General features: G+C 63.8%; 107 protein-coding genes, 1 tRNA gene and 1 riboswitch (1 of these 109 only partly in view). Of the genes, 31 read left to right on the top strand and 77 right to left on the bottom strand.

Annotated features, from left to right (window positions below):
- The 6 genes from ACVOK8_RS02590 to birA all read right to left on the bottom strand — a co-directional run.
- Positions 1-240, bottom strand: the 5' portion of a protein-coding gene (locus ACVOK8_RS02590) for a hypothetical protein (RefSeq protein WP_481565435.1). Its footprint begins 300 nt before the window's first position; the window shows 240 of its 540 coding nt (coding positions 1-240); it begins with the start codon at positions 238-240; its stop codon lies beyond the left edge, outside the window.
- Positions 241-482: 242 nt separating this feature from the next.
- Complete coding sequence (locus ACVOK8_RS02585; RefSeq protein WP_481565434.1) at positions 483-1,730, bottom strand: tyrosine-type recombinase/integrase; 1,248 nt, start codon at positions 1,728-1,730, stop codon at positions 483-485.
- Between the two features lie 142 nt (positions 1,731-1,872).
- A tRNA-Thr gene (locus ACVOK8_RS02580) sits at positions 1,873-1,948 on the bottom strand.
- Positions 1,949-2,054: 106 nt separating this feature from the next.
- Positions 2,055-2,879: an SPOR domain-containing protein gene (locus ACVOK8_RS02575; protein ID WP_481565433.1), complete on the bottom strand. Its 825-nt coding sequence runs from the start codon at positions 2,877-2,879 to the stop codon at positions 2,055-2,057.
- 9 nt (positions 2,880-2,888) lie between these two features.
- The gene (locus ACVOK8_RS02570) at positions 2,889-3,626 is read right to left on the bottom strand and encodes a type III pantothenate kinase (protein WP_481565432.1); all 738 of its coding nucleotides are present in this window, start codon (positions 3,624-3,626) and stop codon (positions 2,889-2,891) included.
- On the bottom strand, positions 3,623-4,588 hold the full coding sequence (birA, locus tag ACVOK8_RS02565) for a bifunctional biotin--[acetyl-CoA-carboxylase] ligase/biotin operon repressor BirA (RefSeq protein WP_481565431.1): 966 nt from the start codon (positions 4,586-4,588) through the stop codon (positions 3,623-3,625). The genes ACVOK8_RS02570 and birA overlap by 4 nt, the downstream gene beginning before the upstream one ends.
- 126 nt (positions 4,589-4,714) lie before the next feature.
- Here birA and ACVOK8_RS02560 point away from each other — a divergent pair, with 126 nt between their 5' ends.
- On the top strand, positions 4,715-4,999 hold the full coding sequence (locus ACVOK8_RS02560; protein WP_481507829.1) for a hypothetical protein: 285 nt from the start codon (positions 4,715-4,717) through the stop codon (positions 4,997-4,999).
- A complete protein-coding gene (locus tag ACVOK8_RS02555) occupies positions 4,966-5,754 on the top strand; it encodes a M90 family metallopeptidase (RefSeq protein WP_481565462.1) in 789 nt (262 codons plus the stop codon). The genes ACVOK8_RS02560 and ACVOK8_RS02555 overlap by 34 nt, the downstream gene beginning before the upstream one ends.
- A 208-nt stretch (positions 5,755-5,962) precedes the next feature.
- Here the strand turns inward: ACVOK8_RS02555 and ACVOK8_RS02550 are convergent, their stop codons facing one another.
- From ACVOK8_RS02550 to ACVOK8_RS02515, 8 genes are all read right to left on the bottom strand, one after another.
- On the bottom strand, positions 5,963-7,390 hold the full coding sequence (locus ACVOK8_RS02550) for an ATP-binding protein (protein WP_481565430.1): 1,428 nt from the start codon (positions 7,388-7,390) through the stop codon (positions 5,963-5,965).
- Between the two features lie 21 nt (positions 7,391-7,411).
- Positions 7,412-8,095, bottom strand: a complete 684-nt coding sequence (locus tag ACVOK8_RS02545; RefSeq protein ID WP_057627010.1) for a response regulator transcription factor — start codon at positions 8,093-8,095, stop codon at positions 7,412-7,414.
- Positions 8,096-8,168: 73 nt separating this feature from the next.
- Positions 8,169-8,558, bottom strand: a complete 390-nt coding sequence (locus ACVOK8_RS02540; RefSeq protein ID WP_481565429.1) for a PepSY domain-containing protein — start codon at positions 8,556-8,558, stop codon at positions 8,169-8,171.
- Between the two features lie 198 nt (positions 8,559-8,756).
- Complete coding sequence (gene dusA, locus ACVOK8_RS02535) at positions 8,757-9,764, bottom strand: tRNA dihydrouridine(20/20a) synthase DusA (RefSeq protein WP_481565428.1); 1,008 nt, start codon at positions 9,762-9,764, stop codon at positions 8,757-8,759.
- Positions 9,765-10,127: 363 nt separating this feature from the next.
- Complete coding sequence (locus tag ACVOK8_RS02530) at positions 10,128-10,640, bottom strand: hypothetical protein (RefSeq protein ID WP_481565427.1); 513 nt, start codon at positions 10,638-10,640, stop codon at positions 10,128-10,130.
- 12 nt (positions 10,641-10,652) lie between these two features.
- Positions 10,653-11,138, bottom strand: coding sequence for a hypothetical protein (locus ACVOK8_RS02525; RefSeq protein WP_481565426.1), 486 nt, complete (start codon positions 11,136-11,138; stop codon positions 10,653-10,655).
- Positions 11,135-11,950, bottom strand: a complete 816-nt coding sequence (locus ACVOK8_RS02520; RefSeq protein ID WP_481565425.1) for a hypothetical protein — start codon at positions 11,948-11,950, stop codon at positions 11,135-11,137. The genes ACVOK8_RS02525 and ACVOK8_RS02520 overlap by 4 nt, the downstream gene beginning before the upstream one ends.
- Positions 11,951-12,462: 512 nt before the next feature.
- Positions 12,463-12,786 carry a DUF3307 domain-containing protein gene (locus tag ACVOK8_RS02515; protein ID WP_481565424.1) on the bottom strand — a complete coding sequence of 108 codons (324 nt, stop codon included), beginning with the start codon at positions 12,784-12,786 and terminating at the stop codon, positions 12,463-12,465.
- A gap of 391 nt (positions 12,787-13,177) precedes the next feature.
- On the opposite strand from ACVOK8_RS02515, the gene ACVOK8_RS02510 reads away from it, so the two are divergent.
- Together ACVOK8_RS02510 and pncA are read left to right on the top strand one after the other, a co-directional pair.
- The gene (locus ACVOK8_RS02510; RefSeq protein WP_481565423.1) at positions 13,178-13,510 is read left to right on the top strand and encodes an SMR family transporter; all 333 of its coding nucleotides are present in this window, start codon (positions 13,178-13,180) and stop codon (positions 13,508-13,510) included.
- A gap of 248 nt (positions 13,511-13,758) precedes the next feature.
- Positions 13,759-14,379, top strand: a complete 621-nt coding sequence (gene pncA, locus ACVOK8_RS02505) for a bifunctional nicotinamidase/pyrazinamidase (RefSeq protein ID WP_481565422.1) — start codon at positions 13,759-13,761, stop codon at positions 14,377-14,379.
- Between the two features lie 14 nt (positions 14,380-14,393).
- Here the strand turns inward: pncA and purU are convergent, their stop codons facing one another.
- Both purU and ACVOK8_RS02495 read right to left on the bottom strand, forming a co-directional pair.
- Positions 14,394-15,245 (bottom strand): formyltetrahydrofolate deformylase, encoded by an 852-nt coding sequence (purU, locus tag ACVOK8_RS02500; RefSeq protein WP_481565421.1) that lies wholly within the window; start codon positions 15,243-15,245, stop codon positions 14,394-14,396.
- A gap of 98 nt (positions 15,246-15,343) precedes the next feature.
- Positions 15,344-15,607, bottom strand: coding sequence for a DUF2798 domain-containing protein (locus ACVOK8_RS02495; protein ID WP_481565420.1), 264 nt, complete (start codon positions 15,605-15,607; stop codon positions 15,344-15,346).
- A 139-nt stretch (positions 15,608-15,746) separates the two neighbouring features.
- On the opposite strand from ACVOK8_RS02495, the gene ACVOK8_RS02490 reads away from it, so the two are divergent.
- Complete coding sequence (locus ACVOK8_RS02490; protein WP_481565419.1) at positions 15,747-16,685, top strand: LysR family transcriptional regulator; 939 nt, start codon at positions 15,747-15,749, stop codon at positions 16,683-16,685.
- 37 nt (positions 16,686-16,722) lie between these two features.
- Here the strand turns inward: ACVOK8_RS02490 and ACVOK8_RS02485 are convergent, their stop codons facing one another.
- The 6 genes from ACVOK8_RS02485 to ACVOK8_RS02460 all read right to left on the bottom strand — a co-directional run bounded on the left by ACVOK8_RS02485 (position 16,723) and on the right by ACVOK8_RS02460 (position 23,297).
- Positions 16,723-17,847, bottom strand: a complete 1,125-nt coding sequence (locus tag ACVOK8_RS02485) for an NADH:flavin oxidoreductase/NADH oxidase (RefSeq protein ID WP_481565418.1) — start codon at positions 17,845-17,847, stop codon at positions 16,723-16,725.
- A gap of 59 nt (positions 17,848-17,906) precedes the next feature.
- The gene (locus ACVOK8_RS02480; protein WP_481565417.1) at positions 17,907-18,767 is read right to left on the bottom strand and encodes an NAD-dependent protein deacetylase; all 861 of its coding nucleotides are present in this window, start codon (positions 18,765-18,767) and stop codon (positions 17,907-17,909) included.
- Positions 18,768-18,778: 11 nt separating this feature from the next.
- Positions 18,779-19,183 carry an acyl-CoA thioesterase gene (locus ACVOK8_RS02475; protein WP_282267570.1) on the bottom strand — a complete coding sequence of 135 codons (405 nt, stop codon included), beginning with the start codon at positions 19,181-19,183 and terminating at the stop codon, positions 18,779-18,781.
- Between the two features lie 235 nt (positions 19,184-19,418).
- Positions 19,419-20,438 (bottom strand): ribonucleotide-diphosphate reductase subunit beta, encoded by a 1,020-nt coding sequence (locus tag ACVOK8_RS02470; RefSeq protein ID WP_481565416.1) that lies wholly within the window; start codon positions 20,436-20,438, stop codon positions 19,419-19,421.
- A 121-nt stretch (positions 20,439-20,559) separates the two neighbouring features.
- On the bottom strand, positions 20,560-20,787 hold the full coding sequence (locus tag ACVOK8_RS02465; protein WP_481565461.1) for a DUF2188 domain-containing protein: 228 nt from the start codon (positions 20,785-20,787) through the stop codon (positions 20,560-20,562).
- A gap of 200 nt (positions 20,788-20,987) precedes the next feature.
- On the bottom strand, positions 20,988-23,297 hold the full coding sequence (locus ACVOK8_RS02460; RefSeq protein WP_481565460.1) for a ribonucleoside-diphosphate reductase subunit alpha: 2,310 nt from the start codon (positions 23,295-23,297) through the stop codon (positions 20,988-20,990).
- A gap of 271 nt (positions 23,298-23,568) precedes the next feature.
- A riboswitch (cobalamin riboswitch) is annotated at positions 23,569-23,786 on the bottom strand.
- Positions 23,787-24,055: 269 nt separating this feature from the next.
- On the opposite strand from ACVOK8_RS02460, the gene ACVOK8_RS02455 reads away from it, so the two are divergent.
- A complete protein-coding gene (locus tag ACVOK8_RS02455) occupies positions 24,056-24,865 on the top strand; it encodes a DUF2884 family protein (protein WP_481565415.1) in 810 nt (269 codons plus the stop codon).
- 194 nt (positions 24,866-25,059) lie between these two features.
- Here ACVOK8_RS02455 and ACVOK8_RS02450 read toward each other — a convergent pair whose 3' ends face one another.
- The 3 genes from ACVOK8_RS02450 to ACVOK8_RS02440 all read right to left on the bottom strand — a co-directional run bounded on the left by ACVOK8_RS02450 (position 25,060) and on the right by ACVOK8_RS02440 (position 28,687).
- Positions 25,060-26,565, bottom strand: coding sequence for a VWA domain-containing protein (locus tag ACVOK8_RS02450; RefSeq protein WP_481565414.1), 1,506 nt, complete (start codon positions 26,563-26,565; stop codon positions 25,060-25,062).
- 353 nt (positions 26,566-26,918) lie between these two features.
- Positions 26,919-28,013, bottom strand: a complete 1,095-nt coding sequence (gene zapE, locus ACVOK8_RS02445; protein ID WP_481565413.1) for a cell division protein ZapE — start codon at positions 28,011-28,013, stop codon at positions 26,919-26,921.
- A gap of 2 nt (positions 28,014-28,015) precedes the next feature.
- On the bottom strand, positions 28,016-28,687 hold the full coding sequence (locus ACVOK8_RS02440; protein WP_481565412.1) for an alpha/beta hydrolase: 672 nt from the start codon (positions 28,685-28,687) through the stop codon (positions 28,016-28,018).
- Positions 28,688-28,749: 62 nt separating this feature from the next.
- Between ACVOK8_RS02440 and ACVOK8_RS02435 the strand changes: the two genes are divergently transcribed.
- On the top strand, positions 28,750-29,610 hold the full coding sequence (locus tag ACVOK8_RS02435) for an EamA family transporter (RefSeq protein WP_481565411.1): 861 nt from the start codon (positions 28,750-28,752) through the stop codon (positions 29,608-29,610).
- 137 nt (positions 29,611-29,747) lie between these two features.
- Here the strand turns inward: ACVOK8_RS02435 and ACVOK8_RS02430 are convergent, their stop codons facing one another.
- From ACVOK8_RS02430 to ACVOK8_RS02420, 3 genes are all read right to left on the bottom strand, one after another.
- Positions 29,748-31,481 (bottom strand): ExeM/NucH family extracellular endonuclease, encoded by a 1,734-nt coding sequence (locus tag ACVOK8_RS02430; RefSeq protein WP_481565410.1) that lies wholly within the window; start codon positions 31,479-31,481, stop codon positions 29,748-29,750.
- A 108-nt stretch (positions 31,482-31,589) separates the two neighbouring features.
- Complete coding sequence (locus tag ACVOK8_RS02425) at positions 31,590-32,108, bottom strand: c-type cytochrome (RefSeq protein ID WP_481514223.1); 519 nt, start codon at positions 32,106-32,108, stop codon at positions 31,590-31,592.
- A 136-nt stretch (positions 32,109-32,244) separates the two neighbouring features.
- A complete protein-coding gene (locus ACVOK8_RS02420) occupies positions 32,245-32,862 on the bottom strand; it encodes a TetR/AcrR family transcriptional regulator (protein WP_481565409.1) in 618 nt (205 codons plus the stop codon).
- Between the two features lie 145 nt (positions 32,863-33,007).
- On the opposite strand from ACVOK8_RS02420, the gene ACVOK8_RS02415 reads away from it, so the two are divergent.
- The 3 genes from ACVOK8_RS02415 to ACVOK8_RS02405 all read left to right on the top strand — a co-directional run bounded on the left by ACVOK8_RS02415 (position 33,008) and on the right by ACVOK8_RS02405 (position 38,557).
- Positions 33,008-34,171: an isovaleryl-CoA dehydrogenase gene (locus ACVOK8_RS02415; protein ID WP_481565408.1), complete on the top strand. Its 1,164-nt coding sequence runs from the start codon at positions 33,008-33,010 to the stop codon at positions 34,169-34,171.
- A 423-nt stretch (positions 34,172-34,594) separates the two neighbouring features.
- Positions 34,595-36,205: a carboxyl transferase domain-containing protein gene (locus tag ACVOK8_RS02410; RefSeq protein ID WP_481565407.1), complete on the top strand. Its 1,611-nt coding sequence runs from the start codon at positions 34,595-34,597 to the stop codon at positions 36,203-36,205.
- Between the two features lie 381 nt (positions 36,206-36,586).
- The gene (locus ACVOK8_RS02405) at positions 36,587-38,557 is read left to right on the top strand and encodes an acetyl/propionyl/methylcrotonyl-CoA carboxylase subunit alpha (protein WP_481565406.1); all 1,971 of its coding nucleotides are present in this window, start codon (positions 36,587-36,589) and stop codon (positions 38,555-38,557) included.
- Between the two features lie 14 nt (positions 38,558-38,571).
- On the opposite strand, the gene ACVOK8_RS02400 is transcribed toward ACVOK8_RS02405, so the two are convergent.
- The gene (locus ACVOK8_RS02400; RefSeq protein WP_481565405.1) at positions 38,572-39,741 is read right to left on the bottom strand and encodes a putative peptide maturation dehydrogenase; all 1,170 of its coding nucleotides are present in this window, start codon (positions 39,739-39,741) and stop codon (positions 38,572-38,574) included.
- 170 nt (positions 39,742-39,911) lie between these two features.
- On the opposite strand from ACVOK8_RS02400, the gene ACVOK8_RS02395 reads away from it, so the two are divergent.
- Entirely contained in the window at positions 39,912-40,220 is a 309-nt protein-coding gene (locus ACVOK8_RS02395) for an NHLP-related RiPP peptide (RefSeq protein WP_481565404.1), read from the top strand.
- 10 nt (positions 40,221-40,230) lie between these two features.
- On the opposite strand, the gene ACVOK8_RS02390 is transcribed toward ACVOK8_RS02395, so the two are convergent.
- From ACVOK8_RS02390 to aceB, 4 genes are all read right to left on the bottom strand, one after another.
- Entirely contained in the window at positions 40,231-42,699 is a 2,469-nt protein-coding gene (locus ACVOK8_RS02390; RefSeq protein WP_481565403.1) for a putative peptide modification system cyclase, read from the bottom strand.
- 14 nt (positions 42,700-42,713) lie between these two features.
- A complete protein-coding gene (locus tag ACVOK8_RS02385; protein ID WP_481565402.1) occupies positions 42,714-43,688 on the bottom strand; it encodes a GGDEF domain-containing protein in 975 nt (324 codons plus the stop codon).
- A gap of 233 nt (positions 43,689-43,921) precedes the next feature.
- Complete coding sequence (gene aceA / locus ACVOK8_RS02380) at positions 43,922-45,253, bottom strand: isocitrate lyase (RefSeq protein ID WP_481565459.1); 1,332 nt, start codon at positions 45,251-45,253, stop codon at positions 43,922-43,924.
- A gap of 37 nt (positions 45,254-45,290) precedes the next feature.
- Complete coding sequence (gene aceB, locus ACVOK8_RS02375; RefSeq protein WP_481565401.1) at positions 45,291-46,934, bottom strand: malate synthase A; 1,644 nt, start codon at positions 46,932-46,934, stop codon at positions 45,291-45,293.
- 107 nt (positions 46,935-47,041) lie between these two features.
- Here aceB and ACVOK8_RS02370 point away from each other — a divergent pair, with 107 nt between their 5' ends.
- Positions 47,042-48,010 carry a LysR family transcriptional regulator gene (locus ACVOK8_RS02370; RefSeq protein ID WP_481565400.1) on the top strand — a complete coding sequence of 323 codons (969 nt, stop codon included), beginning with the start codon at positions 47,042-47,044 and terminating at the stop codon, positions 48,008-48,010.
- Positions 48,011-48,435: 425 nt separating this feature from the next.
- On the opposite strand, the gene dld is transcribed toward ACVOK8_RS02370, so the two are convergent.
- The 5 genes from dld to lepB form a co-directional block, all read right to left on the bottom strand.
- On the bottom strand, positions 48,436-50,133 hold the full coding sequence (gene dld / locus ACVOK8_RS02365; RefSeq protein ID WP_481565399.1) for a D-lactate dehydrogenase: 1,698 nt from the start codon (positions 50,131-50,133) through the stop codon (positions 48,436-48,438).
- Positions 50,130-51,269, bottom strand: coding sequence for an FMN-dependent L-lactate dehydrogenase LldD (lldD, locus tag ACVOK8_RS02360; protein WP_282268288.1), 1,140 nt, complete (start codon positions 51,267-51,269; stop codon positions 50,130-50,132). Before lldD ends, dld begins: the two co-directional genes overlap by 4 nt.
- 3 nt (positions 51,270-51,272) lie before the next feature.
- Entirely contained in the window at positions 51,273-52,037 is a 765-nt protein-coding gene (gene lldR / locus ACVOK8_RS02355) for a transcriptional regulator LldR (RefSeq protein ID WP_481565398.1), read from the bottom strand.
- Between the two features lie 54 nt (positions 52,038-52,091).
- Entirely contained in the window at positions 52,092-53,750 is a 1,659-nt protein-coding gene (lldP, locus tag ACVOK8_RS02350; RefSeq protein WP_481565397.1) for an L-lactate permease, read from the bottom strand.
- A 360-nt stretch (positions 53,751-54,110) separates the two neighbouring features.
- Positions 54,111-54,731: a signal peptidase I gene (lepB, locus tag ACVOK8_RS02345; protein ID WP_481565396.1), complete on the bottom strand. Its 621-nt coding sequence runs from the start codon at positions 54,729-54,731 to the stop codon at positions 54,111-54,113.
- 192 nt (positions 54,732-54,923) lie between these two features.
- Here lepB and ACVOK8_RS02340 point away from each other — a divergent pair, with 192 nt between their 5' ends.
- The 6 genes from ACVOK8_RS02340 (at position 54,924) to ACVOK8_RS02315 (ending at position 57,450) form a co-directional block, all read left to right on the top strand.
- Positions 54,924-55,337, top strand: coding sequence for a hypothetical protein (locus ACVOK8_RS02340; protein ID WP_481565395.1), 414 nt, complete (start codon positions 54,924-54,926; stop codon positions 55,335-55,337).
- 3 nt (positions 55,338-55,340) lie between these two features.
- The gene (locus tag ACVOK8_RS02335) at positions 55,341-55,790 is read left to right on the top strand and encodes a 3-dehydroquinate dehydratase (RefSeq protein ID WP_481565394.1); all 450 of its coding nucleotides are present in this window, start codon (positions 55,341-55,343) and stop codon (positions 55,788-55,790) included.
- Between the two features lies 1 nt (position 55,791).
- Entirely contained in the window at positions 55,792-55,998 is a 207-nt protein-coding gene (locus ACVOK8_RS02330) for a hypothetical protein (RefSeq protein WP_481565393.1), read from the top strand.
- Positions 55,999-56,173: 175 nt separating this feature from the next.
- Positions 56,174-56,518 carry a hypothetical protein gene (locus ACVOK8_RS02325; RefSeq protein ID WP_481565392.1) on the top strand — a complete coding sequence of 115 codons (345 nt, stop codon included), beginning with the start codon at positions 56,174-56,176 and terminating at the stop codon, positions 56,516-56,518.
- A gap of 75 nt (positions 56,519-56,593) precedes the next feature.
- Positions 56,594-57,025: a hypothetical protein gene (locus ACVOK8_RS02320; RefSeq protein WP_481565391.1), complete on the top strand. Its 432-nt coding sequence runs from the start codon at positions 56,594-56,596 to the stop codon at positions 57,023-57,025.
- Positions 57,022-57,450 (top strand): hypothetical protein, encoded by a 429-nt coding sequence (locus tag ACVOK8_RS02315; protein ID WP_481565390.1) that lies wholly within the window; start codon positions 57,022-57,024, stop codon positions 57,448-57,450. Before ACVOK8_RS02320 ends, ACVOK8_RS02315 begins: the two co-directional genes overlap by 4 nt.
- Before the next feature lie 44 nt (positions 57,451-57,494).
- Here the strand turns inward: ACVOK8_RS02315 and ACVOK8_RS02310 are convergent, their stop codons facing one another.
- The 8 genes from ACVOK8_RS02310 to ACVOK8_RS02275 form a co-directional block, all read right to left on the bottom strand.
- The gene (locus ACVOK8_RS02310) at positions 57,495-58,355 is read right to left on the bottom strand and encodes a PA4780 family RIO1-like protein kinase (protein WP_481565389.1); all 861 of its coding nucleotides are present in this window, start codon (positions 58,353-58,355) and stop codon (positions 57,495-57,497) included.
- 380 nt (positions 58,356-58,735) lie between these two features.
- Positions 58,736-60,292, bottom strand: a complete 1,557-nt coding sequence (locus tag ACVOK8_RS02305) for an FAD-binding oxidoreductase (RefSeq protein ID WP_481565388.1) — start codon at positions 60,290-60,292, stop codon at positions 58,736-58,738.
- Positions 60,293-60,306: 14 nt separating this feature from the next.
- The gene (locus tag ACVOK8_RS02300; RefSeq protein ID WP_481565387.1) at positions 60,307-61,887 is read right to left on the bottom strand and encodes an alpha/beta fold hydrolase; all 1,581 of its coding nucleotides are present in this window, start codon (positions 61,885-61,887) and stop codon (positions 60,307-60,309) included.
- Between the two features lie 9 nt (positions 61,888-61,896).
- Complete coding sequence (locus tag ACVOK8_RS02295; protein WP_481565386.1) at positions 61,897-62,904, bottom strand: NADP-dependent oxidoreductase; 1,008 nt, start codon at positions 62,902-62,904, stop codon at positions 61,897-61,899.
- Positions 62,904-64,076, bottom strand: coding sequence for an acyl-CoA dehydrogenase family protein (locus tag ACVOK8_RS02290; protein WP_481565385.1), 1,173 nt, complete (start codon positions 64,074-64,076; stop codon positions 62,904-62,906). The genes ACVOK8_RS02295 and ACVOK8_RS02290 overlap by 1 nt, the downstream gene beginning before the upstream one ends.
- A 55-nt stretch (positions 64,077-64,131) precedes the next feature.
- On the bottom strand, positions 64,132-65,496 hold the full coding sequence (locus tag ACVOK8_RS02285) for a flavin monoamine oxidase family protein (protein ID WP_481565384.1): 1,365 nt from the start codon (positions 65,494-65,496) through the stop codon (positions 64,132-64,134).
- A 326-nt stretch (positions 65,497-65,822) separates the two neighbouring features.
- A complete protein-coding gene (locus tag ACVOK8_RS02280) occupies positions 65,823-68,258 on the bottom strand; it encodes a TonB-dependent receptor (protein ID WP_481565383.1) in 2,436 nt (811 codons plus the stop codon).
- An 88-nt stretch (positions 68,259-68,346) separates the two neighbouring features.
- Positions 68,347-69,198, bottom strand: a complete 852-nt coding sequence (locus ACVOK8_RS02275) for a DUF1838 family protein (RefSeq protein WP_481565382.1) — start codon at positions 69,196-69,198, stop codon at positions 68,347-68,349.
- Between the two features lie 443 nt (positions 69,199-69,641).
- Between ACVOK8_RS02275 and ACVOK8_RS02270 the strand changes: the two genes are divergently transcribed.
- From ACVOK8_RS02270 to ACVOK8_RS02250, 5 genes are all read left to right on the top strand, one after another.
- Positions 69,642-70,829, top strand: a complete 1,188-nt coding sequence (locus tag ACVOK8_RS02270; RefSeq protein WP_481565381.1) for a class I SAM-dependent methyltransferase — start codon at positions 69,642-69,644, stop codon at positions 70,827-70,829.
- Positions 70,826-71,185, top strand: coding sequence for a hypothetical protein (locus tag ACVOK8_RS02265; protein ID WP_481565380.1), 360 nt, complete (start codon positions 70,826-70,828; stop codon positions 71,183-71,185). The genes ACVOK8_RS02270 and ACVOK8_RS02265 overlap by 4 nt, the downstream gene beginning before the upstream one ends.
- A gap of 45 nt (positions 71,186-71,230) precedes the next feature.
- The gene (locus tag ACVOK8_RS02260; protein ID WP_481530408.1) at positions 71,231-71,737 is read left to right on the top strand and encodes a hypothetical protein; all 507 of its coding nucleotides are present in this window, start codon (positions 71,231-71,233) and stop codon (positions 71,735-71,737) included.
- Between the two features lie 307 nt (positions 71,738-72,044).
- Positions 72,045-73,187: a nitrilase-related carbon-nitrogen hydrolase gene (locus ACVOK8_RS02255; RefSeq protein ID WP_481565379.1), complete on the top strand. Its 1,143-nt coding sequence runs from the start codon at positions 72,045-72,047 to the stop codon at positions 73,185-73,187.
- 183 nt (positions 73,188-73,370) lie between these two features.
- Positions 73,371-73,949 (top strand): methyltransferase family protein, encoded by a 579-nt coding sequence (locus tag ACVOK8_RS02250; protein WP_481565378.1) that lies wholly within the window; start codon positions 73,371-73,373, stop codon positions 73,947-73,949.
- 4 nt (positions 73,950-73,953) lie between these two features.
- Here ACVOK8_RS02250 and ACVOK8_RS02245 read toward each other — a convergent pair whose 3' ends face one another.
- On the bottom strand, positions 73,954-74,703 hold the full coding sequence (locus tag ACVOK8_RS02245) for a hypothetical protein (protein WP_481565377.1): 750 nt from the start codon (positions 74,701-74,703) through the stop codon (positions 73,954-73,956).
- Between the two features lie 140 nt (positions 74,704-74,843).
- Here ACVOK8_RS02245 and ACVOK8_RS02240 point away from each other — a divergent pair, with 140 nt between their 5' ends.
- From ACVOK8_RS02240 to ACVOK8_RS02220, 5 genes are all read left to right on the top strand, one after another.
- A complete protein-coding gene (locus tag ACVOK8_RS02240) occupies positions 74,844-76,220 on the top strand; it encodes an amino acid permease (protein WP_481535823.1) in 1,377 nt (458 codons plus the stop codon).
- A gap of 93 nt (positions 76,221-76,313) precedes the next feature.
- The gene (locus tag ACVOK8_RS02235) at positions 76,314-76,898 is read left to right on the top strand and encodes a YdeI/OmpD-associated family protein (RefSeq protein ID WP_481565376.1); all 585 of its coding nucleotides are present in this window, start codon (positions 76,314-76,316) and stop codon (positions 76,896-76,898) included.
- Between the two features lie 63 nt (positions 76,899-76,961).
- The gene (locus tag ACVOK8_RS02230) at positions 76,962-77,228 is read left to right on the top strand and encodes a hypothetical protein (protein WP_282272864.1); all 267 of its coding nucleotides are present in this window, start codon (positions 76,962-76,964) and stop codon (positions 77,226-77,228) included.
- A gap of 350 nt (positions 77,229-77,578) precedes the next feature.
- The gene (gene hmpA, locus ACVOK8_RS02225) at positions 77,579-78,760 is read left to right on the top strand and encodes an NO-inducible flavohemoprotein (protein WP_481565375.1); all 1,182 of its coding nucleotides are present in this window, start codon (positions 77,579-77,581) and stop codon (positions 78,758-78,760) included.
- Positions 78,761-78,891: 131 nt separating this feature from the next.
- Positions 78,892-79,272 carry a DUF1761 domain-containing protein gene (locus ACVOK8_RS02220; RefSeq protein ID WP_481565374.1) on the top strand — a complete coding sequence of 127 codons (381 nt, stop codon included), beginning with the start codon at positions 78,892-78,894 and terminating at the stop codon, positions 79,270-79,272.
- Between the two features lie 786 nt (positions 79,273-80,058).
- Here the strand turns inward: ACVOK8_RS02220 and ACVOK8_RS02215 are convergent.
- From ACVOK8_RS02215 to aroE, 4 genes are all read right to left on the bottom strand, one after another.
- Positions 80,059-80,487: a hypothetical protein gene (locus ACVOK8_RS02215; RefSeq protein WP_481565373.1), complete on the bottom strand. Its 429-nt coding sequence runs from the start codon at positions 80,485-80,487 to the stop codon at positions 80,059-80,061.
- A gap of 71 nt (positions 80,488-80,558) precedes the next feature.
- The gene (gene dinG, locus ACVOK8_RS02210) at positions 80,559-82,658 is read right to left on the bottom strand and encodes an ATP-dependent DNA helicase DinG (RefSeq protein ID WP_481565372.1); all 2,100 of its coding nucleotides are present in this window, start codon (positions 82,656-82,658) and stop codon (positions 80,559-80,561) included.
- 74 nt (positions 82,659-82,732) lie between these two features.
- Positions 82,733-83,089, bottom strand: coding sequence for a hypothetical protein (locus tag ACVOK8_RS02205; protein WP_481565371.1), 357 nt, complete (start codon positions 83,087-83,089; stop codon positions 82,733-82,735).
- Positions 83,090-83,096: 7 nt separating this feature from the next.
- The gene (gene aroE, locus ACVOK8_RS02200; protein WP_481565370.1) at positions 83,097-83,945 is read right to left on the bottom strand and encodes a shikimate dehydrogenase; all 849 of its coding nucleotides are present in this window, start codon (positions 83,943-83,945) and stop codon (positions 83,097-83,099) included.
- A 52-nt stretch (positions 83,946-83,997) separates the two neighbouring features.
- Between aroE and ACVOK8_RS02195 the strand changes: the two genes are divergently transcribed.
- Positions 83,998-84,876 (top strand): TolB family protein, encoded by an 879-nt coding sequence (locus ACVOK8_RS02195; protein WP_481565369.1) that lies wholly within the window; start codon positions 83,998-84,000, stop codon positions 84,874-84,876.
- A 218-nt stretch (positions 84,877-85,094) separates the two neighbouring features.
- Here the strand turns inward: ACVOK8_RS02195 and ACVOK8_RS02190 are convergent, their stop codons facing one another.
- The 4 genes from ACVOK8_RS02190 to ACVOK8_RS02175 all read right to left on the bottom strand — a co-directional run bounded on the left by ACVOK8_RS02190 (position 85,095) and on the right by ACVOK8_RS02175 (position 87,671).
- A complete protein-coding gene (locus tag ACVOK8_RS02190) occupies positions 85,095-85,376 on the bottom strand; it encodes an SHOCT domain-containing protein (protein ID WP_481565368.1) in 282 nt (93 codons plus the stop codon).
- 1 nt (position 85,377) lies between these two features.
- Positions 85,378-86,367, bottom strand: coding sequence for a porphobilinogen synthase (gene hemB, locus ACVOK8_RS02185; protein ID WP_481565367.1), 990 nt, complete (start codon positions 86,365-86,367; stop codon positions 85,378-85,380).
- 30 nt (positions 86,368-86,397) lie between these two features.
- Positions 86,398-87,312, bottom strand: coding sequence for a bestrophin family protein (locus ACVOK8_RS02180; RefSeq protein WP_481565366.1), 915 nt, complete (start codon positions 87,310-87,312; stop codon positions 86,398-86,400).
- A 110-nt stretch (positions 87,313-87,422) separates the two neighbouring features.
- Complete coding sequence (locus tag ACVOK8_RS02175; protein WP_481565365.1) at positions 87,423-87,671, bottom strand: hypothetical protein; 249 nt, start codon at positions 87,669-87,671, stop codon at positions 87,423-87,425.
- 143 nt (positions 87,672-87,814) lie between these two features.
- On the opposite strand from ACVOK8_RS02175, the gene ACVOK8_RS02170 reads away from it, so the two are divergent.
- Entirely contained in the window at positions 87,815-88,243 is a 429-nt protein-coding gene (locus ACVOK8_RS02170) for a hypothetical protein (RefSeq protein WP_481565364.1), read from the top strand.
- Between the two features lie 66 nt (positions 88,244-88,309).
- Here the strand turns inward: ACVOK8_RS02170 and ACVOK8_RS02165 are convergent, their stop codons facing one another.
- From ACVOK8_RS02165 to ACVOK8_RS02070, 20 genes are all read right to left on the bottom strand, one after another.
- Complete coding sequence (locus ACVOK8_RS02165; protein WP_481565363.1) at positions 88,310-91,651, bottom strand: ankyrin repeat domain-containing protein; 3,342 nt, start codon at positions 91,649-91,651, stop codon at positions 88,310-88,312.
- Entirely contained in the window at positions 91,644-91,919 is a 276-nt protein-coding gene (locus ACVOK8_RS02160; RefSeq protein WP_481514940.1) for a YcgL domain-containing protein, read from the bottom strand. Before ACVOK8_RS02160 ends, ACVOK8_RS02165 begins: the two co-directional genes overlap by 8 nt.
- 420 nt (positions 91,920-92,339) lie before the next feature.
- On the bottom strand, positions 92,340-93,581 hold the full coding sequence (locus ACVOK8_RS02155; protein WP_481565362.1) for a beta-ketoacyl-ACP synthase: 1,242 nt from the start codon (positions 93,579-93,581) through the stop codon (positions 92,340-92,342).
- A complete protein-coding gene (locus ACVOK8_RS02150; RefSeq protein ID WP_481565361.1) occupies positions 93,581-94,312 on the bottom strand; it encodes a 3-ketoacyl-ACP reductase FabG2 in 732 nt (243 codons plus the stop codon). The genes ACVOK8_RS02155 and ACVOK8_RS02150 overlap by 1 nt, the downstream gene beginning before the upstream one ends.
- Entirely contained in the window at positions 94,309-94,764 is a 456-nt protein-coding gene (locus ACVOK8_RS02145; RefSeq protein WP_481535808.1) for a hotdog family protein, read from the bottom strand. The genes ACVOK8_RS02150 and ACVOK8_RS02145 overlap by 4 nt, the downstream gene beginning before the upstream one ends.
- Positions 94,757-95,947 (bottom strand): beta-ketoacyl-[acyl-carrier-protein] synthase family protein, encoded by a 1,191-nt coding sequence (locus ACVOK8_RS02140; protein WP_481565360.1) that lies wholly within the window; start codon positions 95,945-95,947, stop codon positions 94,757-94,759. Before ACVOK8_RS02140 ends, ACVOK8_RS02145 begins: the two co-directional genes overlap by 8 nt.
- Positions 95,944-96,492: a DUF3261 domain-containing protein gene (locus ACVOK8_RS02135; RefSeq protein ID WP_481565359.1), complete on the bottom strand. Its 549-nt coding sequence runs from the start codon at positions 96,490-96,492 to the stop codon at positions 95,944-95,946. Before ACVOK8_RS02135 ends, ACVOK8_RS02140 begins: the two co-directional genes overlap by 4 nt.
- Positions 96,480-97,721 carry an NAD(P)/FAD-dependent oxidoreductase gene (locus ACVOK8_RS02130; RefSeq protein ID WP_481546620.1) on the bottom strand — a complete coding sequence of 414 codons (1,242 nt, stop codon included), beginning with the start codon at positions 97,719-97,721 and terminating at the stop codon, positions 96,480-96,482. The genes ACVOK8_RS02135 and ACVOK8_RS02130 overlap by 13 nt, the downstream gene beginning before the upstream one ends.
- Positions 97,722-97,757: 36 nt before the next feature.
- Complete coding sequence (locus ACVOK8_RS02125) at positions 97,758-100,124, bottom strand: MMPL family transporter (protein ID WP_481565358.1); 2,367 nt, start codon at positions 100,122-100,124, stop codon at positions 97,758-97,760.
- Complete coding sequence (locus ACVOK8_RS02120) at positions 100,102-100,734, bottom strand: LolA family protein (protein ID WP_481565357.1); 633 nt, start codon at positions 100,732-100,734, stop codon at positions 100,102-100,104. The genes ACVOK8_RS02125 and ACVOK8_RS02120 overlap by 23 nt, the downstream gene beginning before the upstream one ends.
- On the bottom strand, positions 100,731-101,153 hold the full coding sequence (locus ACVOK8_RS02115; RefSeq protein WP_481509198.1) for an acyl-CoA thioesterase: 423 nt from the start codon (positions 101,151-101,153) through the stop codon (positions 100,731-100,733). The genes ACVOK8_RS02120 and ACVOK8_RS02115 overlap by 4 nt, the downstream gene beginning before the upstream one ends.
- A complete protein-coding gene (locus tag ACVOK8_RS02110) occupies positions 101,140-102,690 on the bottom strand; it encodes an HAL/PAL/TAL family ammonia-lyase (protein WP_481565356.1) in 1,551 nt (516 codons plus the stop codon). Before ACVOK8_RS02110 ends, ACVOK8_RS02115 begins: the two co-directional genes overlap by 14 nt.
- A complete protein-coding gene (locus tag ACVOK8_RS02105; RefSeq protein ID WP_481565355.1) occupies positions 102,680-103,618 on the bottom strand; it encodes an LpxL/LpxP family acyltransferase in 939 nt (312 codons plus the stop codon). Before ACVOK8_RS02105 ends, ACVOK8_RS02110 begins: the two co-directional genes overlap by 11 nt.
- Entirely contained in the window at positions 103,618-104,385 is a 768-nt protein-coding gene (locus ACVOK8_RS02100; protein ID WP_481565354.1) for a glycosyltransferase family 2 protein, read from the bottom strand. Before ACVOK8_RS02100 ends, ACVOK8_RS02105 begins: the two co-directional genes overlap by 1 nt.
- The gene (locus ACVOK8_RS02095) at positions 104,378-106,060 is read right to left on the bottom strand and encodes an ApeI family dehydratase (protein ID WP_481565353.1); all 1,683 of its coding nucleotides are present in this window, start codon (positions 106,058-106,060) and stop codon (positions 104,378-104,380) included. Before ACVOK8_RS02095 ends, ACVOK8_RS02100 begins: the two co-directional genes overlap by 8 nt.
- Entirely contained in the window at positions 106,053-106,604 is a 552-nt protein-coding gene (locus ACVOK8_RS02090; protein ID WP_481565352.1) for a COG4648 family protein, read from the bottom strand. The genes ACVOK8_RS02095 and ACVOK8_RS02090 overlap by 8 nt, the downstream gene beginning before the upstream one ends.
- A 21-nt stretch (positions 106,605-106,625) precedes the next feature.
- Positions 106,626-106,883, bottom strand: a complete 258-nt coding sequence (locus ACVOK8_RS02085; RefSeq protein WP_282271713.1) for an acyl carrier protein — start codon at positions 106,881-106,883, stop codon at positions 106,626-106,628.
- A 17-nt stretch (positions 106,884-106,900) separates the two neighbouring features.
- On the bottom strand, positions 106,901-107,158 hold the full coding sequence (locus ACVOK8_RS02080) for a phosphopantetheine-binding protein (protein WP_282271712.1): 258 nt from the start codon (positions 107,156-107,158) through the stop codon (positions 106,901-106,903).
- Complete coding sequence (locus ACVOK8_RS02075; protein WP_481565351.1) at positions 107,145-107,945, bottom strand: lysophospholipid acyltransferase family protein; 801 nt, start codon at positions 107,943-107,945, stop codon at positions 107,145-107,147. Before ACVOK8_RS02075 ends, ACVOK8_RS02080 begins: the two co-directional genes overlap by 14 nt.
- Positions 107,938-108,672, bottom strand: a complete 735-nt coding sequence (locus tag ACVOK8_RS02070) for a beta-ketoacyl synthase chain length factor (RefSeq protein ID WP_481565350.1) — start codon at positions 108,670-108,672, stop codon at positions 107,938-107,940. The genes ACVOK8_RS02075 and ACVOK8_RS02070 overlap by 8 nt, the downstream gene beginning before the upstream one ends.
- A gap of 181 nt (positions 108,673-108,853) precedes the next feature.
- Between ACVOK8_RS02070 and ACVOK8_RS02065 the strand changes: the two genes are divergently transcribed.
- The gene (locus ACVOK8_RS02065; RefSeq protein ID WP_481565349.1) at positions 108,854-109,858 is read left to right on the top strand and encodes a chorismate transformation FkbO/Hyg5 family protein; all 1,005 of its coding nucleotides are present in this window, start codon (positions 108,854-108,856) and stop codon (positions 109,856-109,858) included.
- A gap of 55 nt (positions 109,859-109,913) precedes the next feature.
- Here the strand turns inward: ACVOK8_RS02065 and cydB are convergent, their stop codons facing one another.
- Together cydB and ACVOK8_RS02055 are read right to left on the bottom strand one after the other, a co-directional pair.
- Positions 109,914-110,927: a cytochrome d ubiquinol oxidase subunit II gene (gene cydB, locus ACVOK8_RS02060; protein WP_481509207.1), complete on the bottom strand. Its 1,014-nt coding sequence runs from the start codon at positions 110,925-110,927 to the stop codon at positions 109,914-109,916.
- Position 110,928: 1 nt separating this feature from the next.
- Complete coding sequence (locus ACVOK8_RS02055) at positions 110,929-112,323, bottom strand: cytochrome ubiquinol oxidase subunit I (protein ID WP_481565348.1); 1,395 nt, start codon at positions 112,321-112,323, stop codon at positions 110,929-110,931.
- Positions 112,324-112,533 lie beyond the last annotated feature (210 nt).

Raw genomic sequence — 112,533 nt, 5'->3', positions numbered from 1 at the left:
GTAGACGAGTGAGATGGCCAGACGGATTGCATGTGGTGCCGGCGAACCCGTGTTTGCATCGATTAGCTCGCGAATGAGCTGTGGAGGAGCTGCGTCCTCTGGGTTTGCCTGAGCGAGCACGTCCTGAATCAGACCAAGATGCGGGCGCACGGCAATCATGTCGTAAGCAAACAACCCCACGGCAGGCACTCCGATCAGCAGCGCCATTGCTTTAACCAATCGACCAATGACCTTGCTCATGAACGCCAATTACCTAATAGACGGACCCGTAGGTCCGGTTATACGACTCGCCCTCAAAGCACCGTATGGAGGGCTTTTCCCTTGATACAGCTTGATCTTAGGGTGACCGGGTCCGGCTAACAAGCCGGCGTATAACCGGACCCAGCGGCAGGCTCGGCGGCCGCACCAATGGCCGCTATGGGTCGATAGCGCCCTGCGCGACAGCAGCCGCGCAGGGCAATCTAAGACATAAAAACGGAGAGTCAGCCCACCAACTTTAGGTGCGGCTGACCTTTCCCCTTCAGCTTATCCAAGTAGTCTGCCCACGCCTGCATCATCTTCTTGCGCTCAGGCAAGTGTTCCGCTCGATTGTAGGCGGCTTTGATGGGATTTCTTTCAGAATGGGCAAGCTGCCTTTCGATCGCGTCGGATGTCCATCCCATCTCATGAAGCAAAGTGGAAGCCATACTCCGGAACCCATGTCCGGTCATGTCGTCCGTCCCGTAGCCCAAGCGACGAAGCGCGGCATTGACAGTGTTCTCGCTCATTGGATCCCTTGAACTCCGAACGGACGGAAACACGTAGCGTCCATTCCCCGTGACCGGTCGCAGTTCCTCAAGTACTGCAACTGCCTGCTTGGAAAGCGGGACAACGTGAGCTACGCCCATCTTCATTTTCGCTCCAGGGATGTTCCATTGCTTCGCAGCAAGATCGAATTCCTCCCATTCCGCCTTACGCAGCTCCCCCGGACGAGTGAAGACCAGGGGGGCAAAGCGGAGCGCACATTGCGTGACGAGCTGCCCCGTGTACCCATCAATTGCCCGCATCAGCTCACCAACCTTCGCCGGATCGGTGATTGACGCGTAGTGCCTATTCTTCGCCGTCTTCAAAGCACCACGAAGAGCACTGGTCGGGTCACGATCCAACCTTCCGGTGGCCACGGCGTAGCGAAAGACCTGCCCACAGATCTGGCGAAGACGTTGCGTGGACTCGATCTTTTCCTGAGCCTCTAATCTGCGCAGCACCGCCAATACCTCAGCAGTGCCAATCTCGTTGATCTGCCTCTTGCCCAACCAAGGAAAGGCATAGGTCTCCAGCATCCATGCTGCCTTCTCCCGCGTTGACTGCGCCAAGTCCCCCCGGGACTCGAGCCATTCCATGGCTATCGCCTGGAAACGGGTATCCACTGACAGTTTGGAGGTGAGCTTGCTCAATTGTTTGTGCTCGGAGGGATCACGTCCCGCACGAAGCTTCGCCCTAGCCTCATCCCGGGCTTCTCCAGCCTCCTTCAACGAAACCTCGGGGTACACCCCGATCGCCAGTAGTTTCTCCTTACCATCCCAGCGGTACTTCATCCGCCAGTACCTGGCCCCGTTGGGCATCACGTGCAGGTAGAGGCCTGCCCCTGCCGCCAGCTTGTAGGGCTTGTCCTTTGCCTTCGCATTTCGCGCGGCCATATCAGTCAATTGCTTAGCACCCATTGGGGGTACATCCTCCTTGCTGAACTTCATTTTCCAAAATGTACCCCCACTTGTACCCCCAACGTTGCTGGATGTACGTGGACAAGCTCGGACCAAAGCGCACAAAAAAGCCCGCATTTCTGCGGGCTTAGTATGAATTCTGGACTTGCTTGGACGCCATAGGATCAGGCGATGGTGCCGCTTATCCGAATCGAACGGATGACCTACTGTTTACAAGACAGTTGCTCTACCAACTGAGCTAAAGCGGCAAGGCGTGTTACGTGCTGCGGTTGCGCGATGGTAGCGCTGCAACCGGTGGAAAGCTGGTCAGAAACCGGCACTTCCCAAGTCCCGCACATGGCGGGGCGCGTCATTCTACCGCAGACGCGCGCAATCCAACGACTGTTGTTGGGCGGCGGCGGCACGTTGCTTCAACGTGGCCGGGGTTGCTGTCCCAGCGGTGGCTGCGTCCACCCACCAGCTGGGGGCGATTTCGGTGCCGCTGGCGGCCAGTTTGGCCGGGAAACCGGCTGCGGTGAGGGTCGCCAGGCGGCGCTCGGCGCCTTCGCGGTTGCGGTACTGGCCCAGGGCGACGGCGTTGGCTTCCTGGCCCTGGGAGACGATGAAGTAATCGCTGAAACCGGCCTCGACGATGCGCTTGGCGGTAGCCTGGGCTTCCTCGCGCGTGGCGGCCGGGGCGATCAGTACCCGGTAGCTGTTGGCTGCCTTGCCAGGCACTTCGCGCAGACGCGGGCGTGCCGCATCAGTACCCAACGCGGTCATTGCCGCCTGCGCCTGCGCCTGTGTGGCGTAAGGGCCAAGACTGGCGCATTGCACGACGGCTGGCGGCCTGATCTCGGCGGGCTTGATCTCGGCCGGCTTGGCCTCGTCGGGTTTGGCTTCGACCGCTGCCGTGGCAGCTGGCGGCAGCTCGGCCGGCTTCGCAACCGCAGCTGTGGCTACCGGCACGGCGGCAGTGAGCGGCGCAGCATCCACTGCCGAAGTAACAGCGGTTTCAGCGGCGGCCGGTGCCGCGGGGCCGGCGTTGTCCGGCGCGGGTGACGGCAGCACTTCCAGGCTAGCAACGCCGGGCTCGCCACGAGGCGCAGCGGCCACCGGTTCGGTACGCGGTGCCATCCACCACAGCGCGACGCCAACATTGAGGATGGCCAGCAGGACGATAAGGAGACGGGTCAGCATGCGGTGATCCTACCGGGCGCACGCGCCGTGGTGAACTGCCCAGCGCGCCAGACCATCCAGCACCAGTGCCGGCCGGTAGTCGGCCTCAGGCAGCAGCGGCAGCAACGGCAATGCGCCGCCGCCATGCACTACAAGGTCCGGCTCGCTGCCAAGCAACAGCTGCGCTTGGCGCAGGCTGCGTTCGACCAGTGCCACCGCAGCGCCATCGCAGCCGGAAGCCAGCGCGTCGGCAGTGTCGTTGGCAAACTCTGCGTAGTCGCCGCCAGTGGCGGGCAACTGCACAGCGCGCGCATGCAGGGCTTCGCGCATCACCGTTGGCGAAGCGCCGATGCGGCCGCCACGATGCAGGCCATCAGCATCGATCAGGTCGATGGTAAGCGCGGTGCCGACGCCGACCACCAGCACCGATTTTTGCGCTGGTGCCACCGCCAGCAAGCCGAGGAAGCGATCCACGCCGAACTTCTCGGGTCGTGCATAGGCAACGGTTACGCCCGCACACTGCGGCAGGGTTTTGGCCACCTGCACCGTGTTGAAGCGGGCCTGCAGAATCTGCATGACTTCTTCGGTCAACGCTGCCGAGGCAACGCTGGCTACCCAGGCGGTATCGCCTTGCGGCAGGGCTTCCAGCGCGCTGGCGGTGATCGCCTCGGCGCCATGCGCCCAGGCCTGCACGCTGCCGGCGCGATTGCCGTGCAGCGGCGCGAATTTGAAACGCGAGTTACCCAGATCAAACAACCAATCGCTCATGCCGCCCTCACGCTGACTTCGCCGGCATGGAAACAGGTTTCCCGCCCATCAATATTCACCCGCAATGCGCCGTCCTCGGCCAGCCCGCAGGCCACGCCATCGTGCAGCACGCCTGCCTCTTCCACCCGCACCGCGCGGCCCTGCAACACGTCCATGCCCGCATAGCGCGGCAGGAACGGTGCCAGGCCGTGCTGCTCGAACTGTTCCAGCGCCGGCAGCAGGGACGCCAGCAAAGCCGCCACAACGGCATTTCGCGACACCTCGGCACCGGCCAGCGTATCCAGATCGGTCCACGGTTGGGTGATATCGGCGGCGCTGGTCTGCGGCATGCGCACGTTCAAACCCAGCCCGATCACCGCCCGTGCCGGGCCGGCAAATTCGCCGCCGCCTTCCACCAGCAGACCGCCGAGCTTGTGCCCGTCCACGACCACGTCGTTGGGCCACTTCAAGCCGGCGTTGCGGAAACCCAGCCCGTGCAGGGCTTCGACCACCGCCACGCCGACCGCCAGGCTCAGCCCGCCCATCCGCGACAGGCCGCCGCCAAAGGCCCGCGACAGTGAAAGATAGACATGCGCAGCCAGCGGCGAGGCCCAATGGCGGCCACGGCGGCCACGGCCGCCAGTCTGGCGCTCGGCCAACAGCACAGCGGTTCCGCGCTCAGGCGCGCTGCGTTGCAGCAATTCCGTGTTGGTTGAGCTCAATGTCCAAGCTATTTCCAGCTCGGACAGCAGCGGCAATACCGCCTCCGACAGGCCGATGCGGATCTGCGCCGGGTCCAGCAACTCAAGCGGCTGGGCCAGCCGATAACCGTCGCCGGCACGGCCCTCGATCACTACGCCAGCGGCGCGAAGTCCTTGAATTCGCTTCCAGACGGCCGCCCGGGTCAGCCCAAGCTCACGCGCCAGCGCGTCACCGGACAACGCTCCGGTACCCAGCTTGGCCAGCAGTTGGCGGTCATCCACAGCAGTTCCCTCACAACAGACCCGGAAATTATGCGGCATGCCCCGGGAGCCGCCCAGCGCCGCTCCCCCTGTTCCGGAGAAAAAGCAGGCTAGAATCGGGAATTAGCCCGCCTTTGGATGTTGACGATGCGCCACCTCGCTCATTGCCTGATCCTGTTGCTGGCGCCAGTTGCAGCGCAGGCTTCGGATGCGCTCGGCGGCGCTGGCCAAAGTGCGTGCAGCTACGCCCCGGCCGAAGTGGAGCGCGTCGCGGCCCCGGCCGCTGCCGTCAGCATCGCCAACGCCCCGCCGGCGACTCCGGTTCCGGCCAAGACCGCCACCCCGCGTGCCGGTGGTGGCAGCGACGATGATCTGTTGCCGCGCCTGCGTGCACCGCGCTGGCATCGCCTGCTGCCCGGGATGTTCCGCTGATCCAGTTGTTGTTGCGCTGGTGGCAGCGCACACCGCCTCCGCTTGATGACGATCTCTGGCAGCAAACCTGCCGGCAATGTTTGTGGCTGTCCGTATTGTCCGCCGAACGCGAGCGCAAGCTGCGGGCCTTGGTGGAACTATTCCTGCAGCGCAAGACCATCACTCCGGTTGCCGGGCTGGAACTGGACGAGGGCCAGCGCATGTTGCTGGCTGCCTTGTGTTGCCTGCCGCTGATCGAGTTCGGCCGCGAAGGCCTGCATGGCTGGTCGGAGCTGGTGGTGTACCCGGATGCGTTCCGCGTGCGCCAGACCCATACCGACGCGGCCGGGGTATTGCATGAGTGGGACGACGAACTGATCGGCGAGGCCTGGGGCAGCGGCCCGCTGATCCTGTCATGGGCCGATGTGCAGGCTGACATCGCCGATCCGGAGGCAGGGTTCTGTGTGGCCGTGCATGAGATGGCACACAAGATCGATGCGCTGGATGGTGCCATCGATGGCACGCCACCGTTGCCGCGCGACTGGCAGCGGCAATGGGCGCGGGATTTCCAGCAGGCCTATGACGCGTTCTGCGCGCAGGTGGATGCGGATGTTGAAACCGTGATTGATCCATACGCGGCGGAAGCGCCGGAGGAATTCTTCGCGGTGGTCAGCGAGTACCACTTCTCCGCGCCCGAACTGCTGGTGCAGAAGATGCCGGCGGTGGCGGCGCATCTGCGGCGGTTTTATGGGCCGGTTGAAGCTGGGCTGCGGTAGAGCACAAGAGCAAGATCAAAAGCCAACCCCTCCCCGGCCCTCCCCTGCGTACTGCGTGCGCAAGGGAGGGAGCAAGCTTCGCCCCCTCCCTTTGGCGCAGCCAAGGGGAGGGTTGGGGAGGGGTCGGTTTTTGACTTTGGCTTCAGCTCAAGCGCAAGAAGCGCAGGACAATGACAGACAGTCCGCTGATGCCCTGAACCGCCAGGATTTAAATCCCCGGCGGCAAGGTCACTTCAAACCGGGCGCCGCCCAGTTCTTCGGAACGCTTGACCTGCAGCTCACCACGATAAGCCTTGATCAGGTCCTGCACGATCGACAGACCAATGCCGTGGCCCTGCACGCGCTCATCGCCACGCACACCGCGCTGCAACACCTTGGCGATGTTGTCCTCGGCAATACCCGGGCCATCGTCATCCACGGCCAGCACCAGGCCGGCACGCTTGCCGTTGCCTGCAGTGATCGGCTTTGCGGTCAGCAACACGCGGCGGTTGGCCCACTTGAAGGCGTTCTCGAGCAGGTTGCCCAATAGTTCCTGCAAGTCACCCGGCTCACCGTAGAAGTTCACTCCTGGCGTTACCTCGAACTCGCAGAACACGCCCTTGGCGGCATAGACCTTCTCAAGCCCACGCACGATTTCTTCGGCGGTGGTCTCGATCGGCACCGGTGCGGAGAACAACTTGTGTCCGGACGATGCCGCACGCGCCAGCTGGTAGGAGACCAGGTTGTTCATGCGCTGCAGCTGCACGCCTACTTCTTCGCGCAGCTCGGTATCGTTGCTGGTACCGCTTTCCAGTTGGGTGCGAAGCACGGCCAGCGGGGTTTTCAAGCTATGCGCCAGGTCGGCCAGCGTGTTGCGCTGGCGCTCGAGGTTTTCGCGCTCGCTTTCGATGAAGGCGTTGATGCTTTCGGTCAGCGGCTCCAGCTCGCGCGGATGCAGTTCGCTCATGCGCTCGCGTTCGCCGCGCTGCACACGAGTCAGTTCATTGATCACGCGCTTGAGTGGACGCAGGCTCCACTGCAGCACCAGCGTCTGCAGCAACAGCAGGATCAGGCCGGTAACACCCAGCCAGAACCACACTGCCGCACGGAAGCTGCGTAGCTGCATACCCAGCGCGCGCGAGTCCTCAAGCACATAGATGGTGTACGGAAATTCGGATTCGGGCGCGCCGTCGCCGCCCCACACCAGGCCCATGCCGTAGCGATAGACTTCGCCGGGCGTGCCGTCGATCTGGGTGATGGGCAGCGGGCCTTCGAAGACTTCCTCGCGCGGCTTGAGCGTGCGCTCACTCACATCCGGCAGCATCGGCCCTTCGGCCGACATCGAATTTGCTACATGGCCGGGCATGACGACCTGCAGGTACAGGCCGCTACCGGGAAAATCAAAACGTGGGTCCGGCGGCTGTTCGCGGATGTACAGCGAGCCATCACGGGTGAAGTCGATGCCACCGGCATAGGCGGTGGCGTAGTTCTTCAGGCGTTCGCTGAGGTTGTCACGCGCAGTCTGGCCGAAGGCCGCATCCAGCGCGTAACCGGCCAAGGCCAAGAAGGCCACCAGGCCCACCGAGGCAGCCAGCAGCTGGCGGGCCTGCAAAGAGCGGGGCCGCCAACGCTTCAATAGCCACTGACGGCCCGTCATGACGCTATGCCCCTACGGGGCTCAGCCCTCGTTGCGCGGAATCGCGAAACGGTAACCGCGGCCACGCACGGTTTCGATCGGCTTCAATTCGCCATCCGGATCGAGCTTCTTGCGCAAGCGGCCAATGAACACTTCCAGCACGTTGGAGTCGCGGTCGAAGTCCTGCTGGTAGATGTGTTCGGTCAGGTCGGCCTTGGAGACCAACTCACCGGCATGCATCATCAGGTACTCCAGCACCTTGTACTCGTAGCTGGTCAGGTCGACATTGCTGCCGGCCACGCTCACCGTCTGTGCGGCCAGATCCAGCGCCACCGGGCCACATTCCAGGGTCGGCTTGGACCAGCCAGCGGCGCGGCGCAGCAGCGCATTGACGCGAGCCAGCAGCTCTTCGACGTGGAACGGCTTGACCAGGTAGTCGTCGGCGCCCTGCTTCAGGCCCTCGACCTTGTCCTGCCAGCTGGAACGTGCGGTCAGGATCAGCACCGGGAATTTCTTGCCCTCGTCACGCAGCGCGCGGATCAGCTCCATGCCCGACATCTTGGGCAGGCCCAGATCGATGATGCCCACGTCGAACGGCACTTCGCGACCCATATACAGGCCTTCTTCGCCATCCTGAGCGGCATCCACGGCGAAACCTTCGCGCTTGAGGCGTGCCGCAAGGGTTTCCCGCAGCGGGGCTTCGTCTTCAACCAGAAGGATACGCATGAACTCTCCCTAGTACTTTGGGCCGGCCTGGCGGCCAGCGTGTGTATTCAAAAACCACAACCACTATCGCTGTTCAGGAGTTATCGCCGCGTGGTGGCAGCTCCGCCCGCTGGTCGCGCGGGTGGTCTCGTGAAGGCGCAGGGTCGTCCATGTAGCGTACGCGCCCACGGTCATCCATGTATTTGACACGATTGATGTCGCGGCCGTCATACGGCACGCGCTCGGCACCAAGAATGCGCCCACCGGTCTCGCGTTGCACGCGCCGCACGGCGTCGGACAACGAGCGGTCTGTACCCGCCTGACGGCCGGCACGGGCGACGCGCTCACCGCTCTCAACACCACGGGCGTTGTCGCCTCGGGACTGCTGCGGCTGCTGCGCCGACGCCACGACCACGCCCGGACCGGCCACGACCAACGTGGCAATCAGGGCGACCAGCAGACGACGACGGGAAAGCGAATGCATGGGACAGATCCTAGCGGACGGCGAGGCAACGTTCAAAATTCGTAAACCACAGCCCGCGAAAATTTTCCGGAGGCCTTACGAAATTGAGCCAAATTCTTGATTTTTAGGGGTGAATCCGATCTGAACCCGCCCCCTGTCCCGCGCACCCGTTCAGCAAGCTGACCGGACAAATAGCGGATCACCGCTCTAGCAGATGCTTCAGGCAACCCGTTCGGCCTGGCGACGGGTGACCTGCAGCGCCTGTTCGACCAACGCCCAGTCGGCGCCGGACCGGTGTGCGCCTTCGCTGAGCACCTGACGGAAGCCACGCCCGCCCGGCTGCCCATGGAACAGGCCGAGCAAGTGCCGGGTGATGTGCTTCAAGGCGAGCCCAGCGGCCAACTGTGCTTCCACATACGGACGCAGCGCGACCAGCAGCTCCTCACGCCCACGCAGCGGCTGCCCGGTCTGGGCGCAGTCCAGCGCATGCAGCACGTAGGGGTCGTGGTAGGCCGCCCGGCCGAGCATCACCCCGTCCAGGTGCTGCATATGCTGCTGCGCCGCCTCGACCGTGGCGATGCCACCGTTGATCACCAGTGGCAGCGCCGGGCGCTCGCGCTTGAGCTGATAAGCCCATTCGTAGCGCAGCGGCGGGATCTCACGGTTCTCCTTGGGCGACAGGCCCTTGAGCCAGGCATTGCGGGCGTGCACCACCACCATTGCAGCGCCGGCCTGTACCTGCCGGTCCACAAAAGCGGCAAAAACCTCATAGTCCTTGTCCTCGTCCACGCCCAGGCGGCATTTCACCGTGATCGGGATATCCACCGCCGCCACCATCGCCGCGACGCATTCAGCAACCAATTCAGGTTCGCGCATCAGGCAGGCACCAAAACGCCCGGCCTGGACCCGGTCCGATGGGCAGCCACAGTTGAGGTTGACCTCGTCATAACCCCAATCGGCGGCAATACGTGCGGCTTGGGCCAACGCATCGGGATCGCTGCCACCCAGCTGCAGGGCCAGCGGCTGCTCGACCGGATTGAAACCAATCAGCCGCTCGCGGTCGCCATGAATCACCGCATTGGCATGCACCATCTCGGTATACAGCCGCGCCCCCGGCGCCAGCAGCCGGTGGAATACCCGGCAATGCCTGTCGGTCCAATCCATCATCGGGGCAACGGACAGGCGCAGGGAATCGTCGTAGCGGGTGTTTTGAGGCAAGGAAGGCATGCAGCGCGAGGTCTTGTGATGCGTGGATCGGCTATTTTCGCCCAAGTCCCGGCTTCACGCTGGCATATCGATGCTGGCTTTCAGCTTGCGACTGGGTTTGTGTGCGCCGGTTTGGCTGCAACCAGCGCCAAAAGCAGTCGGATCACGCCACGCACCGCAGCTCGGACGGGCCGCCGTGCTGCATTTGGATTGCCCGAGGAGACGCACCCAAGCACCTCAACGGTGTCATGGATGTTAGAGATGTAGCCGCATGGTGGGACGGCAAGAGAAGCGGCCGGAAGTAACAATTCCATGTAGAAGCAAGGACCTCCCCTTCAACCTCGCCCCGGTTGCCGCCAAGGGAAGCGCGAGATAGAGAAGGCGCTAGGAGTCCAACAGGGTAATGTTTTGTAGCGTGCCAAGCACCAAACGCAGCTCCTTTCGCAATCGCAAGCATTCGGCACTTGGAAGATCCTTCGCAAACTTAATCTCAGCATGCGCGGGACGATCATCGTCCCTCGTATCCAATACTTCGAAAGCGCGATCGCCGTCCTTATCCAGCACACTGTTGATTGCGCTCGTCAACGACGTGTGCATGCCCGCCACACAATAGCCAACACTCATGCCCCTCTTCGCCACGAACTTTGCATCACGCCGATCCGCCTCAGCATGGGCGTCCTTCTCGGTGTAAATGCTCTTCATCTGGACTGAAAAGCCATTGACCTTGAGGTCCTCCAAGTTGATCTCGGACAGTCGCAGAAGTCCATCCGCAGGGTCATGCGTTTCGGGAAACCTGCTATCCCGAAAGACCCCTTGATTGGCGGAAAACCCGATTCGACACACTGTCTCTTCTTCGGGCACAAAGACTACTGCCGCTCCCTCGGCGCGATCCCCCATTGCATCGCCGCCTTATCGAGCATTGGCCATGAAAACCACCAACTTCATGTATGGCAGCTTGGCCACCGGGACGTCACTTCCCGAAACTTCCGCTCCACACACAAGCCCGTAGTAGCTAGCCAAACCGTTGGACTCAATGATCATCTGAAAAGGGTCAACCGAGCCGCCGAAAAGGAAGTTGATTTCACCAAACGACGAGATCTCCAAATTAAAGTCGAGACAGTCCTCGGGCAAGTTGTAGATCGCCTCTTCGGCCGCAATCAATGCTGGCTTACTCGGAGCGCGAACACCCGCATCAGGGAAATCACTAAAGCCACTGGCCCATTTCGAGTGAGAGCGCAGCGCGTGAATGTGCGACGATCGGCGTGAGTAGCTCTTGGTCGGCTCGTCAATCTTCGCCCGCGGCGGATGGTAAAACCTATCCGCAGCGAGGTATTGCTCCTCGCCGTTGCTAAACATTTCATCCCAGGCAAGCTCACGACATGCAAACTCGTTCATGCGGCAGCCTCCTTTAGTCCGATTCGCTCGCTCATTTCGTTAGAGAGTACATCCAAAGCAACCTTTGCGTTCAATTGATGCATAACATCAAAGGCATTCGATAGGTCCTCAGGCTCCCAATTTCGCTGACCTGACGCGACCCCTTCGATGAAAAGCATCTGACTGTGCGTCAACGTCGTTGTGTGACGAAATCCGTCGGGCTTGCTCGTGCTCACCCTGGCATCCACCACAATCTTGGAGAATATCTGAGACCATGAATTTGCCCCTTCAGTCACCGGGTCTTCGTTCTCAACATCTTCGATGAACGTAGCCGACCAGAAGGGATTGTTGCCGACTGCTCGACGGGGCAGATATTCACTTTCCTTGAACACGTCGGTAGCAGAGTACGAAGTCGGATCGTCGTTGATGAATACATCTCTGAAGATTAAACCAGCCTTCGGCACCCTAACTTTCAGTTTCTGAATGACCTCGAGCGCTGGCACTAGCACGTCCAAGGCCTGGCGCTTGGTTTGATCCCAGCCACGGTACTCATGAAAAACCACATGTAGGTGTTCTTCATGGACATGGAAAGCCTCCAAGAGTTCCCCTGCCTGATTTCTCCGTTCATACATAGCGACAACTTCGCTACGACGTCCGCGGCGGCGCGTTTGACCATATCCGCGCTCCATTAAAAGAGCGTGCAGTCTTCGCCTTATCGCGCCGATTCCAGCCCTGTCTAGACCGCGGCCGAACCCGAAACCGAAGTCTACCCACGCAATAGCATGAGCCTCTGTAAATGGGCGAGTACCGCTCACGGGTGAATCCTTTCCCATGATTAAGCTTTCCTCAGCAACGTCGGCATGCGATCTCCAATAGCTCGGAGGACTCGCCACTTTGTCATCTGCAAAATACGCCCCCGTTTACACAATCTATCAGCATAGAGACTGAATAGAACACATGTTTGCTAAAAAAAATGTCAACGCCTCAAGTTGCCTACGTACCGACAATGCACCAATGCCGTCACATCTTATTGATTTATAAGAATATCAATCCAACCCATCATCGGTGCGCCGGACAGACGCAGGGAATCGTCGTAGCGGGAGTTTTGAGGCAGGGAGGGCATGCAGCGCGAGGTCTTGTGATGCGTGGATCGGCTATTTTCGCCCAAGTCCCGGCTTCACGCTGGCATATCGGTGCTGGCTTTCAGCTTACGACTGGGTTTGTGTGCGGCCGTCTGGCTGCAAGCTACTCCAAAAGCTGGCGGACCACAGCAGCACGGAAGCTCAGGCAGGCCGCCGCGATCCACCTGGATCGGGGCTGCCCCAGGCAAACAGCTTGGCGCTGATCAAGGCAGATCCGGCATCAGCAACAACAACGCCAGCCACAACACCTTGCAGGCTACGTGCAGGGCCTGGTCTACGTTGTAGCTGATGCGGTGACCACACTTGAGATCGTCGATCAGCATGTGGCTCAGGGTTTCCAGCACCGCGAGCACGATGCTGCCGGTAACCCAGCCCACCGCACCACCATGGATGACGCCATGCGCAGCAAGTGCCTGGTACCACGGCACATCGGGCACCGGCTCATGCCGGTTCTTGGCACGCGACAGAAACTCACCCTGCAACGGGTAGTCGGCCACGACATGGGCGACGATCAACAACCCAAACATCTGTAACTGCGCGTAGTAGGCCATCTATCGTTTGCAGTGGGATTGTGGATCGGAGTCTGGCACCACTTGGGGCACTGGCGCGATCTGTGCTGCACAAACGTCCGGGGAAGTCATACCCGGCAACGCGCAGACCCGGCACTCAAGCAATGGCCCGCTCACGATCGCCACCAGACCAGCCTGCCGGCACGCCCCCTGCGCACCCATTACAAGCTTACTCTGCAGCATTACCGCTCCTTGGCTCCTTGCTCCCTGTTCCTTGTGCTTGTTGTCCTGGCGCCAGCCATGCGGACCTGGGTCGATATGGCAGGCTCAGTCTAGATCGATGACGTAAGAGCTCTGTGACGTAAGAACTGCGCCGCTAGAATTGGCGGACACTTCTTCGAGCACCGTCATGAACGCCTATGCACTGCTGGCCTATGCCATCGCCCTGGAAGTGCTCGCCACCTCCCTGCTCAAGGCTTCTGATGGCATGAGCCGGCTATGGCCAACCGTTGGCGCCTTGGCCGGTTACAGCGTGTGCTTCTGGTTGCTGGCGTTGGTGATGAAAACCATCCCTACCGGGATCGCCTATGCGATCTGGTCCGGTGTCGGCATCGTGCTGATCTCCCTGATCGGGTTGTTCGTGTTCAAGCAGAAGCTTGATGCGGCGGCCATCGTCGGCATTGGCCTGATCTGTGCCGGGGTGCTGGTGATCAATCTGTTCTCGCGCTCGTCGGCACATTGAGCTGGCACAGCTCCGGCGTGGATCGCTGGTAAGGCCCCTGCCGAGCATGGCTCGGCACTACCGCTTCGCTCCCTCCCTTTTGCGTAGCAAAGGGGAGGGTTGGGGAGGGGTGCTTTGGCTCTGCTTGCTTCGCAGCTTATGCTGCCCCGCAGGTGCTCTGGTAACGCCCCTGCCGAGCATGGCTCGGCACTACCTTGTTGCGATCGGCGCTGGCTTAAACTGTTGGCCCCCGCATCAGGAAGTTGTCGATGTACGGAACAGACGTTGCGCTGCTGGTTATCGATCTGCAGCCGGATTTCATGCCCGGCGGTGCCCTGCCCTGCCAGCACGGTGATGCCATCGTGTCCGGCATCGCTGCGCTGCTGGATGCGCGTCACTATCAAACCGTGGTTGCTACCCAGGACTGGCATCCGGCCGATCACGCCTCGTTCGCTACACAACATGCCGGGCGCAAACCATTCGACGCCATCGAGCTGCATGGCCAGCCACAAACGCTATGGCCGGATCACTGCGTACAGGGCACCGCCGGTGCGACGTTGGATGCACGCGTGGACTGGAAGCATGCTGACCTGATCCTGCGCAAAGGCAGCCAGCGCGACGTGGACTCCTATAGCGCATTCCGCGAGAACATCGGCCCGCAGGCTACACGCGCGCCAACCGGCCTGGCCGGCTGGCTGCATGAGCGCGGCATCCGCGAGGTACATGTCTGCGGACTGGCACGCGACTACTGTGTGCTGTGGAGTGCACAGGACGCCGCCATCAGCGGCTTCGCCGTGCGTTTCCTCTGGGACCTGACCCGTCCGGTATCAGCCGCCAACGATGCGGCTACCCGCATCGCCTTGAACGAATGCGGGATTCATATCGACTGATCCACATCGGCCGATCAGCGGAACACCACGGTGCGGTGGCCATTGAGCAGGATGCGATGCTCGACGTGGCGGCGCACCGCGCGCGCAAGCACCTGCGACTCGGTGTCACTGCCCAGCTGCACCAGGTCACGCGGCGTCATCGCATGGTCTACACGCGCCACGTCCTGCTCGATGATCGGGCCTTCGTCCAGGTCCGAGGTCACGTAGTGCGCGGTGGCGCCAATGATCTTGACCCCGCGCGCATGCGCCTGGTGGTACGGCTGCGCACCCTTGAAGCTGGGCAGGAAGCTGTGGTGGATGTTGATCGCCCGGCCGGACAGCGCCTGGCATAGGCGCGGCGACAGGATCTGCATGTAACGCGCCAACACCACCAGATCGATGCGTTCGCGCTCGACCAGGTCGATGATCCGCTGCTCCTGCTGCTCGCGGGTATCGGCATCCACCGGCAGGTGATGGAACGGCACATTGTAGGAACCAGCCAGCCCGGCGAAGTCGTTGTGATTGGAGGCAACCGCAGCGATATCCACCTTCAGTTGGCGGCTATGGGTGCGGAACAGCAGGTCATTGAGGCAATGGCCCTGCTTGCTGACCAGCACCAGCAAGCGCGCACGGCGACGCGCGTCGTGCAGCTCCCATTGCATCGCGAACTCGTCGCCCAAACCCTGCAGGCGCGCGCGCACGGCCGGCTCATCACCGGCCTTGTGCATGTCGAAGTGAACGCGCAGGAAGAAGCGGCCGCTTTCGTCGTCACCAAACTGCTGGGCATCGAGGATGTTGCAGCCCGCTTCGAACAGCAGGCCGGACACGCGATAGACAATGCCGGTGCGGTCCGGGCAGGAAAGAGTGAGGATGAAATCGGGACGCATGGCCAACAACATTTATCGGTGGGGTCGTGGAAAGTAACCGTTCCAGCCGATTTCCGGCAAAAACAGTTGCAGCTGACACAGTTCACCCGTCGGCCGACTCAGTGCGGATGCACTGTCAGTGCCACCAGCCGCATCACCAAGGGCCGTACCACCAGCACGCAGCAGAACGCAGTCGGCATCGCCAGACAGTAGGCAGACAGCACCCGCGCCGGGAACTGGCCATCGATGCCGGCATTGGCGGCGGTGATCACCAGGCACATCAGCATGGCCATGATCGAGGCCATGAAAAAGGCGAATACATAGGGCGTTGCGCGTGCATCAAGTTTCCAGCGGGCAACGGCGAAGGAACGGGGGTCTGGCATCCAGCGAGGTCCATGCATGCAGCACTCAGGCGCTGCGGGCCGGGCACGATAGTCGGCGAGCCGGGGGACGGCTAGAGCGCGTCGGCTTGGGGCTTTATAAAGATTTACTTTGTAATCCTCCCGGAAAATGCCAACCGGCATGAACATTCTCCAATCCATCCGCAGCTTCATCCGCACCGCCGATGCCGGCAGCCTGGCCGCTGCCGCGCGCACCCTGGGCATCAGTGCGGCAGCGGTGGGCCAGAACATCGCCCGCCTGGAAGCCCATCTGGGCGTGCGCCTGTTCAACCGCACCACCCGCCAATTGGCCCTGACCGAGCGTGGCGCGCTGTATCTGGCGCAGGTACGGCATATCGAGCGCGACCTGCAGCGGGCCCAGGCAGCGGTGACCGATCCCGACGCGATACCGGCCGGTCGCCTGCGCATTGCCAGCAGCGCGGCGTTCGGCCGGCATGTGCTTGCGCCGCTGCTACCGGCCCTGCAGCAGCGCTATCCACGACTTGAAATTGAACTGTTGCTGGCCGACCGCAGCGTCGATCACGCACACGAAGACGTGGATGTCAGCATCCGCATCGAGCCGCAGCTGGAAGAAGGCCTGGTGGCGCGGCCGATCGCACAGGTGCCGTTCGTGTTCTGTGCAGCACCTGCCTATCTGGCCATTGCCGGCATCCCGCGTGCACCCGAAGCGCTGCGCGAGCATCGCTGCCTGTTGTTCCGCTACCCACTGGATGGGCGCTACCTGCGCTGGGGCTTCGTCCGCGACGGCCTGCGCTTTGATGCCGAGGTGCAACCAGCACTGGTCAGCGACGATATCGATGCACTGGCGGCGATGGCCGCACGCGGCGGCGGCGTCACCCGGCTGGCGGCCTTCGTCGCCGCGCCGTATCTGGCCCGCGGCGAACTGCAGGCCTTGTTCCAGAACGAGTCCGCTACCGATGTGCAGGCATCACCGGAGCCGATGCGCCTGTTCCTGTGCGTCAGCGACCGCCGCGACCTGACCCCGAAAGTGCGTTCGCTGCTGCAGCACATCCTCGATGCCCTGCCGCCGGCCTGGCGCATCGACATCGACCACGCCTGAGCACCAGCGGCACCATGCCACTGGCACCTTGCGAGCGTCAGCCCTGCTTGGCGAGCTTGAACAGACCGCGCGCCTCATGCGGCTCGCAACGCATGTACTGCGGCGACACCGTCAGCTGTGCACCCAAGGCCGCGGCCGCATGCCAGGGCCAACGCGGGTCGTAGAGGATGCCGCGAGCGATGCCGATCGCGTCGGCTTTGCCGTCGACGAGGATTTCCTCGGCGTGCGTCGGCTCGGTGATCAGGCCCACCGCGATCACCGGCGTGCCGATTTCGGCCTTGATCGCAGCGGCCTGCGGCACCTGGTAGCCGGGCTCGACCGGAATCTGCTGGCGCGGGTCCAACCCGCCACTGGAGACATGCAGGAAATCATTGCCGCGTGCTTCCAGCGCCTTGGCCAGCACGATGCTCTGGGCAACATCCCAGCCGCCTTCCACCCAGTCGGTGGCGGAGATGCGTACACCCAAGGCCACATTGGCCGGCACTACCGCGCGCACCGCATCGAATACCCGCAGCAGCAGGCGCATGCGGTTCTCCAGCGAGCCGCCATACGCATCGTCGCGCTGGTTACTCAACGGCGACAGGAACTGGTGCAGCAGATAACCGTGCGCGGCATGCAGCTCGATCAGCTCCAGACCAAGCCGCACTGCGCGCTTAGCGGCAGCGACAAAGTCTTCAACCACGCGATCGATGCCGGCGTCATCCAAGGCTTCAGGCGTGGGATCGCCGGCCTTGAACGGCAGCGCCGACGGCGCCAAGACCTGCCAGCCATGCTCCTGTCCGGGGGCGATCGCACCACCGCCGTCCCATGGACGCGCAGTCGACGCCTTGCGCCCAGCATGTGCCAGCTGCACGCCGATCGGCATGCTCGACCAGCGCCGCACTGATGCCAGCACCTTGGCCAGTGCCGCTTCGGTGGCGTCATCCCACAGGCCAAGATCGGCCCAGCTGATGCGCGCACGCGGCTCCACCGCGGTGGCTTCGATGATCAACAGGCCCGCACCGGACTGCGCCAACTGGCCCAGGTGGATCGTATGCCAATCGGTGGCTTGCCCGTCCTGCGCCGAGTACTGGCACATCGGCGCGATGACAACGCGATTGGAAAGGGAAAGCGGGCCTAGCGACAACGGTGAGAAAAGCTGACTCACGTGGGCGACGTCCATCAACAGTGGGGGCGCCCATTGCACGCCGCAGCGGCCGCTGATTCAACCGGCGTGGTGGATCACTGCGTCTTGATGCCGTCCAACAGGAACGCAAGTGCCTGCGCGCAGGGCATTTCCACCTTCAGCGACAGCAGGTGATCGGCGCGGGTACGGCCGAGATTGACTGCGGCTATCGGTAAACCGGCTTTGGCGGCGGCATCGACGAAGCGGAAACCGGAATACACCATCAGTGACGAACCCAGCACCAGCACCGCATCGGAACGCTGCAGGTGCTCATGCACGGCAGCGACACGTTCGCGCGGCACGTTCTCGCCGAAGAACACCACGTCCGGCTTCAATACGCCGCCACATGCCTCGCAAGCAGGCACGCTGAACGCGGAGAAGTCGGCTTCCAGATCGGCGTCACCATCGGGCGCGATGCCCGCTTCCAGCACGTCCCAACCAGGGTTGGCGTGCAGCAGGCGTTGTTGCAGCAGCTCACGCGAGCTGCGTGCTTCGCAGCCCATGCAGCGCACCTGATCCAGTCGGCCGTGCAGATCGATCACGGTCTGGCTGCCCGCCGCCTGGTGCAGGCAATCCACGTTCTGGGTCAGCAGCAGCTCAATGCGACCATCGGCTTCCAACGCCGCCAGCGCGTGATGCGTGCCATTGGGCAGGGCGTGGCCGAAGCGCGGCCAGCCCAGCAGGCTACGCGCCCAGTACCGCCTGCGGGTTGCCTCCTCGCCCATGAAGGCCTGGTAGGTTACCGGCGGTGTGCGCTTCCATTGGCCATCGCTGTCGCGGTAGTCGGGGATGCCGGAGTCGGTGCTGCAACCAGCACCGGTGACCACGAACAGACGCCGATGGCCGGCAATGAACTGCGGCAGTTCGGTGATTACCGCTGACGACAAGCGCCCGGTCTGTGCCGATGAAGTGGTCATCGCCGTGCGGCTCAGGCCTGCGTCGGCAGCGTCGGCACCGTGGTCGGATGACCTTCGCCATCGAGCGCGATCATCACGAAGGTGCCCTTGGTGCACAGCGCACGTTCGCCGTTATGCAGGTCTTCGGCGATCAGCTCGACTTCCACATGCATCGAGCTGCGGCCAACCTTGACCACCCGGCCGATGGTTTCCACCATCTGCCCGATACGGATCGGCAGCTTGAAGTCGACCTGGTCCGAGCGCGCGGTGACCACCGTGCAACGCGAATAACGGGCGGCGGCGAGAAAGGCCGCCTTATCCATCCACGCCAATGCCTGGCCGCCGAACAGCGTGCCCATATGGTTGGTGTGGTTGGGGAACACGATTTCCGCCATGCGGACTTCGACCGGCGGATTGGTTTCGACGATGGGCGTCATGGAGGCATCACCTGTAAGTTGGTGCCGATGATACGCCCGCAAAGCTGTGCAGCCGGTGAGTGCTCTGCCCCCTCCCTTCGGCGCAGCCGAGGGGAGGGCTGGGGAGGGGTGCCGTTGCTGTTGCTGTTGCTGTTGCCGGTGGTTTCCGCAAGAAACTGCAATCGGACGCTACGTGTAGAGCCCAAAGCACCCCTCCCCAACCCTCCCCTGCGCTTCGCGCAAGGGAGGGAGCAAATCAGAACGCCATATCAAACGCCACTTCACCCTGCACGCCCACCTGGTAGGCAGAAGCGCGGCGCTCGAAGAAGTTGGTCAGTTCCTGCACATCCTGCAGTTCCATGAACGGCAGCGGGTTGCGCACGTTGTACTTCTTGGCCATGCCCAGCTTGAGAAAATGGTTGTCGGCGCAGTGTTGCAGGTACTCGCGCATGTCGCGGGTGGAGATGCCGGCCACACCGCCGGACAGCACGTCCTCGGCGAACTGCACTTCGCACTCGATGGCCTCTTCCAGCATCTGGTAGACCTCCTGCTCCATCTTCGCGTCGAACAGATCGGGTTCTTCGGCGCGGATTTTGCGCACACATTCGAACGCGAACTCCATGTGGCAACTCTCGTCGCGGAACACCCAGTTGGTGCCCGAGGCCAGGCCCGGCAGCAGGCCGCGCGAACGGAAGTAGTACACGTAGGCGAAGGCGGCAAAGAAGAACAGGCCTTCGATGCAGGCGGCAAAGCAGATCTGGTTGAGCAGGAATTGGCGGCGGTCGTCGCGGGTTTCCAGACGCTTGGTTTCCTGCAGCGCATCGATCCACTTGAAGCAGAACGCAGCCTTCTTCTTGATCGAGTCGATGTTCTCAACGGCGGCGAAGGCCTTGAAGCGCTCTTCCGGATCCGGCAGGTAGTTGTCCAGCAGAGTCAGGTAGAACTGCACGTGCAGCGCTTCTTCATACAGCTGGCGCGACAGGTACATGCGCGCTTCCGGCGCATTGAGGTGCTGGTACAGGTTCAGCACCAGGTTGTTCGACACGATCGAGTCGCCGGTGGCGAAGAACGCGACCAGGCGATGGATCAGGTGCTGGTCGGCCGGCGACATCTTCTGGTGCAGGTCGGTGATGTCGATCTGGAAATTGATCTCCTCCACCGTCCAGGTGTTCTTGATGGCGTTGCGGTACATCTCGTAGAAGTCCGGGTAACGCATCGGACGCAGGGTCAGCTCGAAGCCGGGATCGAGCAGCATCTGATTGGGGCTTTCAGACATGGGAAAACTCTCATGTGTCAGCATCGGCGAACCGGTACTGCAGGTGGAAAAGACAGGAAACTTCAGGCACTTCCATGTGCCTCCTACAAAACGTGGCGTCGGCGGTTGCTAGTTGAGGAAATTAGCGTTCAGTATCCCGGGGCGGGAAAGGATCGTGACCTGGAGCGATCGTATCTTTGCTTCGAATCAATCCATCGCGACCCTTTGTCGTCAACTCCCCACCACCTTGGTTAACTAGCATCTGTCGAGCACTCCGCTCGGCGCCAGCCTGGGTCCGGTGCAAGCTGGAGGCACGGCTGGCATCGTTGCGTTTATTTGCCCATTGACCGTCGTCGCGACGGTAGACCATTCGATCTTGATCCTTGCTCATAAATTTTTGCCTTTGAGTTCTAAGTGCTCGGGCTAAAACTTTGATCAGACCACTGTTAACGGTATAGTCAACCCGCTTCTTAGTCGAAGTGGCAGATCAAAGACGCCCCGCCCAAGCGGTCAAGAGCGTTTTGTGAAGCATCAAAGGGCCCCGAACTCCAATTCGGGGCCCTTTTTTTGTTACTGGCAGGCCTCGCAGGCTTCTGGGTTTTCCAGCGAGCAGGCCACGGCTTCAACCGGGGTGTAGCTGCTGACCGTGGTCTTGGCGATCTTGGTGGCCGGACGCGAGCGCAGGTAGTACGTGGTCTTGATGCCCTGCTTCCAGGCGTACATGTACATGGACGACATCGCGCCGATGTTCGGGCTCTCCATGAACAGGTTGAGCGAGGCCGACTGGTCGATATAGGCACCGCGCGCGGCGGCCATGTCGATCAGCGAACGCATCGGCAGTTCCCATGCGGTGCGGTAGATGTGGCGCAGGGTTTCCGGGATCTGCGCCAGGCTCTGGATGGAACCGTCGGCCAGCTTGATCGCATCGCGCACTTCCGGCGTCCACAGGCCCAGCTGCTTCAGCTCGGCAACCAGGTGACGGTTGATCTGCAGGAAGTCGCCCGACAGGGTCTCGCGCTTGAACAGGTTGGACACCTGCGGCTCGACGCACTCATAGCAACCGGCAATCGAGGCGATGGTCGCGGTCGGCGCGATCGCGATGATCAGCGAGTTGCGCAGGCCATGCTGCTTGATGCGCTCACGCAGTGCGTCCCAACGCTCGACGTCGTCCGGCACCACGTTCCAGGCATCGAACTGCAGCTCGCCGTGGGCAGCGCGGGTGTCGTTGAACGAGGGATGCTTGCCGCGTTCCTGGGCCAGTTCGCAGGATACTTCCAGCGCGTGGAAATAGATGGCCTCGGCGATCTTGGTCGACAGCGCGCGTGCTTCGGCGGAGTCGAAGGCCATGCGCTTGCGGAAGAACACGTCCTGCAGGCCCATGCAGCCCAGGCCGACCGGGCGCCAGCGCAGGTTGCCGCGGCGTGCGGTTTCGATCGGGTAGAAGTTCAGGTCGATGACGCGGTCGAGCTGGCGCACGGCCAGGCGCACGGTCTCGGCCAGCTTCTCGAAATCGAAATCGCCATGCGCGTCGAGGTGGTTGCCGAGGTTGATCGAGCCCAGGTTGCAGACTGCGGTCTCGTCGTTGGAGGTGATCTCCAGGATCTCGGTGCACAGGTTGGACAGGTGGATCACGTTGCCGGCGCGCAGGGTCTGGTTGCTGGCAAGGTTGCACTTGTCCTTGAAGGTCATCCAGCCGTTGCCGGTCTCGGCCAGGGTGCGCATCATCCGCGAATACAGCTTGCGTGCCGACACGGTCTTGCGCGCCTTGCCCTGGGTTTCGGCCTGTACATAGGCCTGCTCGAAGGCCGGGCCGAACAGATCGGTCAACTCCGGCACCACGCGCGGATCGAACAGCGACCATTCCTGGTCGGCCTCGACGCGCTGCATGAACAGGTCCGGCACCCAGTTGGCCAGATTGAGGTTATGCGTACGACGCGAATCATCACCGGCGTTGTCGCGCAGTTCGAGGAAGTCCTCGATGTCGGCGTGCCAGGTTTCCAGATAGACGCAGGCCGCGCCCTTGCGCTTGCCGCCCTGGTTGACCGCAGCCACAGAGGAATCCAGCGTCTTCAGCCACGGCACGATGCCGTTGGAGTGGCCGTTGGTGGACTTGATCAGCGAGCCACGCGAACGCACGCGGGTATAGCTGACGCCGATGCCACCGCTGAACTTGGACAGCTGCGCGATGTCGGCATAGCGGTCGTAGATGGATTCCAGCGAATCCTGCGGCGAGTCCAGCAGGAAGCACGAGGACAGCTGCTCGTGGCTGGTGCCGGCATTGAACAGGGTCGGGCTGGACGGCAGGTAATCCAGGCTGCCCAGACGCTGGTACAGCGCCAGTGCTTCGGGCACATCCTCGCTCAGCGCGCTGGCGATGCGCAGGAAGAACTGCTGCGGGGTTTCGATGACCTTGCGCGAATGCGGATGCCGCAGCAGGTAGCGGTCATACATGGTGCGCAGGCCGAAGTAATCGAAGTTCAGGTCATAGGACGGATCGATCGCGTCGTTGAGCTTGCGTGCGTTGACCTGCACGAAGTTGAGCAGGCGGTCGTTGATCAGGCCGACTTCGTGGCCACGGCCGACCGACTGCGAGAACGCATGGATTTCCTGGCCGGAGACTTCCTTGCCGATGAAGTTGGCCAGCAGGCGTGCAGCCAGGCGGCCGTACTCGGGCTCTTCGCCGATCAGCAGGGCGGCGGTACGGATCGACAGCTCGTCCAGTTCCTGGGTGCTGGCGCCGTTGTACAGGCCGGAGATGGTGCGCGTGGCCACCCGCATAGGGTCCACCGCGTGCAGGCCTTCGCAGCAACGCTGGATGGCGCGGACAATCTTGTTGAGGTCTACCGGCTCGGTGCTGCCATTGCGCTTGGTCACGCTCATGGCGGTGGCGGTTGGCGGCGGGGTCAGTTCAAAACCGGCTTCAGCCGGAGCGACGTCAGTATGAGTGGCAGTCACGACGATGGTGTCCTTGCAAACGTTATGCACGCAGCTCCTGCCCGCGCAGGAAGCAGAGCCGGTACGGAGCAGCGAGCATGGAAGGACGGCGTCGCAGCAGCCGCGACAGCGCACGACCAAGGGTCGGCAGCAGCCACGGCACCACGTCACCAGCCGTCTTCCCCTCGAAGACACCGCAGCCGGCACCACGCGGTGTGCATCGCGTGGCTGTCGGCAGGTCTTCGGACTCATGGGCAGGAAGGCGGGGGCCTTCTCCTACTCCGCCGCTTCCCAAGGCGTTTGCCTCAGTGCTGTTGGCGGGGTCGTTCCCAATTACCGCTGCGGGGCAGTGCCGGACTAGCCTTGAAGGCATCACCAGCTTCCCTATTAATCCGACGGAAAAATCCCGTCAGAACCGACGGAGCACAAGATAGTGGGGGTGTATGACAGGGTCAACACCAAATCTAGTATTTCTTTGCCAAGCCTTGCGGCACAAGGCTTGGACTGTATGCCGCCCGGGCCAGACACTCGAACCTGCTCGAACGGAATGCGCAGTCAAGCCTTTTGCAGAGTTTTTTTGTAGGGAAACCACCTGACTTGACTACGTAAATTTCTGATGAAATTCCGGGCGTGACTTCCGGCCTGCGCAGCCGTCGCTGCAAGCGGCCAAGCTGGCGGCACCCTTCCGCCACGAGCTCGCCGCCATGCGCCTGCCGCCCATCGCCACCTCGCTGGCCCTGCTGCTGCCGCTGATGGCTCAGGCCGCTACGGTCAAGGCACCGGAGCTGTCCGCCGATCAATGTGGCGTGTCCACCGACTACAACGTCCTGGTGGATGGCGGCGGCATCTGGCTGCGCCGCGATACCCTGCCGATGCGCGAGATCGTGTTCCACGACGGCCAGCTGAGCATCGACAACCGCATGCAGACGGTATCGGCCGCGGATGCACAACGCCTGCGCGCACTGGAGAACGGCGTGCGCCAGCTGATGCCGGCGGTCACCGGCATTGCCAACGAGTCGGTTGGCATCAGCTTCGATACGTTGGACTCGGTTTACGAAGGCCTCACCGGCAACGCCAACTCCCGCAAAGTGCGCAAGTTGCGCAAGGAGGCCGAACGTTTTGTCGAACAGACCATCGGCCGCGGCCGCTGGGACCAGGACCTGTTCCATGAAGGTTTCGAAGCACGGGTGCAGGATGCCGCCGAGAGCCTGAGCGGCTCCATCGCCCGCAGCATGCTGTGGGCGGTATTCACCGGTGGTGAGGACAAGCTGGATGCGCGCGCGGACAAACTCGACGCCGAACTGGAGCAACGCCTGGAAGGACGCGCTGCCGCCTTGGAGCAGCACGCGCGCTCGTTGTGCACGCAGGTACAGGCGCTGGATAGGCTGCAGTCGGCACTGGAGTTCCGTTTTGATGGCCAGCCGCTGCAGATGATGCGCGTGAGTGGTGATACCGCGACGATGGCAGCAAGCGATGACCGTCAGGGCGACAGCATTCCGTTGCCAGCGCGGTAAAGCCCGCTTTTGGTAGTGCCGAGCCTTGCTCGGCAGGGGCATCACCGGTAAAGCCCATGCCGAGCATGGCTCGGCACTGCAGGGCTTGGCTTTGTAGGAGCGGCGTAAGCCGCGAAGCTGGCAAAGCCTGAAGATCAAAAGCTTACCCCTCCCCAACCCTCCCCTTGCCTACGGCAAAGGGAGGGGGCAGAAGCTCAGCCCTTCGGCAACTGCGCCAACTCCTCGCGCACCAGCTTCACCACCAGCTTGTCCAGGGTGTCGACCGAATAGTTCTCCACCTCATGCACGGTCTCGCTGCCCGGTCCGCTGGAGGGATTGCTGGCATCCTTGTAGGTCAGGAAGATGAAACGCCCGCCGGTGTACTGCGCGATCTGCCGCTGCGCGATCTCACCGGTGGTGTCCTGGCCGGATGCGGCAACGCTCAACACCTTGATGCCCTTGCCCAGCGCGGCCAGCATGGTCTGTTCGTAGTGCGGCTGCGGGTAATCCATGTGCGGCGGCGCATCGGCCAGCGACACCAGTAGGCGCGTAGTCGAGGCACCGCGCCAGTTCATCGCCTGCACGGCATGGTCGAAGGCCTCGTTCATTGCTTCCGGGTAATCACCGCCGCCATTGGCCTGCACGCCATTCAGCACTTTCTGAAAGCCAGCAACGTTGTTGCTCAGGTCCCAGCCACGCACGAAGTACTCGTCGCCGCGATCACGGTAGGTCACCAGCCCCAGGCAGATGTCCGGGTTGGACGGCAGCTGGGCGATATCGCGGACGATGCCCTGTAGCGTATCGCGCAGCTTGTCTATTTCATCGGCCATCGAGCCGGTGGCGTCGACCATGAACACCAGGTCGAGCTTGGCCCGCGCCGGCAGCGGTGCATCGGCCACCACTACCTGCACGGCATTCTTCTGCCCGCGCTGCAGGACCGAGGTCACCGTCTTGCCGGCGCGCCGCACCTGTATCTGGTAGCTGGCCGAATCGCGATCATCGAAGGCATTCGGGTGAACCCAGACCTGGCCACCGGCATCGGTACGCGCCCACATGCGCGCACCATTACGGGCCGTGACCGCCACTTCCGCGTCCGGCACCGGCCGACCCTGCGCATCGACCACCTGCAGGCGCTGGCGCACGCTGATATCGCGACCAAGATCATTGGCTTCTTCATGGCCCTGCAGGAACTGCTGGAATGCGGTGAAGTCAGCGTTGTCATCGACGACACCGGCAGTGACTGGCGCCTGCTGCTGCCGCACGTTGCCAGTGGTGGTGATCGAAGCCATCGGCATTTCCGCTGCCGCATAACTGGCATCGGCAGCGGCCTCGGCACGGGCTGCCAGCGACGGTGGAGGTGGCGGCGCAGCAGGCGCTGGCATGGGAGCCATCATCTTCGTGTCCGCCCTGTAGCTGTCCCCCGTGCGCATACGCACCTCGCCCGCAGCGATATTGTGCTGCTGCGGCTTGGGGCTGGGATCGGCAACCTCGCGCAGCACCGGCGTGTCGCTGCAGACGCTGGCGCTGGGCGCACGGAAGTTGGGCTGGGTCTGGCGCGTGCGTTGCGTGGTTGGCGCCTTGAGATCGCCGGTCTTGTCGGTCACCGGGAACGGGGTATGGCGGACCGCTGCCGCCACCGGCAGGCCGACCAACAGCGTCACTGCGGCGGCCAGCGCCATATTGCGAACCGCCGGCCGGTTTGAACCCTTTGCGCTAGCCATGATTCCTGCTCCCATCCAGGCCGCGTGATGCGGCGTACGGGGATAGGAACGGATGGGGGTGGGGAGTGGGGTTAAATCTGCCCCCTCGCTTGCGCAACGCGCTGGGGAGCGGGTGGATTTTGATTTTCTGGCGCTGTCGGCGAGGCTGCTCTGTAGTGCCGAGCCATGCTCGGCAGGGGCTTTACCAGCGGAAAGCTGCCCTCACCCCAACCCCCGCTCCGCGCCCCGGCCCTTGCGCTGACGCAAGGGCGTTCGATGGGCAGCGAACCGTTGGTTCGCAAGCTGCCCCTCTCACCCCGCAAGCGGGAGAGGGGCTCAAGGCGTAGTGCCGAGCATGGCTCAGCACTACCGGATCAGTTGCGGTGCGCGGTACCCAGGTACTCGGCGCTCTGCATCTCGATCAGGCGGCTGGCGGTGCGCTCGAAGGCGCCGGCCAGGCGGGTGCCGCTGTACAGCAGAGGCGGCGCGTCCTGGGCGGTGCAGACCAGGTTGACCTGACGGTCGTACAGCTCATCGATCAGATTGACGAAGCGGCGCGCGGCATCTTCGTTCATGCGATCGAAATGCGGAATGCCACCCAGCAGCACGGTGGTGAACTCGCGGGCGATCTCGATGTAGTCCGACGGCCCACGCGGGCCTTCGCACAATGCAGCGAAATCAAACCACGCAATACTCTTGCCACGGCCACGCACCGGGATCTTGCGACCCTCGATCTGGATGTTGCCGCCGCGTGCCTCTTCGGCGCCGCTCAGCTCCTTCCAGCGTCCGGCCAGCCACGTATCACTCTCAGCATCGAGCGGCGCGCGGTATACCGGCGAGCGGGTCAGCGCGCGCATGCGGTAGTCCTCGGTGCCTTCGGCGTACAGCTCGACGCAATACTTCTCCAGCAAGGCAATCGCCGGCAGGAAGCTGTCACGCTGCAGGCCATTGAGATAGAGGTTCTCCACCGCCGTATTGGAGGTGGTCACCAGAGTCACACCCTCGGCGAACAGCCGCTCCAGCAAGCGTCCAAGCAACATCGCATCGCCGATGTCGGTGACGAAAAATTCATCCAGCACCAGCACGCGCAGCTTGTCGCGCCACTGTTGGGCGATCTTGGCCAGCGGATCGCTCTGCCCCTGATGCAGGTGCAGCTGTTCGTGGATGCCGCGCATGAAGCGGTGGAAGTGGGTGCGGTACTTCTGTTCGATCGGCAGGCCGTCATAGAACAGATCGACCAGGAAGGTCTTGCCGCGGCCAACGCCGCCCCAGAAGTACAGGCCCTTTACCGGCTCGGGCTTCTTCCAGAACGCCGACAGCCGGTCCAGCCAACCGTCCTGCGCACTGTCGACAATGGCCAGGTGGATGCGATCCAGCTCGGCCAGCGCGGCGTGCTGGGCAACATCATCGCGCCAGTCGCCGCGTGCCACGCCAGCGGCGTAGCGTTGTGAGGGGGTCATTGCATCCATGCTCAGTTGCTGCCGTCGGGCAGCCAGCGCCGCACTTCATGCTGGATGGCGCCGCGCAGATCGATCAGCTTGCGATGGAAGAAATGCGAGGTGTCCGGCATGCGCACCAACTGCGGCGGATTCGGCAGCGATTCCAGCCACTGGTACACGCCGTGTGCGTCGACCACTTCGTCGGCATCGCCCTGCACTACCAGCCAGTTGGCCGGCGGCTGCACTTCGGAGAAATCCCAGGTGCGGCGGCCAACCGGCGGTGCGATCGAGATCAGGGCCTGCGGCTGCAGCTGGGCGGCAGCGCGCAGCGATACATAGGCGCCGAAGCTGAAACCGGCCAGCCACAACGCGGCATCCGGACGCTCGCTGCGCACCCAGTTGACCACCGCGCGCAGGTCGTCGGCTTCGCCTTCACCATTGTCGTAGGTGCCAACCGAGGCACCGACGCTGCGGAAGTTGAAACGCACGGTGGTGATGCCCAGGTCGCGCAGCGCGCGCGAGACCATGGTCACCACCTTGTTGTGCATGCTGCCGCCCTCGATGGACAGCGGGTGGCAGATGACGGCGATGATCGGACGCGCGGCGGTCTCGCCATCGGGCAGGTCGACGCCGACTTCCAGCGGACCGGCCGGGCCGTCCAGCATCAGCGTCGCCGATTCGTGGGGGAATGGGAGAGTTTGCATGCAGCCATAATAGCGGCCCCGTCCGGCGGCTTCACGCTTGCCCTTCACAACTGCCCAAATCCATGCATTTCCTTGTCCTGAGTGTGATCTGCAGTGTCCTGGTATCGGTGCTGCTGAAACTGGCGCCACGCCGCGGCGTCGATATCGCCCAAGCGGTGACCTGGAACTACCTCGCCGCCAGCGTGCTGTCGCTGCTGTTGCTCAAACCTTCCTTGCAGTCGCTGCAGAGCGGGCATACGCCTTGGCTGGCCCTGCTTGGGCTTGCGGTGGCCCTGCCCGGCATCTTCCTGGTGCTGGCCCGCGCGGTGCGCGAAGCCGGCATCGTGCGCAGCGACGTGGCCCAGCGGCTGTCCTTGCTGCTTTCGCTGGCGGCCGCCTTCCTGCTGTTCGGCGAACAGGCCAATGGCTGGAAGCTGGCGGGGCTGGGATTGGGCCTGCTGGCGATTGTCGGCGTGACCGCGCGTGATGGCGGCAAGGCAGAACGTTCGGGCTCCAGCTGGGGTTGGTTGCTGGGCGTATGGGCCGGTTTTGCCTTGATCGACATCCTGCTCAAGCAGGTGGCTGCGGCCGGGACGCCCTCCACCGCCGCCTTGCTGGTGAGCTTCGGCATCGCCTTCGTGCTGATGCTGGTGTGGCAACTGCAGCGGCATTTCGGTGGCAACAGCCGGCTGACGCTGGGAAATCTTGGCTTTGGCCTGCTGCTTGGGCTGCTCAACTTCGGCAACATTCTGTTTTACGTGCGTGCGCACCAAGCGCTGCCGCACAGCCCGGCGACGATTTTTGCGGGCATGAATATTGGCGTGGTGTGTCTGGGCGCGTTGGTTGGCGTGCTGGCGTTCGGCGAGAAGACCAGCGTGTGGAATCGCGTTGGTCTGGCGCTGGCAGTGCTGGCGATTGGCTTGATTGCGCGCGGGACGTTTTGAGGGTTTTGCTGGTTTGGAGCAACAGCAAAGGCACCCCTCCCCGGCCCTCCCCTTCGCTGCGCGAAAGGGAGGGAGAAAAGCTGCCCCCTCACTTTGCCGTAGGCAAGGGGAGGGTTGGGGAGGGGTGCTTTAAAAGCTTACGGCTCAAACCCCAACAACAACGGATCATGATCCGAGCTGCGCCACGGCCCCGGCACGTTGCGGCCCTGGTAACCCACCTCGTCTGCCTCATCGGCATTGATATGCCACTCGGCCGCGCCCTTCAGCCGCGCAGCCATGCCCGGGCTCAGCAGCGCGTGATCCAGACGACCGGTCAAACCGTTGTAGACGTAGCTATAAGGCTGCTGCACGCCAGCAACCTTGAACGCGTCCTGCCAGCCATCGGCATTCAAGGTGCGGATGGGCTCTTCCATCGCATAGGCGTTGAAGTCGCCAAGCAGCACCGCATCACGGCTGCCGGTACCGGTCGGGTCTTCCTGCAACCAGCTGTGCAGCAGCTTGGCCGATTCCACGCGGGTGGCGTTCCAGCAGCCCTGCCCGTCATTGCGATCGGCATTGTCACCGCTCGCTTCCGAGCAACCCTTGGACTTGAAATGGTTGGCTACCACCACGAACGGCGTGCCCTTGCGGCCCATGCGGAAGGCCTGCGCCAGCGGCACGCGGCTGCGTTCGCCAAACGGCTCGCGCTCCAGCACCGCCGGTTTGCCCATCGGGCTTACCTTTGACGCGCGGTAGATGATGCCGACGCGGATCGGATTGTCGCCCGGGCCCTTGCCGGCATCGACGAAGCGCCAGTCGCCATCCTTGCCCTGCGCCGCATTGAGCGCGCGCACCAGCTGATCAATCGCCGAGCCCGGGCCATAGCCGTCGTTCTCCAGTTCCATCAGCGCGGCAACGTCGGCATTGAGGCTGCCGATGGTGGTGATCAGCTTGGCCTGCTGCGCCGCCTGCTGTTCGGCAGTCTTGGCACCACGCAGGGTCGGATAGCCACCGCCCTTGCCGTCGCCATTGAAGTAATTCTCCAGATTGAACGCTGCGATGCGCAGCCCGCCGGCCACGGTCGGCGCCTGCTGCGGACGCTCGGCATCCACGACTACCGGCGCGGTCAGCTGCAGCCGATAGCCGCCATCAAAGCGCTGGTCGACGATGCCCTGCACCTCGCGCAGCTGCGCGCCGCTGCGCAGCAGCTGGTCCGCTGCCAGATACGGAACCGCAGCCGGCTCCCGCTTGCCGCTGGCATCGTCCAGGCGCAGGCGACGGCGATTGTTGTCGGCGATCACCGCAGCTTGTTCGGGGCTGCCGGCGGCGGCCACTTCGCTGGGTTGCCACAGGCGGCCACCGAAGGCAGCGGTCAGTTCGCCATAGCGCGACAGTTGATCCTGCCCGGCCACGGTCAGGCCGCTCGGAATGCGCACCTGCATGCCTTCCAATGCTTCCCAGTTGGCCGGCACATCGGTCAACACCAGCGCTGCCGGCAGTGGGCGCGCGGCGACTGGGATGACGGTCTGCGCCTGCAACGTGGTCAGACCCTGCCCGCTCTTGCCGGCGGCCTGCTCTTCGACGGTGCCGGTAATGCGCAGCCACTGGCCGACCTGCACGGCCTGCTCCTTGGGCACAACCACGAACAAGGCATCTGACGTATTGGCATCGCCGTCACCAGCGTCCTGCACGAAGATGCCGCCCAGGCCATCACGCATATCTGCGGTCACCGCGCCCTCGATGGTGACGGTCTTGCCCGCATAAGGGCTGTGGTCGGTCGTGCCCTGCACGCTGCCGATCGGCATTACGACCGGCTTGGAGGGGGCAGCCAGCGCCGCGCCGGAACAGGCGGCAGCCAAGGCCAGGGCAAGCAAGCTAGGGGTACAACGCATGGACGCACTCCGGGGAAGACGGAAACACAAAGCGCCGCCCTGGTGGGGCAGCGCCGGCTATTCTGCAGCAATCGGGTCTATTGCCAGCTGCGTGAGTCTGGCGGCTTTCTATTTCAGATTGGCCAGCATCCAGTCCACGGTGGCGTGGATCTGCTCTTCGCTGAGCCCGGCATTGCCGCCCTTGGGCGGCATGATGCCGCCGTCCGGGCCGGTATAGCCCTCGATGGCGTGCTTGTAGAGGGTGTCCTTGCCCTGCGCCAGGCGCTTGTCCCAGTGGCTGTGGTCCAGGGTCGGCGCGTTGCCCACGCCGGTGGTGTGGCAGGCAGTGCACAGGCTGTCGAAGATGGTCTTGCCGTCCAGGGTGCCACCGTAGGCACCGCTGGCGGCTGCAGCCGCGGCGGCCGCAGCAGAGGCGGCGGCCTGCGCCGACGCACCGGTGGCGCCGGCATACACCGCGCCGATGGGCGCAATGCGTTCCTCGATCCGCTTGGTCGCAGTCGGCGACACTTCCTTGGGAATGACGTGCTGCAGGTAGGACGCGAAGATGATCAAGCCAATCGTGATGACGGCCAGGATGGCGATCACGATGGAAAAGCGTTTCAGGAACTCAAGGTCGTAATTCCGCACGTCTCATCACCCCGGGCGAGTTGTCGGTGGACCAGCAGCTGCTGGGCGAGTATAGACCAGCGTCCGCCCGCTCCCGCAATGCCCATGAACACACGCACAAGTGCGGCATTGCAGCATCCCAAGCTGGTTACAGCACTCAGTGCGGCAGCGGCGCACCGGCTGCGCGCAGGCACAGCGCACTGATCGCGGTAACCAGATGTTCGCCATCGCGCAGGCCATCGCGGCTGGGCGCGGTCGGCCCGACCAGGGCTTCGGTGAAGGCACCAACGATACAGGCTGCGCTGATCTCCAGATCCTGCGCTGGCAGTTCGCCAGCGCGCACGCCGTCTTCAAGAATGCGCTTGAACACATCACCGAACAGGCGCCGGCAGCGGATGCGCTCGGCCTCCACTTCCGGGTCCACCGGTTCGGCAATGAAGGCATAGGCCAGGCCGGGACCGGCCATGGCGCGGCGCACGAACGAGGCCACCGCCAGCTGCAGCCGCTGCGGCGCCGGCAAGGGCTGATCGGCGATAGCGGCGAGGATCTCCAGCTCGTGCTCAACGGCGAAGGTCAGCACCTCCACGAACAGCTCGGCCTTGGACGGGAAATGCCGGTAGATCAGCCCGGTCGATACCCCCGCCTCGGCCGCCACGGCGGTGATCGGGGCATTGCGGTAACCGCCTGCGGCGACCAGCCGGCGGGCGGCGACCAGGATCCGCTCGCGGTTGCCCGCCAGCCGTTTTTCCATCAATTCCGAGCGCTTGTAAGCCATTTGTTGATTCTATGTTCAATTTTTGAATTTGTATTCACTTTTTAGCCGGGAGCCGCTAGGCTGCGCGCAAACGCCCGTGCCCGACGGCCTGCCCGTCCTCCCAACCCGGTGCGCCCCTTATCGCCAAGCAGTACCGGAGCCAGCCATGCACGTCCCCACCCTGAATTTTGATCTGGGCGAAGAAATCGACATGTTGCGCGAAAGCGTGGCGCAGTTTGCCGCCGCCAACATCGCGCCGCTGGCAGCCGAAGCCGACGCCAGGAACCACTTCCCCAACCAGCTCTGGCGCCAGCTTGGCGAACAGGGCCTGCTGGGCATGACCGTGGAAGAAGAATACGGCGGCAGCGGCATGGGCTACCTGGCGCATGTGGTGGCGATGGAAGAAATCTCGCGCGCCTCCGGCGGCATCGGCCTGTCCTACGGCGCGCATTCCAACCTGTGCCTCAACCAGCTGCGCAAGAACGCCAGCGAAGCGCAGAAGCACAAATACCTGCCCAAGCTGTGCAGCGGCGAACACGTCGGCGCCTTGGCGATGAGCGAGCCGGGTGCGGGTTCTGACGTGGTGTCGATGAAGCTGCGCGCCGACCTGCGCGGTGACCACTACGTGCTCAACGGCAACAAGATGTGGATCACCAATGGTCCCGATGCCGACGTGCTGATCGTCTATGCCAAGACCGACGCGAACGCCGGCTCGCGCGGCATCACCGCCTTCATCATCGAGAAGGGCATGAAGGGCTTCTCTACCGCGCAGAAGCTGGACAAGCTCGGCATGCGCTCATCCAACACCTGCGAGCTGGTGTTCCAGGACTGCGAAGTGCCGGTCGAGAACGTGCTGGGCTCAGTCGGTGGCGGCGTCAAGGTGCTGATGTCCGGCCTGGATTACGAGCGCGTGGTGTTGTCCGGTGGCCCGCTTGGGCTGATGTCGGCGGCGCTGGATGTGGTGTTGCCCTACGTCCATGAGCGCAAGCAGTTCGGCGAAGCGATCGGCACCTTCCAGCTGATCCAGGCCAAGCTGGCCGACATGTATGTCGGCCTCAATGCCTGCCGCGCCTATGTGTATGCAGTAGCCAAGGCCTGCGACCAAGGCCGCACCACCCGCCAGGATGCGGCCGGCGCGATTCTTTACTCTGCCGAGAAGGCGACCTGGGCAGCGGGTGAAGCGATCCAGATCCTCGGCGGCAACGGCTATATCAACGAGTACCCGGCCGGGCGCTTGTGGCGCGATGCCAAGTTGTATGAGATTGGTGCGGGCACTTCCGAGATCCGCCGCATGTTGATTGGGCGGGAGTTGTTTCAGAAGACCGCATAAGTGACGCAACCCAGAATCATGACGAAATAGAAGCCCCTCTCCCGCTTGCGGGGTGAGAGGGGCAGCTTGCGAACCAACGGTTCGCTGCCCATCGAACGCCCTTGCGTCAGCGCAAGGGCCGGGGCGCGGAGCGGGGGTTGGGGTGAGGGGAAGCTTCTAGCAAGCAGACCCAATGCTTTTAAAAGCTCCCCTCATCCGCCCCTGCGGGGCACCTTCTCCCGCAGGCGGGAGAAGGGACGCAACGGCAACGGCAACGGCAAAAGCAAAAGCCAAGCAAAAGCCAAGCAAAGGCCAAGCAAGAGCAACGCAAAAGCAACGCAAAAGCAAAGCAAGAGCAAAGCAAGAGCAAAGCAAGAACATAAGCAAAAACCCTGCTGCCATGTTTCCACGCGCAGACACGCTCCAGAATCCAGGACTTCGGCCATGACCGTACTCACCTCCCAGCTGCAACCCGGCAGTGACAGCTTCGAAGCCAACCGCGCCGCGATGCAGGCCCAGGTCGATGATCTGCGCGCCACACTTGAAGCCACCGCGCGCGGCGGCAGCGACGCGGCCCGGGCCAAGCACAGTGCGCGCGGCAAGCTGCTGGTGCGTGAACGCATCGATGCCCTGCTCGATCCCGGCAGCCCGTTCCTGGAGGTCGCGCCGCTGGCCGCGCACGGCATGTATGCCGATCCGGTGCCCGGCGCTGGCATGGTCGCCGGCATCGGCCGCGTCTCCGGGGTGGAATGCCTGATCGTCGCCAACGATGCCACGGTCAAGGGCGGCACCTATTACCCGGTGACGGTGAAGAAGCATCTGCGCGCACAGGAAATCGCCCAGCAGAACCGCCTGCCCTGCATCTACCTGGTCGACTCCGGCGGTGCCTTCCTGCCGCTGCAGGATGAGGTCTTCCCCGACCGTGACCATTTCGGCCGCATCTTCTACAACCAGGCCAACCTGTCGGCACAGGGCATCCCGCAGATCGCCTGCGTGATGGGCAGCTGCACGGCCGGCGGCGCCTATGTGCCGGCGATGAGCGATGAAACCGTCATCGTCAAGGAACAAGGCACCATCTTCCTCGGCGGTCCGCCGCTGGTGAAGGCCGCTACCGGTGAAGTGGTCAGCGCCGAAGAACTGGGCGGTGCCGACGTGCATACGCGCATCTCCGGTGTTGCCGACCACATGGCCGACAACGACCTGCAGGCGCTGGCACGGGTGCGTTCCATCATCGCCAACTTGAACTGGCGCAAGCCCGATGCGGGCGTTGTCCTGCAGGCCAGCGAGGCGCCGCTACTTGATGCGCATGAGCTTTACGGGGTGATTCCCGCCGATACACGCAAGCCCTACGATGTGCGCGAAGTGATCGCGCGCATTGTCGACGGTTCGCGCTTTGATGAGTTCAAGCCGCGCTACGGCAACACGCTGGTCACCGGTTTCGCGCATGTGTATGGCCATCCGGTCGGCATCATCGCCAACAACGGCATCCTGTTCTCGGAGTCCGCGCTGAAGGGCGCGCATTTCATCGAGCTGTGCTGCCAGCGCAATATCCCCTTGCTGTTCCTGCAAAATATCACCGGCTTCATGGTCGGCCGCAAGTACGAGCACGGCGGTATCGCCAAGGACGGTGCGAAGCTGGTCATGGCGGTGGCCAATGCACGTGTTCCGAAATACACGGTGGTGATCGGCGGTTCCTTCGGTGCCGGCAATTACGGCATGTGCGGGCGGGCGTATTCGCCGCACTTCCTGTGGATGTGGCCGAATGCGCGCATCGGGGTAATGGGCGGTGAGCAGGCGGCCAGTGTGTTGGCCACGGTCAAGCGTGATGGTATCGAGGCCAAGGGTGGTGCGTGGTCGGCCGAAGAAGAAGATGCGTTCAAGCGGCCGATCCGTGATCAGTTCGAGTTGCAGGGCCATCCGTATTACGCGAGTGCGCGTTTGTGGGATGACGGGGTGATTGATCCAGCCGATACGCGGCGGGTGCTTGGGCTGGCCTTGGCGGCCAGTCTCAATGCGCCGGTGCAGGACACGCGGTTTGGCGTGTTCCGGATGTGATGCGCATGCAGCGCCTTCTCAAGACAACGTCAGGAGCAAGGGCTTTCACTCCCCTACGGGGAGCGAGTCACTTTTCTTTGCTTGTGCAAAGAAGAAGTAACCAAAAGAAGCGCTCTTTCAACAGCCGAATGGCTGGTCAAGCACACCCTGCCTCTGCGCCCGGCACGCTGCGCGTGCCGGGTCCACTCCACCGGTGGGATTTTTCGACACGACATCCCTGTCGTGACGAAAAACGACGTGCATCCTTGCACGTCGCCCTTCGGGTATTTCCCACCGGCTCCGTCGCTGCGGAAGGGGTCCGAAAATCAAACGCAAGTGCAACAGCAACGGCGAAAGCACTCGGCTCCTCCCCTGCCCGCGCGGCACATCGTGGATAAGACAATGTTCAACAAGATCCTGATCGCCAATCGTGGTGAAATCGCCTGCCGGGTTATTGCTACCTGCCGTCGCCTTGGCATCGCTACCGTGGCCGTGTATTCGGATGCCGATCGCAATGCGCGACATGTGCGCCTGGCCGATGAGGCCATCCATATCGGTGCCGCGCCGGCTGCCGAGAGCTACCTGCGCGCCGAGGTCATTCTCGAAGCAGCGCGGCGCAGCGGTGCGCAGGCGATTCATCCGGGCTATGGCTTTCTTTCCGAGAATGCGGGCTTCGCGCGTGCCTGTGAGGCTGCGGGTATCGTCTTCATCGGGCCGCCGGCCAGCGCCATCGATGCGATGGGTGACAAAAGTTCAGCCAAGGCGCTGATGCAGACTGCCAATGTGCCATTGACGCCGGGTTATCACGGTGAGCGGCAGGAGCCGGAGTTCCTGCGCGCGCAGGCCGATGCGATTGGCTATCCGGTGCTGATCAAGGCCAGCGCCGGCGGTGGTGGCAAGGGCATGCGCAAGGTCGAGGCCAGTGCCGACTTCGTGGCTGCGCTGGCCAGCTGCCAGCGCGAGGCGCAGGCTTCGTTCGGCAATGCACATGTGCTGGTGGAGAAGTACGTCGAGCGTCCGCGTCATATCGAGATCCAGGTGTTCGGCGACCGTCACGGCAACGTGGTCTATCTGTTCGAGCGCGACTGCTCGGTACAGCGCCGCCACCAGAAGGTGTTGGAAGAAGCACCTGCGCCTGGCATGACTGCCGAACGTCGCGCCGCCATGGGCAAGGCGGCTACCGACGCCGCGCGCGCGGTTGGTTACGTCGGCGCAGGCACGGTCGAGTTCATAGCCGGGCCTGATGGCGATTTCTATTTCATGGAAATGAACACCCGCCTGCAGGTCGAGCACCCGGTCACCGAGCTGATCACCGGCACAGATCTGGTCGAATGGCAGCTGCGCGTGGCCGCTGGCCAGCCGATGCCGAAGACGCAGGAGCAGTTGCAGATCCACGGCCACGCCATCGAGGCGCGACTATACGCCGAGGACGCCGACCGCGGCTTCCTGCCTTCGACCGGCACACTGCGCCATCTGCGCCTGCCACAGCCCAGTGCCAATGTGCGCGTGGACGCAGGCGTCGAGCAAGGCGATGCAATCACCCCGTACTACGACCCGATGATCGCCAAGCTGATCGTCTGGGACGTAGACCGTGCCAGCGCGTTGCAGCGCATGCAGCAGGCCTTGGCGCAGTGCCAGGTTGTTGGCGTCACCACCAATGCCGCCTTCCTGCGTCGACTGGTACTGACCGACTCGTTCCGCACCGCCAATCTCGATACCGCGCTGATCGAACGCGAGCGCGAAGCGCTGGACATTCACCACGTTGCTGCCAGCGACAACGAGTGGGCGCTTGCCGCCGTGCTGGCAATGAGCAATGAGGCTACGCACGACAACGACGCATCACCGTGGGCCATCGCCGACAGCTGGCGCCTCACCGGCCCCGCGGCACGCTTGGTGACGCTGGAACACCTGGACCATCGCAAGCAGCTGCAGGTGTGCGACAGCACCAACGGCTGGCAGGTCCAGATCGGCGACGCATCGATCGCTGTGACTGGAAAGATCAGCAGCGCTGGCTATGCCCTGCAACTTGGCGAACGCCTGCAGCGAGGCAACGCAATCCGTGAAGGCAATACGCTGTACGTCTTCGGCAACGAGCAACAGCAACGCTTCAACATCCACGATCCGGTCGCCGAGGCCGACAACAGCAACGACCACGGCGGCAGCCTGCTGGCACCGATGCCCGGCCGCGTCGTTACCCTGCTTGTGCAACCTGGCGCCACCGTCAGCCGCGGTACGCCGCTACTGGTGATGGAAGCAATGAAGATGGAGCACACCCTGCAGGCACCCGCCGACGGCACCGTGCACGGCTTCCGCGCCAAGGCCGGTGACCAGGTCGCCGATGGCGCGGTGCTGGTGGATTTCGAGGCGGGCTGAGTACCCGCCGCGTCTCAGCCAACTGACTCCCAGACCGCCTGTGCAGGGTCGAACTCGGTGGTTTCCATCACCTCCCCACGCCATCCGAACCCGCAGATTGCCAAGGGGCTCTGCGCCATCGGATCGAATCCCAGGGTCTGCTCGATCTCCTTTTCATTGATCGCCGCGGTCACATAGGCACCGAGCCCGATCTCGGTCGCACAGCTCAGCAACAGTTGCGAGAGGTGGCCAACATCCAGCGTCGCCGCGCGGTACGCCTTCGCATGTCCCCTGTATTTCCAGTGCAGGCGATCAAAGCGCGGGGCAAGCACGATCATCACGTGTGCATTGGCGAACCAGTGCTGGCCTGCCACGAACTGCGCGGTGATATCCGCCGGAAGCTGCGATATTCTAGACATCAACGTGAGTGCGTGCTGCGTCGGATGATAGTGATACAAGCCGGCTTGTATCCCTTCAACGTTCTGCACAACGAGGTAGCTTTCGGTGGGGTGAAGCCCGCCCGCTGAAGGTGCGTTTCGTTTCAGGAAGACGCTTTCTTCGTCCAAGCGATAGTGGCCAGTTGCAGCGAAGCAACGCCCCATCAACCGCGAGAAGACCGCCATTGGCAGCGGCTTTGAAATGTCGAAGTTTCGGCAGGTGCAACGCATCTGCAGACGCCTATCAACCTCGTCCGCGGGCTCACGTGGCAGCACGATCAAAGTTCCTCCCGGCGCCACTGTTGGCGACGGCGGCGCGCCAAAGCGCTGGCGCAATCCAGCCGCTGTCTGGATGCCAACCGAATCAATGGCAGCGACGCTATCCCGCCCTTCCCACCTCGCCTGCCAATGCGTCATCGCTGCCGGCCCCCACCAACCAAGCTCCCTGATCCGCTCGTCCGAGCGAGCAAGGCTGCCTTTGTCGCAGTCGCTGAACAGCAATCCCTTCTCAAGCAGCTCAAGCTGCGCTGAGCTCAAAGGCAATGCAACTTCGACCCAAGCATCCGCATCAAATTCACCCAGGACCTGCAGCGCCTCCACGGACACTTCAACACCCTCGGACAGATGCGGGGCCAAGGCCATCCAGCAACTGCGTGACACCATGCCAGTGCGACCGGCCAGAACATCATCCAAGCTGAAACGATCCATCCGCCTTGGTTCGATGAAAAGGTGCTTGCAGCGACGGATCAAAGCCACGGTGGAGGACATGCGGTGCTTCTTGCGAAAGAGGGAAATTCTAGCGGACGCGAAACAATGTGGAGGCAACCCGTTCTTGCAAATGTCGCTAAAGTTATCGTGCCTTGTACCGCTATGTTGACGGAGCATCTTCAGCCACTATCCATGGCTGATTACCAAAACAACCTTCTGGATCGAATGCCATGAGTAACGAAAAAAGTCCTCTCTCACAAGAAGACGCGGTAAAGCTTCTGGACCTGCTCAGCACCGACGATACATTCCGCGACCTGTTCGCAAAGAGCCCGTCCCAGGCGCTGCTGCAGATCAGCGCTGCCGCTGCCGCATCAAGCAGCGCATGCGAAACCACCGGGCCGCTCGCTGGCAAGGAAGAGTTCCTGCGTTCGCGGGACGCCCTTTTGGGCCATCTGGCTGCAAACGCTGCCTTCTACATTCCCCATTGCTTTGTCTCGGGCCAGGTCGATAGCTCGCTGCAGCGCAAGCCGCAGACTTAAGCCCCCCACCTCATCGACGTACCTGCCGCACGTCTGCCACGTTGCGCGCCTTGAGCGCGTACGTGCCAGCGTTCTCCGCATAGGCCAACCCGCGCTGCTGCGCCAGCCACTGACGCTGACTCTCGGCCAGTTCCGGCCTACCGAGCTTGATGTACAGACCGGCGAGAACCACGTGAAGCTGTAGCAGCTCTGTGCCGTCCACCTGCTTCTGCAGCCGGGCTACTGCGTCTTCAATCCGCCGCCTATCAACCTCCTGACCTGCGTATAGCAACTGCAGAAGCTGACGACTTCTAGGGTCATTTGCCCGTTTGACCAAACCATCCAAGCGCGGCAACCACGAAGCCACCAATTCCTGATGGCCAGCACGCTGCGCCAGATAGAGGGCCGACGCTGCTATGAATACCCATTCGACGGTATCGGCACCAACGGCCTGCAGCGCTTGTTGCTGTACCCACTGAAGCTCTCTTTCAAATGTTGCAGCAGCCACAGGGTGTCCCGTCTCTGGAAGCACCGTGAGCTCCTGCAATCTGAAAACACTGCAGACATAACCCTGGACTTTGCACTGATCTGCGCCCGCTCGCGCCTGTGCGAGCGCCTCCTCCGGCTTCCCTGCATCTACAGCGATTGCTATGCGTTGCAGCCACCCGGACATGTCTTCTTTCGGCAGCGCATCTAGAACCGCGCGAGCTCCTACAAAGTCATCCTGCGCTGCCAAGGCCGCCGCGAGCTCACTGTCGATATAGCGCTCGTCAGACGCCCTTATCTCCTGGAAGTTCCGCTTGGCCTCATCAAGCCTGTTCTGCGCCAGCTGCGTACGTGCGAGCTGGCGTTGCGCGAGCAGACGTAGCGAATTCTGCGGGACCACAGCTCCCCGCGCCGAGCGCTCGGCTTCCTGGTACTGGCCAAGGGTGAACAATGCATTGGAACGATTGGCGTACGCGGCGTGATAGTCAGGATACAGATCGCCGAGCAGCTTCCACTTGTAGGCGCTCTCTGCCGCACCGGCACCATTGATCTCCGCCCCCCATGCATCCAGGTACAAACCTTCGCGCGGCGTCAAATCGTCACGGTATGCAACCGCTTTTTCCAGCAACTCCCGCGCAAGAATTGTGTCCCCGCGCGAGTATGCGATCCGCATCTGCGCCATATATGCGGCTGCAAAAGCTGGATCCAGGTGCTCAGCCTGTTCCAGGTAGGCCTCTGCATCCTCACGCCTCTTTTCCGCATAGGCATCCACACCCATCGCATAGGCGTGCAGGGCATCCAGGTTGCTGGTGGCGACCCGCGGCAGGGGCAGGGATGTTCGTCCCAGATCATCGGTAGCCTCACCAAGTTTCAGACGAATGGCGGCGGCAACTTTGTCCAATGAACTCAAGGCCGAATCCAGCCCATCACCGTCCGCATATGCGGAGTACACAACCCTGCCAGATGCTGGATCCAATACTTCCATGATGATGCGCAGCTTTCCGTGCAGCTCCAGCACACCTGGCATGACCACCGCTCGCGCGCCATCCCTGATGGCGACCTCCTTGGCCGTATCACGATCCAACGGCTGGGCCGGATCCCTGCGCATCTGCCGCAGGGTCTCGCGCACCTTCAGGTCACTGAGAACATTCACGTGGCGGGACTGCTCCAAGCTGATGCGTAGTGCCTGCTGAAGAGCGTCGTCCAGCACCAGATTGCCGGTCTGGTTGGTGAAGTCTCCAACCACTATCCAATCCCGCTCGGCGAAAGCAATGGCTGGCTCCGGACGCACCAATACCCAAGCCACTGCGCCCACAGCGATCACCAGCAACAACTCGGCAACCAGCGCCGCCGGCCGCCGCCATAGCGGTAGACGCCGCCACGCCTTGCTGGAACGGGCCGGCATGCGCAGTGGAGCGCTACCCGTTGTGCCCACTTCAAACACTTCCTGCGGCGTCGGCAGGCCCTTGAAGTACCAGCGACCGTGCGACTTCCACTGCAGGCTCGCACCGCGCTCGCCCAGCTCATTTTGGCTTGCCCGCAACAGCGCTTCGGCCACTGACGACAGCAGAATCTGATTCGGTCGCGCCAACGCCATCAAGCGGGCCGCGGTGGGCTTGGCCACACCCTCCACATCCACGGGCTTGGCGCCGGCGGCAACCGCATCCTCATCGTTGCGCCAGAACAGCACGCCACCTACATGGATGCCGATTCGCGCCTGCAGCGGCAGCTTGCGCTCGTTACCTATCTCAACCAGGGCGTCCAGGTAATCCAACGCAAAACCCAAGCCTTGGGTAGGCACGTCAAACAGCAGGAACATACCATCGGAGCGATCGATCAGACGTCCTTTCCAACGCTGCAACAGCTGCAGTGCACGCACGTCCAGGGTACGGAACAGCTCCGCGGCTGCCGCATCACCAATCCGTGCTGTCAGCTCCACCGAGTCACAAAGATCGGTGAGCACCAGCGTCTTGAGCTGGCGATCGGCCGAGAGCGCGTCAGTCTGGCTGGTCATGGCGCTACGCCGGGCTAGCCGTGGTCACCGGACTGCTCCTGGAACCACTGCGCGCGATTGCCACCTTCGCGCTTTGCAAGGTACAGCGCTTGATCAGCGCGCGAATAGGCATCGTTCCAATGGTGGCCCTCATCGATCAACACCATGCCGACACTCAGCGAGCAGGAACCGACCGTCGCGCCGGGATAGGCGATCAGATGGCGCATCGCATCCAGCACGAATTCGGCGGTGCGCGGCAGGCTTTGCGCATCGGCTTTCATCAGCAATACGCAGAACTCATCGCCGCCAAGACGGCAGGCGATATCGTCCTTGCCGGTCACCGAGGCAAGAATGCGCCCGAAGCACTGCAGGGCGTGATCACCAGCAAGGTGACCGTAAGAGTCGTTCAAACCCTTGAAGTCGTCGCAGTCCAGCAGCAACAGTCCTTGCGGGCGATGACCGGAGCGATGTGACTTCTGCAGATAGGCGGTCAGTGCACGCCGGTTGCTGAGGCCGGTCAGGTCATCGCTGTAGACCAGTTCGCGGGTGTGGTGCAGCTCATGGTTGGCGCTGTAGAGATTGCCCAGCGCGGTTTCCAGCTCATGATTGCGACGGCTGAGCTGGGCGATCAGGCGCTGCTCGCTGGAGACCACCCGCGACAAGGTGCGGCGCAGGAAGAACACCACCATCGCCGGGTCCTGATCAATCAGGCGGTGAAAATTGGCATGGGTGATTTCCAGCAGCACGCTGTCGCAGTTTGCGCGCGCATCACAGGAACGCGGGTGGCGCTCGATCAGCAGGCCAAGCTCGCCAAAGAAATCGTTGCTTCCCATCGGTTTGGGCGCCAGGCCGGCACCGAAATCCAGGCTGACAGTGCCGCTTACGATGATGAACATCGAGCTGCCCAGATCGCCACGGCGGAACAGCACCTGGTCGGCCTGCAGTGTGCGGCGAACGCCGTACTGGGCAAACAGTGCAAATTCCACCGGTGACAATTGCGCATGCAGCACTGCACCTCCCGTCGAACTAGCGACGGAAAGTTCAGACTCCAGTGCCAAACCCCCTGTTCCCATGCCGCTCATTCCATGCCTCATGGACTGCTCGCCCAGGTGAGACGAGTAATCTCGCGAGCCTATCACCAAAATTGTCGATTTTGTGATCCCCTACACCGTTTGATGCTGGGCCATGCCAAAAAAAAGAAGGGGCTCGTAAGAGCCCCTCGAAAACGACCTTGTCAGCGCCCTCAGGCAGCTACTTCAGTCTGAAACTGCTCCTCCTCGGTGGACCCGGTCAGCGCGGTCACGCTGGAGGCGCCACCCTGAATCACCGTGGTCACATCGTCGAAGTAACCAGCACCCACTTCCTGCTGGTGCGAAACGAAGGTGTAGCCCTTGTCGCGGGCGGCGAATTCCGGCTCCTGCACCTGCTCCACGTAGTGGCGCATGCCTTCGCCACGGGCGTAGTCGTGGGCGAATTTGAAGGTATTGAACCAGTTGATGTGGATGCCGGCCAGGGTGATGAACTGGTACTTGTAGCCCAACGCGGCCAGCTCGTCCTGGAACCTGGCGATGGTCTTGTCGTCCAGGTTCTTCTTCCAGTTGAACGAGGGCGAGCAGTTGTAGGACAGCAGCTTGCCGGGACTCGCGGCATGCACAGCCTGGGCGAACTCGCGGGCGAAGCCCAGGTCCGGGGTGCCGGTCTCGCACCACACCAGGTCGGCGTGCGGGGCGTAGGCGACGCCGCGGCTGATCGCCTGCTCCAGGCCGTTCTTGACCTTGTAGAAGCCCTCGGCGGTGCGCTGGCCGGTAATGAACGGGGTGTCGTTCGGGTCGAAGTCGCTGGTCAGCAGGTTGGCGGCCTCGGCGTCGGTACGCGCCAGCACGATGGTCGGCACGCCCAGCACGTCAGCAGCCAGGCGCGCGGCGGACAGCTTCTGGATCGCCTCCTGGGTCGGCACCAGTACCTTGCCGCCCATGTGGCCGCACTTCTTCACCGCCGCCAGCTGGTCCTCGAAATGCACCGCGGCGGCACCAGCGGTGATCATGTTCTTCATCAACTCATAGGCGTTCAACACGCCGCCGAAACCGGCCTCGCCATCAGCAACGATCGGCAGGAAGAAGTCGATCGCGTCCTCGGCCTTGACCTTGCCGTCGATGATGTTCTTCCACTGGATCTCATCGGCACGCTGGAAGGTGTTGTTGATGCGACGGACCATGGTCGGCACCGAGTCGTAGGCGTACAGCGACTGATCCGGGTACATGGTTTCGGAGGTGTTGCCGTCGGCGGCCACCTGCCAGCCGGACAGGTACACCGCTTCCAGCCCGGCCTTGGCCTGCTGCATCGCCTGGCCGGCACTGATCGCACCGAAGGCGTTGACGTAGCCCTTCTTCGAGCCGCCATTGACCAGTTCCCACAGGCGCTCGGCGCCGCGCTTGGCCAAGGTATGTTCCGGCTGCACGCTGCCGCGCAGGCGCACTACGTCGGCAGCGCTGTAGGTACGCTTCAGACCCTTCCAACGCGGGTTGGTATCCCAGTCCTGCTGCAGGGCGTCGATCTGTTGCTGGTAGCTGCTCATCATGTCGTCCTCTAATCCAGTGCTTAAGGGGGAAGGGTCAATCGATCTGCCGGTAGGCAGGCAAGGTCAGGAAGTCGGTCAGCTCGTCGGCGCGGCTGAGCTGGTCGAGCAGGCCGATGGCCTGGGTGATGCGGCTGCCACCGGGCAGTGCGGAGGTGTCGCCCAGGCGCGCCGGCAAGGCGCGCAGGGTGCTGGTCAGCAGCGCGAAATCGATCGCGGTGCCGTCGTCCAGATGCTGGTTGCCGGCATGCAGCCACTGCCAGATCTGGCTGCGGCTGATCTCGGCGGTGGCGGCGTCTTCCATCAGGTTGTGGATGGGCACGCAGCCATTGCCGTCCAGCCAGGCGGCCAGGTAACGCACGCAGACCTCGACGTTGTTCTCGAAGCCGGCACGGGTAACGGTGCCGCTGCATGGCGCTATCAGTTCATCGCGGTTGGCCTGCACGTCACGGCGCAGCACGTGATGCTGATTGGGACCGGGCATGTGCTCATCGAAGATGGCGCGCGCCACCGGGATCAGCGCCGGGTGCGCCACCCAGGTGCCGTCGTGGCCGGCAGTGACTTCGCGCAGCTTGTCGGCGCGTACCCGTGCCATCGCCTGCTCGTTGGCGGCGGAATCGTTGTTGATCGGGATCTGCGCGGCCATGCCACCCATTGCATGCGCGCCACGGCGATGGCAGGTCTTGATCAGCAGTTCCGAATAGGCCTTCAGGAACGGCTGGGTCATCGTCACCTGGCCGCGCTCTGGCAGCACCTTGTCGGCGTGGCGGCGGAAGGTCTTCAGGTAGGAAAAGATGTAGTCCCAGCGCCCGCAGTTCAGGCCGACGATGCGGTCGCGCAGCACATGCAGGATCTCGTCCATCTCGAACACCGCCGGCAGCGTCTCGATCAGCACGGTGACCTTTATCTGCCCATGCGGCAGGCACAGCATGCCTTCGATGTGCGACAGCGCGGTCTCCCACAGCGCCGCCTCTTCCATCGACTGCAGCTTGGGCAGGTAGAAGTACGGGCCGCGATCCTTGTCCATCAGGGTCTGGGCGTTGTGGAAAGCGAACAGCGCGGCATCGAACAGGCCGCCGGCAATCGGCTGGCCATCGACCAGCACGTGTTTCTCGTCCAGGTGCCAGCCACGCGGGCGCACGATCAGCACCGCCTGCTCGTCGGCCGGGCGCAGCGTGTAGTGCTTGCCCGGGCCCTTGGCGGTGGCAGGCGCGGTGAAGTCCAGATCACCACGCACCGCCGCCTTCATCGTCTGCTGGCCGGCCAGCACATTGCGCCAGGTCGGTGAGGTCGAATCCTCGAAATCGGCCATGAACACCTTGGCACCGGAGTTCAGCGCGTTGATGACCATCTTCGGGTCGGTCGGGCCGGTGATCTCGACGCGGCGGTCCTGCAACGCGGCCGGGATCGGCGCCACGCTCCAGTCCTCTTCGCGGATGGCGCGGGTATCGGCACGGAAATCCGGTAGCCCACCCTGGTCGAAGAAGGCCTGACGCTCGCGGCGGGCCGCCAAGCGCGCCTGCCGGCCCGGCTCGACCGCGCGGTGCAACGATACGAGCAGGCCCAGCACGCCGGCCGGCAGCAGCGCGGACTGGCCGGCCAACTGGGTGGTCAAGGTGATGCCCGGGGTCGGGCGGGGGGCGGACTGCGGCGTGGCGACTGCGTGGGCGACGGCGGACATCGGACTTCCTGCGTATGTCGGGGACTCCAACGTGCGGTCGCAGGTAGGTATTTAACAAAACAGTTTTTGCAATGTTATCTATAAGTTGTGCTAATACTGGCGACAAGATGCCAGCTAAACCGCCCGTAACCCCGCGTTTTTCCTACAAGTCTGATCGGCTCAAGCCGCTGCGGGCCTTCCTGCAGACGGTGCGGCTGGGCTCGGTTTCGCGCGCCTCGGAAGCGCTTTTTGTCAGCCAACCGGCGGTGAGCCTGCAGCTGCAGGCGCTGGAACGGGAACTGGGAGTGGTGCTGTTCGAGCGCAGCGGGCGCCGCCTGGTGCCCACCCGCGAGGGCCAGCTGCTGTACGACATGGCGCAGCCGCTGGTGGAAAGCCTGGACGGGCTGCTGCCGCGCTTCCGCGAGAAGGTCAGCGGGCTGGATGCCGGCGAGCTCAATATCGCGGCAAATTCGTCGACCATCCTCTATCTCCTGCCAAAGATCGTCGAAAATTTCCGCCAACAACACCCCGACGTGCGCCTGACCCTGCACAACGCAATCAGCGCCGACGGCACCGATCTGCTACGCAGCGACGCCGCCGACCTGGCCATCGGCTCGATGATGGATGTCCCTGCAGACCTCAGCTACGCGCCGGTCTACCGCTTCGACCAGGTACTGATCACCCCACCCGACCACCCCTTGGCGAAGAAGAAGAACCTGACCCTGGAAGACCTGTCGCCGTGGCCGCTGATCCTGCCGCCGCGCCGGCAGATCACCTGGCGGCTGGTCGATCTGGTGTTCCAACAACACCGCGTGCCCTACACGGTGGCGCTGGAGGTGGGCGGCTGGGAAGTGATCAAGCAATACGTGGCGATGGGCATGGGCATCAGCATCGTCACCGCCCTGTGCTTGAACGATGGCGACCGCGACAAGCTGGCGACGCGGGCGATGAGCGACTACTTCCCGTCGCGCAGTTATGGCGTGGTGGTGCGGCGAGGCAAGGTGTTGTCGCCGCAGGCCAGGGCCTTCGTTGAGCTGATCCAGCCGGATCTGTTTGCGCCGAGGCAGTACGACGATACCGGGCATTCGGAGCGGTAGGGTCTGGGCTTGTCTGCTTTGGGCTTTGGCTTTGGCTTTGGGCTTTGGCTTTGGCTTCGCTTTTCTGCCGTCATTCCCGCGAAGGCGGGGTTTTCAACCAACGTATGTTGGGTCATCGCTCTTGTCTTTGCTCCGGTCTTTGCTCCGGCCTTTGCTCCTGCCTTCGCCTTTTCGACGTCATTCCCGCGCAGACGGGAATGACAAGCCAGCTAGAAGCTTCCCCTCACCCCAACCCCCGCTCCGCGCCCCGGCCCTTGCGCTGGCGCAAGGACGTTCGACGGGCAACGAACCAGTGGTTCGTAAGCTGCCCCTCTCACCCCGCGAGCGGGAGAGGGGCTCAAGCAATGCCCGAGCAAAGCTCAAGCAAAAGCACAAGCACAAGCACAAGCTAAGGCCAAAGCAGATCGCTTGCGTTTCAGTGCCCCTCAGCAATCACAGCCCTTCCAACCCGGCTGCTTGCTGGTCTGGCCGATGCCAGGGTTGAAGGTGTTGCTCGGGTCCAGTTGCTGGTAGAACTGCGCCAGCGCCGGCTTGGCCGGGTACAGGTGGCCGACATTGTGCTCGGCCGGGTATTCGGCACCGCGCTCATCCAGCAGCTTCCACATCGCATGCTCGATCGCCATCGGGTCTTCGCCCTTGCGTGCGATGTAGTCCTGGTGGAAGACATGGCACAGGAAGTGGCCGTAATAGAGTTTGTGCAGCAAGCGCGCATCCAACTCAGCCGGCAGTTGCTCGAACCAATCGCGGTCGTCGCGGCGCAAGGCGATATCCAAGGCCACAATGTCCTCAACCTGCGCGCGATGCACTTCGCGGTAGCGCACCGCCGCGCCAGCCACCGCGAACCGGTGCAGGAAGGCTTTGCGGCCTTCGTCCGGCGTGCAGTGGAAGTAAGCGCCTTCATGCCCGGCGAAGAAGCCGCGCAACCACTGTTCGGTCGCCGCCGCATCCTGTGCGGATACCTTGACCAGCAAGTGGTGCTCATAGCGCTGGCGGAACTCGCCCATGCGCTTGGGCAGATGCGAGGGCAGCAGCCCGGTCAGCAGCTGCATTGCATGATCGGTAACGCCGCGCAGTCCAAGCCGCTCAAACCAGCCATCAACCCGGCTCTTCAGAGCGAATGCCGCCGGCACCCGTGCGGTGCCGAGCTTGTCGATCAGCAGGAAGGTGTCCTTGCCGTAGCGCTCGCCAATGTCATAAGCGACGCGGTGGATGTACTCGCCAGAAATCGGCAGACGCTCGAAACCGGTCAGCAGCTGGCGACGGATCGCGGTGAGGCTTTCAGTGCTGTTGCTGCCGATATAGAACACCTCGGCTGCTTCCTTGGCAAAGGTATCCAGGCGCACCGCAAACACCGCCAGCTTGCCGGCCGAACCGGCCGCTTCGTAATGACGGCTGGGATCGGCGTTGTAACGCGCCGGCGTTGTCGCGTCCACCTGCCGCACCTGTTCCGCATAGCGCGGATCGGAGCCGGCACGCTCACCATCAACACGCACATCGGCAGGCTGGTAATCGCCGGCCTGCAAGCGCTGCAGGATCTCTTCCGGCGTGTCGCCCAGGGCAATCCCAAGATGGTTCACCAGCTGCAAGCGGCCATCGCCATCCACCTGCGCGTACAGCGCCATCTCGGTGTAGGCCGGACCACGCCGCACCAGCGAGCCACCGGAGTTGTTGCAGACACCGCCCAGCACTGAGGCACCGATGCACGAAGAACCAATCACCGAATGCGGCTCGCGTCCCAGTGGCGCCAGCGTCTGTTCGAGTCGGTCCAAGGTAGCGCCGGGCAGGCACAGCACCTGCCGTCCTTCATCGAGCAACTGCACGCCGGTCAGCCGAAGCGTGCTGATCAATACGATCGGCCGACCGTAGTCGTTGCCATCCGGCGTCGAGCCACCGGTCAGGCCGGTATTGGCCGCCTGCAGGATGATCGCCGCCCCGCCCTGCACAGACGCCTGCAGTGCGCGCCACATCTCCAGCAAGCTTCCCGGCCGCACCACCGCCAGCACAGCGCCATCGCCGAAGCGGTAACCCTTGCGGAAGCGCCGGGTTGCCTTGTCGCCAGTCAATACATGGGCGTCACCAACGGCAGCGCGCAACTGCGCCAGCAGTGCCTCGTTCGCACTCATGCCAGGTTGACCAGCGAGTCGCGGCTGATATCGGCAATGCGACGTGCGCCGGTCAGCGTCATTGCCACGCGCATTTCCTTGGCGATCAGGTCCAGCAGGTTGGCCACGCCGGCCTCGCCCTGCGCGGCAAGCGCGTAGACAAAGGCACGACCCAACAGCACGCTGTCCGCGCCAAGTGCAAGCATGCGCACCACGTCCAGGCCGGTGCGGATGCCGGAGTCGGCGAGAATCTTCAGGTCGCCCTGCACCGCGTCTGCAATCGCTGGCAGCGCACGCGCCGTGGACAGCACGCCATCAAGCTGGCGACCGCCATGATTGGAAACCACGATGCCATCGGCACCAAAGCGCACCGCATCGCGCGCATCATCCGGATCAAGAATGCCCTTGATCACCATCGGCCCCTTCCAGAACTCGCGGATCCATTCCAGGTCCTTCCACGAAATCGACGGGTCGAAGTTGTTGCCCAGCCAACCGATGTAGTCCTCCAGCCCGGTCGGGCTGCCGCGATACGCAGAGATATTGCCCAGGTCATGTGGACGGCCGAACAGGCCAACGTCCCAGGCCCAACGCGGATGGGTCATCGCCTGACCAATACGGCGCATGCCGGCATTCGGGCCGCTCATGCCCGAATGTGCATCGCGGTAGCGCGCGCCCGGCACCGGCATGTCGACGGTGAACACCAGTGTGGTGACGCCTGCAGCCTGCGCGCGCTCCAGCGCGTTGCGCATGAAGCCACGGTCGCGCAGCACATACAGCTGGAACCACATCGGTCGCTTGATCGCAGGTGCCACTTCTTCGATCGGGCACACCGACACCGTCGACAGCGTGAACGGAATGCCACGACTGTCCGCCGCACGCGCCGCCTGCACTTCACCGCGACGCGCATACATGCCGGTCAGGCCGACCGGCGCCAACGCAACCGGCATTGCCAGTTTTTCGCCGAACAACTCGGTTTCCAGGCTGAGCTCGGACATGTCGCGCAGGATGCGCTGGCGCAGCGCGATGTCGGACAGGTCGGAAACATTGCGTTTGAGCGTGTGTTCGGCATACGCGCCGCCATCGATGTAGTGGAACAGGAACGGCGGCAGACGACGCTGCGCGGCCGCACGGTAATCGGTGGAGGCGGAGATGATCATGGGTCAACCGTGGGGGGAAGGAAGCCGCGAAGCGCGGGCACGCCGCGCTTCGTCTTCATCGAGCGTGCGCAGCGTTGTGTGCACGAACTCAAGATGGGTGTGCGCTGCGGCACGCGCACGCTCGGGGTCACCGGCCAGCACCGCATCCATCATTTCGCGGTGCTGGTCGGACAAGGGGGAAAAGGTTGTCGATGCGGTGTAAAGCTTCTCGCGACTCTGCGAGATATTGGTCTGCAGCAGCTCGAACAGGCCGCGCATCACCTGCAACAGCACCAGATTGTGCGAGGCCTCGGCGATGGACAGGTGGAAGGCGGCGTCGGCGCGCGCTTCGCCGGCCGGGTCGTCCTTGCCATGCGCGTCCATCATGGTCTGGAAGGCCTGCGCGATGCGTGCACGATCCTCATCAGTAGCCCGCAACGCGGCATGCCAGGCGGTTGCGCCTTCCAGCGCATGACGAATTTCCAGCACGTCGAAACGGTATTCCGGATCGCCCTGGAACAGCGGCAGATACGGCACCAGCGGCTCATCCAATGCCTGCCGCGCACGTGCGGCCGGCTCGGCCACATAGGTGCCACCACCAACCCGCGCCACCAGCAGGCCCTGGCTGCCAAGCTGGGCAATCGCCTCACGCAGCGCGGTGCGCGAGACCCCGAGCTGCACCGCCAGTGCACGTTCGGAGGGCAGCCGGTCACCCGGCTGCAGTTGTTGTTCGTCCACCAGCACGCGCAGCTGCGCGGCCACCTTGTCGGAAATACGTTTCGTACTCATGCCGACATTGTGGCCCGAAGCTGCACTGCGTTGGCGGATGCGCGCGGCCATGGCTCAGGGAATCATCCAGGTCAGCCAATAGGCCTGCGCGGTGGTGATCAGGCCGACCATTACCGTAAAGATCAGGCTGTGCTTGACGGTGAAGCGGAACAGGTCCGATTCCTTGCCGGCCAGGCCCACCGCCGCACAGGCGATGGCGATGGACTGCGGCGAGATCATCTTGCCGGTGACACCGCCGGTGGTATTGGCGGCAACCAGCAGCACTTCAGACACACCAATCTGCTGCGCTGTAGTCGCCTGCAAGGCCGAGAACAAGGCATTGGACGAGGTATCCGAACCGGTCAGGAACACGCCCAACCAGCCCAGGAACGGCGAGAAGAAGGTGAATGCCTTGCCGGTATGCGCAAGCGCCAAGGCCAATGTCGCCGACAAGCCGGAGTAGTTGGCTATGAAGGCAAACGCCAGCACCATGCCGATCGAGTAGATCGGCATCTTCAACTCATTGACGGTTTCGCCGAAGGTACGCACCGCCGCACGCACCGGCATGCGCAGGTAGACGATGGTGATCACCGCCGCCAGCATGATCGCGGTGCCGGTGGCCGAGATGGCATCGAACTTGTACACGGCCTCGTAGGCAGTGGGCGCGTTCACGATCGGCGGCATCTTCTGCACCAGCTGGTCCAGGCCCGGTACCGGCAGCTTCAACACCCAGCTTTCCAGCGGGCCACCGGCGGCGAACAAGGCCTTGAACGGCTTGATGCTCCACAGCGTGACCATCGCGGTGAGGATCAGGAACGGCGACCACGCCTTGGCGATCTGGCCGGCGCTGTAACGCGGTGCGCTCGATGCCTGCGCGGCAGCCTCGGCACTGGCCTCGGTTTCAAAGCGGAAGATGCGCTTGGGCTGCCAACGGCGCAGGAACAGCGTCAGGCACACCAGCGACGCCAGCGAGGCGGTGATGTCCGGCAGCTCCGGGCCGATGAAGTTGGAAGTCAGGTATTGCGCGATGGCGAAGGAACCACCGGCGATCAGCACCGCCGGCCAGGTTTCCTTGATGCCGCGCCAGCCATCCATGATGGCCATGATCCAGAACAGCACGATGATGGTCAGGAACGGCAGCTGGCGACCGGCCATCTGTCCGATCTCGAACGCATCCAGGCCGGTGACCTGGCCGGCGACGATGATCGGAATGCCCATTGCGCCGAAGGCCACCGGCGCGGTGTTGACGATCAGGCACAGGCCGGCGGCATACAGCGGCTTGAAGCCCAAGCCAACCAGCAATGCCGCCGTGATCGCCACTGGCGCACCAAAACCTGCGGCACCTTCAAGGAAGGCACCGAAGGCGAAGCCGACCATCAGCATCTGCAGCCGCTGGTCTTCGGTCACCGACAGGATCGAAGCGCGGATGATGGCGAACTGGCCGGTCTTGACCGACACCTTGTACAGGAACACCGCGCCGATGATGATCCAGGCAATCGGCCACAACCCGTACAGGAAGCCGAAGCCGGCCGCGCCCAGCGCCTGCGACACCGGCATGCGATAGAACAGCAGCGCAACCGCCAAGGCGATGGCCACAGTGATGGTGCCGGCCAACCAGCCTTTCATGCGCAGCACGGCCAGGGCGACGAAGAAGAAAGCGATCGGCAACAGCGCGATCAGGCTGGACAGCCAGAGGTTGCCAGCGGGGTCGTACAGTTGTTCCCAGGGCTGCATGCAGGTTCTCGTCAAAGGCGAAAGGCGGCCCACCCGCAGGTGGAGATTACCGTGGTCGCGAATATTGGTATTACCAATATTCAGCAAAACCGACCAGCGAGACGCGATTGAATCGCCGTTTCCGCGGAGATCCTATTAGACCATAGGGTTAGTCAAAGCGATTGGTATGACCAATGCGCGGGTTTGGTAGGAGCGACGTAAGCCGCGAAGCCAACACCAATACAGCCCCTTTCTGATTGCCATTGCATGCATGCAGATTGCCGGCGCTATCTGCTTCGTGGCTTACGCCGCTCCTACAAAAAAAACGAAGGCAAAAAAACGGCACGTCTCCGTGCCGTTTTTCTTCTTCGCCATCGCCGCTTACAAACGCTGCCACTCCGGCCCTTCCCCGCGCCGCCAATACACCGCCAGCGCCTTGCCGTAGACCGTATCGGCGTCCACCAATCCAAAGAATCGCCCATCAAAACTGTTACCGCGATGGTCGCCCACCACCAGCAGTTTGCCGGCCGGAATGGTGATGCCGTTGATATCCGGGCCACCGCCGTCCTCCAGATCCAGTTGCACCTGCTTGTTGCCAAACAACTCACGCGCCACGTCCTGCCGCAGCAGCTGCTCATTGATGGTCAGATAGCCATCATGCAACTGCACGCGATCACCGGCCACGGCAACCACGCGCTTGATCAGCCGCGTTCCATCGGCCGGCGAATCAAACACCGCCACATCACCCCGCTGCGGTGCCTGCCCGGCCAGCAGTTGCACATCGGTGAAGGGAACGCGCAGGCCATACGCACGCATATCCACCACCACCCGATCACCGGGTTGCAGGGTCGGCTGCATCGAGCCGCTGGGCACCTGGTAGTGGTTGGCCAGGCTGTCGCGGGCGGCGAACAGCAGCAGCAACATCACCGCCAACGGCAGGGCTTCGCGGCGAATCCACTGCGCGACGGGATGGGGTGATGTAGCGGACGCGGTCTCATTCATGGCCAATCACAAGCTCCAGGGTTAGCCAACTGACCGCCAAGGCCGGGCGAAGTTCCCCGCGACTGCCGAACCCCGGCCGCAGACTTTGCTACGCAGACTTTACGCCGCCACGCTTGGCCACCATGGCGATTTGATGCCGCTGCGGCGCATCGTGGCACCACCGCGCCGCACGGCGCTTGAACCTGGTGCTACATGAGCGTTTTACTGATCCGGCATACCCGCAACCCAGCAATGCCGGATGCGTCCTTGCTGCCTGCACAACTCGCCGGACAGCCACTGCAATGCCTGCAGTGCGGTTCACTGCCGGCGCTGGCCCAATGCCTGCACAACGCGCGTCAACAAGCGCCGGACTGGGTGCTGATTGAAAACAGCGCCACCGACGATACGCAGTGGGCGCTCCACGGCCGCAGTGTATGCAACGCCCTGGACGCCCTCCGGGCGCCGTATATCGAAATCGCCAGCAATGATGCCGATACGCTGGAAACCCATCTGCATCCACACCATGCCGCCACAGCGGTAGTGGTCTGCAGTACCGGTACCGACGAGGCGCGGCATCTGTCGCTGGCAATTGCCACACGTCTGCTCAGCAACGGACAAGGTGCCTGAGCCATGGCGATCTTCATTGTGCGCGGGCCCGATGCCCATGATGCGCAGCTGCAAGCTGCTGTGCCGCTGCCAAGCAAGGTCATGAATGCATTGGTGCACCGCGCACTCGATGTCGGCATCAGCGTGGCACAGCGCGACTGCCGCTCCGAACAAGAGCTGCTGGACTCGCTGTGCGCGGCCGACCACAACCCGGATGACGTGATCCTGCTCGCACCGGCGGCCTGCGTGCACAGTCTGCGCCTGCAGCGCCTACTGCCGCGCCTGCGCAATGCCTATGTGGAAGTACACGACGACGCCAGCGACGCGCCACAGTCCTGCCTGCCGAAGCACCTTGGCCGCCGTCTTGGCATCGCCCAAGGCTACTGTGCGCAAAGCTATGTGCTGGCCATGGAACTGGCGCTGGAACACCTGTGCTGCAGCGATGTCGGCGACCGCGTGCATGTAGGCACCTGAAATGGATGCGCATCGCTACATCGTTGGATATGAAATCTATCTGGATGGCCACCCGTTCTGGTGGGGGCATCTGGCACTGCGTCTGGACGAAGGTGATCCATTGCTGTTGCAGCCGCAGGCATTGCTGGATCATCTATGCGTGATGGCAGCAGAACGACACGATGTGGCGGCGGCGCAGGTGCGGTTGAAGATGATCAGCCGGCTGTAGCGAACGGTGTTCATTTCTACCGGCTTCGCGGCTTACGCCGCTCCTGCAATTGCTTGGATGGCGCTTTGCCGAGCATGGCTCGGCACTACATGCGGCGGTCTGGCCAGCTTTCACAGCCGGGCCTCGCCAAATACACTCGACCTGCCTTCTTTGAACTGCAGGTCCTCGGATCCACATGCCTCTACTCAACGGTTTCACGCTGGGCCAGGAATTCGATATCGAAACGGATCTGGTACAGGCATGTACGGAAGAACCCAACCATATCCTGGAACAGCTGATTTTCAGCTCGGAACTGGACTTCGACCCCTGCCGCGAGCGGCTCCAGAACGCGTTGTCACTTCGTTACGGACCCTCTGCGGCACCAGCGTTAAGCGTCAACGGAGAGGTCTCCGTGGCCTGCTACACCTTCGCAAAGGACGCAACACGGGTTACCGCCCAGATTTCCTGCGAAGGACCAAATTACCGCTGCCATGGCTTCATCCATGCAACCACTTGCTGGCAGCCCGACTCAAGTTCCTGATTCGTTATCATCGGCTCGCGGGCGGGCACGCGCCTGCGTGAAGCACGCACTCGATTCCCAAGGACGTTCTCCGACATGAATAGTCATTCCATGCTGCTGTGCTTGCTGCTTGCGGCTACGCCGGCTGCTGCAGCCGATACCCAGGATGAGGCTGCCACATTGGCCATCGTCACTGCCGGCCATTGGCAGTCAGGGCAACAGCAGGGGGCTTATCGGGTGCGTCTGGAAAATGTTGGCTTCGAACACGTTTCCTGCCGCGTCTGGATTGAATGGCTGAGCGCAACGGCACCCGGAAAACCGTTCACGACCGTCGCAAAGCTACCATTGGCTGAAGCGTCGGACAGCTTCTGGTCGTGTCCCAACCGAAGCGGCACCGTCGTGCTGAGCGACACAGCGTTGCAGCTCAATCTGGTTCATGCCTATTCGCTGGAACCGCGTGTGTTCAATGTGGTGCTGGGTGCGCCGGGGCACTACCAGTTGCAGAGCGAAGGGAGTACATCACCGTGAGAAACGGAATCTCCCGAGTTCTCACCCTGACGGCGAGCACGTCGCGCCGCAGCCTGTTGTTGCTTGGGGTGCTGCTGCTGGGCGCATGCGCAACCCGCCCCGGACCGCTGGGTGCATTGTCCAACATCGTGGTTACCGGCAGTGGCGTCGACAACGAGCGCGATGCGCTTCTGTGTGATGGATTCAAACCTGATCCGCAGCAGCTGCGTGCGTTCTTCCGCCATGCCGTGCTGATCACCCCGCGGCAGGAACATGACTTCTTCCTGCACGGGCCCTGCTATGTGCGCGGCACGCTCACTACCCGCTATGAGAGTTGGCATTGGGAGCTGCGCAATGGCGGTACCGCCCGGGTTACCTCCGCTGCGGGTGATGATTCTTTTCTGCTGGCCGATCCGCGTGAGGAATCATCGCTTGGCGATGAGTGAGGCCAGCGCTGCCCTGTAGTGCCGAGCATGGCTCGGCACTACCCTTAGTAGTCTTCTTCGGCGGCGGCTTCGCGGCCTTGCTGGCGGATCAGCGCTTCTTCGCGGGCGTCGTTGATGGCGTGACGCACGCTGTCCAGATCCACCGCATGCTCATCCGGGGTGAACTCGCCGGTCAACACGGTATCCGGCAGCAGATCGCCGGCCTGGAACAACTCCCACATTTCTTCGCCGTACCAGGTTTCCAGCAGCTCCGGAGCCCAGCGACCAAGGTTGGCGGTGAGGTTGTTGACGTCACGCAGCAGCATGGTACGGGCGGCGTTGTTGCCACCGGCGCTGACCACCTGCGGGAAGTCGATCACCACCGGGCCATCCGGGCCCACCAACACGTTGTACGGCGACAGATCGCCATGGATCAGGCCGCAGCACAGCATCAGCTTGACCTGCTGTACCAGCACGGCGTGGAACTCACGCGCCTGCTCGGCACTGAGCTCCACCTCGCCCAGGCGCGCTGCGCTGAAGCCCTCGGTGTCGGTCACCAGTTCCATCACCAGCACGCCATGGAAATAGCCGAACGGCTCCGGCACACGCACGCCGGCGTCGCGCAGCTGGTACAGCGCGTCCACTTCGGTGTTCTTCCAGGCCGCTTCGGCCTGCTTGCGGCCGTAGTTGCTGGCCTTGCCGATGGCGCGGGCCTCACGGCTGCCGCGCACCTTGCGGCCTTCCTGGTACTGCACGCGCTGCTGGAAGCTGCGCTGCGCCATGTCCTTGTAGACCTTGGCACAGCGGATCTCGTCGCCGCTGCGGACCACGTAAACCGCTGCTTCCTTGCCGCTCTTGAGCGGGCGCAGGACCTCGTCGATGACGCCGTCGTCTATCAGGACCTGCAATTGTTGGGGTGTTTTCACAGTGTCTCGGTGGCTGCGGGTGGCGGTTCGATCTGCATCGAACGTGGGCCGTCCGGGTGGGATCAGGCCGGCATATTGTTGCCGATGGTACGGAAACCGGCCAGCGATGGAAGCACGGAGGGTTCAGGCTGGACAATTGCGGTGGCACCTACGCGAACGGCCAGGCGTTGGGCTTGGCCGTTGAGTCCGGGTTATTGGGGAAGATGCGGCAGGCTTCGCCGCCCCTCCCCCCAACCCCTCTCCCACAAGGGGAGAGGGGCTAAAGCAGTTGGCTGCAGCTTCGAGTGATGCCTCAAGCTGCAGAATCCCAATCCCTCTCCCCTTGCGGGAGAGGGTGCCCCCGCGAACGCGGGGGCGGGAGAGGGGGTGCTTTGCCAGCCTCAGCGACTCAGGACGCCGGGGTTCATCAGGCCCTTGGGGTCGAGCTGGGCCTTGACCGCGTCCAGCACCGCCAATGCGGCAGGGTCGCGGCCGGCGCGGTAGTCGTAGAACTTGCCCAGCTGCAGGTTGGCCGCGCCATGCGCGCGCATGGTGTCTGCGATCTGCCGCTTGAGCGCGTCGGCAGCTGCGCGGGCCTGCGGATGTTCGCCCGGGCAGCCGATGCGCTCGCGGTGGTCGGCATCGACCGTGCGCTGGTGGAATGCATTGTGGCTGTCCGGCCAATAGATGCAGGGTTCGATCAGCGCAACCTGCGCACCCACGCTGGACAGCAGGGTGCCGATGAAGATGCCGTGCTTGTCCATGGTTTCCTGCTCGCGCGCGAACAGCGCCTGCAGCGCGTTGAACATGCTGCTGGCCTTGGAATGCGGCACCAGTGCATGCACCGGCGCCCAACGCTCACCCTGCGGGCCCAGCATGGAGTTCCAGGCCGCAAACGGGTTGGCGGCCATCATCTTGGGGATGGACGGTTCAATACTCTCGCCGAATTCAGCCACCAGCTTGCGCGCACGCGCGACCCGATCGGCCACCTCCGCTGCACTGTCGCCTTCCAACGTGACGTGCAGCGAGAACTGCTCCTGGTCGACGATGTCACGGCCCTTCACCGCCAGCTTCAGGCCGGAAATCAGGCCGCCCTTCCTGATCACATTGGTCAGCGCCTTGACGTCGCTGGAGAGGCCCGCGCGGCGCATGCGCACGCGGGTAAGCGCCGGATCGAAAGCCGCCGTTTCGCTGGCGAGCCCATGCCGTGCAAGCACGCCAAGCGCGGCAAACAGGCCATCGGCGGTCGGGAACTGCCAGGACAAATAGTCGATATGCGTGTGCTTGGGGATGAGCTTGAGCACGATGCGGGTCTTGATGCCGAGCAGGCCGCAGTCGCCCAGGAACAGACCGGTCAGGTCCGGGCCGTACCAGCGGAAGAACGGTGTGGTGTTGGCAGCCGCGGCCGAGCCGGTGGTGAGAATGTCGCCATTGGCGGTGACTACCTGCAGGCCCAGCACCACGTCGGCCGAGCAGCCATAACGGGCGGTGCCGTGGAAGATCGCACCCTGTGACATGCCGCCGCCCACCGTGGCATGCGAGCCGGACATCGGCCCGAAGTACGGCGTGCGTACGCCCTTTGCATCCAGCGCTTCCTTGAGCGCGCGCCAGGTGACGCCAGACTCGACCACCACGTAGGCATCTTCCAGATTGATCTCGACGATCCTGTCCAGCGAGCTGGTATCCACCAGTACGCTGGGGCTCTGCGCGGCGGTATAGCCACCGGTGTAACTCATGCCGCCGCCACGCGCGATCACTGCAACACCGGCGTCGGTGAGTTGTTTGACCGCAGCGGCCAGTTGTTGCGCGTCATTCGGGCGCAGCACCGCCAGCAGCGGCTGGCCCTGCGAGTAGACGTCGGTGGCGTAGTACTCAAGCTCGCCGGCATCGGTGACGATGCTGCCACCCCAGCTGGATTGCAGCGCGGCGATGACGGCGGTTGTAGTGTCGTTGCTCATGGGGGTCCTTCAGCTCAGGCGGACAGGGCGGCGGCGCGCCCCTGGTAATCGGACTCGGCATCGGTGATCACACGCAGCGGTACCGGCAAGGCGCGCAGGCGCGCGGTCAGGTCCGGCGCGGTGACATCGTGCAGCAGGCCGTGCAGGCGGCGGCCAAGGCGCAGCAGCTCAACCACATTGGCATGCACCAACGCAGGCGCAGGCGCGTCCACGCGGCGGCGTGCAGCGGCACTCGGCGCCAACCATGGCCATAGCAGATGGCGCTCGCGCTCCCATTGCCAGGCATCGCAGAGGTAGCCGCCGGCGCGGTCGATGACGGTGCTTGGCAGACCCTGCAGCAGCACGGCCTGTTCTTCGGCAGTGAGCAGCCATGGCGAGTGCAGCACGACTTCGCTGACACGCGCGCCCAGCGCATCCACCAGCGCAGGAACGTAACCGGCAGCAGCGCCATGCGCTTCGATCAGCAACGGCAGCTCGGCGCTGTCACGCACTGCGTCCAACAAGGCTGCGACCACGCTGGCGGCATCCAAGCCAGCATCACCTTCGCAGGACGCACCGTGACCGGGAAGATCCGGCAGCAAGCACGCGCTGTCATCGATCTCGAGTTGTTGCGGTGTCAATGGCTTGGTGCCGGGTGTATGCAGGCATAGCCGCAGCTGGCCCCGCCCTGCCCGCTCCCAGACCGCCATGTCACAGCTGGCGCTGGCGATGATGCGGCGCTGCCAGCGCTTGTTCGCCGCTGTAGCAGCGTTGCCAGCAACGAAGTTCGACTCAGCAGCCAAGGTCTGCGCCAACCACGCATCCATGTTGTCGAGCATCGCTGGGATGCCCGCCGGCTCTTCGACCACGGTTACGTTGGCAGGCAGACCGCGCAGGCGCGGCATATGCGCCAGCAGCGGATCACCATGACGGTAGACCAGCCACGACGGCATCTGCAGCTGCTGCAGCCAGAAGTGGTCGTTGTGGCGGAACGCCGCCGCATACCCGGCGCGGTAGGTATCGCCAACATCCAGCACATCCATCACCGTTTCGCGGGTGCTCTCGGTGGTCTGCGGTGGAATCGTCATCGCCGCTTCGGCGCGGCCGTCGTACCAAGGGAAGTAATACTTCTGCTCACGCATGCGCGACCACAGCCAGCGCAGGTGCGAGCCGTCCCACTGCGCCACGAATGGCGGCAGATAGGCGTCGCCATACAGCGCGCTTTCTTCTGGAGTGAAAGCCGCATAGCCATCGACTACCAGCGCGGCGACACGCTCGGGCGCAGCCCAGGCCAACCAGGCCGCTATCAGCCCGCCGGTATGCATGCCGAATACCGCAAAGCGCTGCGGGCCGATGGCGTCGACGAACTCCAGGGTGGCCGCACCGAACTCGGCAATCGTCATCGGGTTGCCGGGCAATGCATCGGAATAGCCGAAGCCGGGCGTATCCGGCGCAATCACCGTATAGCGGTCGGCGTAGCGTTGCTGCATCGCCGCCCACATGCGCGAATTCTGCGGCGATTGATGGATCAGCAGCAGCGCCGGCCCACTGCCGGCAATGCGGTAGTGCACTTGCCGTCCGTTGACGGAAGCGAAGCAGCGTTGAATCTGGGGCATGCGTGTTCCTTAGAGCCGTACCAGCGCCTTGCCCAGGTTGTCGCCATTGAGCAGGCCGATGAAACCAGCCGGCGCAGTGGCCAGCCCGTCGTGAATATGTTCGCGGTAGCGCAGCGTACCGGCGGCGATCATCTGCGCCAGTTCAGTGCGGCATTCCACGAAATCAGCCAGATGGTCGTAGACCACCAGGCCTTCAAGGCGTGCGCGCGCACCAATCACCGGCCCCAGATTGGGACCAGCCGGGCGCTCGGCACGGTTGTACTGATCGCTGAGCCCGCACAGCACCACGCGCGCATGCAGGCGCAGCAGTGACAGCGCGGCTTCCAGCACGGCGCCACCGACATTGTCGAAGTAACCATCAATGCTATCCGGGCAGGCTGCGCGCAGCGCCTTGGCGAACTCCGGATCGCGATAACTCACGCAGGCATCGAAGCCAAAATCGTCGGTGACGATGGCGCATTTCTGTACGCTGCCGGCGATGCCAACCACGCGGCAGCCTGCAGCCTTGCACAGCTGGCCAACGACGCTGCCAACCGCACCAGCAGCGGTGGACACCAGGATGGTCTGGCCAGCTTTTGGTTGCATGATCTTCCGCACACCGGCCCACGCGGTGAGGCCGGGGACACCAAGCACACCGAGGAAGGTACTAGCCGATGCCAACGTCGCATCAACCAACGCCGTGGCATTGGCATCCATCACCGCGAACTCCGCCCAGCCTGTCATTCCCGTCACCACGTCGCCGGGCGCAAACCGACCACTGCGATCGGCGATCACCGTGCCGATGCCATAGCCCGGCACGATGCTTCCCAACGGCGGGCACGGCAACGCATAACGGCCACCGAGTTGCGCGCGCAGGAACGGGTCCAGCGACAACCACTGCACCTGCACCAACAGCTGGCCGTCACCGATCACCGGCAACGGCAGCTGCTGCATTTCAAAATCCTGCAGCTGCGGCAGGCCTTGCGGAATCTGCCGCAGGCAGACGGCCTGCATGGTGCTATGCAGGCCGTCCATCATCAGAACGCGTTGATGCCAGTCAGCTCGCGGCCGATCACCAGTTGGTGCACGGTCTCGGTACCTTCGTACGTGATCACCGATTCCAGGTTCAGCGCATGACGGATCGCACCGTGCTCGGTGGTGATGCCGGCGCCGCCGAGCAGGTCACGGCATTCGCGGGCGATGTCGATGGCCAGGCGGCAGTTGTTCCACTTGGCCAGCGAGACCTGCTGCGGCTGCATCTGCCCGGCGTCCTTCAGACGACCGAGCTGCAACACCAGCAACTGGCCCGCAGTGATGCGGCGGGCCATGTCGGCCATCTTGATCTGCGCGCTCTGGGTGGCGGCGACCGGGCGGCCGAACAGGATGCGCTCCTTGGTATAGGCCAGCACTTCGTCCAGGCAGGCGATGGCCGCGCCCAGCGGGCCCCAGGTGATGCCGTAGCGGGCCTGGGTGAGGCAGCCCAATGGACCCTTCAGGCCCTTCACGTTGGGCAGGCGGTTGGCGTCGGGCACGCGCACGTTGTCGAAGAACAGCGCGCCGGTGACCGAGGCGCGCAGGCTCATCTTGTGCTTGATCTCCTGGGTGGTGAAACCCGGGGTGCCCTTCTCGACGACGAAGCCCTGCACGCCCTCGTCGGTATTGGCCCAGACGATGGCGATATCGGCCACCGAGCCATTGGTGATCCACATCTTGGAACCGTTGATCACCCAATCACCGCCATCCTTCACGGCACGGGTCTTCATGCTGGCCGGGTCGGAACCACCATGGGCCTCGGTCAGGCCGAAGCAGCCGATCACCTTGCCGCGCGACATGTCCGGCAGCCAGCGCATGCGCTGCTCTTCCGAACCGTAGGCGTAGATCGGGTACATGCACAGCGAGCTCTGCACCGAGACGAAGCTGCGGATGCCGGAATCACCGCGCTCCAGTTCCTGGCAGATCAGGCCGTAGCTGACACTGTTCAAGCCGGCGCCGCCGTATTGTTCCGGCAACGAGCTGCCCAGCAGGCCCATGTCGGCGATCTCGCCGATCAGCTCGGTCGGGAAGCGGCCTTGGTCGAAGCAGTCGCCGATGATCGGCAGCACGCGCTCATCGGTGAAACGGGCAACGGAATCCTGTACAGCGCGTTCTTCCTCGCTCAGCAGCGAACGCACGTCGAACAAATCGTAGGGGTTCAGTGTCTTCAGGCTCATTACTGTCTCTGGAAGGCGCATCCGCGCCCGGAAGGTAGGGGATAAGGTAGTTCAATCAGGCCGAAAGAATTGCTGCAGCCGCACGCTCGCCTGACGTTACGGCCGCTTCCATGCCCGGAACCTGCAGTTCGGTCTGCTCGCCGGCGAAGTGGATGCGCCCGAACGGGGTGTTGGCCCAGCGCAGGGTTTCGGCGAAACGACCCGGCGCAATCTCCGAGAACGCGCCATCGGACAGGGGATCATTGCCCCAGCTGCGGGTCTCCAGCGGCAGCAGCGCGCCCTTGGACGCCGGCCGCAGCCGCTCCATCGCATTGATGACCCAGGCAAAGCGAGCCTCGCGGGCGAGCTGATCGGCCTGCTCGGCCATGCCGCCATTGAGCCAGACGATCAGACGGTTGATCTGGCCATCGGCGCCGGGCACGGCAAATACGCGCTGCAGCGGGCCATCGCCCCACAGCGACAGCGGCAGGCCGTCGTCTTCCCAGAACCTGCGGGTGGGCTGCAGGTGGATGCTGGTGACGGCGTTGGAACGACGTGCCGACCAGACTTGCTGCTGTGCAACCGGCGGTGCCGGATCAATGACGATGCGGCTGAGCGGGCCACAGGGCAGGGCCAGCACCAGATGCGCAGCGCGGAAGCGGCGGCCATCGGCGCAGCGGACGTCCAGCATGCCGCGCGCGGATTCGACCCGGGCAACCTGAGCGTCGAGTACCGGCGGCTGCGACAAGGATGCAGCCATCGCCTCGGGCAGTGCCTGACTGCCACCTTGCACCCAGCCGGTGCCCCTGGAGCCGAACCGACGCAGCGCATCGCGGCGTAGTGCATCAAGCGCGCTGATGGTCTGCAGCGAAGAGAAGCTATTGCCGATATCCATCCACTGCAGCGCCTGCGGCGACCAGCCCTTGCTGGCGATCAACTGTGACAGCGGGATATCCAGCGAGAGATTGGCAGGGTCGCGCCAGCTGTCCACCGCCGGCAAGCCGAGCTCAGCGATCGCGGAGGCCAGCAGCATCGGCGGCAGCAGGCCATGCTCGCGGCCCTGCAAGGTGTTCAGCGGGCTCTCGCCCCATGATTTGGCTGGCACCAGCGTATCGCCGATGGCCAGGCCCAGCCCGGCAGCAGTCGGCAAGGCGGCCGACGGCGGCACGATACCGACACCGACGCGCTTGGCATGGGCATGTACGCGCTCATAGGCGGTGCCAACTTCGACGCCGCCGATTTCAAAGCGGATGCCATTGCGCACCACGGTCTGCAGACGGCCACCGACGCGCGGATTGGCTTCCAGCACGGTGACGCGGGCACCGCCGGCTTCCAGGGCGTGGGCGGCAGACAGACCTGCCAAGCCCGCGCCTACGACGATGACATCGCTGGTAGGCACTTTGGCGTGAAGCGCACCCGGCAGCAGCGTCAATGCGGCCATGGCGGAAACTCCGTTGATGAAATCGCGTCGTTGCATTGGTTCTGCCTGCTGGGTGCGGAGTGTTTTGTTGTGTTGCAGTTGCTGTTGCTTCAAAAGCCGTCATTCCCGCGAAGGCGGGAATCGCTCTTGCTTTCGCTCTTGCTCTTGCACACCCCTCCAGAAATTCAAAAGCAAAAGCCAGAGCGATTCCCGCCTTCGCGGGAATGACAAGCAACGGCCAGAGCGATTCCCGCCTGCGCGGGAATGACGTTCTGGCGGTGTGTCGGCAATGCCAATCAAGCGCAAGCTGGAAGGGCGCAACGCCCCCTTCCAGCCGACCTCAACTCTTAGAACTTGTAACTGACCTCAACGCCATACATACGCGGCAGCGACGGCGTCAAACCAAAGTCACGCAGGTTGGTCACCGCCAGACCGGTCAACGGTGGCACCGCCGGCACGGCCACGTAAGCATCCGGGTTGATCGTCCGTTGCGCGTCTTCCAGGGTGCGGTCGTTGAACGCATTGGTCACGTAGGCCGAGACCTGCAGCTGCTCGGTCGGGCGGATGCTGAAGCGGAAGTTGGTGCGGGTGGAAGCGCCGATGTACGCCAGATTGTCGACCTGGATGTAGCGCTTTCCTTCGTAGTTCACATCCATGTTGGCGGTATATTCCCAGCCATTGGACAGCGCACCGTCATACATCAAGCCCAGCGTTGCCTTTTGCTTTGGCACGCGCGGCAGGGTAGCGCCGGCGGCATCGGCGGCCGGATCAGCCAGCGTCGGTGCATTGCTACTGGAGAACAGATCGGCCTGGTCCTGGCTGATGAACTTCAGGATCTCGGCATCGGTGTACGAATACGCCAAGCTGGCCAGCCAACCCTGCGCGAACGCCCACTGGCTTTCCAGCTCGAAACCGCGAATGCGCGACTCACCCACATTGGTGGTGTAGCTGGTGGAGAACAACGAGCCGTTCTTGCGGATCACCGGACCGGTTTCGGTCAGCTGCTGGTTGGTCCAGTCGATCTGGTAGAGGTTGGCATTGACGCGCAGGGTACCGTCCAGCCAATCGCTCTTCATGCCCAGCTCGTAGTTCCAGGCCTCTTCTTCCTTGTACGTGTTCAAACCACGTGCGATCAGCGCATCGCGGTCAGCTTCGCGGAAGTCGGCGCGGTAGACATCGGTATTGAAGCCACCGGGCTTGTTGCCCTTGGAGACCAGCCCGTACAGGTTGACGTTCTCACGCGCCTGGTAGCTCAGCGTCCAACGCGGGGTGAAGCTGCTGAAGGTCTTGTCCAGCGCATACGTCTGGCGATAGGTATTGGCGCCGAGCACGCGCACATCGGTGCCGCCCTTGCTGATTTCATCGCGCGCATAGCGACCTTCCAGCGAGGTGGTCCACTGGTCGTTGATGCGCCAGTTGATCAAGCCGTAGAGCGCCTTGTTGACGGTCTGGTCATCCGGATTGGTCGGGATCGGCGTGACCACCTTGTTGCCACCGATGGTGTAACCGGTCAGGTCGCCACCCCAACCCGGCTGCGCGTTCTGCTCGTAGTAATACGCGCCGAGCATGCCCGACACCGCCAGATTCTGGTCGGTGGTCAGGCGGATGTCCTGCGACCAGTTCTTTACACCGCTGTTGGCGAAGCTTTCGAACGCACCGCCGTAGCCACGGATGGCGCTGTAATCCTGATCGCTGGCAGCGTAGGTTTCGCTCTTGTTGTAGGCCGAAGTCGAGGTCAGGTTCCAGCCGTTGGCGAACAGATAGTCCACCACCACGCTGGTGCGCAGCAGGTCGGTCTTGCGCCCGGAGAAATAACCTGCGGTCTCGAACTCCCTGGTGTTCAGCGCGTGGTCCGACGGCTCCTTCAGCTCACCGCAGTAGTAGCCGCGACGGCGCGATTCCAGGATCGGATACAGGCCGAAGTACAGGCCACCGGTTTCTTCCGGCAGGTAACAGTTGAGGTTGTCGCTGCCCAGACGCGCAGCGGCGAAGTGCTGATCACGGCTCTTCTGCTTCATCACCCGTGCGGTGATGTCCAATGCGTCGGTCGGCGACCAGGCGATGGCGGCCATGCCACTGATGGTCTCGGTGCCGTTGAGGTCCTTCCTGCCCGATGCCTGGTTGTAGAACACGCCATCATTGCCACGCTTGTTCAGGCTGACGTCGTAACCGAACGAACCGTCTTCATTCGCGCCCGAGTAGAACAAGCCCATCTTTTCCTGGCCATAGTTGCCCGCGCCCAGGGTGAGCTTGCCGCCCGGTGCACTGCCAGGCCGCTTGGTGATGAAGTTGACCGCGCCGGAAAAGGTACGACGACCGAAGGCTGCCGACTGCGGGCCACGGATCACTTCCACGCGCTGGATGTTCTCCAGCCCGTAGCTGGAGATATCACCTTCGACGTAGATGCCGTCGATGAAGAACGAGGCATTGGCCTCGCCCTGGATATTGGACATGCCGCGGATCACCGGGCGGTCGAAGCCACGGCCATAGCCGGACTTGAACGAGAAGCTCGGCGACAGATTGGCGATGTCGCGCACATCGGTCAGGCCCTTCTTCTCGATGGTCTGCTCGGACATGGCGGTGATCGGCAGCGGCATCTGCTGCAGCGGCTCGGACACGCCGCGCGCGGTCACGGTGATCTGGTCAAGGCTGTGCACGGCATCGCTGTTGGCTGCCGGCGGTGCGCCCGCTTCGTCGCTGTCGGCAGCGGCGGCGTTGCCCGCACACAGCAGCAGTGCGAGGGCGATCGATGAGCACAGCAGGTCTGGCTTGATGGTTTTCATGGAGTTCCCGACTGCAAGGTGTGATCGGAATGGATTGGAGGATGGATGCGCCGTCTTGGGGGAGGGTTCCGTCCGTTGTTTCCGTACTTCAGTCCTGCTGTTTCACCGTCGCGCCCTGCTTGAGCTGCTTGTAGTAGCTCCAGCTGGTGACGTTGGGCTGCACCCAGGTCTCGGGTGCGTGTGCGTACTCCGGGTAGCGGCTACGCACGAGTTCCTGGATATCGGCTGGCAGTTCGCTGACCGATGCGCGCTTGTTGCCCTGCGCGATGTACAACAGATTTCCCGGGCGCATACCCAGCTTCATCCACGGCAACCACGGCCCGATGCGGGTCCAGCCATAGGTGACCGGCACGCTCTTCAGCGCCGGGTTTTCCAGATCCGCGCGTGGCGCGAAGAACATGAAGTGCTCCGAGCCCATATAGGTCGGGCCACTGGATTCGGCAGGGAATTCGGCCGGCTGCAACGGGTTGGGATAGGCCAGCGGAATATTGAGGGTCAACATCACCTGATCACCGGCTTCCACCCATGGCAGCTGCATCGGGCGGCCCGGCGCGTTGAGCACGGTGTTGACCGGATCGTTGGCAACCTGCACGACCTCGTTGCGTTCGCCCGACAGCGGGTTGTCCCAGCTGTCGATGATCTTGCCGGTCTTCAGGTCGCGATAGAACGTGAGCTCACGCGTGTACAAACGCCACACGCCATCGGCCTGTTTCTCGGCACGGCAGATGTTGTAGCCCTCGAAGCCCATCAGTGGTGCGGCCTTCTTGCCGGGCTCCTGCGCGAACAAGGTGCCGGCCCACCACAGGATCTCTTCCTGCTTGGGGTCCAACGAGCAACGCAGCTTGACCATTGCCTCGACGCTGCCCTGTTCGGACTGCAGATCCAGCGCTTTTGCCTGTGGCGAAAGTGCGATTGCGACAGCCAGCAAAACCGATGACATTCGAATCACGTCCAACCCCCGATTGAAATGGAGCGATGAAGCCAGTGCCTTGGCCTGCTCCGGACCACGGAAGACAGGCCTGTTGACCCATCGAAGATGACATATAGCTATATCATTAGTACATGATTGTCCAATCATTTGTAGAACCTATCTCGCAGATCCCCCGGCGGCGCTGGTCGGCATGAAAACCTTGCTGCGCGGGGCACTGGCGAGACTGCGCAGGATGTTGCTTTGCAACAAAAAAGCTTCCGATCGGAGCATGAAAATCGGCACTGGCTTTTTGTCCGGACATTTGAGAAATTCGGGAATCGGGCGGTGTCAGCAGGGCTGCAGCCACCGCCGCGGGGACCGTGGCGCAGGTATCAAACCGACACTTGACCCCGACCAGACCCGTATGACATATAGATATAACTTTAGAACTTGAAGCCTTCCGAGGAATCGCCATGAGCCAGCAAGCCCTGCCCCCCAGTTGGCAGCACGTGGGCCGCCACGCGGTGTTCCCTGACAGCGCGCTCGACGACACTGCGCGCTTCGACTTCCTGGCCAACCTCAATGGCTACCTGGCCACCCAGCTCAGCCCCAAGGTCAAGGTGGCCTACGAAGCTCGGGTAAAACCGGCGTTCGAGAAGGAAAAGGGCCGCGCCCCGCAAACCCGCCATGAGGTGCGCAAGGCGATGGCCGGCGATGCGATCTACCAGACCTGGAGTGCCCTGCGCCGCAGCAGCATGGAAATGCGCCAGCAGGCCGGTCGCGGCCTGGTGCTCAAACAGGTGGATGCACTGATCGAGAAAACCCGCGCGCTCAACGCCAGCGACGACGGTCTGCAACTCGATACATCGGTGCAGGTGCCGCGCTATTCCAGCGCCGTCGACATCCACTGCATGCCCGGCGGCTATCACACCGAGTTGCTGGCCGATGACGTATCCGCCGCGGCCAACTACGACTGCGGCATCTTCGCCACCACCGGCGGCATGCTCGGCCGCTACAACGACGGCGGCGGCCAAGCGCTTGCGCAGTGGCTGCAGGAACAGCACCCCGCATTCAAGCCTCGCCGTATCCTCGATATCGGCTGCACCGTCGGCCACAACATCGTGCCGTTGGCGCAGGCCTTCCCGGATGCGGAAATCATCGCGATTGATGTGGCCGCGCCGATGCTGCGTTATGCGCATGCCCGCGCCCGCGCGCTTGGCGTCAACAACATCACGTTCCGCCAAGCCAATGGCGAAGCGCTGGATTATGCGGATGGTTCGTTCGACCTGATCACAACCGCCATGTTCTGGCATGAGAGCTCTTCAACGGCGATGCCGCGCAAGCTGCGCGAGATCCAGCGCCTGCTTGCCAGCGGCGGCCTGACCGCGCACCTGGAGCAGCCGCAGTACCACGGCATGGACCCCTACGAGCAGTTCATCCGCGACTGGGATGCGTACAACAACAACGAGCCGTTCTGGAGCGTGATGCATGAGTACGACCTGCGCCAGATGATGGCTGCGGCCGGCTTTGATACAGAGCGCTATTTCGAAACCAAGGTCCGTGGTGTGGTTGACCGCGACATCTTCCCGGTCGCCAGCGAGAGCGGCGAAGACCACGGTCGCGCCGCGCTGTGGACCATGTTTGGAGCGTGGAAAGCATGAGCATTGATCCGATCGCCCTGGCCGGCAGCCGCGCTCGTGGCAAGCGTCCGTACTTCTTCAAGGACCCGGAAGTGGAGCGCGTGCTGTCCATCGCCATGGCCATTGCCATGGAGAACGCCGTTACCCACCAGCGCCTGGACGCGCTGGAACGCTTGATCGAACAGAAAGGCCTGCTCAGCCGCGCGGAACTGGACCAGTTCCGCCCGGACCGTGAGGCCGAAGCACAGCGCACGCTGTGGATGAAGGAATACATCGCCCGGGTGCTGCGCATCGTGCAGCAGGAAACCGAGGTGTTGGAAAGCGGTGCTATGGACGTGCCGATGGAAGAAGTCATGGATGAACTTCGCGACCAGTAAGACGCAACAGCGTCGCCCATCAAAGACCACAACCAAGGAAAGCACATGACCGATCTGGCCAAGCACATGCCCGCCCTCGCCCGCCATGAGGGCGTCTGGGATGGCGTGTACCGCTACTACGATGCCAACGGCGACAAGATCGACGAACACAAGTCGCGCCTGATCTGCCGCATCACCGGCGACGACAAAGCCCCGTACCACCAGACCAACCATTACAGCTGGGCAGACGGCAAGACCGAAGTACGCGACTTCCCGACGTCCTACCTGTTCGGCCGCATCATTTTCGACAATGAGCTGATTTACGGTTGGTGCACCGAAATTCCGGAAGACGACCATCACCGCACGCTGATGCTGTATTGGCAGCGCAAGGGTGAGGACGGCCTGGAGCTGTACGAAATGATCCAGCTGTCCGACTGCGGCCAGCTGCGCAACCGCATCTGGCATTGGTACAAGCGCGGCGTACTGGTACAGCGCACGCAGATCGACGAGAAGTTCGTCAGCCGCGACTGGCAGAAGATCAAGGGCGAGAGCTTCAACGGCGACCCGATCTGATCTGCTGCTTAAGCCCCTCTCCCGCCTGCGGGAGAGGGGTTGGGGTGAGGGGAAGCTTCTAGCAAGCAGACCAAAATCCTGGAAGCTGGTAACGCCTGAAGCGCTCCCCTCATCCGCCCCTTCGGGGCACCGACTCCCGCACGCGGGTGCAGCAACAGCAACAGCCCACCCCCCCGCAACGGCACAAGCAACTGCAACGGCACCAGCAACTGCAACTGCAACTGCAACTGCAACTGCAACTGCAACTGCAACTGCAACTGCAACTGCAACCAAGATGATCCACGCCGCCCATCCATCGAGGCAAGCAATGAGCAACACCCGCAGACATTTCCTCGGCAGCGCCGCCGGCCTGGCCGCGCTCGGCGCCGTCGGCCCCGCCCTGCTTGGCAGCTCGGCGCCCGCACAGGCAGCCATGGGCAAGGGGCCGGATGCGCTCAACGAGCGCACCGACGGCACCTACGCCACGGTTGAACTGGCCAAGCCGGCCTGGACTCTGGGTCTCGTGCAATCGCGCGTGCACAGCTTCGATGCCAAGGAATGGAAGGCGGGCAGCAAGCGCAACCTGGCGCATATGCTCGAGCTCATCGACAAGGCGCATTACCACGCCAAGCCCGACCTGCTGCAGTTCCACGAGTTCCCGCTCAGCGGCTGGCGCAAGTGGACCCGCGATGAAATCCTCAAGTTCGCCATCACCATTCCCGGCGAAGAAACCGAAGCCATCGCCAGTAAGGCGCGCCAGTACGGCACCTGGATCGTGTTCGGCGCCTACGCCACCGATCCGGACTGGCCGGGCCATGTGTTGTCGATCACCACGATCATGAACGACAAGGGCGAAATAGTGGACAAGCACTGGAAGGCGCGCAACCTCAAGGGTGCGTTCCCGGACTTCGAGCTTTTCACCACGACTACCTACGACGTGCTCGACCGCTACGTGGAAATGTACGGCCGCGATGCGGTAGTGCCGGTGACCCGCACGCCGCTGGGCAATATCTGCACCAGTTCCACCCAGCGTGAGCCGGAGCTGTTCCGCGCGATGGCGTTCAAGGGCGCCGAGGTGTTCCTGCGTACCGCCTCGGGCGGTTTCTCGGACATGGATGTCGCCGCCTGCGCGATGTACAACGGCGTCTACTCGTCCATCGTCAACAACTCGATCTCGCCGGACAATGGCCCCTACTTCGATGATCCGGGTTCAGGCGGCACCGCCCTGTATGACCCCAGCGGCAAGATCGTCGCCGAGGCACAGAGCAAGGAAGAGACGCTGGTACTGGGCCGCGTGCCGATTGCCGAGCTGCGCGCGCGCAAGCGCCAGCCTGTCGTGCATATGGATCTGTTCCGCGACGTCTACGACACCTACCAGAACGCCTATCCACCGAACCTGTGGTCGGAGTACCTGCCCACTTCACTGGAAGATGCGGCGCGCTACATCCGCGGCAAGTCGCGCTGGAAGTAAGTTGAACCGACAACGGCGCCGCAAGGCGCCGTTGCTTCATCCAACGCCCCCTGATTCCAGGAGCCAGGAGAAAGGCGGCTTCAAGGTGCAGCGCGCGGCCATGCTCACAGCCAATCCTACTCACGAGCAGGTGACGTGGCGCGGATCAAACTGAGCGCCCGTTCTGCAACGACGGAGTCGCCGATGCCAGCCGTCTTCCATCTCGGCCTGCTGCTGTGTTGGGCGGTGGTGCTTGGTTATTGGGCCGTCACCGCACTGCGCGCCAAGCAGGTGACCCGTAGCGAGTCGCGCGCCAGGCAGTTCCTGGCGTACTGGCTGCCGTTGATCATCGCGGTACTGCTGCTGGGCCCGGGCCATTGGTTCGGCCACAGTTGGCTGCGTGAGCAGTTCGTGCCGCATTCGCTGCCGGTCTATGCGCTGGGCCTGCTGCTGTGTGCGGCCGGTGCCACACTCGCGTTGTGGTCGCGCTGGCAGCTGGGTCGCAACTGGAGTGGCAATGTGCAGATCAAGCAGGCGCACGAGCTGATCAGCAGCGGCCCGTATGCGCATGTGCGCAACCCCATCTACAGCGGCTTCCTGCTGATGTTCAGCGGCACCGCCTTGATGGTTGGCGATTGGCGCGGGGCGATTGCCGTGGCGATCGTGTTCGCCTCGTTCTGGGTCAAGCTGCGTCAGGAAGAACGTTTCCTGGCTGCCCACTTCGGGCCCGCCTACAGCGCCTATGCGGCGCGCACCAAGCGCTTGATTCCCGGCTTGCTATAGCGCCTCAAGCGCCGCGTTCGGGATCGTCCTCGCCGCCGCGGCCTGCGCCGTACCCCAGCCCGGCGCCCATGCCCATGCCGGCCCCCATCCCGCCCATGCCACCGCCACCGGCACCGCCTTTGCCACCACCAACGGCGTCCTTGTCGGCGCCTTTGCCCGCGCCCTTGCTGCCGCCACCGCTGCCCGCCGGACGCAACGGCCCTTGGCGGGGAATGGCGACGGCGGCAGGTATCACTTCCAGGTCCAGCACGCTGCGGACGAAGTCGCGCAGCGACACCACCAGCTCGGCGGTGTGGATCGGCCGGCCCTCGACCATGTCGGTGGCAGCGCGCGCGGCCAGCCGCACCTGTTCCTCGGTGCCGAGCAGGATCACATCCGACAGCGCCGCTTCCACCGCATCGCGGATGCGCCGCGCCCGCTCGCCAGCCTCGCCCGGATCCGGGGTCGGCAGCAGCAGCGCGCCATCAGCGGTAGCCACTGCCTGCCCCTGTGCCAGCTCGGCAGCGCGGCGGCGCAGGTCGCGCAGATGGCTGGGGTCAACACTGAGATCACCGGTAAAGGAACCGCCTAGCGTCTTGTAGGCGGCGATCAGGGTCTTGAGCCGCTCGTTGATCTGTCGGTTGGCGGCTTCACGCTTCTGCTGCACCGCCTGCATCACCAGCAGGCGGATGCCCACACCGATCAAGGTGATGATCGCCAGGCCCAATAATGTCGACAGCAGGCCCTGCCAGGAACTGAAATCCAGACCGCGCATGCGTCCACCACTTGCTGCAGACGCACATCGGCGCCGAGGCAATCATCCTAGCGATTTGTCAGCGCGCGTAGGCGGAACGAAGGACACGGCAGCGAAAAGACGCGGTATCGTGTCGCCCTTCTCTCCACCGAACGACATCGATGCCCGCCAATCCTTCCGCCCCGACCAACGCGTCGTCGCAGAAACTGGAACGTGCGCTCAAGCCACGCCAGCTGATCATGATGGGGCTGGGCAGCGCGATCGGCGCCGGCCTGTTCCTGGGCTCGGGCGTGGGCATCCAGGCCGCCGGCCCGGCAGTGCTGATCTCCTACCTGGTGGCAGGCACCCTGGTCATCATCATGATGCACGCCATGGGCGAAATGGCCGCCGCGCGGCCGGCCAGCGGCGCCTTCTCGGTGTACGCAGCCGACGCCCTGGGTGCCACCGCTGGCGCCACCGTGGGCTGGCTGTGGTGGGCACAGTTGGTGGTGGTGATCGCGGCTGAATCGGTCGGTGCGGCCGGCCTGCTCAGTACGGTGTGGCCACAGTTGTCGGTACCGCTGACCTCGCTGGCGTTCATGCTGGTATTTACTGCGATCAACCTGCTGGGCGTGCGCAATTTCGGCGAATTCGAGTTCTGGTTCGCCATCCTCAAAGTCGCTGCCATCGTCGCCTTCATCCTGGTCGGCATTGCCCTGCTGCTGGGCCTGCTGCCGAACGTGCCCTCGCCCGGCCTGGCCAACATCACCGGCCACGACGGCTTCATGCCCAAGGGCCTGACAGGCATTGGTGCGGCCCTGCTGGTGGTGATCTTCGCCTTTGGCGGCACCGAGATCGTGGCCGTGGCCGCGGCCGAAACCCAGGACCCGGAGCGCAGCCTGGCCCGCGCCATCCGCACCGTGGCCTGGCGCATCCTGGTGTTCTACATCGGCTCGATCGGCGTGATCATCGCGGTGGTGCCGTGGAACAGCGAGACCCTGAAATCGCCGTTTGCCGCGGTGCTGCAGGTCGCCAACATCCCCGGCGCCGCCACCGCGATCACCCTGATCGCGGTGATCGCCCTGCTGTCGGCGCTGAACGCCAACCTGTACGGCGCCTCGCGGATGATCTATTCGCTGGCCGAACGACGTGAAGCACCGCGCTGGCTGGGCCTGACCAATACCCGTCAGGTTCCGGTGGTGGCCGTTCTGGCCAGCGTGCTGTTCGGCTTCGTCGCCACCGTGCTGGAGCTGATCTACCCGGACAAGGTGCTGCCAGTGCTGCTCAACGTGGTCGGCTCCACCTGCCTGCTGGTGTGGACCATCACCCTGGTCTCGCAGCTGATCCTGCGCCGCCGCGCCGACCGCCTGGGCACCCCGCTGCCGTTCCGCATGGCTGGCTTCCCCTACCTGACGGTGCTGGCACTGGCGATCCTGGCGCTGATCTTCGCGCTGTTGCTGGCCACCCCGGAAACCCGCCTGCAGTTCCTGTCGATGGCTGCCTTCACCGCCTTCATCGCGCTGTGCAGCGGCTTGGCAAGGAAGTCGCGCCGCGGCTGACCATGCCAAATCAGCTGGCTTCGCAGCCCATCGCCACGATGGGCTTGTTTTAACGCGAAACTAACGGCAGGCTGCGCCCAACCGAGGCCAGTCATGCCAACCCCAGACCCGCGCGTAGACCACTACATCGCCAATGCCGCCGCCTTCGCGCAGCCGATCCTGCACGAGATCCGCCAGCGTGTGCACAGTGGCTGCGCCACGACCGAGGAAGCCATCAAGTGGGGCATGCCGGCGTTCCTGTACAAGGGCAAGTTGCTGTGTGGCATGGCCGCGTTCAAAGCGCACGCCACCCTGGGTTTCTGGCAGCGCGAGGCCGGTAGCGGCGATGACTCGGCCATGGGCCAGTACGGCCGCCTGCAGTCAGCGGCCGACCTGCCGGGCAAGCGCGAATTCACAGCCCAGCTACGTGCCGCCATGCAACGTATCGATGCAGGCGTAACCCGCCCCAAAGCGGCGCCACGCGCGCCGCTGCCGATGCCGCCCGCGTTTGCCGAAGCGCTGGCTGGTGCGGCGGCCGCCAAGGCACACTTTGACGGTTTCAGCCCTGGCTACCAACGCGACTATCTGGAGTGGATAGGTGAAGCCAAGCGCGACAGTACCCGCCAGCAGCGGATCGCCCAGGCCATCGAGTGGTTATCCGATGGCAAGCACCGCGGCTGGAAACATGAGAAGCATTGACGTGGACCGCGCCAGCGATTCCACTTGCCGCAAACATCCCCCCATCAGTCCTGTTGCTACGCCATGATCGACCTAGAAGACCTCATCCAGCGCTCCATCGACCCTGAGTCCGTCAGGCTGGAAGGCACCCTGACAAACCCGCCGTCGTTCGGCGTATACGCCATCGAGAACATCGATGACGGCAGCACCCATTACCGCTTCGGCAACCATCCGGTGCGCAAGCAGGAACTGGAAGACAAGTTCGGCAGCGCCGAGCTGGAGTACCTGTTCCTCAGCCGCGAAGACGCCGCTGCATTGACCGCGGCCCTGAATCGCCCCGAAGCGGACTGAGCAAGCCTCAGGTAGTGCCGAGCCATGCTCGGCTGAGGCTTTACCGAGTAGTGCCGAGCCATGCTCGGCAGGAACATTACCGGAAATGCCCCTTGCCGAGCATGGCTCGGCACTACGCTGTTGCTCCCTCCCTTTGGCGAAGCCAAGGGGAGGGTTGGGGAGGGGTTGGCTTTTCGCCGCCTGATGCAGCTGTGGCCTGGCGGCATACGCCGCCCCCACACCCGCCGGGAACGCCCCTGGCCGAGCTGGGCTCGGCACTACAATCGTGCGGGTTCTTGATATTAGTCATCGAGAAAGCCGGCCCGGTGCGAGGAACATGGAGCTACCCCCGAAGCCGGATAGCTCGCACCATGCTCAGCCCCACCCAACGCGACCTCATCAAAGCCACTGTCCCATTGCTGGAGACCGGTGGCGAAGCGCTGACCAAGCATTTCTACGGCCGGATGTTGAGCCAGAGCGATGTCGCGCGCCCGCTGTTCAACCCCTCGCACCAGAGCAGTGGCGACCAACCGCGTGCACTGGCCAACTCGGTGTTGATGTACGCCAAACACATCGACCGCCTGGAAGCGCTGGGTCCGCTGGTGGGGCAAATCGTCAACAAGCACGTTGCCCTGCAGATCCTGCCGGAGCACTACCCGATCGTCGGCCACCACCTGCTGGCCTCGATCCGTGAAGTGCTGGGCCCGGAGATCGCCACCGACGAGATCATCGACGCCTGGGGCGCGGCCTACCAGATGTTGGCCGACCTGCTGATCGGCGCCGAAGAAGAAGTCTATGCCGCCAATGAGAAGGCCCCCGGCGGCTGGCGCGGTGCGCGTACTTTCCGGGTTGCCGAGAAGGTACCCGAGAGTGCGGAGATCACCTCCTTCCACCTGGTGCCAGTCGACGGCGGCGCGGTGGTGGACTTCAAACCCGGCCAGTACATCGGCATGAAGCTGGAACTCGACGGCGAGGAAACCCGCCGCAACTATTCCCTGTCGCGTGCAGCCAACGGCGTCGGCTACCGCATCAGCGTCAAGCGCGAAGGCAACGGCAAGGTGTCCAACCATCTGCACGACAAGGTACAGGTCGGCGACACGCTGGAGCTGTTCGCCCCAGCCGGTGATTTCACCCTGGTAGCCAGCGAGCGCCCGGTTGCCTTCATAAGCGGTGGCGTTGGCATCACCCCGACCCTGCCGATGCTGGAGCAGGCATTGGCCAGCGGTCGCCAGGTGCACTTCATCCATTGCGCGCGCAATGGCGACGTACATGCCTTCCGTGAATTCATCGCCGACAAGCAGAAACAGCACCCGCAGCTGCGCAGCTACACCTGCTACAGCGAGGCGCTGCCGGGTGATGCTGGCGACGCCGAGGGTTTCCTCAGCCGTGAACTGTTGGAGCAGTGGCTGCCAGCCGAGCGCGACATGGATGCTTACTTCCTCGGCCCGAAGCCGTTCATGGCACAGGTGAAGAAGCTGCTGCGTGATGTCGGCGTGCCGGAAGCGCAGAGCCGTTACGAGTTCTTTGGCCCGGCTGCAGCGTTGGAAGCCTGAGCCGCGTCATAGCAAAGTGTGCGAGGTAGGAGGCCGGCGGGGAAACCCGCCGGTCTTCTTTGTCGTGGCGGCTACGCAAGCGCACGCGACAGCGCTAGGATGCGGCATCGCTCGCTGCCCAGGGGAAAAGCATGAACGTTTATGCCGTGGTGTTGGCCGCTGTATCGAGTTTCCTGCTGGGCGGGCTGTGGTACTCACCCGTCCTGTTCGGCCGTGCCTGGAACCGCGAGAACGGTGGTGAAGTGCCGCAAGGACATCCGGGCAAGGTGTTCGGCGTGGCCTTTGTGTTTTCGCTGGTCGCGGCGTTTGCCTTCGCCTGGTTTGTTGGCCCGCAGCCGGAGCTGCGCAAAGCTTTGTTGTGTGGCCTGGTGGCCGGCTTCGGCGTGGTCGCGGCCAGCTTCGGCATCAACTACCAGTTCGCCCAGCGCAGCGGAAAACTGTGGGCAATCGACGGCGGCTACCACACCACACAGTTCGTGTTGTTCGGCTTGATCCTGGGCCTGTGGCACTAAGCCAGCACTACCAGCCGCCGCTGTTGCTGTTGCTGTTGCTCGAGCCCCCTCCCTTTTCCGCAGGCAAGGGGAGGGCTGGGGAGGGGTAGCCTTTGCCTTTGCAGTTGCCTCTGCTTTTGATCTACCGGGTCCCTTCCGCAGCGACGGAGCTGACGGACAAGACCCCGCATGGGGCGACGTGCAGGACGCACGTCGTTTTTCGACGATACACGGATGTATCGTCGAAAAATCCCGGCAGCGGAGTGGACCTGGAGCGCGCAGCGCGGAAGGCGCGTAGGCAGGGTGTGCTTTCTTTGGGCCACGTTTCTTTGCACAAGCAAAGAAAGGTGCGCTCGCGCGCCGCAGGCGGGCGAAAGCTCTGCACTGGCACTCGTACTTGCACTGGCTTTGGCTTTGGCTTTGGCAGCAACGGCAACGGCAACGGCAACAACCGAAGCCAGGGCTTTCTCTCCCCTTCGGGGAGCGAGTTACTTTTCTTTGCTTGTGCAAAGAAAAGGTAACCAAAAGAAAGCACACCCTGCCTACGCGCCCACGCCGCTACGCGGCGCGGGTCCACTCCGCCAGCGGGATTTTTCGACGATACATCCATGTATCGTCGAAAAACGACGTGCATCCATGCACGTCGCCCTTCGGGTTCTTCCCACTGGCTCCGTCGCTGCGGAAGGGGCCCGGTAGGTCAAAGGCTGGAACAAGAGCAACGGCTAGAGCAGCTGCAACTGCAACTGCAAAAACTACCCCTCCCCGGCCCTCCCCTGCGCTTCGCGCAAGGGAGGGAGCGAAGCGGTGTTACGCGAGGTTTGCACGTAGCCAGCGCATCACGGTTTCCACCGTACCCAACTTCTGCGGTACATCGAGGCCGATTGCCCGCGCAAAGCCATCAGCATTACGAATGAACGCCTGACGCGCGATCCGCTGCGCCTGCTGCACCGTCGACTGCTGTCGACGTAGCTGCACGATCTGCACCGATGGCCGCCCCGGCGGCGCGAACTTCTGGTAACGGCGCAGCTCATCGGCGACCAGACTCACGTCGTTGTCTGCCTTGAGCTGGCTTTCACCCGCCAACAGCAGCTGCTCCAGCGCCGAACCTGCCACAGTCAGCGCATCGCCTTCGGCAACGAACATCGCGTGCGTCCCCAACAGCGCCAGCACGCTATCGCGCTGCTGCAGACGCTGCAGTTGCTGTGTCCAAGGGAAGGTTGCGGGAGGAGTAGCCATGGCTGTGTTTACTGGAGAGAAGGCGGCGAACTTTACGGGTTGGTGATCGGATGTACCAGCAAGGAGCTACCTCAACCAATCACCCGCTTGAACGGCGGCAAGGAATCAATGATGCGCTTGCCATACCGGCGCGTCAGCAGACGCGAATCCAGGATGATCACCCGCCCGGTATCGGTCGAGGTGCGAATCAAGCGCCCGGAAAACTGGGTCAAGGTGCGCAGCGCATGTGGAATCGCGATCAGGTTGAACGAGTTCAGGCCACGACTCTCGAACCACTCGCTCAAGGTCGAGGTCTGCGGATCGGTTGGCACCGCAAACGGCACCTGGGTGATCACTACCGTGGTACAGGCCTCGCCCGGCAGGTCCAGGCCTTCACCAAACGAATTCAAACCGAACAGTACCGAGCCCTCGCCCGCCGAGGTGCGCTTGATGTGCTCGTCGATCATCTTCTGCTTGGCGCCGTCGCCCTGCACCAACACCTTCTTGCGCAGCGTCGCCGGCATCAGCTCGGCTACTTTTTCCATCTTCCAGCGCGAGGTGAACAGGACCATGCTGCCCTTGTCCCAATCCAACTCGTTGACCAGGTACTTGGCCACTTCCTTGGGATGACGCTCGCGGTCATCCGGGGTCACCGGAAACTGCGGCACGATCAGCTCGGCCTGGTTGGGCAGGTCGAACGGCGAGGCCAGCGACACCATCTCCGCTTCCTCGGGAATGCCGTTGTCGATCGCCAGCGACTGGAAATCGCCGCCACCGGTCAGCGTCGCCGAAGTCATCACCACCGAGTCCACTTCATCCCACAGCAGCTTGCGCAGCACCATCGCCGCCGATACCGGCGAGCAATGCAGGATGTAGTCGCCATCGCGTGACATGGTCACCCAGCGCGCGATCGGCGGCTGCCCTTCCTTGTCCTCGCGGCGCCAGCCTGCCCACAGGTTGTACTGCTGCTCGACCATTTCCTGGGCCATGCCCAGGTTGCGCTGCAGGCGTTCGACCGCCGGATCATCCTGCTTGCCCTTGGCTACGGCAGAAGCCGCCGCTGTTGCCCAGTTGAGCAGGGTGCGGGTTTCATCGGCCAATACTTCGATGGGCTGGCGCCAGGATTCGGGCAGGCGGCCGTTGGCGGCACGCCACATCGGTTCGCGGTCGTCGGGCTGCGGAATCCACACATTGCCGATGTCATCGCGGAACGACTTCAGCAACTTGCTCACCCGCGATGCCACATCGATGGCTTCGTTCGGCAGCAGGTTACCGATCTTGTCCTTGTCCACCGCGCGGTAGGCGCCGGCAATCAGGATCTGCAGGCGTCCGGTGCGTTTGGCCATATCGTCCAGCGGCAGGTTGGCCGCGCCCTGGTCGATGGCGACGTTGCCGATGTGGTGGCCTTCGTCCAGCACCAGCAGCATTTCGCCGGGCGGCGCGATCAAGGGCTGGCCGCTGTCGCTATCGCCCAAGGACAGCGCCGACAACAGCAGCGCGTGGTTGGTGACGATGATCTGTGCATCACGCACTTCAGTGCGGGCACGCAGCACCGGGCATTGCGCCGAATACGCACAACGGCGCCCGGCACAGGCCGAGGCCGGCGTGGTGATGCGCATGCGCAGGGTTGGGGTGACGTTTTCCGGCGCGTTGTCCAGGTCGCCGTTCCAGCGGCCTTCGATGAAGGCCTTGGTCAGCTTTTCGGCAACGTCCATTTCAATCGGCGCCAACGGCCGGTCGTAGAGCTGCACGTCGTCGCCGAACATGCCTTCCTGCACGCCCTCGCCCTGCGCTTCGGCGGCATTGCGCGTGCACAGGTAGCGGGTCCGCCCCTTGGCCAGCGCTACGGTGGCCTGCAGGCCGGTGGACTTCAGAAAGTTGGGAATGTCGCGCTCGACCAGCTGCGACTGCAGGGCCACGGTGCCGGTGCTGATCACCAGTTTCTTCTTGCTGGCCAGCGCGATCGGCACGCCGGCGGTGAGGTAGCCCAGGCTCTTGCCGACGCCGGTAGGTGCTTCCACCACGCCAACGCCGCCGGTGCCCAGCGCACGCGACACCACGCCGATCATCTGGCTCTGCGAGCGGCGCGTGCTGAAGCCCGGCGTATTCGCCTGCAGCTTGCTGTAAGCGTCACGGATGCCGGTTTTGATGTCCTCGGTCAGCGCCCGTGGTGCTTCTACTTTTTCCGTCACGCCAACCTGCCCGCAGCTCAATCAAGGCGGGCATTTTCCCATACCCGCCCGCATTCACCGAATGCGTTGCGGGCTCAGGGTTTACCGGGAGCCTGTGGCCGCCGCAGGGCCTGCACCAGCGCCCAGGCCAGCATGATGTAGCCCGTCGCTTCCAGCAGTGAAAAAGCGAAATGGGCAATGGTGAACACCGTATTCAGCGAACTTAGTCCGTCATACCGCCCCATCGCGATGAACAGCAATGGCGAGGCGGTCAGCACGCCGCCAATCATGGTCACTACCAGCAACAAGGCCAGCGCTGACAACGCCACGCTGCGCACCTTGCCACGCGGGGCGTCGAGCAACATCACCATGGCAACGCCAAGCGCAATCAGGATCGGCAGGCGGTAGCCGATGGAAACCAGCAAGGTAGTCAGTAATTCCGTAGGTTGCATGCTGGCCTCAGTCCGCGGTGACCAGCAGCGCGTCGCCGGCGCGCAGTTCGGCGTAGATTGCATCGGTTTCCGGGCGCATGCCATGCCATTGCTGGAAGCTCTCGGCGGCCTGCTCGACCAGCATGCCCAGGCCATCGAAGCTGTTGCGGCAACCCGCCGCACGCGCCCAGGCCAGGAAAGGAATCGATGCCTCGCCGTAATTCAGGTCCACCGCCGTGGTCATGCTGTTGACCAGCGACAGCGGCAGGTTGAAACCACTGCCTTCGCCGCGTGCGGCCGAAGTGGCATTGATGATCAACTCGAAATCGCCCTGTTCGCGCAGATCCTCCCAATAGGCGGAGATGGCGCGGCCGGGTTCACTCATCGCATCGACCAGCGCATCGGCGCGTTCGGGCGAGCGGTTGACCACGATCAGTTCGAGGATGCCGGCATCCAGCAGCGCTGGTGCCACACCACGTGCAGCGCCACCGGCGCCGAGCAGCAGCACGCGCCGACCACGCAGGTCCAGGCCGTGACGACCGGTGAGATCACGCACCAGGCCAATGCCGTCGGTATTGTCGCCATGCCAGCGTTCGCCCTTGCGCAGCAACGTGTTGACAGCACCGGCGCGATGCGCGCGCGAGGTGGTGGTGGTGCACAGCGCGAAAGCGGCCTCTTTGTGCGGCAGGGTCACGTTGGCGCCGACGCCGCCGTCAGCAGCAAAGGCTTCCAGCGCGGCCACGAAGTCTTCCGGTGAAGCCTCGATGGCGCGGTAATCCACGGCGATGCCATGCGCCTTGCCGAACGCGGACTGGATGCGCGGCGACTGCGAATGGGCGATGGGCTGGCCGAAAACTGCGTAGCGTGGTGCGCTCATTGTGATCCTCTGCATGACCTAGACTGGACGCGACTTTACTTGCTGGACCCGTATGCGGACCCGTCATTTGCTGCTCGCGCTGACCCTGAGTTTACCCTTTAGCCCCATTGCCTCGGCGCTTTCCGAGTTCGGTATCGAAGGCATGGGGGTAGTTTCCACCCGTGCAGATGAAATCCGCGCCACATTGTCGGCGGACGGGCAGCGCATCATCTGGGCCAGCAACCGCGAGGGCGGCGCAGGCGGCTGGGACCTGTGGCAGGCGACCCTGCAGGACAAGCGCTGGATGGAGCCGCAGCCGTTGGCCTTGAACAGCGCCGCCGATGAGATCGATCCCTTTCTCAGCGCCGATGGCCGTTGGTTGTACTTCGCCTCCAACCGCAAGGGTGGCCAAGGCGGCTTTGATCTGTATCGGGTAGCGGTAGCGCCCGATGGCAGCCTGGGTCAGCCGCAGAATCTGGGGCCAACGGTGAATGGTCGACAGGACGATCGCTCAGCTGCGCTGGCCGACGATGGCCGGCTGTTGTTTGCGAGCAATCGTGGTGGCGGTAGCGGCGGTTGGGATCTGTGGCGTGCAGCGGCTGCCGGCGATGGTTTTGCCGCGCCGATGGCCTTGGCCGGCATCAATAGCGCCGCCGATGAGGTGGATGCGAGTTGGCTGGGTGGCGGCCGTGGGCTGGTGTTTGCCCGCGCCGATGCGGCAGGTGGTGCCCAGTTGTGGCTGTCGCAGTGTCGGCAGGGAACATGGTCGGAGGCGGCCCTGTTGGGCTTGTCATTCAACAGCGCTGATGGCGATACGCGTGGCGCGGTGATTGATGCCAACAAGCCTGGTGAACTGCTGGTCAGCGGCAAGGCGCGCTCACCACGTGCCGGCGGCATGGATCTTTACCGGATGAAGGCGCCGTTGGTTGATGGGGATGATTCTTGTCGGTGAGGCAAGAGCTTCACCCCTCCCCAGCCCTCCCCTTCGCTGCGCGAAAGGGAGGGAGCTGAAGCAACCCCTCCCCGGCCCTCCCCTTGGCCTGCGCCCAAAGGGTGGTTGACATGCGCCAACCCGGCAATCCACCAGCCCGCAGTATCAGCCCCCTCCCTTTCGCGGCAGGCCAAAGGGAGGGTTGGGGAGGGGTGCTTCTGCTCTACCGCTTTTAGCTTTTAGCTTTTAGCCCCAGCCAACACCGCAGCGCGCAGCGCCTCGTACTCCGCCTCACCAATCTGCCCACCCTGCCTGCGCAGCTCCAGCGCACGCAGCTTGGCATCCACATCACTGCCCTGCGCTGCCTCGCGCTGCAGCCGCTCGGCCGCCGAATGCTGCTGCGGCGGGCGCTTGCCGGCACGCACGATGGCGGCGATGAACACGCCGATCGCCACCGCAAACAGCAGTACGCCGATCAGCCATACCGCCCAGTTGTAACCTTCAAGACCGGGAACATTCATCTCAAGCCTCCTTCAGCCAGCGCGCGATCTGCGGCGCGTAATAGGTCAACACACCATCCGCGCCGGCGCGCTTGAAGCCGATCATGGCCTCCATCACGCACTTGCGCTCATCCAGCCAGCCATTGGCCGCAGCCGCCTTCAACATCGCGTACTCGCCACTGACGTGATACGCGAAGGTCGGGACGCCGAACTCGGTCTTCACCCGGCGCACGATGTCCAGGTAGGGCATGCCCGGCTTGACCATCACCATGTCCGCGCCTTCGTCCAGGTCCAGCGCGATCTCGCGCATGGCCTCGTCGCTGTTGGCCGGGTCCATCTGGTAGGTCTTCTTGTCGGCCTTGCCCAGGCTGCCCGAGCTGCCCACCGCATCGCGGAACGGGCCGTAGAAGGCCGAGGCATACTTGGCCGAATACGCCATGATGCGCGCGTTGATATGACGGGCATCGTCCAGGGCGGTACGGATGGCGCCGATGCGGCCGTCCATCATGTCCGATGGCGAAATGATGTCCACGCCTGCTTCGGCATGCGACAGCGATTGCTTGACCAGCGCTTCGACGGTGATGTCGTTGAGCACGTAACCGGTGTCGTCGATGATGCCGTCCTGGCCATGCGTGGTGTACGGATCCAAGGCCACATCGGTCATCACGCCGAGCTCGGGGAAGCGCTGCTTCAGCGCGCGCACCGCACGCTGCGCCAGTCCGTCCGGGTTCCAGGCTTCGGCCGCGTCCAGCGACTTGCGCGACGGGTCGATCACCGGGAACAGATCGATCACCGGCACGCCCAGCTCCAGCGCCTGCTCGGCTTCACGCAGCAACTCGTCGATGGACATGCGGTCCACGCCCGGCATCGATGCGACAGCGGCGCGGCCTTCCAACTCGTGCACGAACACCGGCCAGATCAGGTCGTTGCTGGTCAGCGTGTTTTCGCGCATCAAACGGCGCGAGAACTCATCGTGGCGCATGCGCCGCGGGCGGTACTGGGGGTGGATCATCGCGGTACTCCTTGATACTGAAAACGGGGTTTACTGCAGCCGGTAACCCTGCGGCTGCAGCGGCTCGGGCAGCGGGCGTTGGCCCAAGGCGTCGAGCAGATCGATTTCGATGGTACGCACCATGGCGTCCAGCGGCAGGTCGTTGGGTTCGGTGCCGAACGGGTCTTCCATTTCCTCGCCGAGCTGGTCCAGGCCGAAGAAGGCATAGGCCAGCAGCATCGACACCACCGGCGTGGCCCAGCCCAGCGCGCCGGCCAGACCAAACGGCAGCAGCACGCAGAACAGCCATGCGCAGCGGTGCAGCAGCAAGGTGTAGGCGAACGGCAGCGGTGTGCCTGAGATGCGCTCGCAGCCGGCCTGCACGCTGGCCATGGCATGCAGTCGCGCTTCGAACTGGGCATAGAGATAGGGATGCAGGCGGCCTTCGCGCAGCGGCGCGGCGAGCTCGCTGGCGAGCTGGTTCAAGATGCCGTCGGCGATGTTCTGCCGTTCCAGCACGGCCTGCTGGTCGGCCTGCAGCCAAAGCGCAGCGACAGCGGTCTGGTCTCGGCCACGCAGGCGTGCGGCCAAGGCATGCGCAAAACCAATCACAAGCCGGGTGCCACGCTCGCGCAGCTGCGGATCGGCGGCCAGCAGCGCAGCGGCCTCGCGGGCAAAGCTGCGCGATTCGATGACCAGCTGCCCCCACAACTTGCGCCCTTCCCACCAGCGGTCGTGGCAGGCGTTGTTGCGAAAGCTCAGGAAGATCGACAGCACCAGCCCCAGCAGGGTGAACGGCACCACCGACAAGCCACTGCCACCCAGCGGGTGCCAGCTACGGCTGAACGCCGCCACCAGCACCGCCAGCACGCCGATCGCCAGCACCTTGGGGGCGATGGCCGGCACGATGGAGCCGCGCAGGATGTACAGCAGCTGCCAGCCAGTGGGACGGGGGCGGATGATCATCGGGAAGCGTTGCAGTGCCCACAACGGGCCAACGGCGCCGGAAAGCTTCCGGCCAGCCCATCCATTTTACGCCCCCTGGCTGTACCCCGCCGGCCCCAACCATCCGTGGCTCAGAAGATGCCGCCGCCCAAGCTCAGCCGGATCACCCCGACGACAATGACGATGGCATTGAGCAGCAGGCCGGTCTTGGCCCGGCCGCGCTTGCTGGCATGGGTGAACAGCACGCCGATGGCGGCGATGATCGCACCCACGGCCGCAAACGGGATCAGGAACCAATTACCCCAGCCCAGCAGCGGAATAAACGCCAAAATCATCCATAGCAAGGCAACAATGCCCCAGATCAGGCTGATCAGCCCCATGTACTTTCCTCCACCAGGCACAGCCTGCAAGATAGCCGGGAACACATGCAGAGCAAAAGGCCCTCACCCTGGCCGGAAGTTCTCGACAGATTCAGCCGGCGCCATGGATCATCCGCAATTACCGATCACCGGGGAGTGAAACCATGAAACTTCCGCTCGCTATCGCACTTTCAGTTGGCGTTGCCTTGGCCGTAGGCGGCTGCGCCAGTACCTCCAAGGTCATGCTGGGCCAGGCCCGTGCGCCTGTGGACCCGGCCAGTGTGCAGATCTATTCCACGCCGCCGGCCGGCTCGGTTGAGATCGCCCAGCTCGAAAGCTCCAGCGCGGTCGGCTTCGGCACCCAGGGCCAGACCGATGCCGCCATTGCCAGGCTCAAGCGCGAGGCCGCCGCACTCGGCGCCAACGGTGTGATCCTGATGGGCGTGGGCTCCGGCGGCTCGCCGGTCGGCATGTCGGTTGGTGCAGGCAGCTATGGCCGCCACACCGCTGGCGGCCTCAGCGTCGGCATCCCCACCCAGCAGAAGCGCGCCGCTGGCGTGGCGATCTGGGTACCGCCGGGCGCAGGCAAGTAAGTTTTCCTGCTGGGCTTGATTAGACAGGGGCGCCGTTCGGCGCCCTTGTCATGAGTGCTGCAGCGATCAGCTGTGATCGCGCAGGAAGCGCGCCATCGACGATACGCCCGGCACCGCAGGCTCGAACTCGCCGGCAACGTCGATGAAGCCACGCATGATGGCGATGTCGCGCGGGGTGCGATTGATCGCATCACGCATCTCCGGATCGGCGCCGGCACGCAGCAGGCGCTGCACCAATTGCGGCAGGCCGTGCAGTGCAGCCAGGTGCAATGGGCCGAAGCCACGCGGGTCGCGTACGTCCAGCGAAACCTCTTCGTCGAGCAGGCGATCCACCGCAGCCAGCACCACGGCCTCGTCGCAGGCGGTGCCCGGTTCGGCGCGCGCACCGAGCAGCAACAGCAGCGGCGTCACCGTGCCGGCCGAAGCCTGGTCGGGCTCGGCGCCGGCCAGCAGCAAGGTGTCCAGCAAGGCGAGCAAGCGGGTGCGATCACGCGAGGTGAAACCGTACAGCGCGGCGCAGTGCAAGGGCGCCAACTGCTGGTCGTCGCCGGCATGCACGTCGGCACCGGCAGTGAGCAAGCGCGCAACGATATCCGGCAAGCCCAGGGCAGCGGCCAGCATCAATACGGTGACGCCACCCGGCAGACGGTGTTCGAGTTTGGCACCGGCATTGAGCAGTGCAGCCACGATCGTGGTCTGGCGCATGCTCACCGCCGCCGACAACGGCGTGGCACCGCTGGCCGCAGCGTGCTGCGGGTCGGCACTGCGCGACAGCAGAAGATCCACTACCGCGGCGTGACCGCCGCCAGCTGCACGCAGCAGGCCGGTACAGCCCTGCGCATCGACGGCGTCGACGGCAAAACCAAGATTGAGCAGGCGGCGCACGGCATCGGCATCGCCGGCCATCGCCGCAGCCGCGACGTCGGCATCGCGCAATGCACGCAGCGGCAGCTGCCAGCCACGCCAATCGAGCAGGTCAGCCAGGTCACGACGACCGCTGGACAGTGCAACGCCCAACGGCGTCTGCCCATCGGCTGCACGCGCATCCGGGGATGCGCCCTGCAGCACCAGCTGCTTGAGCGCGGACTCGCGTGCCAAGGCGGTAGCCAGATGCAGTGCGGTCATGCCGTGGCTGTCGCGCGCCTCGCGGTCGACGCCATTGAGCAGCAGGTGCTGCTGCAACTTCAGCCAGCCCAGGCGTACGGCCAGCGACAGCGCCGGATCACCGGCCGGCGAAGCGGCAAACGGATCAGCACCACGCTCCAGCAGCTCCAACGCGAATTGTTCGGTGCTGCGTGCGCCGTGGTCGTGCTGGGCGCAGGCGGCAAGGAAGCGGGTCAGGCCACCGCGACCGGCTGGCGACACGCCCCGCTGCAACAGTACCTGCAGGGTCGGGATCGCATCGACGCCGCGCGACAGCAGCGCGAACATCGGCGTATCAGCACAGGCGTCCAGCACTTCCGGCGCAGCGCCCTGCGCCAGCAACCAATCGACCACGCGCGGCTGCAAGGCCAGCTCCGGATCGTGCAGCAGGCCGCCCAGTTCATCGGCCGCACACAGCTTGGCCAAGGGCGCCATGCCATCGACGTTGCCAAACACCAGCGCTTCGCGCAGCAAGGCCAACGGCGCGCGATCGTTGAGTACCGGCACGGCGTCGCCATCAGCGCTCTCGGCATTGCTGGCGGCAGCATCACTGACCGCGGCCGGCAGCGGATAGCTCGGGTCGAGCAGGGAAACAATGCTCCAACGGCCAGCCGAGGCGGCGTGCTCGATGGCACGACGGCCATCGCTGCCGACCACATCGGCAGCAATACCCAGGTCCAGCAGACGGCGGATCAGCGCCGCCGATACATGCTCGGCGCGGCTGGCCAGCAGCAAGGCGTTGCTACCGTCGCCATCGACGGCATGCACGTCAGGCTTGTGCGCCAACAGGCGCTCCAGCACCGCGGCGTTGCCCTGCGAAGCGGCATCCAGCCACGGCGTGCGGCCGGCGGCATCACGCGGCTCCACATTGGCACCGGCATTGAGCAGGGTTTCAACGATATCCACGTGACCGGCCAAGGCGGCTTCGTGCAAGGCGCTGCGGCGCTGACGGTCGCGCGCATCCAGCCGTGCCTTGTGCTTGAGCAGCAGCTGCACACCGGCCGGATCATCATCATCGGTAGCTGCCGCCTGCACCAGCACCGGTACGCCGTCGGCAGGCTCAACCTTGGCGCCACGTTCCAGCAGGAACTTGCCCAGCCGCCAGTTGCCGGCCTGGCAGGCCACCGCCAGCGGGCTGTGACCATCGTTGTTGAGGGCGTCGATCTCGGCAGCGGCATCGCGCAGCAAGGCCGCAACGCCCGGATCGGAACTGCGCGCAGCATGGTGCAGCGGCGTATTGCCGTCGGCGTCGGGCGTGCGCGGATCGGCGCCATTGGCCAGCAAGGTCATCACCGCTTCCGGGCGCCCGTGCCAGCTGTCACGGGTGGCCGCCAGCAGCGGGGTCATGCCTTTGTGCGCTTGGTTGACGTCAACGCCACGGCTGATCAGCGCACGCAGCAGGCGCAGGTCGGGTAGCACCGCTGCCAGCACCGCCAGACTGCGCTGGTCGCGCGACTCAGCCGGGGCCGGCGCATGCGGATCGGCACCGGCATCCAGCAGCTGCAGGGCGCGATCGATGCGGCCACCGCGGGCGGCGTCATACAGTTGTGGCACCAGCTCGTGCTGGGCGATGGGTTCCAGCGGGGCCGGCTCGGCCAGCGCTTCGGCAAACGGGTCGAATGCGGGTTGTTGCAGCTCGCCAGCCTTGCCAGCGCCGGCAACCGGTGCGCTGCGCATCGACTGCAGCAGGTGATGCAGCAAAGGCGCTGCGATTGCAGTGGCAATCGCCAGCGGCCAACGCTGGCTGCTGCCAATCAGACCCGGCCAAGCTGCGGCGACAATCGCCGCACACAACAGCAACAGCACGGCTGCTGCGCCCAGGCCATGCCAGGAATCCAGACTACGACCGCTCAAGGCCTGCCATTGCATGCGCAGCGAGCTGTCCTCGCGCTCCATCGCCTGCCATAGTGGCCAGGTCCGCCAGAGCGCCAACAACGCCACGCTGACCGCGATGCTCAGTGCCAACACCGCCGCCAGGCTGCCGCTGTCATGCAGCGCCGCCAACGGCCAGGACACCAGTACCGCAACCATCGCGGCACCGCCTGCCCACAACCCCAACAGGCCCGGTAGTTCGCGTTTGAAAACGGCCACTGACGGAGCCACGGTGCGGGTACGCCGCCACCATGACACCGCCAAGGCGTAGGCGGGCTGAGCCAACACGCCACACACAGCCGCGGCCACGCCACCGAACGCCGTGGCCAGGGTCAACAAAACCCCCAGGCCCAGCGCGGCGGCAACTACGCGGCTACGCAATGCTTCAGTCATCGCGACCGTCGATGCGGGCGATCTTCACCGGTGCCAACGGCAACGGCGGTGCCTGCAGGTGGAAACCGCGCTCGGCCAGGTTGGCGCGCACCAGCGCGACGTCGGCCTGGGCCAGACGGCGTTCCGGGGTCAGCGCCACCTCCAGCACGAAGGTATAAGGGGCCAAGGTGTTGCCCAGCACGGCCGGGATCACTTCGAAATCATCACGCTTGGCGAGGTACACGTAGGTGTCCTGCTTGCGTTGGCTTTTATAGACGTAAGCTTGCATGCCAGCGGGCTTTGCCCTGCAGTGAGAGTCAGAGATTGTGTCGGAAATCTGGCGCTGTTGAAAGGCATTCAGCCGACAACAGCCGTCATTTCCGCCCTTTGTACATTCATCTACATCAAGGTTTTGTTGGGCGCGCACTGCATCCGCACGCTGTCAGCTCTCCTGACTGGCGTCGAATACGCCACCAGCATCCGACTGAATACAGCTCTGCATGACATGCCGAAGCGCCGCGGCGCACGCCTTTCCACAGATCACCCTGCTTCACAGAGCGTGCACCCCCTGCAACCAGCCGGAACATCCAGAGCTCACCAAGGGCCGTACCCCGCCCGCGCAGCGCGGCCGGCAGCTCGCGTCAGCATCCCGTCACCATCAGCAGCCGCACAGCGGGTCTGTCAGCTGATCGCGCTGCCTGATGGGAGATCAAGGTTGCCAGCGACGGAAAATCAACGAGGTATTGATGCCGCCAAATGCGAAGTTGTTGCTCATTACATATTCGGTCTGCAGCAGGCGGCCTTCACCGGCGATGTAATCCAGCTCGCCGCAGCGCGGGTCGATCTCGCTCAGGTTCAAGGTCGGTGCGAACCAGCCTTCGCGCATCATTTCCATGGTCAACCAGGCTTCGAACGCGCCGCAGGCACCGAGCATGTGGCCGACATAGCTCTTCAGCGAGCTGATCGGCAGCGTGTTGCCGAACACCTGTGCGGTGGCCTGGGTTTCGGCGATGTCACCATGGTCGGTGGCGGTGCCGTGGGCATTGACGTAGCCAATCTGCGCCGCGTCCAGGCCGGCATCCTGCAGCGCCAGGCGCATGGCCTGGGCCATGGTGCCTGCGCTGGGCTGGGTGACGTGCTGGCCATCGCTGTTGGTGCCGTAGCCCACCACCTCGGCCAGGATGTTGGCACCGCGCGCCTGTGCGTGCTCCAGTTCCTCCAGCACCAGGGTGCAGGCACCCTCGCCCAGCACCAGGCCATCGCGGTGCGCGTCGAACGGACTGGGCGTGGTCTGCGGCGCATCGTTGCGTACGCTGGTGGCGAACAAGGTATCGAACACCGCTGCCGCGGTCGCATCCAACTGCTCGGAGCCACCACCCAGCATCACCGTCTGCTTGCCCGAGCGGATTGCCTCATAGGCTGAACCGACGCCCTGGCTACCCGAGGTGCAGGCGCTGGAGGTGGTGTAGACGCGGCCGCACAACCCGAAGAACACGCCGATATTGACCGGCGCGGTGTGGCTCATCATCTTCAGGTAGGTCGTTGCACTGATGCCTTCGGTGGTCAGCTCATGCAGCATGCGCCCGAACTCACCGGTTGCATCGTGGCAGCCCGACGAGGAGCCGTAGGCAACACCGGCCATCCCACTACGCAGCACCGGGTGGCCAAGCAGGCCAGCCTGCTCCAGCGCCATTTCAGTGGCACGCACCGCCATCACCGCCACCCGCCCCATCGAACGGGTGGTCTTGCGGTTGTAGTTGGACGGCAACTCGAACGGCTGTGCCGGTGCAGCCAGCTTGGTGTTCAGCCCTGCATAGATATCCCACTGCGGCATCGGCTGCACCGCATTGCGGTAGGAGCCCAGATGCGCACGGATGCTGGGCCAGTCGTGGCCCAACGGACTCAGTGCGGCCGCACCGGTGACCACCACACGACGATCCTGGTACGCCATCAGACCATTCCTCCGTTGACCGAAATCACCTGCCGAGTGATGTACGCAGCCGGCTCGGACAATAGAAACGCAACCGTGGCCGCCACTTCGTCCGGCTTGCCGACGCGCCCGGCAGGAATCAACTTCAATGCATGCTCAACCACTTCTTCGTTGAGCATCTCGGTTTCGATCAGCCCAGGCGCGACACAGTTGACGGTGATGCCGCGGCTGGCCAGTTCCAGTGCCAATGCCTTGGTAGCACCGATGATGCCGGCCTTGGATGCGCTGTAATTGACCTGACCGCGGTTACCGGCCACGCCCGACACCGACGACAAGGTGACGATCCGGCCCGGCTTGCGTCGCCGCACCATCGGCATGATCAGCGGATGCAGCACGTTGTAGAAGCCGTCCAGATTGGTGTGGATGACCTGGTCCCAATCCTCCTCGCTCAGCGCCGGGAAGGCGCCATCGCGGGCAATACCGGCATTGCACACCACGCCGTAATAGGCACCGTGCTGCTGCACATCGGCCTCCAATGCCGCACGCGCCGCAGCGCGGTCAGCAACATCGAACGCCAACACGCGCGCCTGTCCGCCTGACGCTTGGATCTGCGCGACCACTGCCTCCGCCTCCTCGACACGGCTGCGGCAATGCACCACCACGGCAAAGCCATCGCGCGCGATACGCAGCGCAATCGCCCGCCCGATACCACGACTGGCCCCGGTGACCAGTACGCTCAGATTCTCTGTCATGCCTCTCCACTCTCCAGATACGCCATCGCATCGGCCGGCTCGAACACCGACACATTGGCCACGGCCCATTGTTCATCGCCTGCCTGCAAGCTGCAGGCAAACATCCCCAGCCCATTGTCCGCCAGCAGCTCGCAGCGCGCATCAATGCGCAGGCGGGTACCGCTGGGGAAGACATCGCGTGTGCTGGTGTAACGCCGGCTGCCCAGCAGGAAACCGATGTTCGGCTCGCGCCCGGCGCGGCGCGCGCGGCAGCCCGCCCAGGCCGCGATGGCCTGCGCCATGTACTCGATGCCTACCCAGGCCGGCACCCCGCCGTCTTCGACAAACAGGCCTTCATGGGGCACCACCAGCTCGGCCTGGATGGTTTCGTCGTCCCAGCGCAGCACACGGTCCAACAGGCACATGCCGTCGCGGTGCGGCACTACCTCCTCGATGGCGTAGCACTCAGCCATGTGCAGCTTTCTCCATGGCCAGCACGGCATTGCTGCCGCCGAACGCAAACGAGCTGCTCAGCACCCGCTGCGGCGGGGTCGATGCGCGCATGCCAGGCACCACCAGAGCAAGCGCTGGCAGCGCGTCATCGGCTTCACCGTCCCACCAATGCGGCGGCAACTGCTGCCCGGGGTTCTCAGCCAGGGTGATCCAGCACAATGCGGCTTCAATCACCCCCGACGCACCCAGCGTATGCCCGGTGAGCGGCTTGGTGGAGCTGCATGGCACGTCCAGGCCGAAGGTATCGGCCACCGCCACGCTTTCCATCGCATCGTTGTGCTGGGTCGCGGTGCCATGCAGGTTGATGTAATCGACCGAATCCGCTTCCCAGCCGGCACGCTGCAAGGCCTGGCGCATCGCCAGGGCTGCGCCCTGCCCGCTCGGATCCGGTGCCGACATATGGTGCGCATCGGAGGTTTCCCCCCAACCCGCCAACTGCACCGGACCCGGCTCGCGGGTCATCAGGAACACCCCCGCACCTTCGCCGATATTGATGCCGCAGCGATTGCGCGAGAACGGATTGCAACGCGGCGCCGACACCGATTCCAATGCGCTGAAACCGGCAACGGTGAAGCGACACAGCGAATCCGCGCCGCCAGCAATCACCGCATCCACAACGCCGCTACGCAGCAACCGCGCTGCCGACATCAAGGCCTTGGCACTGGACGAGCACGCCGTGGACAGCACCCAAGCCGGGCCATCGATACCCAGGTAGCTGCGCACGAAGCGCGCCGCCGTGCCCATCTCCTGCTGTGCGTAATCAAACTGCGGCGGCCACTCGCCACTGGCGTTGTAGCTGGCCAGCGCTTCCTCGGATTCACCAATGCCCGAGGTGCTGGTACCCATCACCACCGCCACGCGCTCGCTGCCGTAGCGGGCAATCGCCGCGCGCGCGGCCGGCTCGATCTGCTGCAGGGCAGCCAACAGCAGCGCATTGTTGCGCCCATGCAGCGCCACCGGCAGGTCCTGCAACGACGGCAGCACTGACTGCACCGCGCCGACCACCAGCGAACGCTCGGGAATCACCGTGTCGCTCAGCGCCGAGCCAGCCAGCTGCGGCTGGAACAAGGTCTTGGCAATCTGTGCCCGATCCGCGCCCAATGCGCAGATCACACCCAGCTCGTTCAAATACACCGCACTCATGGTTGCTGCACCTGCATGTCTATCGAATGGATCTGCAACGAATAGCCTTCGGCACGATTGTCCAGCAGCAGCGTGCCATCGGCACCACGCTGCAACTCCAGCCAGGTCGTGTCGCCCCGGCGCAGTTGTCGACGCACGCCGTCATCCTCCACCGACCAGCCGCTGGGCAATGCCGCGGCAATCGCCGCGGTAGGCCACAGCGCGAACTGCAGGTCATCCAGCACGCGCTCGGCACGCACCTGCGGCGGCAGCCATGGCGCGCGCTCCTGCTGCAGGTGTTCGCCGTCCCAGCGCAGCCGCACGCCGGTGCGGCCCATCGCCTGCACGGCAAGCTGCAGCTGCTGGGCATCGGCTTCCAACAGCGCATCGAGCTCGCGCTCGTGGCTGCCAAAGCGGAACTGCAGCTGCTGCTGCAGCGCCAACGGCGCCGGCAGACTGGCTGGCGACAAGCGCAGCGTCGGTAGCTCAACCAGCGGCTTGGGCATGCGGCCCGCGCACGCAGCCAACAACAGGCAAGCGATAAGACTGGTGATCAGGCGCCGCACAGTTCCTCCAGCACGCGCATGCGGCGCCCACTCTCATCGGCCACGTAGGGATTTTTGGTATCCCAGGCGTAGCCGGCCAGAATCGAGCAGATCATGGCGCGGATCTCAGGCTGCTGATCGGGGTGGTAGATGATCTTCTGGAAGCCGCCCTGATACCACGCCTCGACGAAGCGACGGAAGGTCTTGACGCCGGCACGCAGCGGTACCGAAAACTCGGCTTCCCAGTCCACGCTTTCACCGGCATAGCGTCGCGCAAGGCACTCACTGGCCAGCTGCGCCGACTTGAAGGCGATGGTGACGCCGGAAGAAAACACCGGATCGAGGAATTCGCCGGCGTTGCCCAGCAAGGCATAGCCAGGGCCATGCAGCGAGCTGACATTGGCCGAATAGCCGGTGATGCGACGTACCGGCAGCACCGCCCACTCGGCATTGACCAGCAGCCGGCTCAGGTTGGGGTCTTCGCTGACAATGGCCTGCAGCTTCTGCAAGTCTTCCCCCTCGTAGCGCTCGAAGAACGAGGGTTCGGCCACCACGCCCAGCGAGCAGCAGCCGTTGGAGAACGGAATCGTCCAATACCAGACGTCGATATGCTCGGGATGGGTGGTGATCAGGATCTTGTTGCGGTCGAAGTCCGCATCCACCGGGATGTGATCACGCACGTGGCAGAAGATCGCGCCGCGCACCGGGAAGTTGGACGGCGACTCCAGCTGCAGCAGGCGCGGCAACAAACGTGCAAAACCCGAGGCATCCAGAATGAAGTCGGCTTCGATGCGGTACTCGCTGCCATCCGGGCGGCGCACGGTCACCGCCGGCTGCTCGCCCGGCTCCACTGCCAGCACTTCATCGCCGAACCGAAGAGTGGTGCCCATGCGCTCGGCGCCACGCGCCAGCACATTGTCGAAGTCGGCGCGCTGTACCTGGTAAGTAGTGCCCCAACCCGGCGAGAACTTGTTGCGGAAATCGAACGCAGTACGCGCCTCGCCGTGCACGAATGCCGCGCCGTTCTTGTACTGGAAACCGGCTTCCACCACATCCTGCAGCAGTCCTGCCGCCTCGATGTATTCCATGCTTTGCGGCAGCAGGCTCTCGCCGATGGAGAAGCGCGGGAACTGCTGGCGCTCGATCATCAACACCTGGCGTCCCTGCTTGCGCAGCATCGCCGCAGCGACCGAACCGGCCGGGCCGGCGCCGATGATCAGGATTTCAGTACGTTCCACGTTGGGTGCCATCGATGCGTCCTTGAGAGTCCAGTTACACGTTGAAGATCAATCTGCCGCAGGTGCATGCGGCGGCGGCCGGAACAGCGGCGAGATCAGCCAGACCAGGCCGATGCCGAACAACAGGGTCAAACCAAATGCACGCAACGCCGGCGTCGCCGACAAGCCCAGCAAGCCGAATGACAACCAGGTACTGGCCGCGCCCACGCATACCGCCAGCCATGCACTGGCATCGCCGCGGTGCTCAACCAGGAAGATGCCGTAGTCGATGCCCATGCCCAGCAGCAGCATCAGCGCCAGCATGTTGAACAGCTGCAGCGGCTGCCCGAACAGGCCCAGCAGGCCCAGGGTCAACACGCCCGCCAACACGGTCGGCGCGAATACCCGCCACGCATTGCGCTTGTAGCGCAGCAACAGCGCGCCGAATACCAGTGCGATGCCGACCAGCAACATGCCGCCCATCAGCTTGCGGTAGTGGCCAAGCAAGCGTGAGAAGTCGGCGGTGCGATCGACCCAGCGCACGCCGTCCAGGCCCTTGGCGGCATCGCCCAAGGTGGTCAGCGCATCGGCACGCGATAGATCATCCACCATCACCACGCTGGCCACCTGCTCACCGAGCTGACCTACCCAAAGGTGGCGAAACGGCTGCGATGCCGGCGAGGCCAGGAAGGCGTCGGCGGTCAACGGTGCCGACGAGAATGCAGGCCGTGCCAAAGGCTCGCCAACCGCCTCCGAGACCATCGCCAGCACCTGCGGTTCGGCAGCACCGGTCAGCGCCGCGTCGGCCTGCTGACGTGCCGGCGACGGCAGCCAATCACTGATCGCGCGATAGCCGCCGATCTTTCCACTGTCGGCAAGTGCGCGCAGCTTTGCAGTCAGTGCTTCTTCGCGCTGCAGCAGCTGCGCCGCATCGGCACCCTGCACCAGATAGAACTGGGCCGGGCTGGGCATGCCCAGCAACTGGCTAAGGCGGATCTGCTCGGCCATCAGCTGTGGCGGCGAGGACTGCAGGCTGCGCAGGTCATCGTCGGTCTGCAGACGTGCAACGCCGATGCTCGATAGCAACACCACCGCCACCGTTACCACCAGCATCTGCCGACCGTTCTGCAGGCGCGGCCAGCGCTCCAGCGTGTTACCCAGCCATTGCGAGAAGCGGGTGGGCGCGATCTGACCACCGTCCAGATACGGGAACCAGAAGATCACCGTGGCGAACGCTGCGGTCAGCCCGACCACCGAGAACACCGCCATCTGCCGCAGGCCGGGGAACGGCGCCAGCCCCAGTGCCACATAGGCCAGCGCGCTGGTCAGCAAGGCCAGGCACAGGCCAGGCAGCAGATGCCGCAGCAGCTTCCAACGGCGTTCGGCCGGCTCGGCCTGGCGCGAGGCAAACCAGTGGATGCCGTAATCCTCGGCCACGCCCACCAGCGACGCGCCGAATACCAGGGTCAGTACATGCACTTTTCCGAATACCAGCACGGTGACCGCCAGGGCCACGCCGCAGCCAATCAGCAGCGAGGCGGCGACCAGCAGGATCGGCCGCAAGGAGCGGAACGCCAACCACACCAGCAGCAACACCGCGGCCAGCGATCCCCAGCCAATGGTGTTGATCTCGCGATTGGCCTGCGACGCCGCGGCCTCGGCATGCAACGGCACGCCGGCATGCAGGATTTCCAGATCCGGCGCTGCGCCACGTGCGGCGGCGCCGGCACGCGTCAACAGCGCTTCGAGATGGCGTTCGCCGTCGAGCTGGAAGGCCGAATCACGGGTCTCAAACTGCAGCACCGCCCAATGCCGACCTTCGGCTTCGAGCAGGCCGTCTTCGCCAAGCTGCAAGCCGGAGGCGCGCGCCTGCTGCTGCCACCATTGCGGCCACAGCGAAAGCGGGTCCTGCCGCCATTCGGTCAGGCGCGGCGCGCCCATCGGCCCGTACAGGCTGGCCAATGCCTGTTCGCCCAGCACCGCGGGATCGGCCTGCTGCAATTGCTGGCGCTGCTCGGCGGTGAGCAGGCGGTCGCGCCAGGGCGCGTAGAAGTCACGCGCCTGCTCGAACCAACCTTCAATCGAGCCGCTGGGCTGCAGCAAAGCGGTGTCGACGTCATTGGCCATGCTGCCGGCAAATGCGTCCTGTGCGCGCTTGGTCGCTTCACTGTCCGCGCTACCCAGCAACACCACCACCTGCCGCGCACTGCCATCGGCGATGCGGCGGGTGACGTCGGACAATAAACGATCGTGCGCATCCTGCGGCAGCAACGCCAGGATGTCGGTATCAATGCGCGATTGCGTGCTCCACAGCTGCCATTGCTGTACGCCAAGACCAATCAGCAACAGCAGCCAGGCCAAGCCCAGCCAATGCCACCATCGCCGCAGGCGCTCGGATGCTGCCACGTGCGGTTCAGTCAAAACGGCGTGCCTCATCGGCACTGAGCGCGGCCGGAGCCTCGGTCAATGCGCTGAACTGGATCAGGGTGCGGTCCTGGTTGGCCTCGATGATCTCCACCTGGCGCACGTAGCGGTCACCCTGCAAGGACAGCGACTGGAAGGCCTTGGCCAACATCGCCGACTTCGGCGTCAACTGCAGCCGCCAGCCTTGGCCTTCGCGCTGTGCCTTGATGTTGAACTGGCTGGACAAGGCCTGCACGTCGCCACTCATCAGCGCGAACATGATCGCGTTGACCGAGCGCATTGCTGGCTGCTGACGCGCATCCAGTTCCACCCGGTTGGTCCCATCACGCTGACGGCTGAGGATGCGATCTGCAGTGACCACGACTTCCGACGGGAACGGACGCTGCGTGGTCCAGATCACGCCGTGCTGGCGCGCCACCACGAACTGCCCCTGCGAGCGCAGCGGATTCTTGAAGCCGCTGACCTGCTTGTCCTGGGTGAACTGGCCACGCAGTACATCCGGACGCGCCACCGACTGGGTGATCGCGTCCACCGCCGCATCGGCGGCATGGCTGATCGGCGCGAACATCAGCAGCAATGCGCACAAGGCAATACGTGGATACATCGACAGACGGGTGATCATGGTGCCGGCACTCCCAGACGCTCCCACAATACCGGCGGGCTTTGGTACAGCATTTCCTTGCTGGCAGCGTCCACCGCCACCTGGATGGTGTGGGCACGAGTCAGCAGTTGCCCATCAGCGGCATCATGGATCTGATAATCGATTTTCAAGCGGTTCTCCCACTCGCTGATCTGCGCACGCACCCGCAAGGCCTGCTGGTACAGCAGCGGACGGATGTATTTGACCCGTGCATCCACCACCGGCCACAGATAGCCGGACTCCAGCATCTGCGGGTAGTCGTAGTCGTAGCGTTGCAACAACGCACAGCGCGCGATCTCGAAATACTTGAAGTAATTGCCGTGCCAGACCACATGCATTGGATCGCAATCATGGAAGGCCGGTGACAGCTCGATCTCGGCCACAAGTTCAACGGTCGACATACAACTCCCAACGCTGCGCGCGGATCTCCTCCAGCAGTTTCCGCAGTTCGCCATCCAGCGCGCGGTCTTCTTCGACCAGGGCGATGCGCTGCCCCAGGTCGCCGTACATATCGGCCAGACTGCCATGCAGCTGCGCGTTCATGCCAACCCTTTCGCGCAGGGCCAGGCCCTGCCGCGCTGCGATCAACATTGCCGCCACCACCTGTTCAGTCAGCTCGATCACGCGCAGGCAGTCGCGTGCGGCGATGGTGCCCATGCTGACCTTGTCCTGGTTGTGGCACTCGGTGGAACGTGAGAACACCGAGGCCGGCATGGTCTGCTTGAGCGCTTCGGCGGTCCAGGCCGAGACGCTGATCTGCAGCGCCTTCAGGCCGTGGTTGATGGCCGCACGCGGGCCAGTGGCGGCCGACAGGTTCGCCGGCAGGCCGTGGTTGTAGCGTGCGTCCACCAGCAGCGCGAGCTGCCGGTCGAGCAGGTCGGCGAGATTGGCGACGGTGTTCTTCAGCGTATCCATCGCCAAGGCGATGTGGCCGCCGTAGAAGTGACCGCCATGCAGGATGCGCTCGCCTTCGGCATCGATCAGCGGATTGTCGTTGGCACTGTTCAGCTCGGTTTCGATCAGCTGGCGCAGGAACGGCAGCGTGTCTTCCAGCACGCCGATCACGTGCGGTGCGCAACGCAACGAGTAGCGGTCCTGCAGGCGCTCGGCATTGCGCGGCGGTCGCTCGCTGTGCAGGTCCTCACGCAGGCGCGCGGCGATGCGCATCTGCCCGGGGTGCGGCTTGGCGGCGAACAGGGTTTCATCGAAGTGATGCGCGTTGCCGTCGCTGGCGAGCACGTTGAACGCAGTCAAACGCGTGGCCAGGCGCGAGAGATAATCGGCGCGCTGCCAGGCCAGGCAGGCCAGGCCGGTCATCACCGCAGTGCCGTTCATGATCGCCAGACCTTCCTTGGGGCGCAGCCGCAACGGCGTCATGCCGATATCGGCCAATGCGTCGGCCGCGGCCTGCACGCGCCCCTGGTAGAACACATCGCGCTCACCGCACAGCACCGCCGCCACATACGAGAGCGGGGTCAGGTCACCACTGGCGCCGACCGAGCCCTCTGCCGGAATCATCGGCAGCACGTCGTGCTGCAGCAGGCTGGTCAGCCCCTCCAGCAGCGGCAGGCTGACGCCGGACATGCCGCGCACCAGCGAGGCAAGCCGCGCAGCCAGGACCGCGCGCGTTTCCACCGGGTCAAGATAACGGCCCAGGCCACAGCCGTGATACGTGTACAGATGGTGCGGCAATTCGGCGACCAGCGCCGGCGGAATATTGACCGTGCAGGAGTCGCCATAACCGGTGGTCACGCCATAGACGACACCGTCCTCGCGCAGCAGACGATCCAGAAAATCCGCCCCCTGCTGGATGCGAGCACGGAAGCCGGCCTCGTCACTGAGCAGCGCGGCGCGCTTGCGCAGCGCCAGTGCGACCACGTCTTTGATGGTCAACGGTGCATCGCCGAAGCGGCACGCGGGAGCTTGCTTATTCTGCATGGGGGGCTTGGTCCCAGAAGGGGAAGAAGTTGAACCAGTCCATCGGGGACTGGATGAGCTGCCGCTCCAGCCAGCAGGCAAATGCCTGCGCCTGGCCGGCCAGTGCCGCATCACGCGAGCCACGCGGCAACACGATGCGATCACTGAAATGTTCAAACACCACGCGGTAGCCCTGGCCTTGATGCAGGCAGGCCATGGTGTAGACCGGACAGCCCAGCGCCGCCGCCAGTGCATACGCACCGATCGGGAACGGCGCGCGGTGACCAAGGAAGTCCGCCATCACCGTGCGGCCGCCGTGCACCGGCACGCGATCGCCAACGATGGCGACAAAGCCACCCTCGGCGACGCGGCGGCTCAGTTCCAGTGCGGTGTCCGGGCCCATCGAAGTCACCTGCATCAATTCCACCTGCGCCAGCGGATCCAACCGCTGCAGCAGGCGGTTGAAGCGTTGCGCATGCGCGGTATGCACCAGCACGGTGATGCGGAAACCCGGCACCTGCTCGGCCAATACCTGGCACAGCTCCAGGCAGCCGATATGCGCGGTGAGCAGCAGGCCGCCTTCGCGACGGGCAATCTTGTCCAGCATCAGATCGCGCTGCAGCTGGATGCGCTCGGCCGGGTAACGACCGCCCAAGCCAAGCATCTTGTCCAGCAAGGTATCGGCGAAACTGAAAAAATGACGGAGGCTGTCGCGCCAACGCGGCGCCCGCCCGAGTGCGCCGGTATGCGCCTGCAGCCGCTGCAGGTATTGCATCGACGCACGCCGCCCTACCTCATTGCCCAGCCAATGGCAGAGCACCACCGGCCAAACGCAGACACGGAACGGCCAGCGTCCGAAGCAACGATGCACCCAACACAGGAACAGCACCCCTGCCACCGAAGTGGACTCACCGATATCGGCCCAGTGCGGTGTGTTGTTGGTGGCCATTACCGCGCCCCCTGCAGCCGCCGCCAAAGCAGGCGCGGGCTGCGCCACACCATGCCGAAGAACAGCCGCGTATGCATGCGGCTGATGCGCAGGTTGTCACGCCACACATCGAAGTGCGACACACCATCGGAAGGATAGGTAACGCGGGTGGGCAGATGGATCACCGGCAGCTGCCGCCAGAACAGGCGCACCAGGATCTCACTGTCGAAGTCCATGCGCCTGCCGATGGTTTCCTCGGCGGCAAGCCGTACTACCGGCGGCAATGGATAGACCCGGAAGCCGCACATCGAATCGCGCAGGTGCAGCGACAAGGTGTTGATCCACACCCACACATGGGTGAGGTAGCGCCCATACAGACGCGCCTTGGGCACGCTCTCGTCGTAGACCGGTACGCCGCAGATCACCGCCTGTGGTTGCGCCTGCGACAAAGCCACGAAGCGCGGCAGATCGCCGGTGTCGTGCTGGCCATCCGCATCGATCTGCACTACGTGGCTGTAGCCCCGCCGCGCCGCCTCGGCAAAGCCGGCCAGCATCGCACCGCCCTTGCCCTGGTTCTGTTCCAGCCGCAGCAGATCAACGTCGGTCTGCTCCGCCAGCGCACGCAGTACCTGCGCGCAGGCAGGGTGTGAGCCATCGTCCACCAGCAGGCATGACAGGCCAGCAGCGCGCACGCCAGCAACCACCGCGGCTATCGCCTGCTCGTGGTCGTATACGGGAATCACCACCAGCGCCGCGTAGGCGCCCTTGGCCTGCAGTGCATCACGCATCGGCAAATACCACCTTGCCGCTGGCGTGCACGCCATGCTCGGAGCTGTAGCGGAAGCCCAGCACACCGCGTGCGGCGTCCCAGTCCAACTGCAACGACAGCAGCTGTCCCGGTCGCGCTACATGCTGGAATTTGACTGCATCCATACGCTCGAAGCGCGGTGGCATGTTGAATACCTGCCTGCCATAGCGGATGGCCCAATCCAACTGGGCGACCCCGGGCAGAATCCGGGCCTGTGGAAAATGTCCTTCGAACACCCGCAATGCCGGGTCCAATACCAGCTCGGCAACAGCGTTGCTGGACGAACGCTGGAGCCAATGCGGCGTCGGCATCAGTGGCTGGAACAGCGCGGCCAAGGCCGCTTGGGTCACCTTGCCCTGCGCATTGAGTGGCAAGGCACTGAGCAGGCGCCAGCGGCGCGGACGTGTAACCGCATCATGGCTGCGAGCCAATACCGCTGCCAGATGCTGCTGGAATGCACGGCGGGCAGCATCGTCGGCAACAATCAGCGCGGCATCCGTCGGCACCACCACCGCAGCGAGTTGTTCACGCGCACCCGCAAGTACCAGCACCCGCACATCCTCGACCTGCGGAGCGGCGCGCAGCGCGCGCTCCAGTGCATCCAGCGATACCCGCCGTTCTTCGATCTTGACGATGCGGTCGGCACGGCCTAGCAAGCGGAAGCGGCCCTCGGCCAAGGCTTCAACGCGATCCTGGGTCTGCCACCAATCCGTCGTCGGCAGATGCGCCGAGGCCACCATCAGGCAGCCGTCTTCGATCCGCCACTGCACGCCCGGCAACGGTTGCCATGTCGGCGCTGCATCGTGCCAGCGACGCCAGGCGACACCGCCGGTTTCGCTGCTGCCGTAAACCTCGGTGGGCGCTACGCCCAACAGTTGCCGCACCTGTGGCGCAGCATCGGCTGGCAACGGGCCACCGGAGGAAAACACGGCACGCAAACGCCCGTGCAGCGCCGCCCAATCCAGTTGCTCGGGCAGCCGTTTCAGATGCGCTGGTGTTGCCACCAGCACACTGTCGGCAGCACCGAGCACCTTGATCAGGTCTTCGTGGAAGAAACGACGCGGCTGGATTGCGCGTCCCGCGGCCAGTGGCCACAGCACCCGGAACAACAGCCCGTAGATATGCTGATGCGAGACCGTGCCGTGAACCTGGGCACCTTCCAGCTCGGCGCCAAAGGCGGCCTGCAAGGCCTCCACTTCGCGCGCCAGCTGATCCAGCCGTTTGCTGATCGCACTGGGCTCGCCGGTGCTGCCGGAGGTGAACACCACCAGCTCGCAGGCGCGCTCATCCAGGGGTTCCAATGCAATGTCGGCCGGCACAGCCACTGCGGCTAGCGGCGCATGCACTGGATCGACGTCACCGGCAAAGCCACTCACCCGCGACTGCAGTTCGGCCAAGCTGGCCGGCAGGTTGTCGGCGGCCAGGAACACGCGCTTGCCGGCATGCCAGGCACCAAACAAGGCTGCCGCAAACGGCAGCGCCTCATCGAAGTACAGCGCCCAATCGCGGCCGGGCGCGGCGGCAAATGCCTCGCGCCACGCCATTACCTGCTGACGGAATGCAGCGTGCGAGACCGCCACGCCATCGCGCAGGCCGACGCAACGCGCCAGCTGCGGCTGCAGCAGCAACCGGTCCAGAGCGATCCACTCAGACATGGGCGTGCGCAGCCTTCACTCGCCGCCGTACCAGCCACTCGCCTGCAAACAACACAGCCATCATCACGTACGCCAACAATCCGTTGTACAGCGCCCAGGTCCGGTCCGACGCCCAAAGCGCGGTTACCAGGGCCAGGCCCCCATTGAGAACAAAAAAACCACACCAGACCTGGGTCACCTTGCGGGTATAGGCCACCGCGAAGGGCGGCAGGTCCGGCTCCTGCAAGCGCGCCAGACGCTCCACCACCGGCGGCCCAAACCGCAGGCTGGTGGCAAACACCAGCAACATCACCACGTTGACCAGCAACGGGTAGAGCTTCAATGGCAGTGCCTGATTGAGCAGGGTGGTCAACAAGGCCAGCACGCCGGCGCCTGCAGCCGCCGCCATCCACAGCGGCTGGCGACTGGTCACCGCCCGCAGCAAGGCCAGCGCAAACAACAGCAAGGCCATCCAGCGGGGCTCGAAACGCCCCATCGCCAGGTACACCAGCAGCGGATAGGCAACCGTCAACAGGCCAAAGGCGAGCGCGCGGAACCGCGTCATGCCAGGCCTCTACCGGTCCGGTCAGGCTGCAGCTTGATCGGGCAGCAGGCCATGCACGACGTCGACCACGTCCTGCACGGTGCGCACGGTCTTGAAGGCCTCCGGCTGCAGATTGCGGCCCAGCAACGGCTTGAGCTGCACGATCAGATCCACCGCATCGATGCTGTCGATGTCCAGATCTTCGTACAGGCGTGCCTCGGGCTTGATCCGCTCCGGCGCAATCTCAAAACTGTCGTTGAGAATGCGAACGATATGGTCGAACAATTCACTCTTGGTCATGGCAATTCCTGGCCCGGTTACGACTGACGGGCAGCGACAAACTCGCTGAGCGCGCGCACGCTGGAGAAATGGCGGCGGGTCTCTTCCGAGTCAGCCGACAGGCTGACCCCATACTTTTTCTGCAACGCCAGGCCGAGCTCCAATGCATCGATGGAGTCCAGGCCCAGCCCTTCGACGAACAGCGGCGCGGCGGAATCAATGTCCTCCGGCGCGATGTCTTCCAGTGACAGCGATGAAATGATCAATTCCTTGATCTCGTGCTCAAGTGCCTGCACGGTTCGGATCTCCAGCAAGATCGAAATAATGGGTGAGGTGGTCGGTAAGGCGGCGCGCGGCCAAAGCATCCCCTTTTGACGTGGGGGTATCGACCAGGAACGGGTGGATCTGAATATCTTCACCCACCTCGATCTGAACGTGGAAACGCCGCGGCGGCACAAGATACCATTTCTGCCCCTTACCAAGGGTTGCCGGGCTGCAGCGGATGTGCACCGGGGTGACGTCCAGCCCACCCCTGACCGCGATATTTGCAGCCCCGCGCTGCAGCCGCAACGGCTGGCCGGGCACGCTGCGGGTACCCTCGGGGAAGATCACCAGACTGCCGCCGGCCTGCACTGCAGCAATGCAATCCTCTACCAGACCGGCACCGTCGTCATTGGATATATAGCCAGCCGCACGCACCGGCCCGCGCATGAATGGATTGATGGCCACTGCGCGCTTGACCACGCAATCGGCATTGGGCAGCAGCGATACCAGGAACACCACATCGATCAAGGTCGGATGGTTGGCCAGCACCAGCAGGCCCCGCCGCTGCAGGCGCTCAGCGCCGACGATCTCGTAGGTCAACACACCGAGCCGGCGCATCAACCCGATATGCCCGGCAAAACTGAGCTGCACCAGGCGCCGGGCAATCCGGCGCCGGCGTCGCTCGTCGCGGATCAGCAGCAGCGCCGGCATCACCACACCACCCAGCAGCAAGCCGCCAATGCCGAAGGCAGCAAAACTGAGCCCGGTGGCGAACACCCGCCAGGCGTGGTTGAGCCAAGCGCGCCCAGCCTCAGCCATGCCGGGCCCAGACCCAGTCCTGACCATCAACGGTATTGATCATGCCGGCATCTTCCGACAAAAGAAATGCATGTGCAGCCAAGCCGCGCGACAAAAGCGGCCTCTCTGACGCAGCCCCAGCAGCCCGCCAGGCCAGACTGAGGCGGATGCCGGGCTGATCGGCCCGGCGCAACCGCCAGCACCAGGCAAAGCCGGCATCAGGTTCATCCGCAAACCCCGCATACAGGGCCGGCAACGGCGCCTCGTACACAATCACCCGCACCTCGGGTGCGCCGTCGGCCAGCAGGCCATACGCCTCCACGCAGGCTGCCTCCACCGTCGCTGCCCCGGCCGCAAGCGCCAGATAATTGCTGCGGCTGCCGCGCATGATCGAATACAGCGCTGCAACAGCGTTATGCACGGACAGACCAAACGCGGTCGGCGACATCGGCTCCTGCCCCACCAGCGACTGCAGCAGGGCCAGCGAGCGCGCCACATCGCCATGGCGGGAGGCGAACACCAACGGGATGTCGGCCTCATCCTCGGCCTGCTCACACCAGCAGGCTGCCTGGATTGCCATTCGCCCGAGCCGCTCGATACGCCGCCGCTGCATCGCCGGCACCTCCAACAACGCCGGCGCAGCGTCCCCCTGCGGCAGCCAGGGCCGCTCAGCCCAGGCCCGCCATTGCTCCGCCGTAGTCAGGTCCGGCGCCCACGCAGACCAACCGGCCACTGAAAATTCGATCATTGCCACCACTGCAATCCAACTACATGACGCATGAAGCCCAGCTTGACTGAGCGACGCATTCCCCCGAATACGCCGCGACACCTGCAAAAACGGTATCTGCTGGGACCGTGAAGCGTGGCAAGCTATCATGAGACCCGGCCATTGGCAGCAGATTCACGGTATGGGCAACAGCAACCTCTTCATGCAGCAGGCTATCGCTGCCCAGCCCGGCACCCCGCATTCAGCGTTTCGCGCCAGCTATCTACCTGCCCAACAGGCCACCGCAGCGCTGGCCGACCCCAGCACACTGGCCGTATTCGGATTCAACGCCGGGCCAACAATGCATGACGCGCCGCATTGGCTGCAGGTGCCATTGGCGATACATGGCGCCGACCGGATCGAAATCTGGCAAGGCAATACTGCCGCGGTGCATGGCAGCAGCGGTGCTGTGCGGTGGTCCCGCAACGCCGAGCTGCTGTTCACGTCCATCGAGGTCACGGAAGTCGACGGCGATATCGAGGCCGCGACCGCCACGGCCTATGCAGCACTAGGCGAATTCCTGTCGCACAGCGATTACCCCTGCCTGCTGCGCACCTGGAATTACCTCGACGCCATCACCGAAGGTGACGACGACGACGAGCGCTACCGCCGCTTCTGCCTGGGACGCGTGCGCGGCCTGCAGGTGGTGAATGACGCCACAATGCCTGCAGCCACCTGCATCGGCTGCTTTAATGGCCGCCGCCGGGTACAGGTGTATTGCCTGTCCGCCCGCCAACCGGGCTCGCCGCTGGAAAACCCGCGCCAGGTCAGTGCCTATGCCTATCCACGCCAATACGGCCCACAGTCGCCCAGCTTTGCACGCGCGATGCTGCCGCCACTTGCGACCGGATTGCCGCTGCTGCAATCAGGCACCGCCGCAATCGTCGGCCACCGCTCACAACACCATGGTTCGGTGGCAATGCAGCTGGATGAAACCCTGACCAACCTGCAAAGCCTGATCGATCGTGCGCGCCAACAGCGGCCGGAGCTCCCTCCCCACCTTGGCGAGCAATCGCTACTCAAGGTGTACGTCCGCAATCCGCAGGACGCGGCCGAGGTGAGCCTGCAACTGCAGCAGCGCGGCCTGGCCGAATCCGGTTTCATCGTGCTGCACGGCGAAGTCTGCCGGGCCGAATTGCTGGTGGAAATCGAAGGCCTGCACGGCTGAGAAACGCACCACCAAGTCTGGCCCGGCGAACGCCCGGGCCTGGATCAATGCAGATTCAGTGATAGCCGGTCTCAGCCGTCACCTTGCCGCGGAACACCCGGTACGACCACACCGTATAGCCAAGGATCACCGGCAACAGCAGTACCAGGCCGACCATGCTGAAACCCAGTGACGACGCTGGCGCGGCGGCCTGCCACAAGGTCAGGTGCGGCGGCAGCAGGTAGGGCCACATGCCCAGCACCAGGCCGACGAAGCCGAGCACGAACAGCGCCAGGGTCAGCAGGAACGGCGGCAGGTCGCGGCGCGGGTGCATGGCGCTGCGCCACAGCGCCACCGCCACGGCCAGGGTCAGCAGCGGCACCGGCGACAGCCACCAGAAGTTGCCGTCGCTGAACCAGCGCTCCATCACCCGCGACTGCAGGAACGGTAGCCAGGTGCTGACCAGGCCCATGAACACGATCACCGCCACCATCAGCGGCCGCGTCAGCGAACGTGCCAAGGCCTGCTCGCGGCCCTCGGTCTTGAGGATCAACCAGGTGCTGCCGAGCAGCGCATAGCCAGTGACCACCGCCACGCCGGTCAGCATCGAGAACGGACTGAACCAACCGAACGCGCCGCCGCTGTAATGCCCGTCCTGCATCGGCAGACCCTGCACCAAGGCACCCAGAATCACGCCCTGCGCGAACGCCGCCAGCAACGAGCCCATCGCGAACGACACACTCCACAGCGCGCGCGAGCGGTGCGCCTTGAAGCGGAACTCGAACGCCACGCCGCGGAATACCAGGCCCATCACCAGTAGCAGCACCGGCAGGTACAGGCCCGACAGCAGCACCGCATAGGCCTTGGGAAACGCCGCCATCAGGCCGGCACCACCAAGCACCAGCCAGGTTTCATTGCCATCCCAGATCGGCGCGGCGGTATTCATCATCACGTCGAGCTGCTGCTCATCCTCGGCGAACGGCGCCAGGATGCCGATGCCGAGCACGAAGCCATCCAGCACCACGTACATCAGCACGCCGAAGCCAATCACCGCGAACCATGCCACTGGCAGCCAGGTTGTCATCTCCATGTCAGCGCTCCTCCAGTGGTTCGTTGACGCCGGACAGCGGCCGCGCCGGGGTATGCATGCCGTCATCGCGCGGCGGCAGATCATGCGGCTTGGGCCCACTGCGCATGATCTTGACCAGGTACCAGATGCCCCAGCCGAACACGAACAGATAGCCGATCACGTATACCACCAACGACAGCACCGTCATCCAAACGCTCTGCGTACCCACCGCATCGGCGGTGCGCAGCACGCCATAAACCACCCAGGGTTGGCGGCCCATTTCGGTGACGAACCAACCCGCCACCAGCGCGACGAAACCGCTGGGCAGCATCCAGTTCCAGCCGCGCAGCAGCCAGGTCGACTGCAGCAGACGCCCACGCCATAGCTGGAACGCCGAGATCCACGCCACCAACAGCATCAGCGAGCCGATCCCGACCATGATGCGGAACGCATAGAACACCGGCACCACCGGCGGCCGCTCGCTGGCCGGCACCGAGGTCAGCGGTGCAAACGTACCGTCCGTGCTGTGGGTCAGGATCACGCTGCCAAGCTTTGGAATAGCAATTTCGTAATCGTTGCGCTCTTCCTTTTCGTTCGGCACCGCAAACACCACCAGCGGCACGCCTTCACCGGGCTTGCTTTCATGCCAGTGCGCTTCCATCGCCGCGATCTTCATCGGCTGGTGTTCCAGCGTGTTCAAACCATGCATGTCGCCGACGAAGATCTGCACCGGTACCGTCAGCGCGGCGAACGCGACGGCGGCAACCAGCATCTTGCGACCCGCTTCCACATGCACGCCACGGCGCAGATACCAGGCACCGACACCACCGATGACAAAGCACGTGGTGATGAACGAACCCAACGCCATATGCGCCAGGCGATACGGGAATGACGGATTGAAAACAATCTGCCACCAGTCCTGGGGATGCACGATGCCATCAACCAGCGTGTAGCCGGCCGGGGTATGCAGCCAGCTGTTGGACGACAGGATCCAGAAGGTGGAGAACAGCGTGCCCAGCGCCACCATGCTGGTGGAGAAGAAGTGCAGGCGCGGCGAGACTTTCTCCCAGCCGAACAGCATCACGCCGAGGAAACTGGCTTCCAGGAAGAACGCGGTCAACACCTCGTAAGTGAGCAGCGGGCCGATCACGGTGCCAGCGACTTCACTCAGGCGCGGCCAGTTGGTACCGAACTGGAACGCCATGACGATGCCGCTGACCACGCCCATGCCGAAGGACACGGCGAAGATCTTCTGCCAGAAGAAAAACAGCTCGCGCCAGACCGGATTGCGGGTACGCAGCCAACGCCATTCGACGAAGGCCAGCCAGCTGGCCGTACCGATGGTGAAGGCCGGGAACAGCACATGAAAACTGACGACGAATCCGAATTGGATCCGGGACAACAGCAGCGCTTCCACGGGCGCTTCTCCGCGACTCTTTAATTGGGGCGATTCTGGTCCTGTATTGGTTAAGAACGGATGTGACCGGATGTCGCAGTGCGTCAAAAAGTCGCAGCGGCTCCTGCCCCCTGTAGTGGGGGGGGGGGGGGGGGGGGGGGGGGGGGGGGCGGGGGGGGGGGGCGGGGGGGGGCGGCGGGGCGGGGCGCGGGGGGGTGGGAGGGGGGCTCG

Source organism: Stenotrophomonas sp. STEN083, from assembly GCF_056759195.1.
This window is presented reverse-complemented; position numbering and strand designations above follow the sequence as displayed.

What these genes read in the sequence shown, in the direction of transcription:
- hmpA (WP_481565375.1), top strand. Translation starts at nt 77,579, where the DNA reads ATGCTCAGCCCCACCCAACGCGACCTCATCAAAGCCACTGTCCCATTG.
- aceB (WP_481565401.1), bottom strand. Translation starts at nt 46,934, where the DNA reads ATGTCCGCCGTCGCCCACGCAGTCGCCACGCCGCAGTCCGCCCCCCGC.
- lldP (WP_481565397.1), bottom strand. Translation starts at nt 53,750, where the DNA reads ATGCAGCCCTGGGAACAACTGTACGACCCCGCTGGCAACCTCTGGCTG.
- ACVOK8_RS02205 (WP_481565371.1), bottom strand. Translation starts at nt 83,089, where the DNA reads ATGCAACCTACGGAATTACTGACTACCTTGCTGGTTTCCATCGGCTAC.
- ACVOK8_RS02115 (WP_481509198.1), bottom strand. Translation starts at nt 101,153, where the DNA reads ATGTCGACCGTTGAACTTGTGGCCGAGATCGAGCTGTCACCGGCCTTC.
- ACVOK8_RS02170 (WP_481565364.1), top strand. Translation starts at nt 87,815, where the DNA reads ATGAAACTTCCGCTCGCTATCGCACTTTCAGTTGGCGTTGCCTTGGCC.
- ACVOK8_RS02465 (WP_481565461.1), bottom strand. Translation starts at nt 20,787, where the DNA reads ATGGTCTACCGTCGCGACGACGGTCAATGGGCAAATAAACGCAACGAT.
- ACVOK8_RS02320 (WP_481565391.1), top strand. Translation starts at nt 56,594, where the DNA reads ATGAATAGTCATTCCATGCTGCTGTGCTTGCTGCTTGCGGCTACGCCG.
- ACVOK8_RS02545 (WP_057627010.1), bottom strand. Translation starts at nt 8,095, where the DNA reads ATGCGTATCCTTCTGGTTGAAGACGAAGCCCCGCTGCGGGAAACCCTT.
- cydB (WP_481509207.1), bottom strand. Translation starts at nt 110,927, where the DNA reads ATGGAGATGACAACCTGGCTGCCAGTGGCATGGTTCGCGGTGATTGGC.
- ACVOK8_RS02165 (WP_481565363.1), bottom strand. Translation starts at nt 91,651, where the DNA reads ATGACTGAAGCATTGCGTAGCCGCGTAGTTGCCGCCGCGCTGGGCCTG.
- ACVOK8_RS02370 (WP_481565400.1), top strand. Translation starts at nt 47,042, where the DNA reads ATGCCAGCTAAACCGCCCGTAACCCCGCGTTTTTCCTACAAGTCTGAT.
- ACVOK8_RS02485 (WP_481565418.1), bottom strand. Translation starts at nt 17,847, where the DNA reads ATGGACGTCGCCCACGTGAGTCAGCTTTTCTCACCGTTGTCGCTAGGC.
- ACVOK8_RS02290 (WP_481565385.1), bottom strand. Translation starts at nt 64,076, where the DNA reads ATGAGCCTGAAGACACTGAACCCCTACGATTTGTTCGACGTGCGTTCG.
- ACVOK8_RS02435 (WP_481565411.1), top strand. Translation starts at nt 28,750, where the DNA reads ATGCATTTCCTTGTCCTGAGTGTGATCTGCAGTGTCCTGGTATCGGTG.
- ACVOK8_RS02095 (WP_481565353.1), bottom strand. Translation starts at nt 106,060, where the DNA reads ATGTCTGAGTGGATCGCTCTGGACCGGTTGCTGCTGCAGCCGCAGCTG.
- ACVOK8_RS02215 (WP_481565373.1), bottom strand. Translation starts at nt 80,487, where the DNA reads ATGGCTACTCCTCCCGCAACCTTCCCTTGGACACAGCAACTGCAGCGT.
- ACVOK8_RS02525 (WP_481565426.1), bottom strand. Translation starts at nt 11,138, where the DNA reads ATGAACGAGTTTGCATGTCGTGAGCTTGCCTGGGATGAAATGTTTAGC.
- ACVOK8_RS02515 (WP_481565424.1), bottom strand. Translation starts at nt 12,786, where the DNA reads ATGTTTGGGTTGTTGATCGTCGCCCATGTCGTGGCCGACTACCCGTTG.
- ACVOK8_RS02150 (WP_481565361.1), bottom strand. Translation starts at nt 94,312, where the DNA reads ATGACAGAGAATCTGAGCGTACTGGTCACCGGGGCCAGTCGTGGTATC.
- ACVOK8_RS02140 (WP_481565360.1), bottom strand. Translation starts at nt 95,947, where the DNA reads ATGAGTGCGGTGTATTTGAACGAGCTGGGTGTGATCTGCGCATTGGGC.
- ACVOK8_RS02470 (WP_481565416.1), bottom strand. Translation starts at nt 20,438, where the DNA reads ATGTCTGAAAGCCCCAATCAGATGCTGCTCGATCCCGGCTTCGAGCTG.
- ACVOK8_RS02270 (WP_481565381.1), top strand. Translation starts at nt 69,642, where the DNA reads ATGAGCCAGCAAGCCCTGCCCCCCAGTTGGCAGCACGTGGGCCGCCAC.
- ACVOK8_RS02405 (WP_481565406.1), top strand. Translation starts at nt 36,587, where the DNA reads ATGTTCAACAAGATCCTGATCGCCAATCGTGGTGAAATCGCCTGCCGG.
- ACVOK8_RS02430 (WP_481565410.1), bottom strand. Translation starts at nt 31,481, where the DNA reads ATGCGTTGTACCCCTAGCTTGCTTGCCCTGGCCTTGGCTGCCGCCTGT.
- ACVOK8_RS02570 (WP_481565432.1), bottom strand. Translation starts at nt 3,626, where the DNA reads ATGAGCGATTGGTTGTTTGATCTGGGTAACTCGCGTTTCAAATTCGCG.
- ACVOK8_RS02335 (WP_481565394.1), top strand. Translation starts at nt 55,341, where the DNA reads ATGGCGATCTTCATTGTGCGCGGGCCCGATGCCCATGATGCGCAGCTG.
- ACVOK8_RS02195 (WP_481565369.1), top strand. Translation starts at nt 83,998, where the DNA reads ATGCGGACCCGTCATTTGCTGCTCGCGCTGACCCTGAGTTTACCCTTT.
- aroE (WP_481565370.1), bottom strand. Translation starts at nt 83,945, where the DNA reads ATGAGCGCACCACGCTACGCAGTTTTCGGCCAGCCCATCGCCCATTCG.
- ACVOK8_RS02325 (WP_481565392.1), top strand. Translation starts at nt 56,174, where the DNA reads ATGCCTCTACTCAACGGTTTCACGCTGGGCCAGGAATTCGATATCGAA.
- ACVOK8_RS02420 (WP_481565409.1), bottom strand. Translation starts at nt 32,862, where the DNA reads ATGGCTTACAAGCGCTCGGAATTGATGGAAAAACGGCTGGCGGGCAAC.
- ACVOK8_RS02460 (WP_481565460.1), bottom strand. Translation starts at nt 23,297, where the DNA reads ATGAGCGTGACCAAGCGCAATGGCAGCACCGAGCCGGTAGACCTCAAC.
- ACVOK8_RS02085 (WP_282271713.1), bottom strand. Translation starts at nt 106,883, where the DNA reads ATGACCAAGAGTGAATTGTTCGACCATATCGTTCGCATTCTCAACGAC.
- zapE (WP_481565413.1), bottom strand. Translation starts at nt 28,013, where the DNA reads ATGGATGCAATGACCCCCTCACAACGCTACGCCGCTGGCGTGGCACGC.
- ACVOK8_RS02285 (WP_481565384.1), bottom strand. Translation starts at nt 65,496, where the DNA reads ATGGCCGCATTGACGCTGCTGCCGGGTGCGCTTCACGCCAAAGTGCCT.
- ACVOK8_RS02440 (WP_481565412.1), bottom strand. Translation starts at nt 28,687, where the DNA reads ATGCAAACTCTCCCATTCCCCCACGAATCGGCGACGCTGATGCTGGAC.
- pncA (WP_481565422.1), top strand. Translation starts at nt 13,759, where the DNA reads ATGTACGGAACAGACGTTGCGCTGCTGGTTATCGATCTGCAGCCGGAT.
- ACVOK8_RS02110 (WP_481565356.1), bottom strand. Translation starts at nt 102,690, where the DNA reads ATGCAGAATAAGCAAGCTCCCGCGTGCCGCTTCGGCGATGCACCGTTG.
- ACVOK8_RS02235 (WP_481565376.1), top strand. Translation starts at nt 76,314, where the DNA reads ATGCCAACCCCAGACCCGCGCGTAGACCACTACATCGCCAATGCCGCC.
- ACVOK8_RS02400 (WP_481565405.1), bottom strand. Translation starts at nt 39,741, where the DNA reads ATGTCCTCCACCGTGGCTTTGATCCGTCGCTGCAAGCACCTTTTCATC.
- ACVOK8_RS02230 (WP_282272864.1), top strand. Translation starts at nt 76,962, where the DNA reads ATGATCGACCTAGAAGACCTCATCCAGCGCTCCATCGACCCTGAGTCC.
- ACVOK8_RS02065 (WP_481565349.1), top strand. Translation starts at nt 108,854, where the DNA reads ATGCAGCAGGCTATCGCTGCCCAGCCCGGCACCCCGCATTCAGCGTTT.
- ACVOK8_RS02260 (WP_481530408.1), top strand. Translation starts at nt 71,231, where the DNA reads ATGACCGATCTGGCCAAGCACATGCCCGCCCTCGCCCGCCATGAGGGC.
- ACVOK8_RS02340 (WP_481565395.1), top strand. Translation starts at nt 54,924, where the DNA reads ATGAGCGTTTTACTGATCCGGCATACCCGCAACCCAGCAATGCCGGAT.
- ACVOK8_RS02300 (WP_481565387.1), bottom strand. Translation starts at nt 61,887, where the DNA reads ATGCCCCAGATTCAACGCTGCTTCGCTTCCGTCAACGGACGGCAAGTG.
- ACVOK8_RS02265 (WP_481565380.1), top strand. Translation starts at nt 70,826, where the DNA reads ATGAGCATTGATCCGATCGCCCTGGCCGGCAGCCGCGCTCGTGGCAAG.
- ACVOK8_RS02415 (WP_481565408.1), top strand. Translation starts at nt 33,008, where the DNA reads ATGCACGTCCCCACCCTGAATTTTGATCTGGGCGAAGAAATCGACATG.
- ACVOK8_RS02455 (WP_481565415.1), top strand. Translation starts at nt 24,056, where the DNA reads ATGCGCCTGCCGCCCATCGCCACCTCGCTGGCCCTGCTGCTGCCGCTG.
- ACVOK8_RS02250 (WP_481565378.1), top strand. Translation starts at nt 73,371, where the DNA reads ATGCCAGCCGTCTTCCATCTCGGCCTGCTGCTGTGTTGGGCGGTGGTG.
- ACVOK8_RS02275 (WP_481565382.1), bottom strand. Translation starts at nt 69,198, where the DNA reads ATGTCATCGGTTTTGCTGGCTGTCGCAATCGCACTTTCGCCACAGGCA.
- ACVOK8_RS02070 (WP_481565350.1), bottom strand. Translation starts at nt 108,672, where the DNA reads ATGATCGAATTTTCAGTGGCCGGTTGGTCTGCGTGGGCGCCGGACCTG.
- ACVOK8_RS02395 (WP_481565404.1), top strand. Translation starts at nt 39,912, where the DNA reads ATGAGTAACGAAAAAAGTCCTCTCTCACAAGAAGACGCGGTAAAGCTT.
- ACVOK8_RS02540 (WP_481565429.1), bottom strand. Translation starts at nt 8,558, where the DNA reads ATGCATTCGCTTTCCCGTCGTCGTCTGCTGGTCGCCCTGATTGCCACG.
- ACVOK8_RS02475 (WP_282267570.1), bottom strand. Translation starts at nt 19,183, where the DNA reads ATGACGCCCATCGTCGAAACCAATCCGCCGGTCGAAGTCCGCATGGCG.
- ACVOK8_RS02100 (WP_481565354.1), bottom strand. Translation starts at nt 104,385, where the DNA reads ATGCGTGATGCACTGCAGGCCAAGGGCGCCTACGCGGCGCTGGTGGTG.
- ACVOK8_RS02490 (WP_481565419.1), top strand. Translation starts at nt 15,747, where the DNA reads ATGAACATTCTCCAATCCATCCGCAGCTTCATCCGCACCGCCGATGCC.
- dld (WP_481565399.1), bottom strand. Translation starts at nt 50,133, where the DNA reads ATGAGTGCGAACGAGGCACTGCTGGCGCAGTTGCGCGCTGCCGTTGGT.
- ACVOK8_RS02480 (WP_481565417.1), bottom strand. Translation starts at nt 18,767, where the DNA reads ATGACCACTTCATCGGCACAGACCGGGCGCTTGTCGTCAGCGGTAATC.
- ACVOK8_RS02280 (WP_481565383.1), bottom strand. Translation starts at nt 68,258, where the DNA reads ATGAAAACCATCAAGCCAGACCTGCTGTGCTCATCGATCGCCCTCGCA.
- ACVOK8_RS02130 (WP_481546620.1), bottom strand. Translation starts at nt 97,721, where the DNA reads ATGGCACCCAACGTGGAACGTACTGAAATCCTGATCATCGGCGCCGGC.
- ACVOK8_RS02120 (WP_481565357.1), bottom strand. Translation starts at nt 100,734, where the DNA reads ATGATCACCCGTCTGTCGATGTATCCACGTATTGCCTTGTGCGCATTG.
- ACVOK8_RS02450 (WP_481565414.1), bottom strand. Translation starts at nt 26,565, where the DNA reads ATGGCTAGCGCAAAGGGTTCAAACCGGCCGGCGGTTCGCAATATGGCG.
- ACVOK8_RS02560 (WP_481507829.1), top strand. Translation starts at nt 4,715, where the DNA reads ATGCGCCACCTCGCTCATTGCCTGATCCTGTTGCTGGCGCCAGTTGCA.
- ACVOK8_RS02090 (WP_481565352.1), bottom strand. Translation starts at nt 106,604, where the DNA reads ATGACGCGGTTCCGCGCGCTCGCCTTTGGCCTGTTGACGGTTGCCTAT.
- ACVOK8_RS02240 (WP_481535823.1), top strand. Translation starts at nt 74,844, where the DNA reads ATGCCCGCCAATCCTTCCGCCCCGACCAACGCGTCGTCGCAGAAACTG.
- dusA (WP_481565428.1), bottom strand. Translation starts at nt 9,764, where the DNA reads ATGCCTTCCTTGCCTCAAAACACCCGCTACGACGATTCCCTGCGCCTG.
- ACVOK8_RS02410 (WP_481565407.1), top strand. Translation starts at nt 34,595, where the DNA reads ATGACCGTACTCACCTCCCAGCTGCAACCCGGCAGTGACAGCTTCGAA.
- ACVOK8_RS02160 (WP_481514940.1), bottom strand. Translation starts at nt 91,919, where the DNA reads ATGCAAGCTTACGTCTATAAAAGCCAACGCAAGCAGGACACCTACGTG.
- ACVOK8_RS02575 (WP_481565433.1), bottom strand. Translation starts at nt 2,879, where the DNA reads ATGCTGACCCGTCTCCTTATCGTCCTGCTGGCCATCCTCAATGTTGGC.
- ACVOK8_RS02125 (WP_481565358.1), bottom strand. Translation starts at nt 100,124, where the DNA reads ATGAGGCACGCCGTTTTGACTGAACCGCACGTGGCAGCATCCGAGCGC.
- ACVOK8_RS02190 (WP_481565368.1), bottom strand. Translation starts at nt 85,376, where the DNA reads ATGAATGTTCCCGGTCTTGAAGGTTACAACTGGGCGGTATGGCTGATC.
- ACVOK8_RS02305 (WP_481565388.1), bottom strand. Translation starts at nt 60,292, where the DNA reads ATGAGCAACGACACTACAACCGCCGTCATCGCCGCGCTGCAATCCAGC.
- ACVOK8_RS02495 (WP_481565420.1), bottom strand. Translation starts at nt 15,607, where the DNA reads ATGCCAGACCCCCGTTCCTTCGCCGTTGCCCGCTGGAAACTTGATGCA.
- aceA (WP_481565459.1), bottom strand. Translation starts at nt 45,253, where the DNA reads ATGAGCAGCTACCAGCAACAGATCGACGCCCTGCAGCAGGACTGGGAT.
- lepB (WP_481565396.1), bottom strand. Translation starts at nt 54,731, where the DNA reads ATGAATGAGACCGCGTCCGCTACATCACCCCATCCCGTCGCGCAGTGG.
- purU (WP_481565421.1), bottom strand. Translation starts at nt 15,245, where the DNA reads ATGCGTCCCGATTTCATCCTCACTCTTTCCTGCCCGGACCGCACCGGC.
- ACVOK8_RS02145 (WP_481535808.1), bottom strand. Translation starts at nt 94,764, where the DNA reads ATGGCTGAGTGCTACGCCATCGAGGAGGTAGTGCCGCACCGCGACGGC.
- ACVOK8_RS02220 (WP_481565374.1), top strand. Translation starts at nt 78,892, where the DNA reads ATGAACGTTTATGCCGTGGTGTTGGCCGCTGTATCGAGTTTCCTGCTG.
- ACVOK8_RS02510 (WP_481565423.1), top strand. Translation starts at nt 13,178, where the DNA reads ATGAACGCCTATGCACTGCTGGCCTATGCCATCGCCCTGGAAGTGCTC.
- hemB (WP_481565367.1), bottom strand. Translation starts at nt 86,367, where the DNA reads ATGATCCACCCCCAGTACCGCCCGCGGCGCATGCGCCACGATGAGTTC.
- ACVOK8_RS02530 (WP_481565427.1), bottom strand. Translation starts at nt 10,640, where the DNA reads ATGGGGGATCGCGCCGAGGGAGCGGCAGTAGTCTTTGTGCCCGAAGAA.
- ACVOK8_RS02155 (WP_481565362.1), bottom strand. Translation starts at nt 93,581, where the DNA reads ATGGCGTACCAGGATCGTCGTGTGGTGGTCACCGGTGCGGCCGCACTG.
- ACVOK8_RS02390 (WP_481565403.1), bottom strand. Translation starts at nt 42,699, where the DNA reads ATGACCAGCCAGACTGACGCGCTCTCGGCCGATCGCCAGCTCAAGACG.
- ACVOK8_RS02330 (WP_481565393.1), top strand. Translation starts at nt 55,792, where the DNA reads ATGGATGCGCATCGCTACATCGTTGGATATGAAATCTATCTGGATGGC.
- ACVOK8_RS02295 (WP_481565386.1), bottom strand. Translation starts at nt 62,904, where the DNA reads ATGATGGACGGCCTGCATAGCACCATGCAGGCCGTCTGCCTGCGGCAG.
- ACVOK8_RS02255 (WP_481565379.1), top strand. Translation starts at nt 72,045, where the DNA reads ATGAGCAACACCCGCAGACATTTCCTCGGCAGCGCCGCCGGCCTGGCC.
- ACVOK8_RS02075 (WP_481565351.1), bottom strand. Translation starts at nt 107,945, where the DNA reads ATGGCTGAGGCTGGGCGCGCTTGGCTCAACCACGCCTGGCGGGTGTTC.
- ACVOK8_RS02550 (WP_481565430.1), bottom strand. Translation starts at nt 7,390, where the DNA reads ATGACGGGCCGTCAGTGGCTATTGAAGCGTTGGCGGCCCCGCTCTTTG.
- ACVOK8_RS02175 (WP_481565365.1), bottom strand. Translation starts at nt 87,671, where the DNA reads ATGGGGCTGATCAGCCTGATCTGGGGCATTGTTGCCTTGCTATGGATG.
- lldR (WP_481565398.1), bottom strand. Translation starts at nt 52,037, where the DNA reads ATGAGTACGAAACGTATTTCCGACAAGGTGGCCGCGCAGCTGCGCGTG.
- ACVOK8_RS02245 (WP_481565377.1), bottom strand. Translation starts at nt 74,703, where the DNA reads ATGCGCGGTCTGGATTTCAGTTCCTGGCAGGGCCTGCTGTCGACATTA.
- ACVOK8_RS02180 (WP_481565366.1), bottom strand. Translation starts at nt 87,312, where the DNA reads ATGATCATCCGCCCCCGTCCCACTGGCTGGCAGCTGCTGTACATCCTG.
- ACVOK8_RS02105 (WP_481565355.1), bottom strand. Translation starts at nt 103,618, where the DNA reads ATGGCCACCAACAACACACCGCACTGGGCCGATATCGGTGAGTCCACT.
- ACVOK8_RS02585 (WP_481565434.1), bottom strand. Translation starts at nt 1,730, where the DNA reads ATGAAGTTCAGCAAGGAGGATGTACCCCCAATGGGTGCTAAGCAATTG.
- ACVOK8_RS02520 (WP_481565425.1), bottom strand. Translation starts at nt 11,950, where the DNA reads ATGGGAAAGGATTCACCCGTGAGCGGTACTCGCCCATTTACAGAGGCT.
- lldD (WP_282268288.1), bottom strand. Translation starts at nt 51,269, where the DNA reads ATGATCATCTCCGCCTCCACCGATTACCGTGCGGCCGCGCAGCGTCGT.